Origin of the sequence: Candidatus Arsenophonus triatominarum, assembly GCF_001640365.1 — a bacterium.
Lineage (GTDB): Bacteria > Pseudomonadota > Gammaproteobacteria > Enterobacterales > Enterobacteriaceae > Arsenophonus > Arsenophonus triatominarum.
In genome coordinates this window covers 230,687-346,029 of record NZ_LWMI01000007.1, presented here as the reverse complement: position 1 = coordinate 346,029, position 115,343 = coordinate 230,687, and the positions used below count along the sequence as shown (strand labels likewise).

Below are 115,343 nucleotides of genomic sequence, written 5' to 3'. Positions count from 1 at the left end.
CTGACAGTTACCGGTTATTTATACAGTACCTGTCAGGTTAAATTTGATTTAAATCTTTCTCTCTCCAAAGTTGTTTTCCATCGTGTAAAGTTGCCATAGGAGTTCGACCGCAACACATTTTTCCTTGATGAGTGCGTTGGTTATTATATTCCGCTAACCATTTATCTAAATCAGCTTGTAATTCATTTAAAGCCCTATAGATTTTCTTACGAAAAGCCACCTGATAGAACTCTTGTAATACAGTTTTATGAAAGCGTTCACAAATCCCATTAGTTTGAGGTGAACGAGCTTTAGTTTTTGTATGATCAATATCATTGATAGCGAGATAAAGTTGATAATCGTGATGTTCAACTTTACCACAATACTCACTGCCTCTGTCCGTCAGTATACGTAACACCGGTAACCCATGCTGGGAATAAAAAGGGAGAACCTTGTCATTTAATAAATCTGCCGCCGTTATCGCGCTTTTTGTTGTGTAAAGCTTACAATGAACGACTTTACTGTAAGTATCAATGTAAGTTTGTTGATAAACACGACCAACGCCTTTTAAATGACCAACATAAAAAGTATCTTGTGAACCCAGATAACCTGGATGCGCTGTTTCAATCTCACCACAGGCTTCATCATCTTGCGCTTTCTTTTCTAGAGCACTGATTTGTGATTCTGACAGGATAATTCCTTCTGTTGCGATTTTATCTTCAAGCGCTTTTAGGCGTTTTGTAAAATTTTCGAGATTATGGCGCAGCCAAATAGAGCGAACGCCACTCCCCGAAACAAAAATGCCTTTTTTTCTTAGTTCATTACTACTGCGGTGTTGACCGTGTGCAGGGTATTCAATCGCATACTCGACTACAGCGCTTTCAATCTGTTCATCTACTCTATTTTTTACGTTAGGCACCCGTCGATTTTGATTAATTAAAGCGTCTATCCCACCATCGTTAACAAGTTCCTGGTAGCGATAAAACGTATCTCGGGATACCCCCATAATCTTACAGGCTTTTGAGACGTTATTAAGCTCTTCAGCGAGGTTAAGTAACCCGACTTTATGTTTGATGATAGGATTATTTGTTTGATACATAGAATTACCTTTTATTTAATTATCTAATGATGTTAATTAAAACCGGTAACGCTCTTTTTTAAATCAGAATTGTCGGATTAAGTTAAGACTAATACAAATTAATCTCCACCTACGGGATGTGATCGAAGAATTAAATCAAATTTGTCAACATAACCAAACCAACCATGATTTAAAAAGTAAAATATTAAATGATTTGTGCCATTTAGAATCTGTCGTAATAAGCGAAATTACGGAAATTAAATCAGATTAAAAAAAACTCTCCTGAATAACTCACTGCTGCTTATTTATGCTAATACTAACTGGCCGTTAGGCCAAATTTGTATTTTAAGCAGATAAACTCGCATAACCGTTTAACATTATCACGAGTTTCGCACAGGCATATAAAATTCCAGAAATGGCTTAAAAGCAATGGTTAATTTGCAAGTTACTAAAACGTATAAAATTGTTTAAATTACAATAAGTTGCTTTTAATTTATAAGATTTTGTCTATTTATATATTATGCTGAATTAAACTTAAAAATAGAGCGTTTTTTATTGGTGCGAAACTCGTGTATTTATCTAAAAATGAGGTAACAGGAGGTCTAGGCGAATATTTTGGTGGTTCACTTTTAGCCTTAAGATAACGTTTTACCGTATTTAGAGAAATCCCCAATTTCATTGCAATCTTTCGATTACTCATACCCTGTTTATGTAAAATTTTAATTTCCATAATCGTCTCAAAAATGATCATAGGCTCTCCTAATTTTTAGGAGAGCAGATTAAACCCTGGATCAGATTTCAACCGCTGGGGTGGATCATTTTTGCACCGTTGCTAACACCAGTCGCAGTCGGGAAAAATATGAACCTGCTGTGCTAACCACTGCTCTGTGGCTTTGAAACCGCATGAGCTGCAGGCTTTTGAATTACAGCTCTGGCAGAAAAAACGGCTGTGAGAACAATCAGGCGAAGCGCAACAATAGCGTCGGACACCCATGGAACAAGTGCCGCAGGTAAGCATACGCTCGACAGATAGACGGGTCCATGAACTGACGCCGTCACCGTGTTTTTCGAGGAATTTATTCCAGCCATCATCGATGGTGAAAAGCAGTTTAGCAGGACGTGGGATATACATCTGAGTAAATCACCCTATGGGGATCTTTTCGCAGAGTATAAAACAGTACTCAGCTCATTAACATCCCCGAAGCAGCGTAGCTGCGCCGCTCACGCGGAGCGGGCTACGTTCATGTAATGATAGAACACGAGGAAGCACTATTCGTTGGACAGCGAAATTACGGTGATAAAATTGAATCGCTGCAATATTTGTCACTGAAGCTTGAACGGAGACATGACGTTCAATATGGGGATATTTATTGGTCGCATATTCTAAGATAGCCAGCGATTAAAACCATTAGGGTGAGCAAAGGTATTGATAGCAACATGTAATTTGCAATCATGAACATGAGCGTATTTGACGGCTTCAACCAATTTTTTCGCTAAAATTTAAACCAGCAAAATGACGTGCATTAGTGTCATCTTTAAAACCAATATAGACCGCATCGGCGCCATTATCGACAGCTACTTTTAAGGCAGGTAGGTTACCTTGCCGGACATAATAATTCCATTCGATGATCCTAGCGTATACACGAGTTTCGCACAGGCATATAAAATTCCAGAAATGGCTTAAAAGCAATGGTTAATTTGCAAGTTACTAAAACGTATAAATTTGTTTAAATTACAATAAGTTGCTTTTAATTTATAAGATTTTGTCTATTATATATTATGCTGAATTAAACTTAAAAATAGAGCGTTTTTTTATTGGGGCGAAACTTGTGGTATAGTTAGATGTCTATCGATTGTAGTCAAGGTGTAATATAGTTGTTTTGACTTAAACCAGATTACTTTCTTTTGTGAATTGATTTTGCTAGATGGAGCATAAAATTGAACGGAATTAATCGATTGTTGGTTAAATTTTGATGTGGATTCAAGGATATTAATTAATAATTTGGCAGAATGGATGATTATCATTAATGCTTAGAAAATATATCATAAAAGTGCAAGAGGAATTTGGAACGTGTTAAAAAAAATTCGCCAGCAGATTATCCAACAAGGGCCTAAATTGGTGCATTTACCATTAAAAGCTACGCCTTTTATATTAGAGCGTCAAATTCTGGAGCAATTACTAAGTTGGCAATTTCAGCAGGCATTAAACGATGGCGAACTGGATTTTTTTGCAGAATAAATGGCTAAAAGTTGAGGTGCAAGATGTACAACTTGTTTGGTATATTAGCCTGCAGGCAGGTAAAATCATAGTTAGTAAAGATCAACAAGCAGATGTCAGTTTTTGTAGTGAGGCGAATGACTTAATTTTAATTGCCGCGCATAAAGAAGATCCTGATACCTTATTTTTCCAACGTCGATTGCATATCGAAGGTGATACAGAGCTTGGTTTGTATGTAAAAACCTGTTAGATGCATTTGAGTTAGAGACCATGCCTACAATTTTACGTTTTGGTTTATTGCAATTAGCCGATTTGATTAAACTAGTACAAAATGACACGAGTTTCGCACCAATAAAAAAACGCTCTATTTTTAAGTTTAATTCAGCATAATATATAAATAGACAAAATCTTATAAATTAAAAGCAACTTATTGTAATTTAAAAAAATTTATACGTTTTAGTAACTTGCAAATTAACCATTGCTTTTAAGCCATTTCTGGAATTTTATATGCCTGTGCGAAACTCGTGTATACCTTTAAAGCCCAAACTATGTCGTTATATTTTCTATCCAAAACCAGTACTCGTCATGGACAATTGATGCTTAAAAACCCGATTGTAGCTGGAACTATTTGCTGTCAAAGCAAATCAGTGGCCAACATACAAAGAATACAATTAATCGGTAAAGTCGATCTCCTAACCGGCAAGCAAGAAAAGCAAACCAGGCAGACTATAATCGGCGATTTCCAGTCGCTATGGCAGCCAGTGTCCCTATTTGGCAATTATCTTTACAACAGATCAAAATGGTCAATAATAAGTTAGGTTTTGGCACTAAACTGTTCTGGCATCGTGATAGTTAATTCAGTCTATGGATCACTTGATTATGACTACCTCGCCATAATAGATTGGGGTCATAGCGCGCTTGAATGAATTTACCATCAACTAATACATCAAGATAGTTAACGACGGCTCGTTGATTATCAGTTAATTGGTCAAGGGTATAACCGCTCCATAGCCAAATATCTTTATCTGGGCATTCGAGTTTGATGCGTTTAACCAGTTGTAAAATCGTCTCTACATTTTGTGGATGTAATGGATCGCCGCCAGAGAGGGAAAGTCCCTGACGAACTATCCTTTGGTCTTGCAAATCAGTGATGATTTGATTTTCTATTGCTTGGGTAAACGGTTTACCCGAATCAATTTTCCAGGTGCTTTTGTTGTAACAACCTTTACATTGATGGAGACAGCCAGCGACAAATAACGTACAACGTGTTCCTGGGCCATTAACCACATCAACCGGGTAATATCGATGATAATTCATAATTGTTATCCAAGTTGACCATTTTTCAAATGTTTAACGCGTCGTTTGACTTCTTCTTGTTTACCTCTATTGAATGGTCTAGCATCGGGACTGCCAAGATAACCACAAACGCGGCGAATAACCGAAACGCGGGTTGGATCATGATTGTCGCAAGATGGGCAGACGAATCCTTTACTGGTACAGGCAAATTCACCCGCAAAACCACATTCATAACACTCATCAATTGGGGTATTCGTGCCATAATAGGGGATATGGTGGTAACTGTAATCCCAGACATCTTCTAATGCTTTTAAGTTATGCTGTAAGTTTGGATATTCACCGTAGCAGATAAAGCCGCCACTGGCTAAAGCAGGGTAAGGGGCTTCAAAGTCAATTTTATCGTAGGGATTGACCTGTTTTTCGACATCCAGATGAAAACTATTGGTATAATATCCTTTATCAGTAACCCCCTCGATTAAACCGAATTCAGCCACATCTAAGCGACAAAATCGATCACATAAATTCTCACTGGGGGTACTATATAAGCTAAATCCATAGCCGGTTTCAGCTTTCCAGTAATCTGTCGCTGCACGTAGCTGCTTAATGATCTGATAGGATTTTTGTCGCAAAGTTTCATCATCAAAAACATGTTGTTGCGTACCATAAAGAGCATTGATTGTTTCATGCAGGCCGATATAACCTAAAGAGATCGATGCACGACCACGTTTAAATATTTCAGCAATATTGTCTTCTGCTTGTAAACGAACGCCACAAGCACCTTCCATATAAAGAATTGGGGCGACACGCGCTTTGACATTTTCCAGTCTGGCGATACGCGTCATCAGTGCTTTTTTGGTAATTGCCAATCTGTTATCCAATATTTGGTAAAATCGTTGTTCGTCACCTTTGGCCTCAATTGCTATCCGGGGCAAGTTAATACTGATTACACCGAGATTATTACGTCCTTCATGAATAGCTTGACCTTGCTCTTCATAAACGCCCAAGAAACTGCGGCAACCCATCGGTGTTTTGAAAGAGCCGGTGACGTTTACCACCTGCTCGTAGTTAAGAATATCTGGATACATCCGTTTACTGGCACATTCAAGTGCAAGCTGTTTAATGTCGTAGTTGGGATCGCCATATTGGTGATTGATCCCCTTACGGATAGCAAAAACTAATTTTGGAAATACCGCGGTTTTACGATTTTTACCTAATCCAGCTAAACGATTTTGTAAGATAGATTTTTGGATTAATCGTGACTCTTTTGAGGTTCCTAAGCCAAACCCAAAGGTAACAAAAGGTGTTTGGCCATTTGCGGTGTGCAGTGTATTAACTTCATATTCTAGTGATTGAAAAGCGTCATAACACTCTTTTTCTGTCCTGCTCTCAGCGTAGGCAAATTGGTCGGCAATTTGCCATTCTTTGGCAATTTTTAAGTGTTTTTTATAGCTCGCCTGAACAAATGGAGCCAGCACTTCATCGATACGATTAATGGTTGTACCACCATAAATATGGCTGGCCACTTGGGCTATAATTTGTGCTGTGACGGCGGTGGCGGTTGAAATTGATTTTGGTGGCTCAATTTCAGCATTGCCCATTTTAAAACCTTTGGTTAACATGCCTTGCAAATCGATCAGCATACAGTTAAACATCGGAAAAAATGGTGAGTAATCCAGATCATGATAGTGAATTTCACCACGTTCATGTGCCATAACGACATCACGCGGTAAAATATGTTGTTTAGCATAATGTTTAGCAACAATACCTGCTAATAAATCGCGTTGAGTTGGAATAACCTTACTGTCTTTATTCGCATTCTCATTAAGTAACGAAACATTACTTTGCTCAATTAAGCCGCGAATTTCGTGAGTAAGACGGCTACGTTGTTCTCTGGCAATGTCACGTTCATGGCGATATTCAATGTAATTTCTGGCCAGATCTTTATAAAGACCCGCCATCAATTGATTTTCAACTGCATCTTGAATTTCATGAATATCAACGGTTTGGCGGTTGCCTAATTGTTGTTCGACGACTGAGGCGACAACTGCACAATATTGATCATCGCAAATCCCAGTGGCAGCGGCTGCACGCATGACGGCTTCTTTGATCCGATTTTTATCAAAAACGACCTGACAACCATCGCGTTTAATAACTACTGTTTTCACAATAGGCTCCTCCAATTGTTATCCACAACTTAATCACAGTTAATCATGTAGGCATTAATTTGTGGATAACTTGTCTATAAATTCTATATCTAGTGCTTTTATGTATATTAAAGCACAATATATAGTATCTGGTTGTTATTTAGCAGGGCTTTTATTGATCTAAAACAAAGAAGTTTGATGTTGTTTGCTTTTTAGCTAAATGTTAATAACAACAGAGAGGTTTAAGTTGCTAATTATTTAAAAATCTTTACAGAAAAAGTTTCTATAAAGATTTGGTAAATCATAAGCGCTGGCTAAGTTTGATTAGGCATAATATCAAAGTTAGTGGTTTTTATTGACGAATAGCTATCGCTTCAATTTCAATGCCAACATCTTTTGGTAAGCGAGCAACTTCGACGCAAGAACGAGCAGGATAAGGAGCATTATGTTGGTTAAAAAACGCTTCATAAGTGGCATTTACGCTCGCGAAATCATTCATATCTTTAACAAAAACAGTAGTTTTAACAATATTAGCCACACTGAGCCCCGCTTTTTCTACGATAGCCTGAATATTTTTCAGTGACTGTGTTGTTTGGGCAATTATGTCTTCAGCTATTTCACCGGTTTTCGGATCAATCGGAATTTGGCCGGATGTAATAATCATGTTGCCAAGATCAACACCTTGCACATAAGGGCCGATAGCTGCTGGTGCATTTTCAGTTTTAATTTCGTATGACATAAGTTGTTATTTACCTTGTAGTCTAAAAGTTAATTATAAATTTACTACCACCACTATTCTAGTGGTCGACATGAATGAGAGGGTTATATAATACTGCATTACATATTATTAATTACCGCATGTCTATCAAAGGTTTTTTCACAATATTTGCATGTCAGAATGACATCATTATGTCGCTGTTTAATGGTAAAACTGCTACTGACCGGTTCATTATTGCTAATGCAGTTACTGTTAGGACAGATTAAAACTGCATCAATTTGCTCAGGTAAGCTAATTGATAGCTTTTTTTCCACTTTATAGTCTTTAATACAGTTAACGGTGGCATGGGGAGCATACATTGCCAGTTCGTTTGCTTGTTCAGGGGTGAGAAAGGTATTTTCAATTTTAATCAGATCTTTTTTACCTAAGTGATTAGAAGGTAGATTTAAACCTATAGTAATACGCTGATCAGTTAGCGTTAATTTAAACAACGAAAGTAATTTAAAACCCATTTGGGCAGGAATATGGTCGATAACGGTGCCACAGCTAATTGCTTCTACTTGTAATTTGTGGTTATTTGCCATAATTGAATGCCTCAGAAATTAATGGTTTTATTTAAGATCAGTGCTAGAAGTGCTTGTCGTGCATAAATACCATTACCGGCTTGCTGAAAATAGTAAGCATGGGATGTTTTATCAACATCAGTAGTAATTTCGTCCATACGTGGTAGAGGATGTAAAACTTTCATACCAGGTTTAGCGACGGCTAATTCATGGCTGTTTAAAATGAATTGGGCTTTAACATTGGCATATTCAGAAGGATCTAAACGCTCTTTTTGCACTCGAGTTACATAGATAATGTCCAGTTTTGGCACGACCGCCTCTATGTTGTCATGTAAGCTATAAGTTACCCCTTTTTCTTCTAGCAGATGAAGGATATGAGCTGGCATCGATAAAGCTTCAGGTGCAATAAAATAGAGATGATTATTATCAAACTTCGATAATGCTTGGGTTAATGAATGAACGGTTCGGCCATATTTTAGGTCACCAACCATCGCAATATGCAAATTATTTAAGCTGCCTTGGCTCTCTTGAATGGTGAATAGATCGAGTAATGTCTGGGTAGGATGTTGGTTGGCACCATCACCGGCATTTATCACCGGAATTTTTCCTGAAAATTGAGCCGCTAAACGTGATGCGCCCTCTTGTGGATGACGGATAACAATGGCATCAACATATTGGCTAATAACCGATATCGTGTCTGCCAAGGTTTCGCCTTTTTTACCTAACGAAGTATTATTGCTATCGGAAAAACCCACCACCGAAGCACCTAAGCGGTGAATGGCTGTTTCGAAAGAAAGGCGCGTACGGGTGGAAGCTTCAAAGAAACAACTGGCAATCACTTTATGTTTTAGCAGATTAGGTTGGGGATGTTGTTTTAGTGATGTAGCAACTTCAAGTACAATGAGTAGATCTTCACGCTTTAAATCATTAATCGAGATTATGTCTCGAAGATACAACGGATTAACCATCGTGTTGTTCCTCCTTTCTTTGTGCCATATTTAAGTATTGTTATGCCAAAAAAAAGCCCCTCATTGAGGGGCTTGAATAAATAGGGTTAATTGAGGAGGAAATGCAATAACTAAATAGCCCAATGGCAGCAATGCATATATTGATTCTTTTAAGCATTGGTTATGCATTTTTTCCCCCGCAAAAAATTTGGCACATTATACGTCGCTCTGTCAGTATAGCAAGTGATTACAGACACGAGTTTCGCACAGGCATATAAAATTCCAGAAATGGCTTAAAAGCAATGGTTAATTTGCAAGTTACTAAAACGTATAAATTTGTTTAAATTACAATAAATTGCTTTTAATTTATAAGATTTTGTCTATTTATATATTATGCTGAATTAAACTTAAAAATAGAGCGTTTTTTTATTGGTGCGAAACTCGTGTACAGAAAGAAAATTGAAAAAAATGTTTAAAAATATAATGCATTAAATTCAGAAAAATTTTTTGCACGGTAACAAAATAATTGTTGCTGAACCTACTGAGGAATATTTTGGCAACATTAAACCTAAAATTCTTAGTTACCAATAATTAGATGGATGGTCTATTTTTCGTTATCTACCAATCGAAAATCAATTTTTAATTAATTGTTTTTGTTGATATTCACTCAAATAATCATACCCGAGTTGCTTTTTATTAAACAGAACTCGGTAATTTTACTTATTTTTTTATATTGAACTTATATTCAAATCATGATCATAAAAAATCCAAATCAATCTGAATATAAATTTCTTTGTTGTAATAGTAGCTCTCCTTCGTTGGCTATGGGAGAATGCAAAAGTTACTGTCATATTAATACAGAGGGAGCGCGACATGGTTAATAAAAAAGTACTAGGAGAGCAGCACGCAGATACCCGTTTGGATGTTGAAAATGTAGCGACGGATAGCAGTGATCCTAATGTGTTTTATGAAATAGAGCAGTACCTTTCAGCTGAAGAGTTGACGTCGTTTAAAAAAGCATTATCAGAACAGCAAATTTCCACAGAAAATTTGTTACTGGAGCAAAAAGCAGTTGCAGAGCAGCGAGCAGAAACGCATTCAATCATCGAAGAATTATTGGAAGATGGTAGTGATCCGAATGCTTTGTATGAAATAGAACATCACTTTTCGGCCAAAGACTTTAAGTTATTGGAAAAAGCGGCAATAGTGGCATTTAAATTGGGTTATGAAGTGCATGATGCTGAAGAGCTAGAAATTGAAGATGGTACAGTACTGATGTGTTGTGATGTCTATCGAGATAGCGCGCTTGATGCAGAATTAATTGATAAACAAGTCGTACAATTGATGATGTTAACTGAGAAAATTGGCATTAACTACGATGGTTGGGGTACTTTCTTTGAAGATCCTAATTATGATGATGCGGAAGAAAAGGACGTTGAACCGAAGGCATTACACTAGAATCAAATTGTTAGAATAGAAAGTACAGGGATTATAAATTGTAGTAGCTCAGACTTGATCTGACAGTTACCGGTTATTTATACAGTACCTGTCAGGTTAAATTTGATTTAAATCTTTTTCTCTCCAAAATTGTTTTCCCTCGTATAAAGTTGCCATAGGAGTTCGACCGCAACACATTTTTCCTTGATGAGTGCGTTGGTTATTGTATTCGTCTAACCATTTGTCTAAATCAGCTTGTAATTCGGCTAAATTACCGAAGATTTTCTTACGAAAAGCCACCTGATAGAACTCTTGTAATACAGTTTTATAAAAGCGTTCACAAATCCCATTGGTTTGAGGTGAACGAGCTTTAGTTTTTGCATGATCAATATCGTTGATAGTGAGATAAAGTTGATAATCGTGATGCTCAACTTTACCACAATACTCACTGCCTCTGTCCGTCAGTATACGTAAAATCGGTAATCCATGCTGGGTGTAAAAAGGCAGAACCTTGTCATTTAATAAATCTGCCGCCGTTACCCCGCTTTTCGTTGTGTAAAGCTTACAATGAACGACTTTACTGTAAGTATCAATGTAAGTTTGTTGATAAACACGACCAACGCCTTTTAAATGACCGACATAAAAAGTGTCCTGTGACCCCAAATAACCCGGATGTGCTTTCAATTTCACCATTGGCCTCATCATCCTGTGCTTTTTTTTTCGAGTGCGCTGATTTGTGATTCTGACAGGATAATCCCTTCTGTCGCTATTTCATCTTCTAGCGCCTTTAGACGTTTTTTTAAATTTTCAAGATGATGACGTAGCCAAATAGAACGAACACCACTGCGCTTTCAATCTGTTCATCTACTCTAACCTGAGTTCGGGATAAGAAATAAAGTGAAAGTCTTGCTATTCAAATAGTTGAATGCGCATATTTCGTTAAAATACTCTAACAATCTGGTTAAAGAGTAGAGCATTGTTAAACAATGATGGAAAATCTTACTGAACTTTATTGCCTGATGGATGATTTTTGTAAAGACTTCGAACCAAAAATGCATGAAATTTTGCTGAATAACGGTAGTAAGCTTCGTAGACGGTCTACTCAGCTTTCATTGGCTGAAATGATGACACTGGTTGTTTTGTTTCATCAACTCCGATTCAGCCAATTCAAGGTATTTTATCTTCTATAGCTAGGCGACTTAATTTTGATTACAGCATATGTATTAAAAACAGGTCATCGATAGTGCATCCTGTTTCCATCTTTTTACGTTTAGCTTGAGACCATTTATGTTCTATAGGATTTAAATCTGGTGAATACACAGGCAAATATTCTATCTGGTGTCCTGCGTTTATAATTGCCTGTTCAATATTCTTACCTTTGTGAAAGCTAGCGTTGTCCATAAAAATAACAGAATTTTCAGGAAGTTCTGGGAGCAATATTTTTGTGATCCAAACATAAAAAACATCACGGTTAATATTGCAATCAAATAATCCGATAGCAAAAAGGGTTGTTCCCAATAAAGCGCCAATAACATTTGTTCTTCCCTTAGCACCCCAGTTTTTCAGGCCAAAACAACGGTGACCTTTTGGGGAATAGCCGTGAGTTCGTGGAGTGTCATGTGAAAAACCACTTTCATCAATAAAAACAACAGATTTATCTTTTTTTTCATACTGTTGTCTTTTTTGCTGATGTGCCAGCCTGTCGCTTTCGTTGGTTTTTGGATGGAATAGAGTTTTTTTTATAGGTTAATCCCAGCTTTTTAAGGGATTGCCAAATAGTCTTTTTACAAACACCGAATCGCTCTGCCCGTTCCTTTTGGTAAGCATCTGGATACTGTTCCACATCTTTTGCTAAAGCATTTTTATCGAGCTTCCTCTTACGTGGCGTTGAATTTTTTGGCTCTGGTCGTTTAAGCCAACGTACTAAAGACGCTTTTCCAATACGGAATTGTTTCGCAGTTTCTCGAATTGTTAAACCTTCGGCTTTCCTTACAGATATTACTTTACGTCGAAAATCAATTGTATAACTCATAACACACCTTGTAATCAAAATTAAGTCGCCTAGCTATATCATGTCCGTTTATATCTCAGGAAGGAATTTCCTAACTTGCCATCATATTCACGCTGCGTAGAGTTACTTCTGCGCAGTACCTTAGCTTTAACGGCACTGTTTGAGTCAATTAAGGGAAAGTGCACGGGTCTGTCGGTTGCCTATTCTACTCCGATAGCTGTGTGTGATAACTTACGGATCCGCCGGCATAAAGTCTTCGATGGGATAGCTGAACGAGGAAAAACCTCAACAGGTTGGTTCTTTGGTTTCAAACTTCATGTAATTATCAATCATTTAGGGGAAATACTCAGTTTTCGACTTACACCAGGAAACACAGATGATCGGAAACCATTACCTGAGCTGATAAAAGATCTTTCTGGTTGTTTGTATGCGGATAAAGGGTATTTATCGGCTTCATTGAAACAGCAACTGAAAACAATGGGAATTAACTTTATAACGAATATCAAGAAGAAAATGAAGCCTGTTGAACAGACTTGTTTCGACAAAGCCATCTTGCGTCATCGTTCTGTCATTGAAACGGTATTTGATGAGTTAAAAATCTTTGTCAGATAGCGCATACGTGGCACTGCTCTCCTGCTAACTTTGTAGTGAATTTATTAGCAGGGCTGGTTGCATATTGTTTAATTCCATCTAAACAAAGATACCTGTGGCAGGAACATATCTTCAAGCATAATTGATATAGCTAGGCGACTTAATTTTGATTACAGCATATGTATTAAAAACAGGTCATCGATAGTGCATCCTGTTTCCATCTTTTTACGTTTAGCTTGAGACCATTTATGTTCTATAGGATTTAAATCTGGTGAATACACAGGCAAATATTCTATCTGGTGTCCTGCGTTTATAATTGCCTGTTCAATATTCTTACCTTTGTGAAAGCTAGCGTTGTCCATAAAAATAACAGAATTTTCAGGAAGTTCTGGGAGCAATATTTTTGTGATCCAAACATAAAAAACATCACGATTAATATTGCAATCAAATAATCCGATAGCAAAAAGGGTTGTTCCCAATAAAGCGCCAATAACATTTGTTCTTCCCTTAGCACCCCAGTTTTTCAGGCCAAAACAACGGTGACCTTTTGGGGAATAGCCGTGAGTTCGTGGAGTGTCATGTGAAAAACCACTTTCATCAATAAAAACAACAGATTTATCTTTTTTTTCATACTGTTGTCTTTTTTGCTGATGTGCCAGCCTGTCGCTTTCGTTGGTTTTTGGATGGAATAGAGTTTTTTTTATAGGTTAATCCCAGCTTTTTAAGGGATTGCCAAATAGTCTTTTTACAAACACCGAATCGCTCTGCCCGTTCCTTTTGGTAAGCATCTGGATACTGTTCCACATCTTTTGCTAAAGCATTTTTATCGAGCTTCCTCTTACGTGGCGTTGAATTTTTTGGCTCTGGTCGTTTAAGCCAACGTACTAAAGACGCTTTTCCAATACGGAATTGTTTCGCAGTTTCTCGAATTGTTAAACCTTCGGCTTTCCTTACAGATATTACTTTACGTCGAAAATCAATTGTATAACTCATAACACACCTTGTAATCAAAATTAAGTCGCCTAGCTATAATGCTTATCCCGAACTCAGGTTAATCTACAGGCTTTTGATACGTTATGAAGCTCTTCAGCAAGGTTAAGTAACCCGACTTTAAGTTTATGATAGGATTATTTGTTTGATACATAAAATTACCTTTTATTTTATTATCTAATGATTTTAATTAAAACCGGTAACTCTCTTTTTTAAATCAGAATTGTCAGATTAAGTTAAGACTAATATATATAAATCAGCTGATGATGCATATTGAGTTGAGTAAGTAGGGTGGTTAGAGTAAGTTTGTCAGTTAACAACACTGCTACAGTAAGGTAGCAGTGTTGTTTCTTATTTAAAGTGAGCTAATAGTTACTTTTTGATTAGTCAGTTTTTGTTTTGCTGCTAAATGTCCCGCCAGGCGCTCACGCTCTTTTTCAACAACGGCAGCAGGCGCTCGGCCGACAAAACTATCGTTAGCTAATTTGTTTTCAATCGCCGCTATCTCTTTGGTTAATTTATCCAGCTCTTTATCTAGCCGCGCTAGTTCGATATCTTTATCGACTAAATCTGCCATTGGGATCAACACTTCTGCACCATCTATCAGTTTAGTTACAGCAAGTGGTCTTGGTTGCTGTTCATCCAAAATAGTAATAGAACTAAGGCGGGCCATTGCTTGAATAAAATTCAAATTTTCTGTAATACGCCGTTTGGTTGCATGATTAGCACCACGTAGTAGCAGATCTAATGGTTTACCGGGTGAGATATTCATTTCTGCCCGAATGTTACGTATGGCAATAATCAGTTCTTTGATCCATTCCAGATCATAACGCGCCTCTTCATCAACTTTGGCTGGTTCAAAGATTGGGAAAGGCTGTAACATGATAGTGTCTTGTTGGATGCCTTTAATCACTTTCACCCGTTGCCAAATCGTCTCGGTAATAAATGGAATAATAGGATGTGCCAGCCGTAATAAGCTTTCCAGTATTTCAATCAAGGTATAACGTGTGGCACGAATTTCTGCCTCATTTCCTTTATGGATAGCCGGCTTAGACAGTTCTAAGTACCAATCGCAGAACTGGTTCCAGGTAAATTCATACAAAATATTGGCAGCGATATCAAAGCGATAAGTATCCAGTGCTTCACGATACAATTTTACCGTTTGGTTAAATTCTGCCATGATCCAGCGATCAGCCAGCGAAAAAGTCATTTCCCCACCATGCTGACCACAATCTTGACCTTCTGTATTCATCAGGACATAACGACTGGCATTCCAAAGTTTATTACAAAAATTGCGATAACCAGTAAGACGTTTCATATCCCAATTGATGTCTCGTCCGGTCGATGCTAATGCTGCAAGCGTAAAGCGTAAAGCGTCAGTACCATGCGCTTCGATGCCATGCGGATATTCTTTACGGGTACGTTTAGCAATTTTTTCGGCTAATTGGGGTTGCATCATATTGCCAGTACGTTTTGTCAGTAAATCTTCCAGCGAGATACCATCGATCATATCCAATGGATCGATGACATTGCCTTTGGATTTTGACATTTTTTGCCCTTCTTCATCGCGGATTAGGCCTGTCATATAGACGGTTTTAAAAGGAATTTGCCCTTTGCCATTTTCATCTTTGATGAAATACATCGTCAGCATGATCATGCGGGCTATCCAGAAAAAGATAATATCAAAGCCACTTACCAACACATCCGTTGGATGGAAAGTTTTTAACGCCTCGCTATTTTCTGGCCAGCCTAATGTTGAAAAGGTCCACAGACCAGAAGAGAACCAGGTATCTAATACATCTTCATCTTGATGTAGGCTAATATCAGCGCTGAGATTGTTCTCTCGACGAACTTCCTCTTCGTCATGTCCGACATAGACGTTACCACCTTCATCATACCAGGCGGGTATTCTATGTCCCCACCATAATTGGCGTGAAATACACCAATCTTGAATATCCTGCATCCAGGAAAAATACATATTCTCATACTGTTTAGGAACAAACTGAATACGACCATCTTTTACCACCGCAATGGCTTGTTCTGCTAGTGGTAGGGTACGAACATACCATTGATCTGTCAGCATGGGTTCAATAACAACACCGCCACGATCGCCATAAGGGATGGTAAGTTGATGTGGTTTTACGGCGACTAATAATCCTAGTTTTTCTAATTCGCTGACCATCGCTTTACGGGCAGCAAAACGTTCTATTCCCTGATAGTTTGCAGGGATTGTTGTGGTATAAATAGTGCTAGGGTTGCCTGCGTTGTCGAATACTTCAGCTTGTTGGCGGATATGGCCATTGAAATCGAAAATATTGATCATCGGCAACTGGTGACGTTTTCCCACTTCATAGTCGTTAAAATCGTGCGCTGGTGTGATCTTCACACAGCCGGTGCCTTTTTCCATATCGGCGTGTTCATCACCGACGATAGGAATACAACGATTAACCAATGGCAGTAAAATTTGTTTGCCGATTAAATCCTTATAGCGCGGATCAGCGGGATTAACTGCAACACCCGTATCACCAAGCATGGTTTCTGGTCGAGTCGTGGCAACAACCAGATAATCTTGGCCTTCGGCAGTTTTTACCCCATCAGCAAGGGGATAACGTAAATACCACATAAAACCGTTAACTTCTCGATTTTCAACTTCTAAATCGGAAATAGCGGTATGTAGCTTAGGATCCCAGTTAACTAATCGTTTACTTCGATAAATAAGATCATCTTGATAGAGCCGAATAAATGCTTCTTTTACTGCTTTCGTGAGGCCTTCATCCATGGTAAAGCGTTCACGTTGCCAATCAACAGAGTCACCCAGTCGTCGCATTTGCTGAGAAATATTACCGCCAGACTCGGCTTTCCATTGCCAAATTTTTTCAATAAACGCTTCTCTGCCATAGTCATGACGAGTTTTATTCTCTTCTGCAGCAATTTTGCGCTCAACAACCATTTGAGTGGCGATCCCCGCGTGATCTGTACCACTTTGCCATAGGGTATTTTTCCCTTGCATGCGCTGGTAGCGAATTAAGGTATCCATGATCGTTTGCTGAAAAGCATGTCCCATATGCAGGTTACCCGTGACATTAGGCGGCGGGATCACGATACAAAAACTCTCTTTGCTGTTATCACCGTATGGTGCAAAATAGCCGTTTTTTTCCCAGTGTGCATATAAAGGTTGTTCAATTGCAGCGGGCTGATAAGTTTTGTCGAGTGATGGCTCAGACTGAGTTTGATTTGCGGGTTTCTTTTCCATCTTGCTTCGTTATTTATTAAGTGGTTGGAGGTGGTGCCATGATCAAATTAAAACCCATTCTGCGATAAGTTTTGTATCTTTCACGTGCCAACTGTTTCAAATTTTCATCAATGGGTACAAAGTCTATCACTTCATGGAAGGCTGTGGCAAAGTTTGCAAATGTTGATTGTAGATTTATCAATATATCTCTTGCTGAGCTACCACGTTTTGTTGGCCAACAAAGCTCAACCGGCGCGCCATAGCGAGGGCCTTCACCGGCTAAATTGTGTGGGACAAATTGATAAGGTTCTCTTTGCCAAAGTATTTCATCCAATTTTTCGGCTTGTATTTGATCCTCGCAAGCAATTAAAACACGTTTACCCATCCGCCAGTTTTCTGCTGCTAGCTGACAGGCTAACCATTCATGACTTTCAAGTTCTGCTTGTGAAGATAGCTGCGCTATTAAATAGAAAGTTGCTTTTTTCATCGCATTACTATTATAGAAAAAGGGCATTGCTTACAACACCATATTATAAATTCACTGGTGCGATTATTCGTCACAGTTTATATAAGCACGATTTAACAGAAATTGAGCAAGCAAAGCCACAGGGCGGCCTGTTGCTCCTTTTGCTTTTCCTGATTGCCAAGCTGTTCCTGCAATATCTAAATGTGCCCAGTGATATTTAGTAGCAAAATGTTCCAGGAAACAGCCAGCAGTAATTGCACCACCAGAACGGCCTCCTATATTGGCAAGATCTGCAAAATTTGATTCTAACTGCTCAGAAAACTCTTCAGCCAGAGGCAGTCGCCATGCTTTATCGCCTGCTTGCTTAGCGGCTTTTAGTAATTCATATGCTAAGGGATTATGGTTTGACATTAATCCACTATAGTGATTACCAAGTGCAATAATACAGGCTCCGGTTAAAGTTGCAACATCAATTACCACATCAGGATCAAAACGTTCTACATAAGTTAGTGTGTCACAAAGAACCAATCTTCCTTCCGCATCAGTATTAAGGACTTCTACTGTCTGCCCTGACATAGTAGTTAAAATATCACCAGGGCGATAAGCTTTACCGCTCGGCATGTTTTCACAGCCCGCCAACACTGCAGTGACATCAATCGGCAGTTTTAGTTCAGCAACAAAGCGCATAACGCCATAAACAGTTGCGGCTCCACACATATCATATTTCATTTCATCCATGCCATCGGATGGTTTAATAGAAATCCCACCAGAGTCAAAAGTTAATCCTTTACCAACCAACACAATCGGTTTAGCCGTTGGATCGTCACTTCCTTTATATTGCATAATCGACATTAGCGATTCGTTTTGTGAGCCTTGGCCTACGGCTAAATAGGCATTCATCGCCAGTTCTTTCATCTGTTCTTCGCCGATCACTTTGGTGGTAAGATTTTCATAATCATCGGCTAATTGACGTGCTTGTGAGGCTAAATAGGCTGCATTGCAAATATTGGGCGGCATATTAGCCAGATCTTTGGTTGACTTTATACCCAGCACGACAGCAAGGCCGTGCTGAATAGCACGCTCGCCATTAGGTAAATCACGACGTGTTGGGACATTAAAGACAATTTTACGTAATGGCCGTCGTGGCTCACTCTTATTGCTTTTCAGTTGGTTAAATACATATAATGTTTCTTTTGCGGTTTCTACTGCCTGGCGAACTTTCCAATAATTATTGCGGCTTTTTACATGCAATTCAGTTAGAAAGCAGACGGCTTCCATTGAGCCGGTTTCATTCAAGGTATTAATTGTTTTTTGGATAATCTGTTTATATTGACGCTCATCGAGTTCACGTTCTTTACCGCATCCAACTAACAGAATGCGTTCAGATAATATATTAGGAACATGGTGAAGTAATAGCATTTGGCCAACTTTACCTTCCAGTTCTCCGCGGCGTAGTAAGGCACTGATATAGCCGTCACTGATCGTATCCAGTTGTTCGGCTATAGGGGATAAGCGGCGAGGTTCAAATACCCCAACAATAATACAGGCGCTACGCTGTTTCTCTGGGCTACCGCTTTTTACACTAAACTCCATGCATTCTCCTGAATTTTAAAGACAAAGATTAATACTATCGCTAAAATTAACGAACAGTATAAATTTACCTTATGAAATAGCTGCTTTATGTTAAACTAACCGAATGGTTTACGGATAGTAATAGGTAACGATTAAACATATTCTGTTTGGTGATCGAATAGTTAATGCTGCATTTATCATCATGATACATTGTAACCATTAAGAAAACCAAAATATTGTACGTAACTGTAACTATACGACGAAGTTAGCTATTTTGCTGCAAAAAACAAATTTTCACAGGTGTAATTAGTGTGATTATAATTCGATACTTAGTTAAGGAAACGCTGAAAAGTCAAGTTGCAATACTTTTTATCCTGATTTTAATTTTTTTTAGTCAAAAAACAATCAATATATTAAGTTCAGCGGTTCAGGGAAATATTCCTTCCGATTTAGTCTTTCCTCTTCTGGGGCTTGGAATTCCTGAAATGGCACAATTGATTTTGCCGTTAAGTCTGTTTCTCGGGCTGTTAATGACCTACAGCAAATTCTATATCGATAGTGAAATTACTGTCATGCATGCCTGTGGCTTAGGTAAACGGGTATTAGTGACAGCGGCTTTAATTTTGGCATTATTTACCGCTCTGATTGCGGCAATAAATGTAGCCTGGATGTTACCCTGGTCGGCAAAATATCAAGAGCAAGCATTAGCCGATGCGAAAGCCAATCCTGGTTTGGCCAGTATGGTTGAGGGACAATTTAAAACCACTAAAGATCAAAATATTGTTCTTTATATTAGTGATGTAAAAGGCAAAAATTTTACTGGTGTTTTTATGGCGCAATTACGCCCGGTTAATAACCAACGTCCTTCCGTAGTGATTGCAGAAAGTGGACGTATCCGAGAGGATCAAAATGGTAATCAAATTGTGGTATTAGATAAGGGAACCCGCTATGAAGGTACAGCACTATTACGTGATTTTCGCATAACGGATTTTAAAGATTATCAGGCGGTGATCGATCATAAAGAAATGGCAGTTACAGGCGATAAAATCGAGCAAAAGGATATGTTGCAATTGTGGCGTGCTACAGATGCTGAATCAAAATCAGAATTTCACTGGCGCTTAACATTAGTCGTTTCGGTACTTATTATGGCCTTGATGGTTGTGCCACTAAGTGAAGTTAATCCCAGACAGGGACGAGTCTTAAGTATGTTACCTGCGATGTTGCTTTATTTAATTTTCTTTTTATTACAAAGTACGCTGCACTCCAATGCGGAGAAAGGTGAAATTGATCCCAGAATAACAATGTGGCTAGTTAATGGGGCTTTTTTGCTATTAGCTATCATATTGAATATTTGGGATACCGTTTCGATGCGTCGACTACGTGCTAAGCTCTATAAAGGAGTCGCCTGATGTTTGGTGTATTAGATAAATATATTGGGCGTACTATTCTCTCCTCGATCCTAATGACCCTTTTTATGTTGGTTTCATTATCGGGCATTATTAAATTTGTTGAGCAATTAAGAAAAGTCGGTGATGGTGACTATACCACTTGGAGTGCAGGAATTTTTACTTTATTAACCGTTCCCAGAGATATTGAAGTATTTTTTCCGATGGCAGCACTGTTAGGCGCATTACTTGGATTGGGAACCCTGGCAACCCGTAGTGAATTGGTGGTGATGCAGGTGGTTGGTTTTTCTCGCTTACAGGTTGCGATGTCAGTGATGAAGACCGCTATCCCTTTAGTGATTTTGACGATGGTTATTGGTGAATGGGTTGCACCTGCAACAGAACAGTGGGCACGTAACTATCGGGCTGAAAAAATTGTCGGTCGATCGTTAATGGTGACAGATCGTGGTTTATGGGCTAAAGATGGTAATAATTTTATTCATATTCAGCGCGTTATCGATCAAAATGACATAAAAGAAATTTCCATCTACCAATTTGATGCGCAGAAAAAACTGCAAGCGGTCATTTTTGCTGCTTCAGGTCGCTATAATTCTGATACTCACCAGTGGCAATTATCACAAGTAGATAAATCATTGATTAACAATGAAAAGGAAATTACGGGCTCTCAGAGTTTATTGATGGATTGGAAAACCAATCTAAGTCCAGAAAAATTAGGGGTAGTTTCTCTGGAACCTGATTCGTTAGCAATAAGGGGCCTGTATAAATATGTTAAATATCTTAAGGAGAGTGGGCAAGAAGCATCAATCTATCAACTAAGTATGTGGAAGAAAATCCTGTCACCGCTTTCTGTCGCTGTTATGATGTTAATGGCACTGTCATTTATTTTTGGCCCGCTGCGAAGTGTCGCAATGGGGGTAAGGGTATTGATCGGTATTTCAGGGGGATTTATTTTCTATCTGCTCAATGAAGGCTTTGGTAACCTAAGTTTAGTCTATGGTGTTCCTCCTCTGATAGCAGCAATGTTACCTAGTGTATTATTTCTGGGATTTAGCATTTTATTATTAATGCGACGCCAATAATTAGTTTTGACAGCATGGATAGGTATATTATCAATGTGCTACCATGCTGATAAAAAATTTATTTCTTATTGTTTGGCTTAACCATGATCAGGGCTTTCTAGCAGTTTTTTGACCAGATTTGCCGCAAAATCTTGTTTGGTTGGCTGGAAAGGATTGCTATTGTAATTTATGGTTAACGCTGCAGTTAAATCATTAACTCCTTCGGTTAACCGACTAAATTTACTGCCTTTTTTGCGTGAAATCACGGCAAATATACCAATACGTTGTTGTGGGATCATGGTCATATAGGTATTAAAACCACCACCACCACCCGTTTTTTGATAGATACCGGGAATGCCATCGCGGGGATTCATATAAACCCATCCAAGGCCAATACCATCGGCATGTCCTGCAACATCCATACCTTTAATGTCGGTAAGCATATCGCGAGCAAAATAGATCGCTTGTTGACGTTGAGCGGTTTGTTTACTTACTTGCGTATGGGTTGACAGAAATTGTTGCATCCATCTTTGTATATCAGCTGGGGTCGAATAAACTCCGCCACTACCGGCGGCAGCTAACGTACTAATACATGGACTGGATTTATAACCGACCATTAGGCGAGAACATTGATTGGTAGTTGGTGTAAAGGTGGTATCATACATTTTGGCTGGTAAGGTAATTTTTTCGGCAAATAGTTGCTTATAAGATTTTCCTGCCGCTTTTGCCAAGGCATCGGCTAATAGATCATAAGCCAGATTAGAATAAGCAGCTTTGATTCCTGGTAAGCATTTAATTTTTGCCTTTTTGAGCCATGTCCAACGGTTTGATTGGGTTGGCCAAACAAATACCGGCCGGCCGATTTTACCGCCAGGTTGCTCTCTTGGTAAACCACTGGTATGACTCGCTAGGTGATATAATCGAATAGGCTGTTTGCCATTATAGATAGGAATATGAGTACCGAAATAGCTGTAATTTTGTAGGGGATCAGTAATACGTAATTTTTTATCCGCTTCTAATTTGATCATGACTTCACTGGTCATTAGTTTGGTTAATGAAGCAATACGGATCAGTGAATTAGGGCCCGGTTTTTGTCGCGCTCCGGGCGCAGTTTCACCGTAATAGCGGGTCACTATCTGATCATTATCGATGACAACGATTGCCATCCCTTGTGGATTTGTTTCAGCAAAAATTTGGCTAGCAAAACGATCAACCAAATCAGTGGTTTTTTCTGTAGCGGGTTGATGACGATTAAGAATTTCTAGTGCTGTTGGTGAAATTGATGAAGTTTTGGCTGAAGGAAGCTTTGTTTCTGTTGTCGATGACGAGCAACCAGTGAGTGATAAAAATAGTGTCAAGGCTGAAAAGAATTTTAGGCAAAATAGTTGCATTCTTAATAAACCAGTATCAATAAATTTTTATAAACAATCGCCTGATAAATATTTAATTTTTCATTAACGCCTTCATCAGGCAGCAGGAAAAAATAGATTATGTTATCGATGCTAAACGTATTATATAATATAACTCTCTAATTATACACAAGTTTCGCAAGCTCCGAAAAAGAAGTATAAAGTTCAAAACAAGAAAAAATTAGGATGTTTATATTTTGTCAGTTTATCCATGCATTAAAGATATCTACAAAACATTCTTACAGGTGAGCAGTGTGAGATACTCTGGTTTGGCGTTATCAGAAGTAAGTCCATCACCTTTGTCTCATGACACTATTAGTCGATGGCTAAAGCAGGTGTTTTTGACCTAAAGACCTGTGGAGATTAGTTGAAACATCTATAGACAAAAAAAGCCCTGGTGTACTAATAACTGACGATACACTAATTGCCAAAACACGTAGTAAAAAAATAGAGATGGTTCATTATCAGTATTCAGGTAACGAACATGATGTTATTGCTGGCATAGGTTTAGTTAATTTACTTTGGCATAATCTAACAAAACTGTTGAATCAATTCCTATTGATTATCGTATTTATGATAAAGATTCCGATGAAAAAACAAAAAATACGCATTTTTCCGAAATACTTGCACTTGCTAAAAAAAGAGGGATCAAGCCTGAAGCGGTAGCGATGGATGCTTGGTATTCTAGCCTGGATAATCTGAAATCAATTCGATCTCATGGTTGGGTTTGGCTAATAACTACGCTGAGGAAAAACAGGATTGTTAGCCATAACAAACAACTGAACAAGTTAGACATCTCAGAAGAAGGAACTCCAATACACTTACGAGGTTATGGTTGGGTGACTGTTTTCAAATTTATAGCCAAAAACGGCCGTATTGATTACATAGTAACAAACAAAGACAATCCCACCCGTCAATACGTCAAATCTATCATGGATGCCCGTTGGTCTGTTGAAGTTTATCATCGAGAAGTTAAACAAAATTGTGGTATTGAACGCTGTCAGGCTCGCACGAGCCGAGCGCAAAGAAATCATATTTTTCTCGCTATTTCTGCGTGGTTTGAACAACATAAATGTCGTATATCTGAAAAAATGACCCTTTATCAACAAAATTGGGACGTAATCAAAAATGCTATTACTGAGCACATCCGTGTTTTATTAGCGTACCCAAATTAGTTTTGTGTGAAACTCGTGTCTATAACTCGAAGTAACTTATTCACTATTTTTCAACCATTGGCTTATGAAGGTCATGATCATCAATAAATATTAGCCCTAATGAACTAATAAATAAGCCACGAGTTTCGCACAGGCATATAAAATTCCAGAAATGGCTTAAAAGCAATGGTTAATTTGCAAGTTACTAAAACGTATAAATTTGTTTAAATTACAAGTAAGTTGCTTTTAATTTATAAGATTTTGTCTATTTATATATTATGCTGAATTAAACTTAAAAATAGAGCGTTTTTTTATTGGTGCGAAACTCGTGTAAGAGGTAAAGTGAAGCTGACAAACAATGTGGTTAAAAGCTATCAATTGTAGTGGCATACTAAATTTGGCCACCTAAGTTGAGGTGATATAGCTAGGCGACTTAATTTTGATTACAAGGTGTGTTATGAGTTATACAATTGATTTTCGACGTAAAGTAATATCTGTAAGGAAAGCCGAAGGTTTAACAATTCGAGAAACTGCGAAACAATTCCGTATTGGAAAAGCGTCTTTAGTACGTTGGCTTAAACGACCAGAGCCAAAAAATTCAACGCCACGTAAGAGGAAGCTCGATAAAAATGCTTTAGCAAAAGATGTGGAACAGTATCCAGATGCTTACCAAAAGGAACGGGCAGAGCGATTCGGTGTTTGTAAAAAGACTATTTGGCAATCCCTTAAAAAGCTGGGATTAACCTATAAAAAAAACTCTATTCCATCCAAAAACCAACGAAAGCGACAGGCTGGCACATCAGCAAAAAAGGCAACAGTATGAAAAAAAAGATAAATCTGTTGTTTTTATTGATGAAAGTGGTTTTTCACATGACACTCCACGAACTCACGGCTATTCCCCAAAAGGTCACCGTTGTTTTGGCCTGAAAAACTGGGGTGCTAAGGGAAGAACAAATGTTATTGGCGCTTTATTGGGAACAACCCTTTTTGCTATCGGATTATTTGATTGCAATATTAATCGTGATGTTTTTTATGTTTGGATCACAAAAATATTGCTCCCAGAACTTCCTGAAAATTCTGTTATTTTTATGGACAACGCTAGCTTTCACAAAGGTAAGAATATTGAACAGGCAATTATAAACGCAGGACACCAGATAGAATATTTGCCTGTGTATTCACCAGATTTAAATCCTATAGAACATAAATGGTCTCAAGCTAAACGTAAGAAAGATGGAAACAGGATGCACTATCGATGACCTGTTTTTAATACATATGCTGTAATCAAAATTAAGTCGCCTAGCTATATGCTTACCTCATAATTTTTATAGGTGCCGAAATGAGTAAAATAATTACTGCTGAATTTAAATGTGAAACCGCCAAATTAGTCCTTGACCAAAATTACACCTACCAGGAAGCCGCGAAAGGCATGAACGTCAGTCTTTCAGCGATTAGCCGGTGGGTAAGAGCCCTTCGTTTAGAACGTCAAGAGAAAACACCGCCTGGTCTGCCATTAACACCTGAACAAATTGAGTTCAGAGAAATGAAGAAAAAAATCCACCGGCTGGAAATGGAGAATGACATCTTAAAAAAGGCTACTGCGCTCTTAATGTCCGACTCACTGAAAAATTTTCGGTAGTTGAAAAGCTAAGAGTGCTTTATCCGGTGAAAACTTTGTGTCGTATTTTTAATGTTCACCGAAGCAGTTATCGCTATTGGTGTCGGCCTAAGGAGCCAGATATTGAGCGGACGATAAAACGTAGCCTAGTCAGCGAAGCGTGGAACGTTAGTGGCGGCTCTGCTGGTGCAAGGACTATCGCCACGATGGTTACCAATACACACAACGTGAAACTTGGGCGGTGGTTAGCGGGTAAGTTGATGAAAGAATTAATCATCGTCAGTTGCCAAGAGCGAAAACATAAATACAACCGCGGTGGAAATGAACGTATTAATATTCCAAATCTGCTCAATAGGCAGTTCGCTGTTACAAAGCCTGACCAGGTCGGCGATGTAACCTATATTTGGACAGGCTCACGATGGGCCTATCTGGCTGTGGTATTGGATTTGTTTGCCCGAAAACCGGTGGGCTGGGCAATGTCATTTGCACCAGACTCAGAATTAACCGCCAAAGCACTACAAATGGCTTGGGAACTACGTGGGCATCCCAAACAGGTGATGTTCCATAGTGATCAGGGAAGTCATTATACCAGTCGTCAGTATAGGCAGGCATTGTGGCGTTATCAGATGACCCAAAGTATCAGTCGCAGAGGGAATTGTTGGGATAATAGTCCGATGGAACGATTCTTCCGTAGTCTGAAGACCGAATGGGTGCCAACGACTGGCTACCAAAGCTTTAGTACTGCTCAGTCAGCCATTATTCGCTACATAACCCACTACTATAGCGATATAAGACCTCACTGGTATAACGGTGGATTAACGCCAAACGAATCAGAGCGACTGTTCCGTGAACAGTCAGGTAGGGTGGCCAATTTTAGTTGACCACTACAAATTCGCTATAAAAATTCAGCTAAGCGTTTAAGTTCTTAGTGCTGCTTCTATCTCTTTGTTTAGCTGTTGAGATAATATTGGCCATAATTTGGGGGGTTATAATCGATTGAATGTCTGGTAAAACTGGCATTTCAGATACAAAAAAAGACATCATCTGATGTCTATAAATGTTTTATGGTGCCGAAGGCCGGACTCGAACCGGCACACCCGAAGGCGGTTGATTTTGAATCAACTGCGTCTACCGATTTCGCCACTTCGGCATTGAGGGAGAATCGCGGAAAACGGCGCTATTATACTTGTCATCCCGTCAGGCGCAACTGTTATTGTTCACCAATGACGTTAAGTGCTTAAAAAGCAATCATCTATCTACTTCAGGCAAGCTTTGGTCGCTGGCTGTCAGATACACGAGTTTCGCACAAAACTAATTTGGGTACGCTAATAAAACACGGATGTGCTCAGTAATAGCATTTTTGATTACGTCCCAATTTTGTTGATAAAGGGTCATTTTTTCAGATATACGACATTTATGTTGTTCAAACCACGCAGAAATAGCGAGAAAAATATGATCACGAGTTTCGCACCAATAAAAAAACGCTCTATTTTTAAGTTTAATTCAGCATAATATATAAATAGACAAAATCTTATAAATTAAAAGCAACTTACTTATAATTTAAACAAATTTATACGTTTTAGTAACTTGCAAATTAACCATTGCTTTTAAGCCATTTCTGGAATTTTATATGCCTGTGCGAAACTCGTGATGATTTCTTTGCGCTCGGCTCGTGCGAGCCTGACAGCGTTCAATACCACAATTTTGTTTAACTTCTCGATGATAAACTTCAACAGACCAACGAGCATCCATGATAGATTTGACGTATTGACGGGTGGGGTTGTCTTTGTTTGTTACTATGTAATCAATACGGCCGTTTTTGGCTATAAATTTGAAAACAGTCACCCAACCATAACCTCGTAAGTGTATTGGAGTTCCTTCTTCTGAGATGTCTAACTTGTTCAGTTGTTTGTTATGGTTAACAATCCTGTTTTTCCTCAGCGTGGTTACCCAGACCCAACCATGAGAGCGAATTGATTTCAGATTATCCAGGCTAGAATACCAGGCATCCATCGCTACCGCTTCAGGCTTGATCCCTCTTTTTTTAGCAAGAGCGAGCATTTCGGAAAAGTGCGTGTTTTTTGTTTTTTCATCGGAATCTTTATCATAAATACGATAATCAATAGGAATTGATTCAACAGTTGTTAGATTATGCCAAAGTAAATTAACTAAACCTATGCCAGCAATAACATCATGTTCATTACCTGAATATTGATAATGGACCATCTCTATTTTTTTACTACGTGTTTTGGCAATCAATGTATCATCGGCAATTAGTACGCAAGGGCTTTTTTTGTCTATAGAAGGTTGAACTAATCGCCATAAGTCTTTAGCACGAGTTTCGCACAGGCATATAAAATTCTAGAAATGGCTTAAAAGCAATGGTTAATTTGCAAGTTACTAAAACGTATAAATTTGTTTAAATTATAAGTAAGTTGCTTTTAATTTATAAGATTTTGTCTATTTATATATTATGCTGAATTAAACTTAAAAATAACCTGAGTTCGGGATAAGAAATAAAGTAGAAAGTCTTGCTATTCAAATAGTTGAATGCGCATATTTCGTTAAAATACTCTAACAATCTGGTTAAAGAGTAGAGCATTGTTAAACAATGATGGAAAATCTTACTGAACTTTATTGCCTGATGGATGATTTTTGTAAAGACTTCGAGCCAAAAATGCATGAAATTTTGCTGAATAACGGTAGTAAGCGTCGTAGACGGTCTACTCAGTTTTCATTGGCTGAAATGATGACACTGGTTGTTTTGTTTCATCAACTCCGATTCAGACAATTCAAGGTATTTTATCTCTATTATGTCCGTTTATATCTCAGGAAGGAATTTCCTAACTTGCCATCATATTCACGCTGCGTAGAGTTACTTCCGCTCAGTGCCTTAGCTTTAACGGCACTGTGTGAGTCAATTAAGGGAAAGTGCACGGGTCTGTCGGTTGCCGATTCTACTCCGATAGCTGTGTGTGATAACTTACGGATCCGCCGGCATAAAGTCTTCGATGGGATAGCTGAACGAGGAAAAACCTCAACAGGTTGGTTCTTTGGTTTCAAACTTCATGTAATTATCAATCATTTGGGGGAAATACTCAGTTTTCGACTTACACCAGGAAACACAGATGATCGGAAACCATTACTTGAGCTGATAAAAGATCTTTCTGGTTATTTGTATGCGGATAAAAGGTATTTATCGGCTTCACTGAAACAGCAACTGAAAACAATAGGAATTAACCTTATAACGAATATCAAGAAGAAAATGAAGCCTGTTGAACAGACTTGTTTCGACAAAGCCATCTTGCGTCATCGTTCTGTCATTGAAACGGTATTTGATGAGTTAAAAAATCTTTGTCAGATAGAGCATACGCGGCACCGCTCTCCTGCTAACTTTGTAGTGAATTTATTAGCAGGGCGGGTTGCATATTGTTTAATTCCATCTAAACCAAAGATACCGGTGGCAGGAACATATCTTCAAGCATAATTGATAATGCTTATCCCGAACTCAGGTTAAAAATAGAGCGTTTTTTTATTGGTGCGAAACTCGTGTAGGTATTTTTAATGCATGGATAACCGGACAAAATATGAACACCCTAATTTTTTCTTGTTTTGAACTTTATACTTCTTTTTTGGAGATTGCGAAACTCGTGGAGATATCTCATTCTGGGTTGAGTTGGGATATCCGCCAATTTTAAAAATCTTCAATAAATTTTGTATTAACACAGAAAGTTTGTAGCCCTACTTATTTAGATGTTCACTAGCAACAAGCATAATTAAGAGGTAATTCCCCATATTTTCAATTTTTTGCACTACAACCGATGTTCAGGTGAAAGCAATTTTAACGGATCAAATGGATAAGGCTTTGGGGTTGCTTGCAGAAATAGTTGGCGCACCATTGCGTGTAACCAAGCAGCGCCAGCAACATCTTCGAAGCCTTTTATTTTTTGCAGACGTAAAACTAAATTATGCAATTTCCCGATTTTCATTTCATAGCTCAATATCTCTTTTTGCTGCTGCTCATACCACTTGGGAAAAATGAATTTAGTTAATCGAGTAAATATATTTTTAGGTGGGCAACTTGCTTCTATAATAGCATCTTTAATAATGGTAATGTTTTCCCTAATGGGGTCGGTAATAGTTCCAAATTATGAATAATTATTCCTTGTGATTTTCTATTATAACTATGTAGTTTTTGTAAATAATTTTTTAGTTCATTAATATTTTGCTTTTCTATTATTGCTTCTAATTTAATGTCTTCTACTTTTTTTATCTCTCTGGCCTTTTGTAAATATATCTGATGATACATATTAGCCAGCTCTTCTGATAACGAAACTAAGTTGGTCAAACTTTGAAAGTTAGCATACACGAGTTTCGCACCAATAAAAAAAACGCTCTATTTTTAAGTTTAATTCAGCATAATATATAAATAGACAAAATCTTATAAATTAAAAGCAACTTATTGTAATTTAAACAAATTTATACGTTTTAGTAACTTGCAAATTAACCATTGCTTTTGCCATTTCTGGAATTTTATATGCCTGTGCGAAACTCGTGGCATACTGGTATGCGTGATTTCAGCATCCAGTTTTGCTATTTCTTCGATTGGATTGTTGTCTGAAATATTTATTTGATCAGTCAGTATGTTATTGATAATAAATGTTTCAGTTTGTCCAGATAATTTTAATTTATTTTTTTAAAACAGATGGTTCTAATTTTAAAAATCCCTTATAATGCATTATCTGTATCAATCGTGATTAGATTAATATTATTGATAGATTTATTGCTTTTTTTATGAACATTAATTTTCCCTTTGTATTTTAATGACTATTCTTTAGTTTCTTTAACTGTATTAAGTCTGGAGTCATTGATTGCTAAGGGATTATTTGGTGTTGAAAGAATAAATGACATTATAATTTCCCTAGTTATAATTTATTTTTCTTAATAAACAACTTTACTCCATGGTATAGCAAAGTGAAGTTAGCAGCTGAATTTATACAGTTATATCCAGTAAACTACTGAGATTTTATAAAATTTTATTTCAAAGATAAAAACAGAGAAAAATTTTGCTGAAATCGATTAAGTAAGCGTTTGCATCAAATATAAATGTTCTTAATATCATTTTTATAATGATAAAGGCGTTTTCAGTAAAATAATTCTGTTGTTATATAACAAATTAACAATATAAAATAGCGCTCTGATCAAAAAAAATTAAATGGTTGTGTTTAAAAATGCGAAAATAATAAAAATTGACTATAAGTTTATAAGGAACTTTATTTTAAAATAATTTGCAATTTCATTTTGTTACAGAAAATAAAGTTTATATTTATGTTAAAAATAAACTTAAAGTATGTTTTTTTATTATTCAATAAAATATATTTGGACTTTATTGTTCATAACCAGTATGTTATTTAACAAATTAATGAAAAATATATATCATTTTAGATAAATTATGGTAAATAATTATCATTCATTGAGGCAAATAGTCTTCAAAAATTTTATAAAACAGTTATTTTTTCTTTAACTATTCTCTGGTATTTACCGGATATTTTCGCTTCATCGTACCATGGATACTCTATTTCTATAGAGTTAGTGGAGGTATTATGTCGTTATTTAATAATCCGATGCAATTAATTGTAGTGCTTTTTTGTTTATCCATAATGCCTTTGTTTGTGGTAATGGGAACTTCATTTTTAAAAATTTCGATTGTTTTATCAATGTTACGCAATGCGTTAGGCATACAGCAAATTCCGCCTAATATGGCTATTTATGGTTTGGCATTAATATTGACTTTATTTACGATGGCACCAGTTGGTTTTGGAATTCATGATAATATTAAAGCCCAGCCGATTGATTGGAATTCTGTTGATTCTTTGGAACAAATAAATTCATCAGTTATTGCGCCATATAAAGATTTTTTGAAAAAAAATACCAGCGAAGAACAAGTTAAATTTTTTACTCAAATAGGCTATAAAATTTGGCCTAAACAATATCAAACTTCATTATCTCCTGACTCTTTATTAGTCATGGTTCCTGCATTTACCATGAGTCAACTTATTGCAGCCTTTAAAATTGGTTTTTTGATTTATCTCCCGTTTGTTGCGATCGATCTTATTGTTTCTAATGTTTTATTAGCAATGGGAATGATGATGGTTTCGCCAATGACAATAGCGCTTCCCTTTAAATTATTAATTTTTATTTTGATGGGAGGCTGGGACAAACTTATTGGTCAATTGATGGTGTCTTTTTCATGAATGAGTCCACCATAATTCATTTTACTTCGGAGTTGTTATGGATTGTGCTGCTGCTTTCATTACCGATTGTAATAGTAGCATCAGTCACTGGGTTATTAGTGAGTATATTACAAGCGCTCACACAAATCCAAGACCAGACATTGCAATTTCTGATTAAATTAGTGGCTGTATGTATTACCTTGGCGGTAAGTTATCACTGGATGGGGAGTGCGCTACTTAACTACGCTATTTTATCTTTTGATCAAATAGGTAAATAAGAGGATTAGATGAATAGTCTAATGCAAATGGTGCCTTGGTTGGCATTGAGCATGATGCGACCTCTAGGAATGTTACTATTATTGCCACTGTTTAAAGGGGGAGCAATGGGTAGTAGCTTGATTCGTAACAGCCTGGTATTAGTGTTTGCTTTGCCCGTCGCTCCGATAATCAAGACCATGCCGATCGATTTCACCCATCAGACTGTGACAGAGATAGTGTTTCTATACAGTGAAGAATTGCTTATTGGATTAGTGCTTGGTTTTTGTGCAGCTATTCCTTTTTGGGCTATTGATATGGCAGGATTTATTATTGACACGTTGCGCGGCGCCTCGATGTCAACCATCTTAAATCCTTTAATGGGGTTACAATCTTCAATTTTTGGCATGTTATTTACCCAAATATTAAGTGTCTTGTTTTTGGTTTCTGGTGGTTTCAATGCGTTGCTTACCGCGCTTTACCATTCCTATAATGTATTACCGCCAAATGCACCGTTATCATTTAATGCTTCAATGTTGCTATTCATTCAGCAACAGTGGCATATGATGTTAGAACTCTGTATGAGTTTTGCAATGCCAGCCATAGTGGTAATGATTTTAGTTGATGTTGCATTAGGATTGATTAATCGTTCGGTAGAGCAGCTTAATGTGTTTTTTCTATCTATGCCAATTAAAAGTGTATTAGTTGTGTTTCTTCTTTTGGTGAGTATGTTTTTTGCATTTGATCACTATTTTATGAAGATCCAACTATTTGAAAAACAAATTTCAACTTTATTCCAACTTTGGCGAGGATGATATTAATGGCTGAAAAAACGGAAAAGCCCACACAAAAGCGGATGAATGAGGCACGTAAAAAAGGACAAGTCATTAAAAGCAATGAAATAGTGACAGTATTAAAAATGACAGTCATTCTCGGCTATTTAATTGTTGAAGGACATGCTTTATTTAATGCGATTGGTGAATTGGTTATTTTAACTGTACGCTCACTTTCTTTACCGATCGAAGTTGCTGCTAAAACAATTATTGGTTCCTTTATAATGTTGTTGTTGCGTTTTATGGTTGGCCTGGTGGTGGTATTAATTGTCACAATCTGCTTAAGCTGTATAGTTCAAACTGGGCCAATTTGGGCGCATAAAAGTTTGGCATTTAGTTTTAATAAGATGAATATAATCAAAAATGCTAAACAGATTTTTTCGATGAAAAATCTATTTGAGTTTGGAAAGAATATTTTAAAGGTTATTGTGCTCACATTAGTTTTTTATTATTTATTAGATTATTATGTAAACCTATTTCAATACTTGCCAACTTGTGGTATTGACTGTGGTGTAATGGTAACCTTTACGTTAATTCAATGGTTATGGGGAGGATTCTTAGTTTGTTATATTGTATTTGCCATAGCAGATTACGGATTTCAATATTATCATGTTATGAAAGAGTTAAAAATGTCGAAGGAGGATACAAAGCAAGAGTTTAAAGACACAGAAGGTAATCCTCAAATTAAGCAAAAGTGTCGTGAAATACAACGAGAAATAACGAGTAATTCAGTGGTTGCAAATGTAAGAAAATCGACAGTGATTGTTCGTAATCCAACCCATATTGTTGTTTGTCTTTATTACCAACCTGGCATTACTCCATTACCTCAAGTTGTTGAAAAATTTCAAGATAATATGGCTTTGCATATTGTGAAACTCGCTGAAAAAGCAGGTATTCCAATGGTTGAGAATATACCATTGGCTCGTGCGCTATTTCAACAAGTAGAAAGGGGGCAAATAATCCCTGAGAGCTTGTTTGAACCGGTTGCAGAGCTATTGCGTTTAGTAATGGATCTTCGTTACGATAGCGATGATTGATTAATTGTTTATAAAAAATTGAAACTTATCACTCTTTTAGTTGTAGAAATGATAAGCACTATAATGAATAATAAGTTGCATTGTTTTTACTTGTTAAAGTAGTTTCCTCCATCGCTTGAGGTTATGAATTTAGAGTATCAAGTGTGACAAAAACCAAGATGGGGAAGTTAAATGATTACTGGGGATTTGAAACGAATCAAGATCGTTGTGGTGGATGATCATGACTTGATCTTTGATGGCTTAAAAAGCTGTCTTGCCCCCTACTCCGATCTGGAATTAGTTGGATTTGTTACTGATGGTCTTGGTGTGTATGATGCATGTTTAAAATTACAGCCAGACTTAGTGATAATGGATCTTAGTTTACCTGGCATGAGTGGCGTTGAAGCTATTCGCCAATTAAGAAAACGTTGGCCAAAATTAATGGTAATTGTATTGACTGCTTCCGAAGAAGAACGGAAAGCACGTGATGCCCTTGATGCTGGCGCTAATGGTTATGTATTAAAACATGGCTCTAAAAGTACACTGATAGCGGCAATTAAAAGTGTCGGTAGAGGTAAGTTTTTCATCGATCCTAATTTGGATGCAGCAAAAATTGTTGCGTTAAAAGGGGTTGAAAATGGGGATATTCCGGTATTAACCCATAGGGAAAAACAAGTGCTTAAACTTATTTTTGAGGGCAGGCGTAATCGTGATATTGCTGAAGCATTAGTAATCGGCTTGAAAACAGTCGAAACTCATCGAATGAATATTATGAGGAAACTCGATGCGCATAATGTAGCAGATTTAATGAAATGGGCGCACAGAATGGGATTCTAACAGCTTGGCCCTGTTACGGGCCGTGATGAATTAGTGATTGATTATATTCTAGTGCGATTAATAACACCTCAAGTTCATCGCTAGAAAAATGTCCTTGTGATTCGAGACGTTTTTCTAATTCTGCTGCAGTTTTTGATATGTTTTCAAAACCGGTAAGGGCTGCGCTACCTTTTATGTTATGTAAAATGTTTCGTAGATCTTCCCAATTATGCGTTTGTAAGCAATGTTGAGTACGCTTGATCATATCAGAAAAGTGCTGAGCTAGACGTTGATTAAACTCGTCTTCAGAAAATTTCATGATCGGTTCAGCATTATCGCAGTTAACTTCAGGTTGCATATCGCGATCGATCTGAATTTCGGCTGCCATCTCAATGCATTGAGCTAATTGCTCGAGTGACACGGGTTTAGTCAAATAGCCGTTCATTAATGATATGGTTTTTTCATGTTCGCTTGGATTAGCGTTGGCGGTAAGTGCAACAATTGGGCATTCAGTATCCAGAATGACATTACTTTTACGCCATAATCGAGTCGTCTGGTAACCATCAATATCGGGTATCCGTATATCCATTAATACCAAATCAAAAATATGTTTTTTACCTAGATTAAGCGCTGTTCTACCACTGTCCGCAGTATAAACCATTTGGCCAAGTTCAATTAGCATTTGGCTAATAATGTCAAGGTTAGTGGCAACATCATCGACTAAAAGAATTTTCAGCTTCCAGGGTATTATTGTTTTGAATAGCATTGATGAAGAGGGCAGAGAAATACCGTGCTGGATTTCATATAGCTGTTTCCATAATCGCCACGGCAAGTAGGTTAACTCTTCATTTTCAAGTAATGGATTCCTCCCTCCCTTAGCTCTACCACCCCACAAAGTAATTTGTGCATGTAGTTTATGTGGTGCCGCGATAGGTTCTGGTTGTAAACACATGGGTGAACTTGGTTCGAGTAAAGGCATACGAAATATGAATGTAGAGCCATAGCCATAATCACTCTTCAGGGTAATATTACCGCCCATAATAACGGCGATTTTTTCAGAAATGGAAAGACCAAGCCCTGTTCCAACTTTACAGTGTGATGACTGCACAAAAGGTTGGAATATACAAGCCTGATCCTCTTCTTTTATCCCCGGGCCGGTATCTTTTATATAAAAACAGAGCTGATTTTCTTCTACTTTAATCGTCAGTATGATATGCCCTTGTTCAGTAAATTTTGCCGCATTTCCCAGAAGATTAACTAAAATCTGCTGCACTCTTAATGAATCTAAATTCGAAGATTCTGGCACATCATTATTGACTATGCAGTGTAATTTAACCGGTTTATCTATTAAATGGGGCTGAATGGTGACCATCGCATCATCGACAATTTTTAGGATTGGGTAGCGGCGAAGATTTAATTCAACCTGATCGGCTTCAATACGAGAAAAATCTAAGATATTGTTAATAATACTGAGCAACGATTTAGCACAGGTATAGGCGGTATTACGTAAATTAGCTTGTTTTTCGGAAAGCGGCGTAGTTTGCAGTAATTCTAACGATCCTGTGATACCGTTAAGTGGCGTACGTAGTTCATGGCTGATAGTGGTAAGATGCTCACTTTTGCGCGCTGTAGCTCGCTCGGCCAATTGTTTGGCTTCAGTCAGTTCAATGGTTCGAATTGCAACTTTATTTTCTAATTCATCATAACTATGTTTGATAGTATCAAGTAACGTATTATAAGCGCGAGCAATATCACCAAGTTCATCTTTACGTGACTCAGGTAAACGGCGACTAAAGGTCGGCTGAACATCTTGTTTAATAATATTAACAAAATTGCGAATCGGTTTTGCCAAGTACTGCAACAAGATCCATAACATCACAATGGCCATAATAGCAAATGATAACAATGACCATTTCAATTCATGGAGAAAAGGAGTATATGCAATTTGCTTAATACGATCCTTCGGTATTAATGTGATTTGCTGCCAATTTGGGCCATCGATTTGTTCTGATATGGCATAATAATTGCCAATATCGATCCCATAAAGCGATCCTAAGAGATGAGTATAAGTTGGTATTAACATTTTAATATAGGCCATCTCATTTTTAGAAATATTTAACTCATCGTTGAATGATAAAACGCCTTTGGGAGTAAGAAAAAAGTTGATATCACTGGCATGATAAATATTAGAAACATCTAACATATCATTGATATCAATCACAAAGCCGACTTGTTGATGATTAGGTTTTTGCGATGACGGCGTGTAACTCATCAGTACATAAGCTCGTTTGCTAACAGTATCATAAAATGGCTCACTCCAACGAAAACCATCTGTTGTTGGTTGCTTGGCTAATGCGGTAATTTCAGCTATTCGTTTGGTTAAATTATTACGTTCTATAGTGGATAGCGCATAAATAGCGATACTTTTACCGGGTTCAATGATAAATGTATCAATATATCTTTGTCGACCTGACGTGCCAAAAGTTTGTAGCGCCCATAAATTAGTCATATTTGTTTCCATCGGATGACTACCAATATTAATTTGGCGGGCAACTAGTTCATGTTTGTCTGGAAAATGTAGGCATTCAAACTGGGATTCACTAATACGGCGTTCCAATTGCTGAATGTCAGTAATTGACTGTTGAAATAGTTTGCGACTCAAATGAACCCGAATTTCACCCGTTTGGTGATAGGTCATAAGAATATGTTGTATGGCACCACTATAAATATTGTTATAAAAATTTATTTCAATAAGTATCCATAAACTAATGAGTACCGAAACAAAGGCAAAGGTGAGTTTGGTCACTAAGGATGAACACCAATGTGTATTCATAATTACTCTCTTACTCCTAGAACGTATGCACATAGACACACATACAATTTATTAACAATAACGCAAATTGTGGTTAAGAATCTACTCTAATTTCTCTATTTATTTTTAATCTGTTTAGGTAACTATGAGATTAAGGTATTTACCTGATACGCCAAAGATATTGTATTATTCATACTTGTTAACAGATAAAAAAGGTGACAAGACGATGATAAAAAGATTTACAGCAACTGGATTGTTTGAAGTTGTTGAAAAAACAGAAAGCGATTGGAACGCAATTTGTTCGGGCAGAAATGCAAATTGGCTATCATCTTCTTTTGGTGCCACACTTGGTGTTCAGATAATACCGCCCGATAGCAAAATTTGGTATCAACAAGCAAGTTTAGTGCTTGTTTGCTGTCCAGAAGGAAGGAATATGGGGCTAGATTATCGACATTCTTATTGGGTGCTCTGGCAAGCCTACGATAAAGATATTGATGATAATCTACTTATTCAATCTATTTGTAGTCATCTGGCATTAGCTAAATTTTTGGAAGAAGGTTTGTGTCAACCTGTGGCATCACCACCATCGCGCTATCGGAGTATAAAAAGATGAAAAATAAACTCTGTTGCTTATTTTTATTAACCACAACGGTTGAACAGGCGGCATCAATGTCTTCCATCCATTGGAAAGACAGTGACCCCTTCGTTTATGTGAGTCGTGGGACACCGCTTGCATCGGTAATAAGAGATATTGGTAATTCTTATGGTATTCCTATGGATATTAGTGCACAGATACAAGATACCTTCAGTGGCCGAATTGAAAACAAAACACCGCAGGAAATTCTGGCATTTTTAGCGCACCAGTATGGCTTAGTTTGGTATTACGATGGTGATGTATTACATGCTTATAAAGCGCAGGAAATGAACAATCAAATTGTTTCTCTTAGTGCTTTATCAAGTGAACGTGCGCTGAACTATATGGGAAAAGCCGGTTTTTTAGATAAAAATAGTTGTGAAGTTAAATCGATTAATGGATTAAATGCGCTACAAGTTTATGGTGTCCCAGATTGTATTAATAAAGTAACCCGATTTATTAATCAGGTTGATCAAGAAGCAAAACAAAACATTCAAACGCAGCGCTTAATCCGCATTTTTCCGCTTAAATATGCATCAGCAACGGATACCATTTATCAATATCGTAAACAAAATGTGACCGTGCCAGGTATCGTTAGTGTCCTAAAACAGATGAATCAAACTAATGTAAGTGGCGTAAATGCACAACAAGATATAACGTCATTTGCCGCCGATCCAAGGCAGAATGCGGTAGTAGTTAGCAGTAATAAGCACGATATGGGGCTTTATAGCACGTTAATTAAACAACTTGATGTCGCACCAACCATGATTGAAGTCTCTGTATCGATTATTGATGTAGATGCATCAGATTTTAATCAGTTAGGTATTGACTGGTCGGCAAATGCCAAAATTGGTGGTGGATCAATTTCTTTTAACCAAGGTACATCAGGCAGTGATAATTTTTCAACTGTCATTGGCAATACCGGCAATTTTATGGTGCGCCTGAATGCATTAGAGAAAACTTCTAAGGCAAAAATACTTTCTCGCCCATCGGTTGTAACGCTTAATAATATTCAAGCCGTGTTAGATAAAAATATCACTTTTTATACTAAATTACAGGGTGATAAGGTCGCAAAACTGGAATCGGTAACTGCTGGCTCATTACTTCGTGTCACTCCCAGACTGATTGATAGCAATGGTCGCAAAAAAGTGATGTTATCGCTCAATATTGAAGATGGTCAGCAAGCGAAGGCGGTTAATGATAGTGAACCATTACCGCAAGTACAGAATTCAGAGATAGCAACGCAAGCAACACTCAATACCGGTGAAAGTTTATTACTCGGTGGCTTTGTACAAGATAAAGACCAAACGGTGCAAAATAAAATTCCATTATTAGGGGATTTACCATTGATTGGCGGTTTATTCAGGAGTGAAGATCGTAGCAAACAGAGTGTGATACGTCTGTTTTTAATTAAAGCAGAGCCTATCAATCAAGGAGGTTAATCATGGCAAGCAATTATAAATTGCTATGGTTAAATGGTCCGATGCAAGGGCGAGAATTGTTTCTGCCTGAAGGCAATCTGACCATGGGCATCGATGGTGACATTATTGCACCATTAGCAAGTCATACCTCTTTGTCACTGACGATACAGCCACAAGGTATTACGCTGAATCAGCCGATGACGGTATTAGTTGAAGGTGGGATGCATACTGGCCCTATGACATTTCCGCTAAACCAAGCCATTGTGCTAGCAGGTATTGGTTTTATGGTTGGACGGGCGGATGAATCATTACAATGGCGGCCGTTACCTGAAGCCAAACTTGCCGGTAAAACTAAATGGAGTTTATTACTGTGGGCCGGATTTTCACTCTTTATCTTGCTGGCAAGTTTATTTGTACTGTTATTACCACCATCATCAGCCACCCTGTTTGATCCTCATATTTGGTTAAAACAGCAGCTGTTGGCACCTGAATTGGTAGAGATACAGTCACAATGGGATAGTAATGGTGGGTTAACGTTGAGTGGTTATTGTAAAAATTTTATCGCTTTGTCACGACTAGAAAGAGAATTGAAATTTCATGGTATTCGTTTTCGTGACAAAACCGTTTGTATTGATCAACTTGTAGCAAATGTGCAGTCAGTTCTGGTCGCTAATGGTTATTTGCATGCAAAAGTGACAACTGGTAAAGAAGCAGGCGATATTCTTATTTCAGGCGCCATTCAATCGGGCAAGCAATGGGATAATGTTACCCAACAACTGAGACAATTAAATGGCTTACGTCATTGGCAGGTAAACAATGCGATTGGTGGTTTTAGTCAGCAATTAATCGATACATTACGGAGTAAAGGATTATTAAGTGGATTGATGGTTGAATCTCGCCAAGACAGCATCATCATCACTGGTTTGAGCGCCCCAAATAAAGAACAAAAAATATACCAGCTAGCTGCTTCACTTTCCGCTTCAACGGGACAGCATATGGATGTAAGAATTGAAAATATACCTGTTCGCGAAAATTTAAGTGATTATCTACCTGCCCAGGTTGTCAGTTATGGAGGTAATAGCAAAGCACCTTTTGTTGAGTTAAGTAACGGTATACGACTTAAACATAATAGCCAGTTGGATAATGGTTACGTTGTTAGTTACATCGATTTTACTGGATTAGATTTAAATCGTGATGGTAATTCTGTGCATATTCCATTTTCTTTTTAGGGGGTCATATGACATGTATCACAAAATTGGAAGAGAATTTAAAGCAACAATCAGAATATCAGGCAATTTATTTACAGCAATTAAATGACTGCCAAGAAAGTCTAACCCAAAATGATGCGAAATCTTCGTTGTCATTATTGGAGGCGGTAGAAGCAGCAAAACAGGTTATTAATATTTTAGCGCAACGATATAAAAAGCAAAATTAAATAAATATTTATTTTTCTATTTTTTATAAATTTATTTTTATAATAAAAAATTTTTAACCAAAGGAAATAATTATGTTTAATGACATTCAAGCATTAATATCGGATTTAGATTTTCGCCGTTCATTGTTATTTGAGCAAATGAAAGAGTTTGAATCTTTGCAACAAGAAATTAAACAATTAACTGAAGAATCTAGCCATAATACAACCGCACAAAATAAATTAAAGAAATTAGCACAAGCATTTCCAGAGGGTATTGATAAATGCCAAAAGGATATTCTTGCTAAGATTAATTCTCTTGAAAAAAATTTTCAAGTTATAGAGAAAACTTTTAAATCAATTAATAATGAGCCTGATGAAGGAAATAATACATCGTTAGGCTCAAACACCGCAGTAAATACAAAAAAAAAAACTTTTAAATCTTATATTTAGTTATGAGGGCTAAATTATGTCTACTCAAGTCTTAAACACATCAAGTAATTATTCTGTCAATGCTGGAGCTTTAAATGGCATTAAAGATGCCTCTGCAATATATAATGATCCAGTCTTATCCGATGGTATTGCGGTTCTTTATACATTTATGAGTTTGTTATCTGATATTGCCAAACAAAAATATGCGCAAATGCAGCATAAAGCAGATGTATCACGTAGCGCCCAGGATATGGCTAATCAGGTTGATGAAATCATTGCTGGGGTATCTAAAAAAGGTGATAAAGCGACCGATGAGCTTCCTGAAGCTGTTATCGACTATATGCGTAAAAACGGTATTAGCGTTGATGGTATGTCAATCGATGATTATATAAAAAAACATGGTGACAAATTAGATCAAGGTCAACTACAGGCGGTTAAGGCGGCGTTGGAAACGGTATCAAACCGTGCTTCTGATTTTGTTTCTCAATCTCAGCTGCAACTGCAAAAAGTGATGCAAAGTTATAGTGTGACGGTCGGTTTAATTAATAGTATGCAAACGATGTTGGCAGAAATGAATAAATCGATTGCCCAAAACATTCGTTAGGGAGGCAGCAATGGATAATAAAGATTTTGCCACTTTACTTGACTTTGTTCAGCAAGGTGGAGCGTTGAGTTGTTTGGCAAATGTCGATCAAAAGGATCTTGATTTACTTTACCGCTACGCGATGCAACTGATGACTTATGGTGATTATCAGAGTGCCAAGCGAATTTTTTTCTTACTAATGCGACTCAATCAAGGCAATTTTGAATACGTTTATGCTTTAGCAACTTGTTGCCAACAACTGCATGAACATGAAGAGGCTATTTTTTGTTTTGGTCGTGCGGGTATGAATCGTTTGCAAGATCCCCGTAGCCCTTACTTTGCTGGCATCAGTTATCTGGCACTTGGCAATCGCCAATATGCAGAGAAGTCTTTTCGTGCTGCGCTAAGGATATGCCGTTGTTTGCCGGCTGAGCAATGGCCAGAAGTCAGAAAAAATGCCAACCAACAGTTAGCTTATTTAATGGGAGAAATGTACCGTGAATAATATGAGTGTTACTTCATCCATTAATACAGCGGATAAACAAAATCCTCATGTTTACAATAGCTATCCGGCTAAAAAAGCCAGTTTACCCGAATGGTCTATGCCAACCTATGTTTCGTTGAATGTGGATCGTGATGAAAAAAATGGCGTTGTTAGTCATCAACAAGCGCAACAAGCTTTTGCCCGTATATTACATGCCTTACAAGCTGATGATGGTGCCACATTAGATCAAATCGAAAAGGCATCCATTAACGATATGATTTTACTGGCTGCCAACCTGAGTTTGAAGATATTTGGTGATACGGCGAATACGGTAGCGAAAGCTAGCCAATTGATGACAGATACCCAAGCATTTTTACGTGATAAACGGGTAAAAGAGTTTCAAGAACAACTGGCCAAACAAATTGAGAAATCGGAAAAAGCGCAAAGAGGCGGTATTTTTGCTGCTATTTTTGATTGGATTGTTGGTGCGGTAGAGGCTGTTTATGGTGCACTCAAACTGGTTGAAGGTGCGGTGCGGCTCGCGGTTGGTGATGTGGTTGGTGGTTCATTAGAAATTGCCAGTGGCTCATCTTATTTAACTGCTGGCATTGCAGGAATGGTCAAAGCTGCAGCAGAAACGGCAATATTGCTAGGTGCAGATAAAGACAAATGCCAGGAAGTTGCCAATGTAGCCGGTAAAGTTCAGTTGGGTGCTGAAGTTGTTGCGATGGCGTTAGATATTTTCCAGGCTGGGCGTGCGATATCGGCGACCAGAGCGATAGCCAAAACAGCGGGCGAAACCATGAAAGAAGCGGCGCCGAAATTAGCTGAAGCTGTGGTTAAAAATTCATCACAAGAAATATCAACTATTGCTAAGCAAGTTGGTCAGCAGGTCTCTGAACAGATCGCTGAACAAATTGGCAAACAATTAGGTGGAGGTGTAGAGAAAGGCTTAGAAAAAGTGGCTGAATGTGGCGGACAGATTGCTAAATCATTAAATAAGGCTTTCAGTCAAGAAGCAATCCAAACACTGGTAACCCAATCTGTTGAAAAGATAGCTACCCAAGCAGTAGAAAAAGGGGGGCAAATCACAGCAGAAGAACTTATTAAGCAAGTCACTAAGTTAATCCGTAATGAAGTAATCAAACAAGCCATTAAAGCCTGTACTTTTGTTTCTCTCGATTTGGTCTATGTTACGGCCAGTGCCGGTAAAACGGTAACTAGCGGTATTATTGGCCTAGAAAAAGCCAAGCTACAAAAACAGATCGAAGCATTGATCTTGCAACAAAATTTTATGGAATTTTGTTTTGACTGGTACGACAAAGCGAAAGAGCAGCAAGGTAAAACGATCAAAGATCTATTAGATAAACAGAGTGATACCTTATCAGGGGTAAGTAAGACGATTAGTGAAACGGGTATGTTGCAAGCGCGCATTGCTAGTACCACGGTTTAGGCGCAATAAATATTTTTACTGTAGTTGTTTCAATTAGCTATTACTAACCGTAAGTTGGTAATTAAACAGCTGGATTTTGATAATTATAAGGCATTGATAGTGTTACTTTTGTTCAGATTTAGACATTATTAGCCTGAAATTAATGATGAAAAGTAAAATTCAGAGCTAATTAATAGTTGATCATAAAATGATAATTGATATTGATATTGATATTGATATTGCTCTATTATCGCTAATAACGAAATTTAATGATCAACAAAACAACGACATAAAAGCGCCCTAAAACAACACGGTGTAAAACGCGCCAAGAAATGGGTAGTTACTCATTATTCAGATAATTTTAGTAGGAGGCAGTTATGAATGATATTCAATTAATGTCCGCTAATTCAGTTTCAGTCGATAAGTATGATGACGTTGGTAACAGTGGGCTCTATGGTGGTAGTAGTATGGATGCCATTGCTCAAATCAATGAATTGATTATTAAGTTAGCTGAAGTATTAAAAAAACTGCGTAACATTTTGCAGGAGTTTAACCAAAAGCAACAGGAATTAGGCTGGAATATACAAACTTCATCACTCGATAAAAAACGCCAAGGGATAGAAGATGCTTGTGATGCAGCCAAATTAACCGGTGCATTTCAAATTGCCTCTGGTTCGGTTGGCATACTAAGTGGTTTTTTCACCAAACAATTTGGTGAAATCGTCACTCATTTGGGACAAGCTGCCGGTAAAAGTCTGGAAGGAAGTGGCCAGCTGGGTTCTGCTGAAATGACTAAAAAGGCAGAATTGAAAAAAGTTGACGGTGATTTCCAAGCGATGAATGCGCAGAATTACGCAAAAAACATTAAGGACTCATGGGATAAAGCCTGTCAACTATCCGAACAAATGCGCTCTATCGTCAAAGATTTAGTTGACTTATACACGCGTATGAGCTCAGCATTAGTAAATAAATAAATCTAAATAATAAGTAGTATATTAATAGATTAAGGAAAATGCGCCGCTCAAGATAAGCTATTGAGCGGTTTTAATTAAGTGAGGCTTTGACCCAGATGACAATGACAAATATTAATCAGGAGGTTACGTTAGAGCAATTAATAGCCATTATTCAACAGGCATTGACACAGCCGCAAACACAACAAAACTTCTCCAGTGAGATATTAAATGCGACTTACCAACAAGCTGTAGATGCATATCAACAGCTGTTATTATATAGTAGCTCAGACTTAATCTGACAGTTACCGGTTATTTATACAGTACCTGTCAGGTTAAATTTGATTTAAATCTTTCTCTATCCAAAGTTGTTTTCCCTCGTGTAAAGTTGCCATAGGAGTTCGACCGCAACACATTTTTCCTTGATGATGAGTGCGTTGGTTATTATATTCCTGCTAACCATTTATCTAAATCAGCTTGTAATTCATCTAAAGCCCTATAGATTTTCTTACGAAAAGCCACCTGATAGAACTCTTGTAATACAGTTTTATGAAAACGTTCACAAATCCCATTAGTTTGAGGTGAACGAGCTTTAGTTTTTGTATGATCAATATCATTGATAGCGAGATAAAGTTGATAATCGTGATGTTCAACTTTACCACAATACTCACTGCCTCTGTCCGTCAGTATAGCTAGGCGACTTAATTTTGATTACAGCATATGTATTAAAAACAGGTCATCGATAGTGCATCCTGTTTCCATCTTTTTACGTTTAGCTTGAGACCATTTATGTTCTATAGGATTTAAATCTGGTGAATACACAGGCAAATATTCTATCTGGTGTCCTGCGTTTATAATTGCCTGTTCAATATTCTTACCTTTGTGAAAGCTAGCGTTGTCCATAAAAATAACAGAATTTTCAGGAAGTTCTGGGAGCAATATTTTTGTGATCCAAACATAAAAAACATCACGATTAATATTGCAATCAAATAATCCGATAGCAAAAAGGGTTGTTCCCAATAAAGCGCCAATAACATTTGTTCTTCCCTTAGCACCCCAGTTTTTCAGGCCAAAACAACGGTGACCTTTTGGGGAATAGCCGTGAGTTCGTGGAGTGTCATGTGAAAAACCACTTTCATCAATAAAAACAACAGATTTATCTTTTTTTTCATACTGTTGTCTTTTTTGCTGATGTGCCAGCCTGTCGCTTTCGTTGGTTTTTGGATGGAATAGAGTTTTTTTTATAGGTTAATCCCAGCTTTTTAAGGGATTGCCAAATAGTCTTTTTACAAACACCGAATCGCTCTGCCCGTTCCTTTTGGTAAGCATCTGGATACTGTTCCACATCTTTTGCTAAAGCATTTTTATCGAGCTTCCTCTTACGTGGCGTTGAATTTTTTGGCTCTGGTCGTTTAAGCCAACGTACTAAAGACGCTTTTCCAATACGGAATTGTTTCGCAGTTTCTCGAATTGTTAAACCTTCGGCTTTCCTTACAGATATTACTTTACGTCGAAAATCAATTGTATAACTCATAACACACCTTGTAATCAAAATTAAGTCGCCTAGCTATATCTCGTAACAACCGCTCTTTGTTGATCATTTCAAACCGTTATTTTCTAAGTTAAACCTCTTTTTATTGTCTATAGCGTGACAAAAAATGCAAGTCTCTATTCAGCAACTATTTTAATGAACGACTTTACTGTAAGTATCAATGTAAGTTTGTTGATAAACACGACCAACGCCTTTTAAATGACCGACATAAAAAGTTCTTGTGAACCCAGATAACCTGGATGCGCTGTTTCAATCTCACCACAGGCTTCATCATCTTGCGCTTTCTTTTCTAGATGCACTGATTTGTGATTCTGACAGGATAATTCCTTCTGTTGCGATTTTATCTTCAAGCACTTTTAGGCGTTTTGTAAAATTTTCGAGATTATGGCGCAGCCAAATAGAGCGAACGCCACTCCCCGAAACAAAAATGCCTTTATTACTACTGCGGTGTTGTCCGTGTGCAGGGTATTCAATCGCATACTCAACTACAGCGCTTTCAATCTGTTCATCTACTCTATTTTTTACGTTAGGCACCCGTCGATTTTGATTAATTAAAGCGTCTATCCCACCATCGTTAACAAGTTCCTGGTAGCGATAAAACGTATCTCGGGATACCCCCATAATCTTACAGGCTTTTGAGACGTTATTAAGCTCTTCAGCGAGGTTAAGTAACCCGACTTTATGTTTGATGATAGGATTATTTGTTTGATACATAGAATTACCTTTTATTTGATTATCTAATGATGTTAATTAAAACCGATAACGCTCTTTTTTAAATCAGAATTGTCAGATTAAGTTAAGACTAATATAGTTAAGTATCTTCTTCCCTTACCAGCAAGGGTTTGCCAATCTATCTCGCAGACTAATACGCTTAATATCCGTATCGTACCGCCCCTTGAATCTGTAAATTTGCAACACTCAATCAGCGTATATGAAGCATTGCTGGGAGGTGAACATGTTATTGCATGAACAAATTGAACACCTGTGTGAGTCATTGAAATTAAATTCTGTTCCGACTCATTAGTCATCACTTGCCGAACAGTGCATCGCCCAAGACAAAAGCTACGGAGAATTTTTACTGTCCCTATAAAAATGTGAGCAACAACAACGAGATGAACGAACTCGCAATCTCTTTAGTCGGATGGCGGGATTCCCAACGCACAAAGAACTCAGTACGTTCGATTTTAAGTTTGCAACGGGCGTTCCTAAGCAACAAATACAGGAATTAAGCGCATTAACGTTTATTGAGCGTAATGAAAATGTAGTGTTGCCTGGCCCAAGCGGTGTAGGCAAAACGCATTTAGCTATTGGATTAAGATTAAAAGCAGTACAGGCCAAGAGGAAAACCCGCTTTACGACAGCGGCTGAACTGATGCTGCAACTCTCAACGGCTAAACGACAAAATAAGCTCAAACAATATCTATCACGTTCGGTGATGGCACCGAAGTTGTTGATCATAGATGAGATTGGATACCTACCGTTTGGGCGAGAGGAAGCAAACCTATTTTTCAATAAGCCTGTTGCTCAATAGCAAAATTAATTATGACTTACAAAAAAACCAGCCGCTGATGATAAAATAATCAATTTTTGCATTAAAAATAACCCATGTAAGATTAAAAAATAAACTATTTTTGTATTTTTTAGATGTATCTAACTTGTTTTTATTTTAAGCAACTTTATTTCACTATTGAGCAACATGCTTAATGTGATTGCCAAGCGTTATGAACATGGCAGTGTTATATTGACGAGTAACTTATCATTTGGGCAATGGCCCAGTGCCTTTGCTGATGACGTAACATTAACCACCGCTATGCTTGATCGTTTACTTCATCATTCGCATGTACTGCAATTGAGCGGTGAAAGCTATCGATTGAAAGATAAGCGGCGCTCAGGAGCAATAACCGAGTAAAATAGTGGATCAATTTTGATTGATCGTATTTAGCTAAAAAGTGGATCAGTTTTCGGTGATCGTTGACACTAGCGCCTTTAGACGTTTTTTAAAATTTTCAAGATGATGACGTAGCCAAATAGAACGAACACCACTTCCCGAAACAAAAATTCCTTTTTTTCTTAGTTCATTACTACTGCGGTGTTGTCCGTGTGCAGGGTATTCAATCGCATACTCAACTACAGCGCTTTCAATCTGTTCATCTACTCTATTTTTTACGTTAGGTACCCGTCGATTTTGATTAATTAAGGTATCGATCCCACCATCGTTAACAAGCTCTTGATAGCGATAGAAAGTATCTTGGGATACACCCATAATCTTACAAGCTTTTGATACGTTATGAAGCTCTTCAGCAAGGTTAAGTAACCCGACTTTATGTTTGATGATAGGATTATTTGTTTGATACATAGAATTACCTTTTATTTAATTATCTCATGATTTTAATTAAAACCGGTAACTCCCTTTTTTAAATCAGAATTGTCAGATTAAGTTAAGATTAATACAGTTTTTATACGATTGACTAATACACGATATTTTTTCCAGGTTATCAATCGCTTTCTTTCCTCTTCGGTTGCTATATCTAAATCTACAGCATCTTGAAGAGGAGCAATTTCACGAGTCGCATCATATAATTTTTGTTGTTTTATTCCTTCTAATTTCTGTCTTTCTGCTAATTTTCCAGCTTCGGTATCCTTGATCCATTTTTCACCGTCCCAGACATCAAATTGGCTTGTTGGGGCTAATGATGTTAAATATTCCGGCACTTTTCCTAATTTTTCAAGGGTAACAGATTGTCGACTTTTCGTATCAAACAAGACCAAGCCTCGATGATCTTCCTGATATTCCCATTCCTGATTTTGTTCGTTAAAAACAACAGCGAAACCGTCTTTTTTATCAAGCGGTTTTTTCTCAGTATGAAAAGGCAGTATATAGCTAGGCGACTTAATTTTGATTACAAGGTGTGTTATGAGTTATACAATTGATTTTCGACGTAAAGTAATATCTGTAAGGAAAGCCGAAGGTTTAACAATTCGAGAAACTGCGAAACAATTCCGTATTGGAAAAGCGTCTTTAGTACGTTGGCTTAAACGACCAGAGCCAAAAAATTCAACGCCACGTAAGAGGAAGCTCGATAAAAATGCTTTAGCAAAAGATGTGGAACAGTATCCAGATGCTTACCAAAAGGAACGGGCAGAGCGATTCGGTGTTTGTAAAAAGACTATTTGGCAATCCCTTAAAAAGCTGGGATTAACCTATAAAAAAAACTCTATTCCATCCAAAAACCAACGAAAGCGACAGGCTGGCACATCAGCAAAAAAGACAACAGTATGAAAAAAAAGATAAATCTGTTGTTTTTATTGATGAAAGTGGTTTTTCACATGACACTCCACGAACTCACGGCTATTCCCCAAAAGGTCACCGTTGTTTTGGCCTGAAAAACTGGGGTGCTAAGGGAAGAACAAATGTTATTGGCGCTTTATTGGGAACAACCCTTTTTGCTATCGGATTATTTGATTGCAATATTAATCGTGATGTTTTTTATGTTTGGATCACAAAAATATTGCTCCCAGAACTTCCTGAAAATTCTGTTATTTTTATGGACAACGCTAGCTTTCACAAAGGTAAGAATATTGAACAGGCAATTATAAACGCAGGACACCAGATAGAATATTTGCCTGTGTATTCACCAGATTTAAATCCTATATAGCTAGGCGACTTAATTTTGATTACAAGGTGTGTTATGAGTTATACAATTGATTTTCGACGTAAAGTAATATCTGTAAGGAAAGCCGAAGGTTTAACAATTCGAGAAACTGCGAAACAATTCCGTATTGGAAAAGCGTCTTTAGTACGTTGGCTTAAACGACCAGAGCCAAAAAATTCAACGCCACGTAAGAGGAAGCTCGATAAAAATGCTTTAGCAAAAGATGTGGAACAGTATCCAGATGCTTACCAAAAGGAACGGGCAGAGCGATTCGGTGTTTGTAAAAAGACTATTTGGCAATCCCTTAAAAAGCTGGGATTAACCTATAAAAAAAAACTCTATTCCATCCAAAAACCAACGAAAGCGACAGGCTGGCACATCAGCAAAAAAGACAACAGTATGAAAAAAAAGATAAATCTGTTGTTTTTATTGATGAAAGTGGTTTTTCACATGACACTCCACGAACTCACGGCTATTCCCCAAAAGGTCACCGTTGTTTTGGCCTGAAAAACTGGGGTGCTAAGGGAAGAACAAATGTTATTGGCGCTTTATTGGGAACAACCCTTTTTGCTATCGGATTATTTGATTGCAATATTAATCGTGATGTTTTTTATGTTTGGATCACAAAAATATTGCTCCCAGAACTTCCTGAAAATTCTGTTATTTTTATGGACAACGCTAGCTTTCACAAAGGTAAGAATATTGAACAGGCAATTATAAACGCAGGACACCAGATAGAATATTTGCCTGTGTATTCACCAGATTTAAATCCTATAGAACATAAATGGTCTCAAGCTAAACGTAAAAAGATGGAAACAGGATGCACTATCGATGACCTGTTTTTAATACATATGCTGTAATCAAAATTAAGTCGCCTAGCTATATCATGAGTTTCATCCGTGTAAGCATCACAAGGACCAAGCAACTCACAGGTATCACTCGTGTAGGTATAAGGCTTTAAAAATTCTGAACATTTTGATTCCTTCACGAGTTTCGCACAAAACTAATTTGGGTACGCTAATAAAACACAGATGTGCTCAGTAATAGCATTTTTGATTACATGCCAATTTTGTTGATAAAGGGTTATTTTTTCAGATATACGACGTTTATGTTGTTCAAACCACGCAGAAATAGCGAGAAAAATATGATTTTTCTTTGCGCTCGGCTCGTGCGAGCCTGACAGCGTTCAATACCACAATTTTGTTTAACTTCTCGATGATAAACTTCAACAGACCAACGGGCATCCATGATAGATTTGACCTATTCACGAGTTTCGCACAGGCATATAAAATTCCAGAAATGGCTTAAAAGCAATGGTTAATTTGCAAGTTACTAAAACGTATAAATTTGCTTAAATTACAATAAGTTGCTTTTAATTTATAAGATTTTGTCTATTTATATATTATGCTGAATTAAACTTAAAAATAGAGCGTTTTTTATTGGTGCGAAACTCGTGGGATTGACGGGTGGGATTGTCTTTGTTTGTTACTATGTAATCAATACGGCCGTTTTTGGCTGTAAATTTGAAAACAGTCACCCAACCGTAGCCTCGTAAGTGTATTGGAATTCCTTCTTCTGAGATGTCTAACTTGTTCAGCTGTTTGTTATGGTTAACAATCCTGTTTTTCCTCAGCGTGGTTACCCAGACCCAACCATGAGAGCGAATTGATTTCAGATTATCCAGGCTAGAATACCAGGCATCCATCACTACCGCTTCTGGTATGATCCCTCTTTTTTTAGCAAGAGCGAGCATTTCGGAAAAGTGCGTGTTTTTTGTTTTTCCATCAGAATCTTTATCATAAATACGATAATCAATAGGAATTGATTCAACAGTTGTTAGATTATGCCAAAGTAAATTAACTAAACCTATGCCAGCAATAACATCATGTTCATTACCTGAATATTGATAATGGACCATCTCTATTTTTTTACTACGTGTTTTGGCAATCAATGTATCATCGACAATTAGTACGCAAGGGCTTTTTTTTGTCTATAGAAGGAGAAGGTTGAACTAATCGCCATAGGTCTTTAGGTCGAAAACATCTACTTTTAGCCATCGACTAATAGTGTCATGAGATAAAGGCGATGGGCTTACTTCTGATAACGCCAAACCAGAGTATCTTACACTGCTTACTTGTAAGAATGTTTATAGATATTTTTAATGAATGGATAACCGGACAAAATATGAACACCCTAATTTTTTCTTGTTTTTAAATTTATACTTCTTTTTTGGAGATTGCGAAACTCGTGGCAATGAATAAAAATTTTATCTGATAAAAACCAGCATCACTACTCATTAGACCACTTTTTTGCTGTTTTTTTCAGCACTTTTCTTTATATCGTAATTTATTTGCTTATTAAACAATAAAAAAGCAGCCATTATTACAATAAATAAATATTATATTAACTGCGGTTTACTTATTGTAACAAAAAATAGCGATAACAGTAATAACAGACAAACTATTATATTGGTATTTTTATACTATTTTTACACTATGTGTAGACTTTTTATCAGATTCTTTGCATTGAAAGACTTAAGCTCAGTACATTAAAATCATGAGGAGACAAACTGTGTCCATCTTTTCTATCACAGGGATCATTCTAATTGGAATATTATTTCTCTATTTGATTTATGCGCTTATTCATGCGGAGGATTTTTAAATGGTAAGTAGTGCTTTATTAATTGCCAGTTTTTTAATTCTCCTACTTGTTCTCGCTAAATTTGTAGGAAATTATATCGCTTTATTGATTGAAAGTGATTTACCGATCTGGGTTTTCAAAATAGAATCCGGCTTATGGAGTTGCTGTCGGTTGCGCAAACCCTGCGGTGAAATACATGAAATGAATTGGCGACAATACGTTACTGCGCTGCTGCTGTTTAACGTTATTGGTGGCGTATTTCTCTTTCTGCTATTAATCAATCAATACAATCTACCGCTCAATCCACAAAAATTTATCAATCTAAATTGGGATCTTGCACTTAATACCACAATTAGTTTTATCACCAATACTAATTGGCAAGCCTACAGTGGAGAACACACCTTAAGTTATTTTAGCCAAATGACGGGGCTAACGGTACAGAATTTCTTATCTGCTGCTACCGGTATTGCAGTAGCTTTCGCGCTGATCCGCGCTTTTGCACGCCAAGGGGTAAAAACGCTAGGCAATGCCTGGATAGATATTGCTCGTATTACACTCTATCTTTTACTACCACTGGCGATTATTTTTGCCTTATTTTTTGTCAGCCAAGGTGTGTTACAAAATTTTTCGCCGTATCTAGTGGTAGAAACATTACAAAATCAAAACCAAATTATCCCAATGGGACCCGTCGCTTCACAGGAAGCAATCAAATTATTAGGTACTAATGGCGGCGGATTTTTTGCCACCAATTCAGCACACCCTTTCGAAAATCCTACCGCGTTAACCAATTTTAGCCAAATGATTGCCATTCTTTTAATTCCCACTGCACTCTGTTTTGCATTTGGCCGCGTGGTCGGTGATAGTCGGCAAAGTACAACATTAATTTGGACAATGGGGATCATTTTCACTCTTGCTATCGCTATCGTTGTTTACGCAGAAATGCAAGGTAACCCACAATTGATGCTTTCAGGTGCTAACAGTAATATTAATCTGGAAGGTAAAGAAAGTCGCTTTGGGATTTTAATTTCGGCACTCTATGCTGTCATTACAACAGCAACCTCCTGCGGTGCAGTAAACGCCATGCATGATTCTTTTACTGCATTGGGAGGGATGATACCAATGTGGCTTATGCAACTTGGTGAGGTGGTATTTGGTGGCGTAGGTTCAGGGTTATATGGCATGCTACTATTTGTTATGCTGGCCGTTTTCCTGGCGGGTTTAATGATAGGTCGAGCGCCTGAATATCTGGGGAAAAAAATCGAAATTCAGGAAATGAAATTAACCGCTATCGCTATTTTAATCACCCCCGCTTTAACATTGCTAGGAACAACACTGGCACTTTTTACCGAAGCAGGACGCAGTGCTATTTTAAATCCTGGCGCTCACGGCTTTAGTGAAGTTCTTTATGCGTTTTCCTCAGCTGCGAATAATAATGGTAGCGCTTTTGCAGGATTAAATAGCAATAACCTATTTTATAATATTACGCTGAGTATTGTTATGTTTGTTGGTCGTTTTGGCTTAATCACTGCAGTAATAGCTATTGCGGGTATTATGGTAAGGAAAAAGCGCCAGGCTGAGAGCTTTGCCACATTACCAACTCATGGCTCACTCTTTATTGGCTTGTTAATACTAACTGTTTTCGTTATTGGTGCACTCACTTTTGTGCCTGCCCTGGCACTTGGGCCAATTGCTGAACATTTACAACTTTGGCATTCCGTCCAATAAGGGAATATAAATGAACAAAAATATCAGCCTATTGTTTGATAGTAAATTGATCCACCAAGCATTATTTGACGCTATAAAAAAATGTGCTCCACAAATTCAGTGGCGCAATCCAGTTATGTTTATCGTTTATATCGGTAGTATATTAACGGCATTAATTTGGTTTTATCAATTATTCACGCCATCAGTTGACAACAGTACGCTATTTACCGGCATAATTGCGGTTTGGTTATGGTTTACCGTTCTATTTGCTAATTTTGCCGAAGCATTGGCTGAAGGGCGCAGTAAAGCGCAAGCAGCTAGCCTTAAAGGTGTTAAAAAACAAAGCATTACTACTCGTTTAGCCAGTGCCGATTATCAGGCAGCAAAAGAGAAAATTAACTCTGATCAAATAAGAAAAGGGGATATCGTACTGGTTAAAGCGGGCGGAATTATTCCTTGCGATGGTGAAGTACTTGAAGGCGGCGCTTCCGTTGATGAGAGTGCCATTACCGGTGAATCAGCTCCTGTTATTAGGGAGTCTGGGGGTGATTTTTCTTCAGTAACGGGAGGAACGCGTGTACTATCTGATTGGTTAATTATCCAATGTACGGTCAATCCTGGTGAAACTTTTCTTGATCGCATGATCTCGATGGTTGAAGGTGCTCAACGACGCAAAACACCTAATGAAATCGCCTTAATCATACTATTAACTGCATTAACGATTATTTTTCTATTAATCTGTTCAACACTCTATCCTTTCAGTTTATTTAGCGCTGAAATCAATGGTAGCGGTAGTCCAATTTCTATTGTGGTACTGATTGCGTTATTAGTTTGTTTGATCCCGACTACGATCGGCGGATTACTCTCTTCAATTGGCGTTGCCGGTATGAGCCGAATGTTAGCCGCAAATGTGATCGCAACCAGTGGACGCGCTGTAGAAGCTGCCGGTGATGTCGATGTCTTATTGCTCGATAAAACAGGTACTATTACCTTAGGTAATCGCCAAGCGTCTAAATTCTTACCCATTAAAGGTGTTTCAGAGCAACAACTGGCTGATGCTGCCCAACTATCATCACTGGCTGATGAGACACCAGAAGGACGTAGCATTGTTATCTTAGCTAAGCAATTGTTTAATTTACGTGAACGTGATCTACAGGCATTAAATGCCACTTTTGTTCCTTTTTCTGCCATGACACGTATGAGTGGCGTTAATGTGGGTGATCGTGTGATCAGAAAAGGCTCGGCCGATTCTATTCGTCGTTATTTGGAAACCAGTCATGCCAGAATCCCAGCTGAAACAGAAAAATTAGTCGAAGAAGTTGCCCGTAAAGGAGAAACACCATTAGTTGTTGTTGAGAATCAAAAAATTCTTGGTGTTGTCGCCTTAAAAGATATTATAAAAGGAGGCATCAAAGGACGTTTTGCTGAAATGCGCCGGATGGGAATTAAAACCGTGATGATCACCGGTGATAACCATTTGACGGCTGCAGCCATTGCCGCTGAGGCCGGCGTTGATGATTTTCTGGCCGAGGCAACCCCTCAAGCTAAACTGGCATTGATCCGCCAATATCAGGCAGATGGGAGCCTGGTTGCTATGACAGGTGATGGCACTAATGATGCGCCAGCACTGGCACAAGCCGACGTTGCTGTTGCCATGAATTCTGGCACTCAAGCAGCAAAAGAAGCCGGTAATATGGTCGATCTTGACTCAAATCCGACTAAGCTTATCGAAGTCGTTCACGTTGGTAAGCAGATGTTGATGACCAGAGGCTCTCTTTCAACCTTTAGTATTGCTAATGATATTGCCAAATATTTTGCCATTATTCCTACTGCTTTTTCAGTGACCTATCCTCAGCTTAATATATTAAATATCATGCAATTACACTCTCCCTCTTCAGCGATCCTATCAGCAGTTATTTTTAATGCATTAATTATTGTTGCCCTGATCCCATTAGCGCTAAAAGGCGTTAGTTACCATCCAATGAGTGCAATAGCATTACTACGCCGTAATTTATGGATTTATGGATTAAGTGGTTTAGTTATACCATTTATTGGTATCAAGCTGATTGATCTACTGCTTAGCCTGTTTATGTCCTCCTAATAAGGTATTGAATATGAATGTGTTACGTTCTTCATTTGTGTTATTTATTTTTCTAACTATCACAACCGGAATTGTTTATCCATTATTTATTACTGGTTTATCAAATGCTTTCTTTAATTATCAAGCTAAAGGCTCATTGATCGAAAAGAATAACCGTACTATCGGTTCGGCACTGATTGGCCAATCGATTACTGATGTTAAATATTTTCATGGGCGGCCGTCAGCAACGCCTGATAGCCCTTATAATGGATTAGCTTCGAGTGGCAGTAACTTGGCGGTCAATAATCCCGAATTACAAAAACAGTTTGCTGTTCGTGCTCAACAAATTAAAATTTTCAATAATCAAAATAACGTGGCCGTTCCTGTCGATCTGATAACGGCTTCAGCCAGTGGATTAGATCCTCATATTTCACCAAGTGCAGCATATTATCAAGCAGCTAGAGTTGCTAAAGTGCGCCGACTCGCTTTACATAAAATTAGACACTTAATTACCGATAACACCGAACAACCTTTCTTTAGTTTCTTAGGTGAACCTGTCATTAATGTGCTTAAACTTAATATAGCTCTTGATGTGCTTGAACAATCTGAGAATGCAAAAATACAATAAGGTTGATAGATGGAGAGCCAGGAACCGAAACGCCCTACCCCTGAAGATTTATTGTGTATTGCCAATGAAAAAATTCGCGGCAATTTAAAGATCTTCTTCGGCGCCTACGCTGGAGTAGGAAAAACCTATGCAATGCTACAAGAAGCCCAACGGCTTCGCTCTCAAGGGCTTGATGTTGTCATTGGTGTGGTAGAAACGCACAATCGATCAGAAACTGCTGCGTTATTGGAAGGGTTGCCACAACTGCCAGCAAAACGGATCCGCTACCACAGACGTAAAATTAATACCTTTGATATTGACGGTGCTTTAGCGCGTCACCCTGCCATTATTTTAATGGATGAATTAGCTTTTAGTAACCCGCATGGCAGTCGTCATCCTAAACGCTGGCAAGACGTTGAAGAGTTATTAGATGCCGGTATTGATGTTTTAACCACGATTAACGTACAACACTTAGAGAGTTTAAACGATATTGTCGGCAGTATTACCGGTATTCGCGTGCGTGAAACGGTACCTGATCATATTTTTGACCAAGCCAGTGAAATTGTTTTAGTCGATTTACCACCTGACGACCTGCGCCAACGGCTCAATGAAGGAAAAGTCTATATTGACGGACAAGCCGAACGAGCAATTGAACATTTCTTTCGCAAAGGCAACTTAATTGCCCTGAGAGAGTTATCACTAAGATGTACCGTCGATCGTGTCGATAATCAAATGCGTGAGTATCGCGATACCCAAGGTTACTCTCAAGTTTGGCATACTCACGATAATTTATTAGTTTGCATTGGTCACAACATAGGAAATGAAAAATTGGTTAGATCGGCAGCTAGACTAGCCGCTAAGCTGGGTTGTAGTTGGCATGCCGTGTATGTAGAAACCCCTAAATTACATGCAATAGCAGAGGAGAAACGACGCGCCATTCTCAAAGCACTAAAATTGGCCCAAGATTTAGGCGCAGAAACCTCAACCCTGGCTGATGCAAATGAAGAAAAAGCTATTTTAGATTATGCTCGTGAGCATAACTTAGGAAAAATTATTATTGGTCGTAAGCAAAATAAATCGTGGAGACTGCTAAACTGTAAAATTCGCCCTGATTTTGCTGAACGCTTAGGCAAGTTAGGGCCTGATTTAGATCTGATTATCATTGCACTGGATGAAAGTACCTCATGGGAAAAAGAGACTGAACGCCGGCCGCTAAGTGACAAATGGCGAGGAAATATCCAGGGGTATCTGTTCGCCGCTCTGTTATGTATTACCATCACCCTATTTTCTAATCGCTTTTTACTTAATTTCGAACAGGCTAATGTTGTCACTGTTTATGTATTAGCGGTTGTTATTATCGCTCTGCTGTATGGCCGAAATCCTTCTATCTTTGCTGCATTTATTAATATTATCGGTTTCGATCTGTTTATTGTCCAGCCCCATTTTTCCTTTGTTGTTTTTGATATGCAATATTTGATAACCTTCATTGTCATGCTGGTTGTTGGTCTTTTAGTAGGAAATCTCGCTGCTGGTATGCGCTATCAAGCTAAAGTTGCTCGTTATCGTGAACAACGGACTCGCCATCTTTACGAAATGACCAAAGAGCTAAGCCGAGCTCTGAATGAAATTGATATTGCAAAAACAGGTTATCACTTCCTTTCCAATGCCTTTAAAGCAAAAGTCAGTCTGTTGCTACCCAATGATCATCAACAACTGGTTCCGCTTAAACTGGCTGACTATGGTCAAATACAAATTGATCAGGCAATTGCATTATGGAGCTTTGATAAAAATCAACCAGCGGGTGCCGGAACAGATACATTACCTAGCGTGCCTTATCAATTACAACCGATTGCGACTTCAAAAGAAACTTTAGCCATATTAGCTATCGAACCACAAAATTTGCGTCAATTACTGATCCCTGAACAGCAACGACTGCTACAAACTTTTACTGGCTTGATTGCCAATGCATTTGAACGATTACAACTTGCTAGACAAGCAGAATCTGCCAAACTGGATACTGAACGCGAACAACTGAGAAACTCTCTATTGGCAGCACTTTCTCATGATATGCGGACCCCACTCACGGTAATATTTGGCCAAACAGAAATATTGATGTTGGAATTAAGTGCTGAACATTCACCTCATACCGAAAAAGCTAACCAAATACGTCAGCAAATCCTAAGCACCTCAAGATTAGTCAATAATCTGCTAGATATGGCGCGGATCCAGTCCGGTGGCATTATACCAACTCTTGCCTGGGAATCATTACAAGAAATTATCGGTAGCGCATTACGTTCTCTCGAATATGCATTAAAAAGCCACCCAACTAAAATTAATGTTCCTGCTGAGCTATTACTTTATTGCGATGCCAATTTACTCGAACGTGTGATCATTAATTTACTGGAAAACGCAATTAAATACTCAGCTGAAAACTCTTCTATTGGCATTGATGCCTATCCTCAAGGTAAATATGTCCATATTGAAATTTGGGATAAAGGTATCGGCATACCGGAAGGACAGGAAGAATTTATTTTTGATAAATTTTCTCGGGCTAAAAAAGAATCTTCCATTCCTGGTGTGGGTTTAGGCCTGGCCATTTGCCAAGCGATTATTAAGCTTCATAATGGCGAAATTTGGGCGGAGAATAACAAAAAAAGTGGAGCAACTTTCCACTTTGTTTTACCTTTAAAAGAAGTTCCTACTATAGAAGAGGGAATTGAAACGGAGTGATCCAGCACAATATTTTAATCATTGAAGACGAAAAAGAGATACGACGATTTGTCAAACTGGCATTAGAAGGTGAAAATTTTCGTGTATATGAAGCAGAAACTTATCAGCGAGGACTTATCGAGTCAGCAACCCGCAAGCCGGATTTGTTGATCCTCGATCTTGGCTTACCTGATGGTGACGGTATTGATTTGATCCGTGACTTACGCCAATGGAGCCATATTCCGGTATTAGTATTGTCGGCACGGGCAGATGAAACAGATAAAGTCATGGCGCTGGATGCCGGTGCAGATGATTATTTAACCAAGCCATTTGGCATCAGTGAACTACTGGCCAGAGTGAGAGTTGCCCTACGCCGCTATGCACGTAAAAATCAGCTAGACCCAATATTTCGATTTGGTGATATTAGTGTTGATTTAATCAATCGACGAGTAACGAAAAATCAGCAAAAACTCCACCTTACTCCAATTGAGTTTCGTTTGCTCAGTGAATTTATCGCTAATAGCGGCAAAGTGTTAACTCAACGTCATCTGCTACGACAAATTTGGGGTCCTAACTATGTTGAACATAATCATTACTTACGTATTTATATGGGACATTTAAGGCAAAAATTGGAAAACGATCCAACTCAACCAGTACACCTACTGACTGAAACTGGAATTGGCTACCGTTTTATGCCTTAATAAAAATCAACTTTATCTTTATTATGATAATGCACTTAATTTTGCATTATCACTGTTTTTATCAATATCTAACCTAACAAATCTATTATGTGACCTTTATAGATTAACATCCTTCCTGCCCTAAAGGGCAAGGAGGGTGTTAAAGGGATATTAATATAGAACCTAACCGATCTACTCTTATTTCGGATAATTAATTTAAGTTAGACACGAGTTTCGCACAAAACTAATTTGGGTACGCTAATAAAACACGGATGTGCTCAGTAATAGCATTTTTGATTACGTCCCAATTTTGTTGATAAAGGGTTATTTTTTCAGATATACGACGTTTATGTTGTTCAAACCACGCAAAAATAGCAAGAAAAATATGATTTCTTTGCGCTCGGCTAGTGCGAGCCTGACAGCGTTCAATACCACAATTTTGTTTAACTTCTCGATGATAAACGTCAACAGACCAACGGGCATCCATGATAGATTTGACGTATTCACGGGTGGGATTGTCTTTGTTTGTTACTAAGTAATTAATACGGCCGTTTTTGGCTATAAATTTGAAAACTGTCATCCAACCATAACCTCGTAAGTGTATTGGTGTTCCTTCTTCTGAGATGTCTAACTTGTTCAGTTGTTTATTATGGTTAACAATCCTGTTTTTCCTCAGCGTGGTTACCCAGCCCCAACCATGAGAGCGAATTGATTTGAGATTATCCAGGCTAGAATACCAGGCATCCATCACTACCGCTTCTGGTATGATCCCTCTTTTTTTAGCAAGAACGAGCATTTCGGAAAAGTGCGTGTTTTTTGTTTTTCCATCAGAATCTTTATCATAAATACGATAATCAATAGGAATTGATTCAACAGTTGTTAGATTATGCCAACGTAAATTAACTAAACCTACGCCAGCAATAACATCATGTTCATTACCTGAATATTGATAATGGACCATCTCTATTTTTTTACTACGTGTTTTGGCAATCAATGTATCATCGGCAATTAGTACGCAAGGGCTTTTTTTGTCTATAGAAGGTTGAACTAATCGCCATAGGTCTTTAGGTCGAAAACATCTACTTTTTAGCCATCGACTGATAGTGTCATGAGATAAAGGCGATGGGCTTACTTCTGATAACGCCAAACCAGAGTATCTTACACTGCTTACTTGTAAGAATGTTTTATAGATATTTTTAATGCATGGATAACCGGACAAAATATGAACACCCTAATTTTTTCTTGTTTTGAACTTTATACTTCTTTTTTGGAGATTGCGAAACTCGTGATTGATTGAAATCCTCCTCGCCCTGAAGGGCGAGGATCCCTACTAGGTTCAGACCGAAGTCTGGATCATTTAGGTGGGTTCCTGCTTCAACGGGCGGTCTAATTGCACCGTCCCTCTACAGGTAAGCACGGCTTGTCCTGTCGCTAAAATATTACGAGCACTGTTGATATCTGTGTTCGCATTATATCCACATACCTGACACTTATGTGCCGGTGCTCTAATATCGATCATTCGGCAATACATTGAACAGCAGCAAACACCTGGCTAATCTGAAGACCACGCTTTACATACCCATCTGAAGGACGAAGTTTTACAGCGCAACGGATAATAAACTGCTCAATCTGCAATAACTTGATTAACAATCAGGATAGCTTCCTGTTCAATCAAATTAAGATGCTCCTTACCACGGAAACTTTCACAGTAAATTTTATAAGCTTCTTCAGTACCTGATGGTCGTGCTGTGAACCAACCATAATCTGTTATTACTTTTAAACCACCAATCGCTGCGCCATTGCCTGGCGCTTTGGTTAAACGGGCAATAATCGGATCACCGGCCAGCATATCTGCGGATACCATTTCAGCGGACAATTTAGCTAAACGTTGTTTTTGTTTATGGCTAGCTTTAGCCTGGATACGACTATAGCAAGGTTCACCAAAACGGTGAGCAAGTTCTTGATAGCGCTGCTGCGGGTTTTCCCCTGTCACCGCCGTCATTTCAGCGGCTAACAAACAGAGAATGATACCATCTTTGTCGGTCGTCCATGGCGTTCCATCAAATCGTAAGAAAGCAGCACCAGCGCTCTCTTCACCAGCAAAACCATACTTACCCTGATATAAACCATCAACAAACCATTTGAAACCAACCGGTACTTCAACTAATTCACGTCCTAAATCGGCAACCACACGATCGATCATGGCACTAGAGACTAATGTTTTGCCCACTGCAACCTCTTTTTTCCATTGAGGCCGATGGCGAAAGAGATAATCGATAGCAACAGCGAGATAATGATTTGGATCCATCAATCCCGCTGGCGTTATAATTCCATGACGATCATAATCCGGATCATTAGCAAAAGCTAAATCAAATTTATTACGCAAATCCAATAAGCCTTTCATCGCCCAGCGCGAAGAACAATCCATCCGAATCACACCATCATGATCTAAAGGCATAAAACTAAATGTTGGATCTATTTGTTCATTAACTAACTCTAAATCGAGTTGATAATATTCAGCAATGCGTTTCCAATAATTTATTCCGGCGCCCCCTAACGGATCAACACCTATTTTTAATCCTGCTTTTTTGATCGCAGCCATATCAATAACATCACTCAAAGCAACCACATAAGGCTCAACAAGATATTGTTGTTGATAGTGAGGATCTTTAATAGCGACCTGATAATTGATACGTTGGATAGCTGATAATTGATCAGCAATAAATTGATTTGCCCTGCGTTCAATTTCAGCCGTCAGTACTTCATCAGCAGGGCCGCCATGGGGTGGATTATATTTGATGCCACCATCTTCTGGAGGATTATGTGAAGGCGTGATCACAATACCATCGGCTTTTGCTTCATGCTGACGATTATAATCCAATATAGCGTGAGAAACAGCCGGTGTTGGTGTAAAACCATCGTCTTGTTGCGCGATGACTTCAACCCCATTCGCGATCAACACTTCAACAACCGTCATAAAAGCAGGCGCGGATAAAGCATGAGTATCTTTTCCCACTAAACACGGGCCAATAATTCCATTTAATCGACGGACTTCGATGATAGCTTGTGTAATCGCTAAAATATGTTGCTCATTAAAACTATGACGACAAGCACTACCACGATGACCTGATGTACCAAATTTAACGCTATGAGCAGGATTTTTTACTTGCGGTTGTAGTGAATAATATTGTGCGACCAACTGTTCAACATTTATTAAATCACTTTGTTGGGCAGATTGCCCAGCACGTTTATGTAATGCCACTTATTTCTCTCCGCAGGAACAGCTGTACACATAGCAATAATAACTAAGTGACCAATAATATTAGTTTAAATCGTACCGCATACCTTCTCAACCAATTCAACGGGAAACTTCATATCTTGCATAATTTGTTCAATCATATTGCGTTTACGATTGGTATTGGTATTGGTAATTACCCAATAAGACGTATCGGGTATCAGGCGAGGTTTTGTCTGCTTACCGCTGGCCAATAAGGTCTGTTTATCGTTAGCAAAATAAATACGCGTCCTTCCATGGGTTGATTCGGTTGCTGCCACAAAAGCTTGTTTATTTAAATTGTATAGAGTGGATAAAATAAGCATAAAGCGATCAATCGCTTTGCTTTTAGTTGCATAACTGTTGGAAAGCAATAAATCATGCATCACACTTGCTGCATCATGGGGGAAAACTGCTTTATCTTTTTTCACTCCTGCCGTTATATTACTTACGGTGACCGAGAGTGGAATATGCGACTGACTAATGCCAAACCCTAATAGACGTCGTAATATAACCGATGCATTTTCACCTATATGCTGGGTATGACTAGCGATATAGCGGTAAAGTTCTTCGTCAACTTCAATCGTTTTCATGTTATTTCAATCTGTTTTAATTAAAATTACCTGCCAATTATAAAATATAAATTTAAAAAACAAAACAATGAATATTTCAATTACTTAAGCTTAGTCTTTTAATAAAAAAGTTTTCGTCTTGATTCTCAATGAGTATAGAAACTGCTTAATAACTTTACCTTACGATGAATAAAAATATCTTTATTGAGATCGGACATTAGTCACATTATTCATATAAATAATAAAATATTATCGTGGTACTTACCCTTTCACTCACCAACATTAACTTAAATTTTGATACCCATCGAGTTGATAATTGTTGGTTTCTCACTATATCCATGTCATTATAATAATTATTAATTAATAAAAGCTAATATGACTATGTTGCTAAATAACTGTCTAAATTATCGTATCCATCAACCGGAAAATCCTATCTCTTCTGCTGCGATTGTACTCATCCATGGCCTGTTTGGTGATCGACAAAATTTAGGCGTATTGGCACGCAATTTACAAGATTATTTCACCGTTATTCAACTCGATATTCGTAATCATGGCAACTCGCCATGGGCGGAAACGATGCTGTATTCTGAAATAGCAACAGACGTTTTAGAGCTACTAACGCATTTAAAGCAAACAAGTGTTATCGCTATCGGACACTCAATGGGTGGAAAAATAGCAATGGCGATGACCGCAATAGCGCTACAATTAATAGAAAAAATTGTGGTTATTGATATTGCGCCAGTCACTTATCAAATTAATCGGCATGAAAATATATTTTCTGCTTTAGAAGCAGTAATACAAGCAGACGTAACTTCACGGCAAGATGCGGCTATTATTATGCGTAATATGATCAGTGAAGAAAGTGAAATTCAATTTTTATTAAAATCATTTGATAAAGGTAAATGGAAATTTAATTTACCTGTCTTAAAAAAAGAATATCGCCAATTGATGAGTTGGAAAACAATTCCGGCCTGGCCGCATCCTGCCCTTTTTATTCGTGGTAGCCTTTCCGATTATATTAGCGAAGCTTATCGCAAAGATATTATTGCTCAATTTCCACAAGCTCATGGACAGATTATTATGGGATGTGGTCACTGGGTGCATGCTGAAAATCCAGTAGCTGTCATCCGAGCTATTCATCGTTTTCTCGCTATTCCAGCTGATAAACAATAAATCATCTACAATATATTATTCCTTTGATCCTTTTCATATTCATAAACTAATTTGCAACAAATAATAATTTTAATTCAGCCTAAAAATATAACTAGTCTTAAAAATAATAAAACTCTGTTTTTATTCTTTTTATAAAAAAATAAGCCGATAGAATAAACTTTCCAACTAATAATAATAAAGCCTTTTATTAATATTAAATATATTTAAATTGCTTTATATTTTAATTTGTGATTATTTAATATGGATGAAAATGACCAAAAAACCTTTGAATTAATTTCTATTATCATAAGATTGAATAATAAAATAAATTTAAATGAATACAATAAAGAAATAACTCAGCATGACAATTATGTTGATTGTATAAAAAAATCCAACAAAAATATCAAATTACCGTAAAGAAAAAACGCTGCCAAAAAAAAGAGCTATCGCGTCTGATTCTACTCGCTATTATTTATGATAACGCTAATATCCCATATATATCAACGAGCTATAATGATGAGCAAGTTTTAATACAACCTGCTGGTTAAACCACCAGAAATTTGGCAGAAACAAGCTTTTCTTCAACATTGGAATGGAAATTGGCTCAAAATAAATCAAAAACAATCCCTCTTTGATATTCGTTGGTTTATACCTGAATCCTTAAAGCATAAACAGGCATTCATTGAAATCTTGTTTTTCTCATTTTTGAAAATAATATATTAATTTAATTATACTTTATTAATAAATAATTTAATTAACATTAAATCATTTAAAATTATTTTTATACACACAGATATGTACAAATTATTTTTTCACCCCCCCCCCCCCCCCCCCCCCGTGTGCTATCTTTGGCAAAATACCAAGAACAAAACCGCAATCTCACACAAAGCCACTTACACTAACACCCAACCAACAACTAATAGTTAACAACTCCATCCAACGCTGCTAATATGATGCCCCTTGGGTGCTGAGGAATCCTCAGAAAACGAGACAGGCATAGCGTTATGTGATCTACTGATTTGTGCCAACAATTCCATGAGATCACCGCTATGCCTGTTCGTAAAGTATGTCAGAATTTCTTCAGGGATGCCTCAGCACCTTTTCATCAATACCGACAAAATGCCCTGCTGGATGCCACTGTGGCGTTAATCAATGGAGCATCACTGACGCTGACCAGCCTCGGTCGTTTTTTGCAGGGGAGAGCACTGTAGTGGTCAACTAAAATTGACCACCCTACCTGACTGTTCACGGAACAGTCGCTCTGATTCGTTTGGCGTTAATCCACCGTTATACCAGTGAGGTCTTATATCGCTATAGTAGTGGGTTATGTAGCGAATAATGGCTGACTGAGCAGTACTAAAGCTTTGGTAGCCAGTCGTTGGCACCCATTCGGTCTTCAGACTACGGAAGAATCGTTCCATCGGACTATTATCCCAACAATTCCCTCTGCGACTGATACTTTGGGTCATACAACCGAGGCGCTTGATACCCGCGATGGCGTGTTCAACCGTAATACGGATGCCCGAGATTATTTTATTTTCTTGTTTTTGTTCAGGCGATAAAGGTCTTTTTCGAGTTCTTTTTTTGGGATTTGTGTATTAGGATGCTGTTTATCTATACCTTGAAAACCGGTATCGGCCCAGATGGTTACCTCAGGGGGAATATGGCGAATTATATCGACTTTATCGAGTAAGCGTTTATCGTGACGGCGCCCATTTTTGATCATGGGGATAAATCCAATTTTCCTCGTTTCGTCAGTCATAATAAGCCCTTTTCGAGTGGTCTGTCTTTTCTTTCCCGAATACATTTTTTTTCGCCGACGCAGATTCTTAGGCTTTTGGACAGGTCGCTCTGTCCCATCAATAAAGACGTCTTTAACTCCAGGAAAGGCGCGAAAAAATTCCTCAGCAGAGCGAATTTGACGAGCGGGCAAAACACATTCTCGCCCCAAGGTCATCTCTAAAACCGGCAATAATATTTTTACCCAGCGACATACCCGTGTTCTATCTAAACCAAAAAGAAGTCCTTGCAAATCATAGGTCGGATAACATTTTAAATACAATAAAATAAAAAGCAGTTTATCTAATGGGGTTGGGATAAATCCTTTCTGCCCTGCACCCATCTACCGCTCGTGATCTTTTCGATTCTTTTTCCGATAAATCAAATAACAAGCTGAAAATTCAGCGGCTAAATTTTTCAATTCTTCGACTGATAATCCAATGATTGCTTTACATAAACGATTATCTCGTAACAACCGCTCTTTGTTGATCATTTCAAACCGTTATTTTCTAAGTTAAACCTCTTTTTATTCTCTATAGCGTGACAAAAAATGCAAGTCTCTATTCAGCAACTATTTTAATGACTTCCCTGATCACTATGGAACATCACCTGTTTGGGATGCCCACGTAGTTCCCAAGCCATTTGTAGTGCTTTGGCGGTTAATTCTGAGTCTGGTGCAAATGACATTGCCCAGCCCACCGGTTTTCGGGCAAACAAATCCAATACCACAGCCAGATAGGCCCATCGTGAGCCTGTCCAAATATAGGTTACATCGCCGCACCAAACCTGGTCAGGCTTTGTAACAGCGAACTGCCTATTGAGCAGATTTGGAATATCAATACGTTCATTTCCACCGCGGTTGTATTTATGTTTTCGCTCTTGGCAACTGACGATGATTAATTCTTTCATCAACTTACCCGCTAACCACCGCCCAAGTTTCACGTTGTGTGTATTGGTAACCATCGTGGCGATAGTCCTTGCGCCAGCAGAGCCGCCACTAACGTTCCACGCTTCGCTGACTAGGCTACGTTTTATCGTCCGCTCAATATCTGGCTCCTTAGGCCGACACCAATAGCGATAACTGCTTCGGTGAACATTAAAAATACGACACAAAGTTTTCACCGGATAAAGCACTCTTAGCTTTTCAACTACCGAAAATTTTTCAGTGAGTCGGACATTAAGAGCGCAGTAGCCTTTTTTAAGATGTCATTCTCCATTTCCAGCCGGTGGATTTTTTTCTTCATTTCTCTGAACTCAATTTGTTCAGGTGTTAATGGCAGACCAGGCGATGTTTTCCCTTGACGTTCTAAACGAAGGGCTCTTACCCACCGGCTAATCGCTGAAAGACTGACGTTCATGCCTTTCGCGGCTTCCTGGTAGGTGTAATTTTGGTCAAGGACTAATTTGGCGGTTTCACATTTAAATTCAGCAGTAATTATTTTACTCATTTCGGCACCTATAAAAATTATGAGGTAAGCATATCACCTCAACTTAAGTGGCCAAATTTAGTATGCCACTACAGTGTGATAACTTACGGATCCGCCGGCATAAAGTCTTTGATGGGATAGCTGAACGAGGAAAAACCTCAACAGGTTGGTTCTTTGGTTTCAAACTTCATGTAATTATCAATCATTTGGGGGAAATACTCAGTTTTCGACTTACACCAAGAAACACAGATGATCGGAAACCGTTACCTGAGCTGATAAAAGATCTTTCTGGTTGTTTGTATGCGGATAAAGGGTATTTATCGGCTTCACTGAAACAGTAACTGAAAACAATGGGAATTAACCTTATAACGAATATCAAGAAGAAAATGAAGCTATTGAACAGACTTGTTTCGACAAAGTCATCTTGCGTCATCGTTCTGTCATTGAAACAGTATTTGATGAGTTAAAAAATCTTTGTCAGATAGCGCATACGTGGCACCGCTCTCCTGCTAACTTTGTAGTGAATTTATTAGCAGGGGGCGGGTTGCATATTGTTTAATTCCATCTAAACCAAAGATACCTGTGGCAGGAACATCTCTTCAAGCATAATTGATAATGCTTATCCCGAACTCAGGTTAGACTTAGCATCTTAATCTAAGCCTGAAGCTTTAACATGAACAATTACGATATTTATATAAAAGTGAGATAAAATTTTTTAGCCCAAATACTTATGCTACTATTATCAATGTTTATAAATACAAAACAGATAGAGCTAAAATAAAAACTTTTAAACAAATCAAATCTCAAAATAGAGACAGATCAATGCCGTTATATAAAAAAGCTCAGCAAGCAAAACACCAATTTATTAAAAATTTACTGCACGATGTTCCATTTAAGACTTATCAAACAATAAAAATTTTATCAGTACTAAAGAAAAAGAAATCTTAAATATGTTGCAAACTCAAAATTCCTCCACAAAGAAAATATGTTATTTATGTGGAGCTCACCTCTACTTTTGTTGCTAAAAAATCGCTACCCTAACCAATCTTAACTTACTGACCTTAACGTAATAAAACAGTTTCCTACTCTTTTAAAAACAAATATATGTTCAAAATCAATCATATGGAACTTGCTTTTCATAAAAAACATAACTTTTAGTTGTTAAGCATATCAATATAATTCTAAGTAGTTATAAAGCCAATATCGTTGAAAACATCAATTAATGCGATGACAAAACTTTTTACTTAAAGCAATTAACGTCCATGAAGCGGGTAACCATAATTGCAATCTTAGTCCGCCTAATGGGCTATCAGAAGCTTTTACCCACCCTTTATGGTGAAAAACCGCTGTTTCGACAATAGCTAGCCCTAAACCTGTGCCGCCTGATTGCCTATCTCGCGCTTCATCAGTTCGATAGAAGGGACGAAAGATTTTTTCCCGATCTTCCTTTGATACTCCTGGGCCATCATCATCTACCGTGATTAAAATACCTTGATTTTCTTCTTTAAATGCAACTTCAATACGATTATGGGAATAACGTAAGGCATTACGAACAATATTTTCTAACGCGCTACCCAATGCAGGAGGGTTACAATAAATTGTCCAAGTACCAGGAGAAGCCGTTACATTAAGTGTTTTATTCATCTGTTCAGCTTCAAACGTGGCATTGTCCAAAATATCATTCCAAAGATCGGTAACTTTAATATTTTGTCTCAATATTTCATTCTTATGTTGGCTATGAGACAGTACCAACAAATCATTAATCATACCATCAAGGCGCAATGTTTCAGTTTCAATCCGTTCTAATTCTTTGCTCTCCCCATGTCCATGTCGGCGGCGTAATAATGCTGTCGCTAATTGAAGACGTGTTAACGGAGTGCGTAACTCATGGGAAATATCAGAAATCATCCGTTGTTGCGCACTAACCATTCCTTCTAGCGCACTAATCATCTGATTAAAGCTGTTTCCTACCGCCAAAAACTCCTGCGGGCCAGATTCCAATTCAGGGTGTTGACGTAAATTACCATTAGCAACATCATCTGCTGCCATTTTCAATTTTCTGGCAGGTTTTGCTAAACTCCATGCTAACCATAATAACAAGGGGGCACTAATTAGCATTGTTGCAACTAACAACAAAAAAGGCCTATCAAAAAGCAAGCTAATAAAATCAGATTGTGGACTACTGGCTGGACGAACTAAATAAAGTTGATAATGATCTTCCCCATCACGAATAGAAAATGGCCCTAACATTTCGACCTGACCATATTTTTTCTTTTTCGGCTGATCTGCATTATCTGATTGCCCAATAAAATTACGAATTACCTGCATTTCATTGGGCATAGCGCCAATAACCCGTCCTTCACTGGTTACCATGATAAGATGCTGATCTGGCGGAGCCCACTTTTGAATGGCGTTAGAAAGCCGGCGCCACCACATAAGATCATTAATTGGGTCGCCAGCTAATTCAGCTTCTATGTGCTGTTCTAACATAAGACCTTGACGATACTCGCTTTCCAACAGCGGCGTAATTTGCCTTGAATCAAGCTTAGGAACCATCAATACCAACATCAATACTAAAGCCAGCGTAAACCAAAAAATGGCAAATATCCTGGCTGTCAAACTATTTATCATGTTGCTGAAACCATCAAATACCCTCGTCCACGTAAGGTTTTAAACCAAGGCAATCCATCTGTCCGCTCAGGTAATTTACGCCGCAAATTTGAGATATGCATGTCAATAGCACGATCGAACGGGGTTAAACGTTTCCCTAAAACCTCTTGGCTAAGATGTTCACGAGAAACAACCTGACCAAGATGTTTTGCTAATAAATAAAGTAAAGTGAATTCTGTTCCAGTAAGATCGAGAATCTTGCCATTAAAACTCGCTTCTTGTCGTCCTGGGTTTAACTGTAAACCATCTACCTGACAAATTGACGAATTAAGATTATCCTGACTTTGCTCACTCCAATTTGAACGTCTCAGTAAGGCTCGTATACGTGCAACTAATTCACGATCATTAAATGGTTTAGGTAAATAATCATCTGCACCTAATTCCAAACCAAGAACACGATCTAAATCACTGCCACGAGCGGTTAACATAATCACCGGAATTTGATATTTTCTACGTATCTCTTTTAATGTATCAATACCATTTTTCTTGGGCATCATGATATCAAGTAACAATAGATCAATTGTTGAATCGAGAAGCGTTAATGCTTGCTCGCCATCATAGGCAATGAGCACATTAAAGCCCTCCATTTCAAGTAATTCTTTTAACAGCGAAGTCAGTTCGCGGTCATCATCAACAAGTAAGATTTTATGCATTAGTCATATCCTCCAAGAGCAAAATACGACAAGAATCGCCGCGATGCCATGATTTTACGTTCTTTTACACGCTCTGACGCTAGTTTTCAACCACACAGATATAGTTAGTATAATATTAACACTTTTATTCAAAGAGGGCGGGAGTAAATTATTAATGCGTCACTGGGCAATGATAACTTTTACATCATCGCTATTTGTTGTTGGCTCAACAGCGGCTTTAGCCGAAGCAGCAGATGTTAGTATAGCAACATCACAATCTGCCGAAAAAATACAGGCTATAAAATATGATAGCCATATTTCTAAGCGTAACATAACAAGAGATAGACTATGCAATCCCTATGATATATTTATCCCCTTAATGAAAGGTATTACATTAAGCGAAAGACAACGCCAGCAAATGCGTGACTTGATGGCTTCACAACGACAACAAAGCTTTAAAAATAGAATTTCGCGACAAGAACGTGAAATTTTACATAATTTGATGACAGCAGATATTTTTGATGATGTTGCTTTTCGCGTAACAGCAGAAAAACTGGCACGAGACATTGTTGAACAACAAGTTGAAATAGCTCGCATATATAACCAATTTTACAAATTATTAACGCACGAGCAAAAAATGATACTGGAGAAACAACATCAAAAACAGCTATCGCGAGCAAGATATTAAATATTTCGTAACAAGCCTAGTAATAAGTAGCAAGTAATCATTGAAGTTTTTCCTTGCCATAGACACCATCCCTGTCTTTGTTGCCCTATTTCATAGAGGGCTTTTTATTTGGTTTTAATAAAAAATCATTATAAATCATACATATAATACATAGCGTTAAGGGACTATAAGCACCATAAAATGTCTCAAGTGAGGACATTCTGTGGACATTTTTAGTCGCTTATAAATTGTAGTAGCTCAAACTTGATCTGACAGTTATCGGTTATTTATACAGTACCTGTCAGGTTAAATTTGATTTAAATCTTTCTCTCTCCAAAGTTGTTTTCCATCGTGTAAAGTTGCCATAGGAGTTCGACCGCAACACATTTTTCCTTGATGAGTGCGTTGGTTATTATATTCCGCTAACCATTTATCTAAATCAGCTTGTAATTCATCTAAAGCCCTATAGATTTTCTTACGAAAAGCCACCTGATAGAACTCTTGTAATACAGTTTTATGAAAGCGTTCACAAATCCCATTGGTTTGAGGTGAACGAGCTTTAGTTTTTGTATGATCAATATCATTGATAGCAAGATAAAGTTGATAATCGTGATGTTCAACTTTACCACAATACTCACTGCCTCTGTTCGTCAGTATACGTAACACCGGTAACCCATGCTGGGAATAAAAAGGGAGAACCTTGTCATTTAATAAATCTGCCGCCGTTATCGCGCTTTTTGTTGTGTAAAGCTTACAATGAACGACTTTACTGTAAGTATCAATGTAAGTTTGTTGATAAACACGACCAACGCCTTTTAAATGACCGACATAAAAAGTATCTTGTGAACCCAGATAACCTGGATGCGCTGTTTCAATCTCACCACAGGCTTCATCATCTTGCGCTTTCTTTTCTAGAGCACTGATTTGTGATTCTGACAGGATCATTCCTTCTGTTGCGATTTTATCTTCAAGCGCTTTTAGGCGTTTTGTAAAATTTTCGAGATTATGGCGCAGCCAAATAGAGCGAACGCCACTCCCAGAAACAAAAATGCTTTTTTTTCTTAGTTCATTACTACTGCGGTGTTGACCGTGTGCAGGGTATTCAATCGCATACTCAACTACAGCGCTTTCAATCTGTTCATCTACTCTATTTTTTACGTTAGGCACCCGTCGATTTTGATTAATTAAAGCGTCTATCCCACCATCGTTAACAAGTTCCTGGTAGCGATAAAACGTATCTCGGGATACCCCCATAATCTTACAGGCTTTTGAGACGTTATTAAGCTCTTCAGCGAGGTTAAGTAACCCGACTTTATGTTTGATGATAGGATTATTTGTTTGATACATAGAATTACCTTTTATTTGATTATCTAATGATGTTAATTAAAACCGGTAACGCTCTTTTTTAAATCAGAATTCTCAGATTAAGTTAAGACTAATATAATTTAGGTTTAGCTTCGTATTCAGCGCGTTTTCTATCCCAGAATGCCATTTGCTTTGCCAGGCGACGAGATTTAGCATTGTCTTTATTTAGGTTTAAAGATAATGGTTGCCATTTTGTTCCTCCTAAATAAGTTTTAGTGGTGTGTGATATATATCTACGGATTATTTACAGTCATGTTTTCCCTGGTGTTTCTATCGATAATTTGACTGTGTTATGCATATTTCACACACCCAAACTCACTTGGTGGGGTTGCCCTAACGCTTATTCAGAGCCGTGATTCCAATATGTTAAAGAGCGACTTAGGTACTGATGACTACACTTGCCGTCATGTTCATACGCCTCAGGCTGGCTACTTAGCAACGTTTGGCAAAGTTTCAGATAACTCGCAGTATTGTCTAGTGTTTGCCTTTGATGAATGAAATAATACGGCCGGTATTTATTTAAGTCAATACCGTATGTAATGTTATTTTCGGTATTTTTATGATTCAGTTAAATGAAGAATTTTAGATATGGAATTTGTAATTTATTTACAAAAGATTAGAGGCGTTACCTTATTGCAATCGAGGTGACATTTTTCTCTTTTTTTGTTTTTCATTTATTTCTTTAACTAGCTGATATATTTCATTTGTTCTATTTCTGATTTCTTGCAAGAATCTATTCTGTTCTTTTTCAGGCAAGCTTTCGAACATATCTATAAGTTCCTGTTGACGTTTAGTTAATTGATTATTTGAATTATCTTTTTTTACAGCAACAGAAAGCTGATTATCATTTTCAATTAACAATTTTGCAATTTCTTCTATTTCAAATGATATTGAAGGACTTATCTCACTTGGTTTCACTTTTAATATTTTTGCAAACGCTACTACTGTTTTTGTGTTTAAGGGATTTATTCCATTCAAATAATGGCTAACAGCAGCCTGACCAATTCCTAATTGATCCGCAATATCATCTTGAGTGATGCGTAACTCATTTTTTTTGAGCACATAAAGAGATTTCAATCTTTCAGCATCATCTAATTGTTCTTTTGTTAGTGGTTTCTTTTTATTCATAGTTATTATTTTATTACTGATCGTCATATAGTAAAAATACAATCGGTATTGACTCAGATAAATACCGGATGTAATAATATAAAATCTTCCTCATACAAGGAGAATGAGAAAAATGAATCAAGTTTCGCTAAGAGAGTATGTACGCCTATACGGTCAAGAAGTGACTGCCAGACTGTAGTGGTCAACTAAAATTGGCCACCCTACCTGACTGTTCACGGAACAGTCGCTCTGATTCGTTTGGCGTTAATCCACCGTTATACCAGTGAGGTCTTATATCGCTATAGTAGTGGGTTATGTAGCGAATAATGGCTGACTGAGCAGTACTAAAGCTTTGGTAGCCAGTCGTTGGCACCCATTCGGTCTTCAGACTACGGAAGAATCGTTCCATCGGACTATTATCCCAACAATTCCCTCTGCGACTGATACTTTGGGTCATCTGATAACGCCACAATGCCTGCCTATACTGACGACTGGTATAATGACTTCCCTGATCACTATGGAACATCACCTGTTTGGGATGCCCACGTAGTTCCCAAGCTATTTGTAGTGCTTTAAAATAGTTGCTGAATAGAGACTTGCATTTTTTGTCACGCTATAGACAATAAAAAGAGGTTTAACTTAGAAAATAACGGTTTGAAATGATCAACAAAGAGCGGTTGTTACGAGATAATCGTTTATGTAAAGCAATCATTGGATTATCAGTCGAAGAATTGAAAAATTTAGCCGCTGAATTTTCAGCTTGTTATTTGATTTATCGGAAAAAGAATCGAAAAGATCACGAGCGGCAGATGGGTGCAGGGCAGAAAGGATTTATCCCAACCCCATTAGATAAACTGCTTTTTATTTTATTGTATTTAAAATGTTATCCGACCTATGATTTGCAAGGACTTCTTTTTGGTTTAGATAGAACACGGGTATGTCGCTGGGTAAAAATATTATTGCCGGTTTTAGAGATGACCTTGGGGCGAGAATGTGTTTTGCCCGCTCGTCAAATTCGCTCTGCTGAGGAATTTTTTCGCGCCTTTCCTGGAGTTAAAGACGTCTTTATTGATGGGACAGAGCGACCTGTCCAAAAGCCTAAGAATCTGCGTCGGCGAAAAAAAATGTATTCGGGAAAGAAAAGACAGACCACTCGAAAAGGGCTTATTATGACTGACGAAACGAGGAAAATTGGATTTATCCCCATGATCAAAAATGGGCGCCGTCACGATAAACGCTTACTCGATAAAGTCGATATAATTCGCCATATTCCCCCTGAGGTAACCATCTGGGCCGATACCGGTTTTCAAGGTATAGATAAACAGCATCCTAATACACAAATCCCAAAAAAAGGAACTCGAAAAAGACCTTTATCGCCTGAACAAAAACAAGAAAATAAAATAATCTCGGGCATCCGTATTACGGTTGAACACGCCATCGCGGGTATCAAGCGCCTCGGTTGTATGACCCAAATTTTACGGAATCGTAGACCCTTTATTGATGATACCTTTTTACTCCTTAGTGCCGGTCTTTGGAATTTCCATCTCAGAACAGCCTAAAATTTACTTCAATCACCGAAATACCCTTATTTCACTATTAAGCAACACGCTTTTTGGCGGTTAATTCTGAGTCTGGTGCAAATGACATTGCCCAGCCCACCGGTTTTCGGGCAAACAAATCCAATACCACAGCCAGATAGGCCCATCGTGAGCCTGTCCAAATATAGGTTATAGCTAGGCGACTTAATTTTGATTACAGCATATGTATTAAAAACAGGTCATCGATAGTGCATCCTGTTTCCATCTTTTTACGTTTAGCTTGAGACCATTTATGTTCTATAGGATTTAAATCTGGTGAATACACAGGCAAATATTCTATCTGGTGTCCTGCGTTTATAATTGCCTGTTCAATATTCTTACCTTTGTGAAAGCTAGCGTTGTCCATAAAAATAACAGAATTTTCAGGAAGTTCTGGGAGCAATATTTTTGTGATCCAAACATAAAAAACATCACGGTTAATATTGCAATCAAATAATCCGATAGCAAAAAGGGTTGTTCCCAATAAAGCGCCAATAACATTTGTTCTTCCCTTAGCACCCCAGTTTTTCAGGCCAAAACAACGGTGACCTTTTGGGGAATAGCCGTGAGTTCGTGGAGTGTCATGTGAAAAACCACTTTCATCAATAAAAACAACAGATTTATCTTTTTTTTTCATACTGTTGTCTTTTTTGCTGATGTGCCAGCCTGTCGCTTTCGTTGGTTTTTGGATGGAATAGAGTTTTTTTTATAGGTTAATCCCAGCTTTTTAAGGGATTGCCAAATAGTCTTTTTACAAACACCGAATCGCTCTGCCCGTTCCTTTTGGTAAGCATCTGGATACTGTTCCACATCTTTTGCTAAAGCATTTTTATCGAGCTTCCTCTTACGTGGCGTTGAATTTTTTGGCTCTGGTCGTTTAAGCCAACGTACTAAAGACGCTTTTCCAATACGGAATTGTTTCGCAGTTTCTCGAATTGTTAAACCTTCGGCTTTCCTTACAGATATTACTTTACGTCGAAAATCAATTGTATAACTCATAACACACCTTGTAATCAAAATTAAGTCGCCTAGCTATACATCGCCGCACCAAACCTGGTCAGGCTTTGTAACAGCGAACTGCCTATTGAGCAGATTTGGAATATCAATACGTTCATTTCCACCGCGGTTGTATTTATGTTTTCGCTCTTGGCAACTGACGATGATTAATTCTTTCATCAACTTACCCGCTAACCACCGCCCAAGTTTCACGTTGTGTGTATTGGTAACCATCGTGGCGATAGTCCTTGCGCCAGCAGAGCCGCCACTAACGTTCCACGCTTCGCTGACTAGGCTACGTTTTATCGTCCGCTCAATATCTGGCTCCTTAGGCCGACACCAATAGCGATAACTGCTTCGGTGAACATTAAAAATACGACACAAAGTTTTCACCGGATAAAGCACTCTTAGCTTTTCAACTACCGAAAATTTTTCAGTGAGTCGGACATTAAGAGCGCAGTAGCCTTTTTTAAGATGTCATTCTCCATTTCCAGCCGGTGGATTTTTTTCTTCATTTCTCTGAACTCAATTTGTTCAGGTGTTAATGGCAGACCAGGCGATGTTTTCCCTTGACGTTCTAAACGAAGGGCTCTTACCCACCGGCTAATCGCTGAAAGACTGACTTTCATGCCTTTCGCGGCTTCCTGGTAGGTGTAATTTTGGTCAAGGACTAATTTGGCGGTTTCACATTTAAATTCAGCAGTAATTATTTTACTCATTTTGGCACCTATAAAAATTATGAGGTAAGCATATCACCTCAACTTAGGTGGCCAAATTTAGTATGCCACTACATATCCTGTCAGAATCACAAATCAGTGCTCTAGAAAAGAAAGCGCAAGATGATGAAGCCTGTGGTGAGATTGAAACAGCGCATCCAGGTTATCTGGGTTCACAAGATACTTTTTATGTCGGTCATTTAAAAGGCGTTGGTCGTGTTTATCAACAAACTTACATTGATACTTACAGTAAAGTCGTTCATTGTAAGCTTTACACAACAAAAAGCGCGATAACGGCGGCAGATTTATTAAATAACAAGGTTCTCCCTTTTTATTCCCAGCATGGGTTACCGGTGTTACGTATACTGACGGACAGAGGCAGTGAGTATTGTGGTAAAGTTGAACATCACGATTATCAACTTTATCTCGCTATCAATGATATTGATCATACAAAAACTAAAGCTCGTTCACCTCAAACTAATGGGATTTGTGAACGCTTTCATAAAACTGTATTACAAGAGTTCTATCAGGTGGCTTTTCGTAAGAAAATCTATAGGGCTTTAAATGAATTACAAGCTGATTTAGATAAATGGTTAGCGGAATATAATAACCAACGCACTCATCAAGGAAAAATGTGTTGCGGTCGAACTCCTATGGCAACTTTACACGATGGAAAACAACTTTGGAGAGAGAAAGATTTAAATCAAATTTAACCTGACAGTTACTGTATAAATAACCGGCAGCTGTCAGATCAAGTCTGAACTACCATATATAAGCTTCTTTAAATTGCGCTGCTTTCTTTCCGGTGAATCCCATGACTAAAAATACGAAGCCGTCTTTGGTCATTTCGTAAGCTTTGGAATCACGCTTATTGAAACCAGCTTGAATCTTTACAACGACGGCCGAAAAGTTGGCCGTCATAAATTCTCTAGAACAATCAAGGGATTCTATTTTTGCCAGAACATGTTTATGCAGTTTGCCAAAGTAATCAGCAACGTCTTGAGACGTGGTAATAGCTTTACCGTTATGAACAGTAACTTTAGGGGTGATAGTAGAAAGTTGAAGTGTCATGATGACCTCCGATGGTTGCTTAATTTACTCACCACCAAAGAGGTGCAAAACTCATCTTGGCGGTGAACTGAACAGGGTTTGCACTACCGAAGCAACCGTCGGCCAGCTTTTCAGCTGCCCCATCCAGCTCACCATTGAATTGTGGCTAGATTACGACATTAAAAAACACGCCCGCAGCGTGCATATGTCGCGGTTGCTAACACGGGGTGCAAATTCCGACATCTGATTTTGCAGATGCAAATAAACTATAGCGCATGATTTCTTTTTTCGTCAATGGGTATTTTGTGGGTGATTTTTTAGTCATTGTGAGTAAAAATATTCTTACTGGATATTCTTTTTGTGAATGGCTAGTTTTGTAACTCATTGAATTATATGGCTGGGGTACCAGGATTCGAACCTAGGAATGCCGGAATCAGAATCCGGTGCCTTACCGCTTGGCGATACCCCAATCGGGGATAATTGATATAATAATTAAAATCTATAATATGGCTGGGGTACCAGGATTCGAACCTGGGAATGCCAGGATCAAAACCTGGTGCCTTACCGCTTGGCGATACCCCAACGAGAACATAAATAATTTTTATAAGAAATGGTGCGGGAGGCGAGACTTGAACTCGCACACCTTGCGGCGCCAGAACCTAAATCTGGTGCGTCTACCAATTTCGCCACTCCCGCAAATTATGGTGGCTACGACGGGAATCGAACCTGTGACCCCAGCATTATGAGTGCTGTGCTCTAACCAGCTGAGCTACGTAGCCATCTTTTTGCATAACCTTTATCGGCGTTGCGGGGCGCAATTATGCGTATATCGACCCGAGTCGTCAACTGATTTTTTTACGATTTCTGCAGAAAAGTATCTGTTTGTTTGGGTTGTAATCATTTTGACGATAAAATCGACAAAAAATAACGATGTTGTCGCCAAATAATAATAGCTTGATATGTTAAATATAAAAACTAATTAAGTTAAGATATTTTTGCTCATGGAAGTGAAGCGATGCTTTTTATTTCAATGGTGGTGATAATTTCCATTAACAACCAAAAGCATCTTAATTGGTATATTGCGGTAAAATGTTGATGGCCATTGAGCAACTTGTCAGTGAGCAAAAGTAAACAAATCAGCACGTAATATTGTATATCTATGCAGCTACTTTGCAGCGATTAATAATTGCTGTTGTCTATTAAAATAAAAGATAAATGTGAGTGGCACCATAAATTCTTTATATTCGCGCTAGTAAAAGCATAGATAAATGTATTACAACACTATTGCTATTCAAGCAAATGTTGTAAAAGTTCGCCATTTAACATAGCACGTTTAGTTTTAGTTAAGGCGAAAGCGCCAATAGCTGAATTATGTATCAGTTGTGAAGTAACAATCGGTAAATCACTGCGGAAATCTTTTAGCGCTTGGGTTTTGATACAGTTTTGCACGGTGGATAGGAGAACTTTTTCGGCTGCTGTAATTTCCCCTGCAATGACGACTTTTTGCGGATTAAATAGGTTAATAATGGCAATTGCTTTACCAAGATGATGGCCTACGTGTTTAATCACTTCAATTGCTAACGGATCGTTTTTATTTGCCGCCTGGCAAATTGCTTTAATAGAGCGGTTATTTGATTTTAATTGGCTCGGATAATTTTGGTCAAGTTGTTGCCTAATTCTAACCTGAGTTCGGGATAAGAAATAAAGTGAAAGTCTTGCTATTCAAATAGTTGAATGCGCATATTTCGTTAAAATACTCTAACAATCTGGTTAAAGAGTAGAGCATTGTTAAACAATGATGGAAAATCTTACTGAACTTTATTGCCTGATGGATGATTTTTGTAAAGACTTCGAGCCAAAAGGGAAAGTGCACGGGTCTGTCGGTTGCCGATTCTACTCCGATGGCTATGTGTGATAACTTACGGATCCGCCGGCATAAAGTTTTCGATGGGATAGCTGAACGAGGAAAAACCTCAAAAGGATGGTTCTTTGGTTTCAAACTTCATATAATTATCAATCATTTGGGGGAAATACTCAGTTTTCGACTTACACAGGGAAACACAGATGATCGGAAACCATTACCTGAGCTGATAAAAGATCTTTTTGGTTGTTTGTATGCGGCGGATAAAGGGTATTTATCGGCTTCACTGAAACAGCAACTGAAAACAATGGGAATTAACCTTATAACAAATATCAAGCACGAGTTTCGCAAGCTCCGAAAAAGAAGTATAAAGTTCAAAACAAGAAAAAATTAGGATGTTTATATTTTGTCAGTTTATCTGTATTAGTCTTAACTTAATCTGACGATTCTGATTTAAAAAAGAGCGTTACCGGTTTTAATTAACATCATTAGATAATTAAATAAAAGGTAATTCTATGTATCAAACAAATAATCCTATCATCAAACATAAAGTCGGGTTACTTAACCTCGCTGAAGAGCTTAATAACGTCTCAAAAGCCTGTAAGATTATGGGGGTATCCCGAGATACGTTTTATCGCTACCAGGAACTTGTTAACGATGGTGGGATAGACGCTTTAATTAATCAAAATCGACGGGTGCCTAACGTAAAAAATAGAATAGATGAACAGATTGAAAGCGCTGTAGTTGAGTATGCCATTGAATACCCTGCACACGGTCAACACCGCAGTAGTAATGGACTAAGAAAAAAAGGTATTTTTGTTTCGGGGAGTGGCGTTCGCTCTATTTGGCTGCGCCATAATCTCGAAAATTTTACAAAACGCCTAAAAGCGCTTGAAGATAAAATCGCAACAGAAGGAATTATCCTGTCAGAATCACAAATCAGTGCTCTAGAAAAGAAAGCGCAAGATGATGAAGCCTGTGGTGAGATTGAAACAGCGCATCCAGGTTATCTGGGTTCACAAGATACTTTTTATGTCTGTAGTGGTCAACTAAAATTGGCCACCCTACCTGACTATTCACGGAACAGTCGCTCTGATTCGTTTGGCGTTAATCCACCGTTATACCAGTGAGGTCTTATATCGCTATAGTAGTGGGTTATGTAGCGAATAATGGCTGACTGAGCAGTACTAAAGCTTTGGTAGCCAGTCGTTGGCACCCATTCGGTCTTCAGACTACGGAAGAATCGTTCCATCGGACTATTATCCCAACAATTCCCTCTGCGACTGATACTTTGGGTCATCTGATAACGCCACAATGCCTGCCTATACTGACGACTGGTATAATGACTTCCCTGATCACTATGGAACATCACCTGTTTGGGATGCCCACGTAGTTCCCAAGCCATTTGTAGTGCTTTGGCGGTTAATTCTGAGTCTGGTTGCAAATGACATTGCCCAGCCCACCGGTTTTCGGGCAAACAAATCCAATATCACAGCCAGATAGGCCCATCGTGAGCCTGTCCAAATATAGGTTACATCGCCGCACCAAACCTGGTCAGGCTTTGTAACAGCGAACTGCCTATTGAGCAGATTTGGAATATCAATACGTTCATTTCCACCGCGGTTGTATTTATGTTTTCGCTCTTGGCAACTGACGATGATTAATTCTTTCATCAACTTACCCGCTAACCACCGCCCAAGTTTCACGTTGTGTGTATTGGTAACCATCGTGGCGATAGTCCTTGCGCCAGCAGAGCCGCCACTAACGTTCCACGCTTCGCTAACTAGGCTACGTTTTATCGTCCGCTCAATATCTGGCTCCTTAGGCCGACACCAATAGCGATAACTGCTTCGGTGAACATTAAAAATACGACACAAAGTTTTCACCGGATAAAGCACTCTTAGCTTTTCAACTACCGAAAATTTTTCAGTGAGTCGGACATTAAGAGCGCAGTAGCCTTTTTTAAGATGTCATTCTCCATTTCCAGCCGGTGGATTTTTTTCTTCATTTCTCTGAACTCAATTTGTTCAGGTGTTAATGGCAGACCAGGCGATGTTTTCCCCTTGACGTTCTAAACGAAGGGCTCTTACCCACCGGCTAATCGCTGAAAGACTGACGTTCATGCCTTTCGCGGCTTCCTGGTAGGTGTAATTTTGGTCAAGGACTAATTTGGCGGTTTCACATTTAAATTCAGCAGTAATTATTTTACTCATTTCGGCACCTATAAAAATTATGAGGTAAGCATATCACCTCAACTTAGGTGGCCAAATTTAGTATGCCACTACAGTCGGTCATTTAAAAGGCGTTGGTCGTGTTTATCAACAAACTTACATTGATACTTACAGTAAAGTCGTTCATTGTAAGCTTTACACAACAAAAAGCGCGATAACGGCGGCAGATTTATTAAATGACAAGGTTCTCCCTTTTTATTCCCAGCATGGGTTACCGGTGTTACGTATAGCTAGGCGACTTAATTTTGATTACGGCATATGTATTAAAAACAGGTCATCGATAGTGCATCCTGTTTCCATCTTTTTACGTTTAGCTTGAGACCATTTATGTTCTATAGGATTTAAATCTGGTGAATACACAGGCAAATATTCTATCTGGTGTCCTGCGTTTATAATTGCCTGTTCAATATTCTTACCTTTGTGAAAGCTAGCGTTGTCCATAAAAATAACAGAATTTTCAGGAAGTTCTGGGAGCAATATTTTTGTGATCCAAACATAAAAAACATCACGATTAATATTGCAATCAAATAATCCGATAGCAAAAAGGGTTGTTCCCAATAAAGCGCCAATAACATTTGTTCTTCCCTTAGCACCCCAGTTTTTCAGGCCAAAACAACGGTGACCTTTTGGGGAATAGCCGTGAGTTCGTGGAGTGTCATGTGAAAAACCACTTTCATCAATAAAAACAACAGATTTATCTTTTTTTTCATACTGTTGTCTTTTTTGCTGATGTGCCAGCCTGTCGCTTTCGTTGGTTTTTGGATGGAATAGAGTTTTTTTTATAGGTTAATCCCAGCTTTTTAAGGGATTGCCAAATAGTCTTTTTACAAACACCGAATCGCTCTGCCCGTTCCTTTTGGTAAGCATCTGGATACTGTTCCACATCTTTTGCTAAAGCATTTTTATCGAGCTTCCTCTTACGTGGCGTTGAATTTTTTGGCTCTGGTCGTTTAAGCCAACGTACTAAAGACGCTTTTCCAATACGGAATTGTTTCGCAGTTTCTCGAATTGTTAAACCTTCGGCTTTCCTTACAGATATTACTTTACGTCGAAAATCAATTGTATAACTCATAACACACCTTGTGATCAAAATTAAGTCGCCTAGCTATATACTGACGAACAGAGGCAGTGAGTATTGTGGTAAAGTTGAACATCACGATTATCAACTTTATCTTGCTATCAATGATATTGATCATACAAAAACTAAAGCTCGTTCACCTCAAACCAATGGGATTTGTGAACGCTTTCATAAAACTGTATTACAAGAGTTCTATCAGGTGGCTTTTCGTAAGAAAATCTATAGGGCTTTAGATGAATTACAAGCTGATTTAGATAAATGGTTAGCGGAATATAATAACCAACGCACTCATCAAGGAAAAATGTGTTGCGGTCGAACTCCTATGGCAACTTTACACGATGGAAAACAACTTTGGAGAGAGAAAGATTTAAATCAAATTTAACCTGACAGGTACTGTATAAATAACCGGTAACTGTCAGATCAAGTCTGAGCTACTACACATTATTTGTCTGCCGGTCTAACTGTTATTAGTATTGCCCATCGCCTTAATACCATACGTCATGCTGATAAAATTTGTGTGATTAGTGAAGGTCAAATGACTGAATTCGATAGCCATGATAATCTACTCAAGTTAAATGGGTTTTATGCTCAACTCTGGCATCAACAAATAGGAACAATGACAAAAATTAACGCTTAAAAATAACGCCAGTCGCCAGTAAGATCACTTTTTATACGTTTTACTGGCTATTTCTAACTTCAGTTACTCACTAATAGGTTGCTTTATCAATTGAGTATATTTTATCTGCTAGTAGCGATAGTTATCATGCTAAGGTATGATTGTTTTAAGTAACTAGCAAATTTCCATCAACATTTAAATTTATGGCAAAAGAGCAGACTGATCGCACAACCCTGGATTTATTCGCCGATGAACCTAGACCAGGGCGTCCAAAAACCAATCCTTTATCTCGACATGAACAATTAAAAATTAATAAACGTAATCAATTAAAACGTGATAAAAGCAAAGGTTTACGCCGTGTCGAATTAAAAATCAATGAGCGTGCTGTTGCGGCATTAAATATGCTAGCTCAAGAACAAAAAATAAGCCGTAGTGAATTAATAGAACAAATATTACTGACACAATTAGCAAAGAAAAACTGATGAATTGCAATTTTACTGGTTTATTTTGCCTAAAACACACAAAATTGACAGAATTATGCAGTTATTTTCGTCAAAATAACGGTTATTTAATTATTTATTAATCAATCGTTATTATCTTTGCTATTACTACTGTTAATAACGATAACAAAATAACTCAAATTAAGAGGTTTATTTACTTTATGGCAATCATAGGTATCTTCTTCGGCAGTGATACTGGCAATACAGAAAATATTGCCAAAATGATCCAAGAAACCCTTGGCGGCACTGATATTGCTGAAATTCATGATATTGCTAAAAGCAGTAAAGAGGATATTGAAGCATTTGATATTTTACTATTCGGTATTCCTACCTGGTATTATGGTGAAGCACAGTGTGATTGGGATGACTTTTTTCCGACATTAGAAAAAATTGATTTTACCAATAAGCTAGTAGCTATTTTTGGTTGTGGCGATCAAGAAGATTATGCGGAATATTTCTGTGATGCCATGGGTACTGTGAAAGAGATTATTGAACCTAACGGTGCTATCATTGTTGGCCATTGGCCAACAGAAGGTTACCGCTTCGAAGCATCAAAAGGGCTCGCTGATGACTCTAACTTTATTGGCCTTGCCATTGATGAAGACAGGCAACCGGAACTAACCGCTGAGCGAGTGGAAAGCTGGGTAAAACAAATATCCGAAGAGCTAAATTTAAAAGCTATCATCGATTGATAGATGTCAATATTTTTTGTATATGATAATTCCTGCAAATTGTGTAATGATATTATGACATATATGATTGTAAAATTAGTTTGAAATAAACAGTATACTACTGTTAACGATTTTTTGATATTATTGAATTCACTGCTAATGCAACAAGGTAGGATCCGCATGACCGATAACAATAAAGCATTGAAGAATGCAGGGCTTAAAGTAACACTTTCACGTTTAAAAATTTTAGAGGTATTACAAGAGCTTGAATGCCATCATGTCAGTGCGGAAGATCTCTATAAAAAACTCATTGATATGGGGGAAGAGATTGGCCTCGCAACGGTTTATCGTGTTCTAAATCAATTTGATGAAGCGGGTATTGTTACTCGCCATAATTTTGAAGGCGGTAAATCGGTTTTTGAGTTGACACAACAACATCACCATGATCATTTAATTTGCTTAGATTGTGGTAAAGTCATTGAATTTAGCGATGAATCCATTGAGACACGACAAAAAAATATTGCGGAACGTCATGGCATAAAACTCTCTAATCACAGTCTCTATCTATATGGACATTGCTCCAAAAAAGATCATTGTGATGAAAACGATTTGGGCCACCCTGCCCGCAATAGTAAAGGAGAAAAATAACCCAGCCTATTACTATTTTTGTTATTAAGTCAGTTAAAAATAAAAGGAGAATTGCAATCCAATTTCTCCTTTTATTTTCAAGTTTGTAGCGCATAAATAAGACTATGCTTGACATAATTTGAATGTGCCGCTAAAAAGTTGTCTTTTTTGCTAGCTGCTTGGGGAATAATATTAATTTTACCGATATGATCAACCACAAAAAACTTATCCATCTTCGGAATAACATCACCTTCGACATAATGATGATTGATATTATACATAGCCTTCTCTAAATCTAAACTACCATGTTGCTTTAACAAATCGCGCTGTAAAGCTCGGCTCAAATTGAGCACTGCTAAAACATTCCGACAAAATAACATTTTCTTGCTAGATAACCTGAGTTCGGGATAAGCATTATCAATTATGCTTGAAGATATGTTCCTGCCACAGGTATCTTTGGTTTAGATGGAATTAAACAATATGCAACCCGCCCGGCTAATAAATTCACTACAAAGTTAGCAGGAGAGCGGTGCCGCGTATGCTCTATCTGAAAAAGATTTTTAACTCATCAAATACCGTTTCAATGACAGAACGATGACGCAAGATGGCTTTGTCGAAACAAGTCTGTTCAACAGGCTTCATTTTCTTCTTGATATTCGTTATAAGATTAATTCCCATTGTTTTCAGTTGCTGTTTCAGTGAAGCCGATAAATACCCTTTATCCGCATACAAACAACCAGAAAGATCTTTTATCAGCTCAGGTAATGGTTTCCGATCATCTGTGTTTCCTGGTGTAAGTCGAAAACTGAGTATTTCCCCCAAGTGATTGATAATTACATGAAGTTTGAAACCAAAGAACCAACCTGTTGAGGTTTTTCCTCGTTCAGCTATCCCATCGAAGACTTTATGCCGGCGGATCCGTAAGTTATCACACACAGCTATCGGAGTAGAATCGGCAACCGACAGACCCGTTCACTTTCTCTTAATTGACTCAAACAGTGCCGTTAAAGCTAAGGCACTGCGCGGAAGTAACTCTACGCAGCGTGAATATGATGGCAAGTTAGGAAATTCCTTCCTGAGAAATAAACGGACATAATAGAAATAAAATACCTCGAATTGTCTGAATCGGAGTTGATGAAACAAAACAACCAGTGTCATCATTTCAGCCAATGAAAGCTGAGTAGACCGTCTACGACGCTTACTACCGTTATTCAGCAAAATTTCATGCATTTTTGGCTCGAAGTCTTTACAAAAATCATCCATCAGGCAATAAAGTTCAGTAAGATTTTCCATCATTGTTTAACAATGCTCTACGCTTTAACCAGATTGTTAGAGTATTTTAACGAAATATGCGCATTCAACTATTTGAATAGCAAGACTTTCACTTTATTTCTTATCCCGAACTCAGGTTAGATACTTTCAGTGCTGCATAAGCAGCTAAACCACCACCTAATGAATGACCACTGGTTGTACCACTAAGTGCCAATCGAATTTCCCGCTCAACCTTATTGCGAAAAATATAAGCCACCAATCCAGTATAACTATCTTCTAATAGACCATCTTGTGGATAAAGTTTTATATTAGTCATTTTGGACATAAACCTTGCCAATTCACGATCAATTCCCCACTGGGTTGCTTCTAAAATTGTGAAGTCACGATTGTAAACAAAATCAGCCAATAGAGCATTATGATAACGTTGCTCACTGCTTGATCTATTGGAAAACTTAATTTTTGATAAGTATGCAAATCCTTTAATGGTCTTTTTTGTACCGATATAACGGCATCACTGTTATAAATACTTTTTAATGGACAGGTGAAATTGACCTTAGGTGATATCGTTTGCAGTTCTGCTTGTAAAACCGCTTTTTCTATTGGGAGAGATGAATTAATAAACTTAAGCATGATATAACATCCTTGTTAGTAACCAATCGATTTTTTTGATAAGGATATTGACTACATATTTTTTTGACTTGCTCTAAACGAATAAAAATTTATAACAGAAAGCCATTTTTCCGTTAATAAAAATATCTCGTGAACAATAATGACGATATTTTTTAATAAAAAGTGTGGCTATAAACCACGCTTTTTACCATAACTCTCAACAGGTAATTTTCTTAGCTTGCTATTTTTGCCCAACTATCTCTTAAGCCTACAGTGCGATTAAATACCAGCTGCTTAGCAGTATGATCATGGCTATCAGCACAAAAATAACCCTCGCGTTCAAACTGATAAGCTTTTCCTTGTTGCGCGGTAATTAAACTTGGTTCAACAAACCCATACCGAATCACTAAAGAATCAGTATTAATGGTAGCTAAAAAGTCCTCTTCTGCGGTAGGATTAGGCACAGTAAATAAGCGATCATACAATCGGATCTCTGCTGGCAGAGCATGTAATGCACTTACCCAATGGATAACCCCTTTGACTTTACGTCCATCAGCAGGATCTTTATTTAATGTATCAGCATCATAAGTACAATAAATCGTGGTAATGTTACCTTCTGCATCTTTATCAACCCGATTAGCTTGTACAATATAAGCATTACGTAAACGCACTTCTTTACCTAAAACTAAGCGCTTATATTGCCGATTAGCTTCTTCACGAAAATCAGCCCGATCGATATAAAGCTCTTGACTAAATGGCACTTGTCGAGTGCCCATCTCAGGTTTATTGGGGTGATTATACATCGTCAGCATTTGCTCATCAGCAGACATATTTTCAATCACTAACTTTATGGGATCTAATACCGCCATTGCCCGTGGTGCATTTTCATTTAGATCATCACGAATACAAGATTCCAATGCTGCCATTTCAACAGTATTATCTTGCTTAGTCACCCCAATACGCCGACAAAATTCACGAATCGACGCTGCCGTATAACCGCGACGACGTAAACCTGAAATGGTTGGCATTCTGGGATCATCCCAGTTTTCAACCCTATTTTCCGCCACTAACTGATTTAGTTTACGTTTTGACATCACCGTATAGGCAAGATTTAGACGCGAAAACTCATACTGTCTTGGATGACAATCAATGGTAATATTATCTAATACCCAATCATATAACCGGCGATTATCTTGAAATTCTAGGGTACAAAGTGAGTGGGTAATCCCCTCCAATGCGTCCGAAATACAATGAGTAAAATCATACATTGGATAAATACACCATTTATTACCCGATTGGTGGTGTTCAGCATATTTTATCCGATATAACACCGGATCGCGCATGACAATAAAAGAGGATGACATATCGATTTTAGCACGTAGACAAGCCTTACCTTCTTCAAATCCACCCGCTCGCATCTTGTTAAATAGCTGCAAATTCTGCTCAATAGTGCGATCACGATATGGACTATTTTTACCTGGCTGCTTTAAAGTTCCGCGATATTCACGAATAGCATCAGGACTTAATTCATCAACATAAGCTAAGCCTTTTTTAATCAGCTCAATAGCATATTGATATAGGTCATCAAAATAATCTGACGAATATTTTACGTTACCACTCCAATTAAACCCTAACCACTTTACATCTTCTTGAATAGAATTAACATATTCAACATCTTCTTTAACTGGATTAGTATCATCAAAACGCAAATTGCATTGACCCTGATAATCCTTTGCAATACCAAAATTCAGACAGATTGATTTGGCATGACCAATATGTAAATAACCATTAGGTTCAGGTGGAAAACGGGTATATACATGAGTATGCTTACCTGTAGCCAAATCTTCTTCGATAATCTGGCGAATGAAATTTGTTGGGCAAGTATATGCCTCATTCATTGTCATAGTTCCTCAATGCAAAAGCATGTTAATAACGCTTTTATCATCTACGATATCCGAATTAGAAACAACCATTTATTAACATATATTATTGGGCTTTATTTAATCAATAAAAAGCTCATAAAGGAAAAACGGGAGGTTCATAACCCTTCCCGTTTTTATTCATTATTAATTATATGGTTATCAAATCATAATGATAAAACACATTACTTCAATACATCATAAATTGGTGTTACTCCAGCGAGTACTTCACCAGTTGCTACTATTGTCAATCCCTGATAATCATCAATATTACTGATAACGACTGGACTTATCATTGACTTAGCATGCTGTTCCAAATAATCGAGATCTAATTTCAGGATAGGCTGACCTACCTTTACATCACTATTTTCTTCAACTAAACGCTCACAACCCTGCCCCTTTAACGTTACAGTATCAATACCCACGTGAACGATCACTTCAACACCTTCATTCGTCTCGATGCAGAAAGCATGATTGGTAGCAAAAATTTTCACAATCTTGCCCGATACAGGCGCTAATACCTCACCACTCGTTGGCTTAATCGCTAAACCATCACCGACAATACGGCTAGCAAAAGCTTCATCCGGAACTTCATCAAGGGAATAAATTTCACCACTAACCGGCGCCACCAGCGTTAAAATTGTTTGCCCCACCACATGCTTATTTTTTACTTTTACTGCTGACTGTCGATTATCTTTCTCAACAAAATTTAACGGTGTAACAACTTCTCGTGCGGCAATCTTTTTCATTGCTTCCGCAATCATTTCTGCTCGGGTTCCAACAATAATTTGCACATTATGTTTATTTAAACGAATGATGCCTGATGCACCCAATTTTTTTACCAAGTTATCATTAACAATATCAACGGCTTTTACACCTAGACGTAAACGAGTAATACAAGCATCGATTACTGTTAAATTATCGGTTCCCCCCACTGCCGCAAGATATTGGTATGCTTCATGGGTAATATCTTTAGCACTGGTGGTGATATCTTTGTCATAATCATCAACGGCTTGATAGTCGTTTATTATTTCACGACCTGGGGTCATTAAATTGAACTTATTAATCACAAAACGAAATATGACATAGTATAAACAAAAGAAAATTACCCCGAGGAGAATCAACATATACCAATGCACTGCTAATGGGTTATGACTCTGCAGTAACATATCGACTAAACCAGCACTAAAACCAAAACCCGATATCCAATGCATTGCAGCTGCAATATAAACAGAAAATCCAGTTAATAGAGCATGAATGACATAAAGAACCGGCGCTACAAACATGAATGAGAATTCGAGCGGCTCTGTGATCCCAGTAAAAAAGGAGGCGAAAGCACCTGCCATCATGATACCAGCGACTTTTGCTTTATTTTCAGGACGAGCACAGTGATAAATGGCCAATGCGGCACCAGGCAAACCGAACATCATGATAGGGAAAAATCCAGCTTGATAACGCCCAGTAATACCTTTTTCGGCTAGACCTGCAGCTAACGATTTAGCGCCAGCCAAAAAGTTAGGAATATCATTAATACCCGCCACATCAAACCAAAATACTGAATTTAATGCATGATGTAATCCAACCGAGATTAATAGACGATTAAAAAAAGCATAAATACCAGCGCCTAATGAACCCAAATCTTTAATATTTTCACCAAACAGCACTAATGCATTATAGATAAATGGCCAAACATACATTAGAACGAAAGATAACAAAATCATCAAAAATGAAGTCAATATAGGTACTAAACGGCGGCCACTAAAGAACGACAATGCTTTCGGTAACTCGACACCGCTATAGCGATTATAAAGTTCCGCCGCCAATACACCAACCAATATCCCAACAAACTGATTATTAATTTTACTAAATGCTGCAGGAACTTGCTCGATAGAAATACCCATGATCATCGAATAAGCAGCTGGTGAACATAGGGTTGTTACCACTAAAAAACCGACAAAACCAGTTAATGCCGCCGAACCATCTTTATCTTTTGATAAACCATACGCAACGCCAATTGCAAATAATGTTGACATATTATCTATAATTGCTGAACCTGATTTAATCAGTAAAACAGCAATAGTACTATTAGCTCCCCAGCCATTAGGATCGATCCAATAACCGATCCCCATTAAAATCGCAGCGGCAGGCAGCACAGCAACAGGCACCATCAAAGCACGGCCTATTCGCTGTAAATAACTTAACACATTCACTATGTTTTCCCCTTGAATAACCTTACTTACTGAGATCTTATTGTTAAATATTATAAATATTCAATTTTTTGCATATATTATCATTAAGTCACTCAGACACAATCATTTTGCATCACAAATTATATCAGCTAAAGTTATGATAAAAGTCTAAATATCACCCTGTTATTTGATTAAAATAGTGGTTAAACAAAAAACTTTTTTTTTCATGAAAAATATCTTATTTTACTAGAATTCGGGCGTTAAATGTTAAATAAAATAGACAATCTTTGAGTTATAAAAACTCAATTAATAGCAAAGAATAATACAAAATCATTAAAATATAGTTGATATGAAACAAAATTAAGTGAGGTAAAAAATAATGAGGCTTATTCCTCTAACAACAGCAAAAGATGTCGGTCTTTTTTCCGCCAATTACATTGCAAACAAAATTAATCAATTTAATCCAACGGCTACACATCCATTTGTATTAGGACTGCCCACAGGCGGAACACCACTAGCTACCTACCATGAGCTGATTAATCTTTATAAAACAGGTAAAATTAGTTTTAAACATATAGTTACTTTTAATATGGATGAATATGTCGGCATCCCAAAAAATCATCCACAAAGCTATCATACTTTCATGTATGAAAATCTGTTTAACCATATTGATATTACAAAAAATAATATTAATTTACTCGACGGTAATGCAAAAGATATCGACGCTGAATGCAAACGTTACGAAGATAAAATTAAGTCTTATGGTAAAATACATCTATTTATGGGAGGCGTTGGTAGTGATGGCCATATTGCCTTCAACGAACCTGCTTCATCTCTTTCTTCTCGCACCCGGATCAAAACGCTAACACCAGAAACCCGACAGGCAAATTCTCGTTTTTTTGATAACAATATTGATAGGGTGCCTAAATATGCTGTCACTGTTGGTGTAGGAACCCTACTTGATGCGGAAGAAATTTTAATCCTAGCAACCGGTGCAAATAAAGCATTAGCCGTTGAGGCTGCGGTAGAAGGTTCGATTAACCATATGTGGACGATTAGCTGCCTACAAATGCATGCAAAATCAGCTTTAGTTTGTGATGAACCAGCAACCCTTGAGCTAAAAGTAAAAACTTTAAAATATTTTCGTCAATTAGAATCTGACATCATTAATCAATTTGCTAGTTAAATTAAAATAATAAAATGCAATATTATAATAAACCAGAGAAAGACCAACAATTCGATAAATCATCCTATTTTTAACCACTATAGAAGAGTAAAACATTATGTATGCATTAATCAACTGCATTATTTACACAGGTTATGAACGACTGGACAATCATGCAGTTATTATTGAAAAAGAACAGGTAAAACAAGTTTGTCCAATTGCAGAATTACCTCAGGATATTGAAATTCATGATTTACAAAATGCGATCCTAGCGCCGGGATTTATTGATCTACAAGTTAATGGCTGCGGTGGTGTACAGTTCAATGATAATCCAGCAAATATCTCAATTCAGACGCTGGAAATTATGCAAAAAGCAAATGAACGAAATGGCTGTACCAGCTTCCTGCCTACATTGATCACCAGCCCTGATCCGCTGATTAAAACAGCAATAGAGACGATGCGTGACTACCTAGCCAAATATAAAAACCAGGCATTAGGGCTACATATTGAAGGGCCTTACATTAACCCAGTCAAAAAAGGTACCCACAATGTTGAATATATTCGTCAGCCTTCTGCCGAAATGATCAACTATCTATGTCAAAATGCCGATGTGATCACTAAAATTACCTTAGCACCAGAAATAGTTGCAGAAAAATATATTCACCAATTAGTTGAAGCCGGTATTGTTGTTTCAGCAGGCCATTCCAATGCCACTTATGAAGAGGCACAAAATGGCTTCAAAGCAGGTATTAAATTCTCAACCCATCTTTTCAATGCTATGCCTGCTATTTCAGGTCGAGCCCCGGGATTAGTTGGTGCTATTTACAACACTCCTAATGTATATGCAGGAATTATTGCCGATGGATTACATGTCCACTGGGCTAATATTCGTGACAGTAAACAATTAAAAGGCGATAAATTAGTTCTAGTAACAGATGCCACCGCACCTGCTGGACTGGATTCTAATGGCAGTGAAATGGATTATTTTACTTTTGCTGGTAAAGCCATATATTATCGCGATGGATTATGTGTTGATAAAAATGGTACATTAAGTGGTTCATCTTTAACGATGATAGATGCTGTCAAAAATATCGTTGAACATATAGGTATTGCATTAGATGAAGCATTACGAATGGCCACACTTTATCCAGCTCGTGCTATTGGTGTCGACAAAAAACTTGGGAGCATAGAAAAAGATAAAGTTGCAAACCTTATCGTATTTGATCACAACTTCATCATCCGCAAAACCATTGTTAATGGCCGTGAAATAGAACTGTAACGAGCATATATACTGATGAGTCACAATTACATCTTGAAGCAAATTGGTAATATTGGGTAGTGTTCAAAAATCTGTGTCATATCTTAAACTCAAAAAAAAGAGGTATGACATATGAGAAATCAATTATTTAATTTTGATGAAGCGTTGAAGCAATTACAATCAGGTAAAAATTTACTCGGTACGGATGGAATACTCACACCACTCATAAAACAGCTGACCGAAGCTGCCCTGCAGGCAGAAATAGAACACTACCTATCGACAAGGTCAATCGATACGCGTAAAAATGGCTATACTCGAAAAACGGTTAAATCGACATCAGGTCAATTTGAGCTGAAAACGCCCAGAGACAGGTCAGGTGCTTTTGAGCCTCAGCTCATTAAGAAAAATCAGACAAAATTATCAGAGGATATGTAGTGGCATACTAAATTTGGCCACCTAAGTTGAGGTAATTTTTATAGGTGCCGAAATGAGTAAAATAATTACTGCTGAATTTAAATGTGAAACCGCCAAATTAGTCCTTGACCAAAATTACACCTACCAGGAAGCCGCGAAAGGCATGAACGTCAGTCTTTCAGCGATTAGCCGGTGGGTAAGAGCCCTTCGTTTAGAACGTCAAGGGAAAACATCGCCTGGTCTGCCATTAACACCTGAACAAATTGAGTTCAGAGAAATGAAGAAAAAAATCCACCGGCTGAAAATGGAGAATGACATCTTAAAAAAGGCTACTGCGCTCTTAATGTCCGACTCACTGAAAAATTTTCGGTAGTTGAAAAGCTAAGAGTGCTTTATCCGGTGAAAACTTTGTGTCGTATTTTTAATGTTCACCGAAGCAGTTATCGCTATTGGTGTCGGCCTAAGGAGCCAGATATTGAGCGGACGATAAAACGTAGCCTAGTCAGCGAAGCGTGGAACGTTAGTGGCGGCTCTGCTGGCGCAAGGACTATCGCCACGATGGTTACCAATACACACAACGTGAAACTTGGGCGGTGGTTAGCGGGTAAGTTGATGAAAGAATTAATCATCGTCAGTTGCCAAGAGCGAAAACATAAATACAACCGCGGTGAAAATGAACGTATTGATATTCCAAATCTGCTCAATAGGCAGTTCGCTGTTACAAAGCCTGACCAGGTTTGGTGCGGCGATGTAACCTATATTTGGACAGGCTCACGATGGGCCTATCTGGCTGTGGTATTGGATTTGTTTGCCCGAAAACCGGTGGGCTGGGCAATGTCATTTGCATCAGACTCAAAATTAACCGCCAAAGCACTACAAATGGCTTGGGAACTACGTGGGCATCCCAAACAGGTGATGTTCCATAGTGATCAGGGAAGTCATTATACCAGTCGTCAGTATAGGCAGGCATTGTGGCGTTATCAGATGACCCAAAGTATCAGTCGCAGAGGGAATTGTTGGGATAATAGTCCGATGGAACGATTCTTCCGTAGTCTGAAGACCGAATGGGTGCCAACGACTGGCTACCAAAGCTTTAGTACTGCTCAGTCAGCCATTATTCGCTACATAACCCACTACTATAGCGATATAAGACCTCACTGGTATAACGGTGGATTAACGCCAAACGAATCAGAGCGACTGTTCCGTGAACAGTCAGGTAGGGTGGCCAATTTTAGTTGACCACTACACACACAGCTATCGGAGTAGAATCGGGGCAACCGACAGACCCGTGCACTTTCCCTTAATTGACTCAAACAGTGCCGTTAAAGCTAAGGCACTGCGCGGAAGTAACTCTACGCAGCGTGAATATGATGGCAAGTTAGGAAATTCCTTCCTGAGAGATAAACGGACATGATAGAGATAAAATACCTTGAATTGGCTGAATCGGAGTTGATGAAACAAAACAACCAGTGTCATCATTTCAGCCAATGAAAGCTGAGTAGACCGTCTACGTCTACGATGCTTACTACCGTTATTCAGCAAAATTTCATGCATTTTTCGCTCGAAGTCTTTACAAAAATCATCCATCAGGCAATAAAGTTCAGTAAGATTTTCCATCATTGTTTAACAATGCTCTACGCTTTAACCAGATTGTTAGAGTATTTTAACGAAATATGCGCATTCAACTATTTGAATAGCAAGACTTTCACTTTATTTCTTATCCCGAACTCAGGTTAAGTCTAATTTAATCGAGATTCTAATCCTAATTTCGAAATAAGAGTGTTTATGACTAAAGTGGATACCTAAAAAAATTGGTTCAATATGCTAATATTTTTGTCAAAATAAGAGATAAAAGAATTAGAAAGTGAAATATATAAAAATAGTAATCTAAAAAGATCTCAATAAAAACCATGGTGTTAGAATTTGGTAAGTATTAATTCAATTGTGAGAGAAATTGAAAATGTATTCAAAAAAATAAAATTATGATAACCAAATTAGATTCTAAAAATGGAGCTACTAATAAGTTGAAAATAAACTTTGCTAAATCAGAAAATAATTTCACGAGTTTCGCACAGGCATATAAAATTCCAGAAATGGCTTAAAAGCAATGGTTAATTTGCAAGTTACTAAAACGTATAAATTTTTTTAAATTACAATAAGTTGCTTTTAATTTATAAAATTTTGTCTATTTATATATTATGCTGAATTAAACTTAAAAATAGAGCGTTTTTTTATTGGTGCGAAACTCGTGAATTTATAAAATCACAATTCAATATTTTAGATTATTGTTAGATATTGTAAATTCGTTGAACCTACATGATACAAAATAAGTATAATCAAGTAAAAAATGACTTAAATTGAAATGGTAGAAAATTATACTAAAATATTTAATAGAATTTAAAATATAATTAATTAAAAATTAATAGTATAAGTTAAATATATTATCTTATGTGTCTTTTAGTCTCTTTTCAAACATTTGATATTATTCTTTTACTTTTATTTTTACTCACCTTGTTATTTTAATAAGAAATTATATTAATTTTATGTTATTATTAAGATAAATAAAAAGATATCATTAAACTTTTTTTGGTATTGATAGGTTTTATTTAGTGACTTAAATTGATTATTTATTTGAAAAAAAGCGACATAATGCTATGAAAAAATCCATTAAAAGTAAGAAGAAAATTTATTAAAATAATGTAACCTATATATGGATTTGTAAATGACAATTCTATAAATATTTTAAGAATAGATAAATTCTTTATATATATTGTGAAATAACAAACCATTTTGTAACATAAACATTAATTCTTTTACTGTTACTAAGACTTAAAAATTTTTTGATTGGTAGTGTTTATACAAATTAAAACTCAATAAATTATGATTTAATAAATCAGCGTTATAAAAAATTTTTTGAATTTCATGAATATAGTTTGGGGAGTTTAAATTGTACTAGTGTTTAGTTTTGTGTGAATTAATGTTTTAGAAACTTTTCACAATGATTGTCTTAAAATTAATTTTTATTGAAATTGATATAATAGTTGTGAGTAAAAATTTAGAAGAAGAAAGCTCGTATGCTGAATCAAATATTAGTTTAGTAAATCCTGCAGTTCATTGTCGATATGGATAGAGATTAAATTTGTATTTCTGAGAGAGTTTATTAATCGAAAAATTTTTACTAGAATTTTTTCTTTTTATAACAAAAAGTTATTTCACTGAACTAATTATTCTTAATAAAATAACAATATAATAGTCGCTAAAAGTTTTTTGGATTTAAGAATAAAATAAGTATATAAGTATATAAGTATATAAGTATATAAGTATATAAGTATATAAGTATATAAGTATATAAGTATATAAGTATATAAGTATATAAGTATATAAGTATATAAGTATATAAGTATATAAGTATATAAGTATATAAGTATATAAGTATATAAGTATATAAGTATATAAGTATATAAGTATATAAGTATATAAGTATATAAGTATATAAGTATATAAGTATATAAGTATATAAGTATATAAGTATATAAGTATATAAGTATATAAGTATATAAGTATATAAGTATATAAGTATATAAGTATATAAGTATATAAGTATATAAGTATATAAGTATATAAGTATATAAGTATATAAGTATATAAGTATATAAGTATATAAGTATATAAGTATATAAGTATATAAGTATATAAGTATATAAGTATAATATATTAATATCAAAAATATTTACTAATCAACCACATTAAAAATAAAATGAACATCATTTTTTCTAATTCAGAGAGAGTTATTCTTAATATAACCTGAGTTCGGGATAAGAAATAAAGTGAAAGTCTTGCTATTCAAATAGTTGAATGCGCATATTTCGTTAAAATACTCTAACAATCTGGTTAAAGCGTAGAGCATTGTTAAACAATGATGGAAAATCTTACTGAACTTTATTGCCTGATGGATGATTTTTGTAAAGACTTCGAGCCAAAAATGCATGAAATTTTGCTGAATAACGGTAGTAAGCGTCGTAGACGGTCTACTCAGCTTTCATTGGCTGAAATGATGACACTGGTTGTTTTGTTTCATCAACTCCGATTCAGCCAATTCAAGGTATTTTATCTCTATCATGTCCGTTTATATCTCAGGAAGGAATTTCCTAACTTGCCATCATATTCACGCTGCGTAGAGTTACTTCCGCGCAGTGCCTTAGCTTTAACGGCACTGTTTGAGTCAATTAAGGGAAAGTGCACGGGTCTGTCGGTTGCCGATTCTACTCCGATAGCTGTGTGTGATAACTTACGGATCCGCCGGCATAAAGTCTTCGATGGGATAGCTGAACGAGGAAAAACCTCAACAGGTTGGTTTTTTGGTTTCAAACTTCATGTAATTATCAATCATTTGGGGGAAATACTTAGTTTTCGGCTTACACCAGGAAACACAGATGATCGGAAACCATTACCTAAACTGATAAAAGATCTTTCTGGTTGTTTGTATGCGGATAAAGGGTATTTATCGGCTTCACTGAAACAGCAACTGAAAACAATGGGAATTAACCTTATAACGAATATCAAGAAGAAAATGAAGCCTGTTGAACAGACTTGTTTCGACAAAGCCATCTTGCGTCATCGTTCTGTCATTGAAACGGTATTTGATGAGTTAAAAAATCTTTGTCAGATAGCGCATACGCGGCACCGCTCTCCCGCTAACTTTGTAGTGAATTTATTAGCCGGGCTGGTTGCATATTGTTTAATTCCATCTAAACCAAAGATACCTGTGGCAGGAACATATCTTCAAGCATAATTGATAATGCTTATCCCGAACTCAGGTTAATATAGATAGTGATAAATAATTAAAAATAGACTGATTATTAATTAATTTTAAATTGTGAGTATAGTTATTTATTATCGATCTTTATCGGCATTTCAAGCGAGCAGGATCTTCTTGGGTAGTGTTCAAAAATCTGTGTCATATCTTAAACTCAAAAAAAAGAGGTATGACAATATGAGAAATCAATCATTTAATTTTGATGAAGCGTTGAAGCAATTACAATCAGGTAAAAATTTACTCGGTACGGATGGAATACTCACACCACTCATAAAACAGCTGACCGAAGCTGCCCTGCAGGCAGAAATAGAACACTACCTATCGACAACGTCAATCGATACGCGTAAAAATGGCTATACTCGAAAAACGGTTAAATCGACATCAGGTCAATTTGAACTGAAAACGCCCAGAGACAGATCAGGTGCTTTTGAGCCTCAGCTCATTTAAGAAAAATCAGACAAAATTATCAGAGGATATTGATAACAAAATCCTATCGTTATTTGCATTAGGCGTGAGTTATCGTGATATTCAAAAACATGTTGCAGAATTATATGGACTGGAAATATCAGATGGAGCTATTACGCATATTACTGACAAATTACTCCCTGAATTAAAAGCCTGGCAACAACGTCCTCTGGAGGCGCTCTATCCTTTTGTCTGGCTCGATGCCATTCATTACAAGATAAAACATGATGGTCACTATATCAATAAGGCAATCTACACAGTACTTGGACTAACCACCGATGGGCATAAGGAATGGTTAGGACTCTATATGTCTGAAACAGAAGGAGCACATCATTGGCTGAGCGTTCTGACTGACTTACATAACCGTGGTATACAAGATATTTTAATCGCTTGTATTGACGGATTAAAAGGGTTTCCAGAAGCGATAGCCAGTATTTTCCCGCAGACAGAAGTTCAGCTATGCGTAGTTCATCAAATTCGCAATAGCTTACGTTATATTGCCAGTAAAGACCAAAAAGCCTTTATGGCTGATTTAAAGCCGGTTTATTGTGCAGATACTAAAGCGGCTGCTGAGCTTGCCCTTGATGAACTGGAAACGAAATGGGGTGAAAAATACCCGATAGTGCTAGAATCCTGGCGAAGTAAATGGGAGTTGCTCAGTGCTTATTTTCGATACCCTAAAGCCATTAGAAAACCCATTTATACAACCAATGCAGTAGAGGCGGTTCATCGGCAGTTTAGGACATTAACTAAAACCAAAGGGGCTTTTCCTAATGAAAACAGATTATTAAAATTACTCTATATTGGCATCAATCAGGTATCCAACAAATGGACTATGCCGATTAGTAACTGGGCGTTAACCATTGCTCAATTGTCCATCTATTTTAAAGGGCGCCTAGATGGTATAATTAAAATATAAAATCCCCTGACACAGAATTATGAACACCCTCTCTTCTTGGAGAACTATAAGCTCGCTATATCTTAATTTATATTTATTTCTAGTAAATAGCACTCAAACACTATAATAAGAAACTAATATTTTTTCCAAACGACACGATTAATATAATCAATATAGCTGAGTATTATACGTATAACTTTATCTGAAACGTTAGGCATAGAGTAATCGCTTACTAAGCGTAATAAACGATGTTCACCAGTTGGCTGTTTTTCTAAAATAGATAATGCCTGCATGACCCTCTCGACATTTAAACCAGTCATCATTACCGAAGCTTCTTCCATTCCCTCAGGTCGTTCATGTGTCTCACGAATATTCAATGCAGGGAAATTAAGAATAGAAGATTCTTCTGTAATTGTTCCACTATCGGAAAGTACAGTCTTAGCCTCAATTTGTAATTTAATATAATCAATAAAACCCAGAGGTTTTAGAAGTTGAATATTTGAGTGGAAAGTAAGATTATTTTCTTCTATACGTTTACGAGTACGTGGATGAGTTGAGACGATGATAGGGAGGTTATATTTTTCTGCAATTTTGTTTAAGATGGTCGCTAACTTTCTAATATTACTTGGGCTGTCCACATTTTCTTCACGGTGAGCACTGACAATAAAGAATTTACCAAGTTTAAGTTTAATACGGCTCAGTATATCTGACGCACGGATTTTATCAATATGTTGATTAATAACTTCAAACATTGGGCTGCCAGTTTTTATTACAAGATCCGGATTTAAACCTTCAGAAAGGAGATATTCTCGAGCTATATCCGAATAGGTCAAGTTGATATCGGAAATATGATCAACAATTTTTCTATTAATTTCCTCTGGTACTCTCAAATCAAAACATCTATTACCAGCTTCCATATGAAAAATAGGTATTTTTTTTCTTTTAGCAGGCAATGCAGCTAAACAACTATTTGTATCGCCTAACACTAACATAGCATCGGGATTTATTTTAAAAAGTAGTTCATCCACTTTAATTATAATATTACCAATTGTGATTGCTGCATTTTCACCTGCCGCATTAAGAAAATAGTCTGGTTTTCTAACACCCAGATCTTTAAAGAAAATTTCATTTAATTCATAGTCGTAATTTTGACCAGTATGAACAATAATATGTTCGCAATATACATCAAGCCTCTTAAATACTTCTGAAAGCCTAATAATTTCAGGCCGTGTTCCAACAATACTAAGTACGCATAGTTTATTTTTCATATAATATATCCCAAGCTATTGTATCAGGTTTATTACGATCAAAAACTTCATTTGCCCACAACATTACAATTAATTCATTAGAGCCTATATTTTTGATGTTATGTGCCCAACCTGGTATAGTTTCGACAATCTCAATATTGGATGAGTTTTTTTCAAATTCGATAACTTCATGAGTGATAATATGTTCAAATCTAAAGAGTGCCCTACCAGATACAACAATGAATTTTTCATTTTTAGTGTGATGGTAATGTCCCCCACGAATGATGCCTGGTTTAGCGGTAAAAAACGAAAATTGACCATAAGCCGATGTTTTTAGCAACTCAGCAAAACTTCCTCGCAGATCTTCATATATAGGAACCGTATATGAAAATTTCTCGGGAGGTAAATAACTAAGATAAGTAGCATACAGGGCTCGGGTAATACCTTTACCTACTGAATCTATAGTTAGATTATTGCGAGAAGATTTAAATCCTATTATTTTATCTGCTAATTTTTGGATTGAAATTTTATACTTAATTGGAATATCATAAAAAATATCATTACTTTTTTTATTATGTAGATGCCCAACAAATGCATCAATCACATCATCAATATAAATAATCTCAAGGTTAAACAAAGGATCGTCGATAATTAAGGGTATATCATTAATTACATTATAACAGAATGTCGCAACTACTGAATTATAATTTGGTCGGCACCATTTGCCAAAAACCCCATTTAAGCGGTAGATAGATGCATTAATATTTGATTTTTCAACGGCATTCTGGATAATTTTTTCGGCATTTAATTTACTTTTGCCATAGGCGTTATCTTTTTCGGCTTGTTTTGATGAGGCATAAATCAGCGGGACATTAGGGTTCCGCTCAACAATAATTTTGACTAAAGTTTCTGTAAGGTTAGTATTCCCACAAACAAACTCATCATCAGTTAATGGCCGATTAATGCCTGCTAAATGATATATTATATCTGCAGCTATAACTTTTTCTGTAAGTACATTTATATCATCTTCACGAGTAAAAGTTAGAACGGAGAAATTACGCTCTTTAAGCGCCATATTCAGGTTTTTACCTATAAAACCATTAGAGCCAGTGATTAGTACATTTTGCATAATTAATACTCCGATTGTACAATATTACCACTAACAATTTCTCGCATAAATTTCAGTTTTAATAGTAATTTTTTTGTATCATCAATAGATAGCCGTGTTGTGTTATGAGAGTTATAATCTGCTATCTCAGTTATTTGTTTTTCGCCATTTTCAAAGAATTTGTCATAATTTAAATCCCGATTATCTGCAGGAATACGGTAATAGTTACCTTGATCCTCCGCGTGAAGCATCTCTTCTCGGGTTAACAATGTTTCGAAAAGTTTTTCGCCATGACGCGTACCTATGATATTTATCTGATGTTTGGGTTTATTCATCAATTCAGCGATAGCTTCTACTAAAACAGCAATTGTTGCTGCAGGTGCTTTTTGAACAAAAATATCGCCATTTGAGCCCTGAGAAAAAGCATGAATAACCAGATCTACTGCATCTTCAAGAGTCATCATAAAGCGTGTCATTTCAAGATCAGTTACATTAATAGGTTCATTTTGTAAAATTTGATTAACAAATAATGGGATCACAGATCCACGTGATGCCATAACATTTCCGTATCGAGTTCCACAAACAACGGTACCAGAAGATGATATATTACGGGATTTAGCTACCATAATCTTTTCCATCATGGCTTTAGAAATACCCATTGAATTGATAGGGTAAACTGCTTTATCTGTACTTAAGCAGATAATACGTTTAACGTTATGATTTATTGCTGATTCAATAACATTTTCAGTACCTAAGATGTTTGTCTTAACCGCTTCAAGAGGGTAGAACTCGCAAGAAGGAACTTGCTTTAAAGCCGCTGCATGGAAAATATAATCTACATCACGCATGGCATTAGAAATACTTTGGTAATCTCTAACATCACCAATATAAAACTTCAACTTATCATTTTTGTATTTCTTACGCATGTCATCTTGTTTTTTCTCATCACGACTAAAAATACGAATTTCTGCGATATCTGTTTCCAGAAAACGATTGAGGACAGCATTGCCAAATGAACCTGTTCCTCCGGTAATAAGTAATTTTTTTGAATTGAACATTTTTAACCTTGATTATTTAGAATTTCATCAATAGCTGAGGATACTGTGAATTTTGCATATAAAAGACGATTTGAATTAATTCCTAACTGTTTTCTTAATAAATGATTTTCAAGAAGAATTAGTGCATTATGATAAAGAATATCGTCTTCACCATTAATAGAAACAAAACCTGCATTATATTCTTCTATTATTTTTTTCAGGTCATTCTTTTTATTTACGCTTCCTAAAATGGGAATACTATTTGCCATATAACCTAATATTTTTCCAGGAAAATTATGGCTTTTATGATTACGACAAAGAGAAAAAAGACCGATATCAACTTCGCTTAAAATCGCTTTGAATTTTTGTTGTGATACTGGTGGTAATATAGTGACGTTGTTAATTTTATCGCGCATTACAATCTTATTAATGAGAGCAAATTCATCACCTTGTCCCAGAAAAACAAAATGTGCTTCAGGTTTATGTTGAAGTCTCTGGGCAAGTCTTACCAAGTTTTTCATATCTTGTGCTTTACCAATATTTCCGCCATAAAAGAATAAAATTTTACCTTCTAAGCCTAAGCTTTTCTTAAAATCTATATTATTTTTTTCTATTTTAGGATTTACCCAATTGAATAATAAGCTAGTATTGTAAAGATTCCCAAAGCATTGTTTAAAGTAATCAATATTAGCAGAAGATTGGATTCCAATAACATCTGCAGAGCTATAATTTAATTTTTCTATAAATCTAAAGTATTTAGCAATAGGACTTTTTTCTTTTATTATTCCACTATCAATAACCCACTGAGGAAAGAAATCACGCAAAATTAGATACAAAGGGCATTGAAATATTTTTTTAAGTTTTATAGCGAACCACCCCCAGAAAATGGATGGGGAATAACTGATTATTAGATCAAATTTTTTGTTTTTTAAATATCTATTTGTTTGAAACCATGCTTTAAATGGAAGAAGTGATTCATTTATAGCACGTTTGATAAGCGAACAGTTTTTTATTGAGCCAAGTTTGAATCTTATGACTTCAACATTATCTATATAGTCACTGCTATAACGCTTTTTTAAAGTGCTAGATGGTGTTATAACTGTTACTTTATATCCACGTTGAACTAATTCATAAGCAAGCTCATGCATCATTTTTGCTGCGACTTTAGTGCTATAAGGAATATAGTCATCAACAAGTAAAATAATACTTTTTTCTTTAATATCAGTTAACATATAAAATACTCAAATATTTTTTAGCTCGTTCTCTTGCTAAAGGAAACTTAGCTACAAGTTCTTTCCCACGCAAGCATCTTTCATTGATTAATATGGGATTTTCGTAGGCTCTAATAATAGTGTTAGCTATATCATCGGCATTTAGTGGATCGAAGTAATAAGCAGCGTCTCCACATATCGTTTTTGCAAATGCTCTATTTGAAGTAAAGACAGGTTTACCCATGTACATAGCTTCTACATAGGAGACACTAAAACATTCTAGTAGGGTAGGCAAAAACAATGCATCACAAACTTCGTATATAGGGGGGCATTGTGCGCTACTTATTTTACCTAAAGTTATAACCCGATCTTGATATTTTAGAGGGATTTTTATCTTAAATTCATTAGTGACTGTTAAAATAAATTTAAATTGAGAAGGCAGTCTTTCTACAAGTTTAGTTATAATTCCTAAATTTTTATGCGGATAATCGTGTGCGATTGTGAGTAACCATATATCATCATTTTTAGTAGGAAGTTTATTTAGAATTTTACGATCATAAAATTTCGGTTCATAAAATATAGATGAAATCGTATTTGAAACTGTAAAAACTTTTTTTGGACAAATTTTAAAGAGTTTTTCGATTTGCAGTCTGACGTCATCTGTTTCAGTCACAAGTTTTGTAGAATTATGTTTAAAATATAGGGGTTGAATAAAACTAAGAACAATTATTTTCATTTTTTCTTTTAATGAAAGCATGTCAATAATAATCGATGTATCATAAATTAGCCAAGCTTGAGCAAAACCAACCAAATGATTTTTAACTTTAGGTTTCCAGTAACTTGGGCCAAATACAGTAAATACATCTGTTATTTGATACTCTTTTACTAAGTCATTTAATTTTTTTCGTGCAAAGAAATTGAATATACCTGATGGTGTTGATTCAATTACTTTGCATGATTTTTGCGCTTCACTGGATAATTGTTCAAAAACAGGGGGTGATACTGCAGCTATATAATTAACTTTTAATGCTGTAAATTCCTCAATGACTGAAATACCAACTTGGAGTCCTCCCCCTATATATAAGTTACTAGCATTGACTAATAGCATTACTTTTTCCTTTCAATCCAATGTAATTTTACAGCTTGTTCTCGTTCTCGAGTCAAGGACTTATTTTCATCTGCTATCATAAAATAGAGATAATTCCTATAGGGTAAATATTGTTTTTGAAAATATTCATTCGATGTGAACCTAATAAAAGAAATTAGTATGCAGCATGAAAATATAAATGAGAAAATAATCTTATTGACTATACGTTTACTTATCATTATTAAATAACTAACTAATATTATAAATATTGGAGAAAAATATTCATTTATTCTGGATGTGATGGTTCCATACTTACAAAGATAAACATTGACAATTAGCATTATTAATATGAGAGACTCTAAACTAGATAGTATACTTAACGATATTTTTTTATTGATAAACGCAGAGTAAATGTATTTTTTCTTAAAGAAATAATAAAAAATAATCAAAATTTTAAAGAATAAATTAAATGAAAATGCATTACTGGTATTTACAGGTAAAGAATATAATAGGACCTTTTTAAGGTATGAATTATCAGGGAGTAAAGTTAATGTCGCTAAAATCGTTTCTATAGGATATAATCCTATAACAGACATTATAAAACCAATCAGAACACTAATTTTCATCAGTCGCTTAAAAAATGGGCCATCTATAAATGGCAATATTAATAATAACATCGCGGACATATGAAAAGATGAAGCGAGTAAACATAAAATTATATAATGTTTCTTCTTATTATTTAAGTAGTAATTCAATGCAATATAAAAAATCGCCACAGCGATGATTTGCCTTAATGCCTCAATGTTAAAACCAAAGGATGAAATAAAATAAATACTCAAACAAAAAAGAGGGAAAGGTGAGTACTTTTTAAAAAAATGATAAAGAATTAATAATATAAATATGCTTATCATGCATACAAAAAGCCAAAAATCAAAACCTAGAAAACTTATAAATGAAGACAGTAGTTTGTATCCAGGCTCTATTGATAATGTGTTATTATTATTGCCGTTAAAAAGATTACGATAAAAAAGCCAATCTACCCCGAGTTCATAACGTAATCCAATTACTAAAATAATAAATAAGAATAAAATATATTTAGTTATTAATTTATTTTTAGAAAAAGCAACATCAATATTAGCAATAAATAATATTAATGTGGAAAATAAAATATAAATTATCATATTAATTACTCAATAATTTCAAGATTTTAAATTTGACTATAAACATCATTATAATCAATAAAATCATAAATTTAATTAGCAAACTTACAATTGTATTTAATTCATTTAAATATAAAACTACGCGATATATAAATAGCAATCCAATAGTATAAAAGATAAGATATTTAAATGAAATAATATTGTTTTTAGTAATATAAGTTCCTGTCGCATAATGAAGTGCAGCTAAGAAAAAGTAAGCGATAACTGTCGCCCAAGCAGAGCCTGCAATCCCAAACTTGGGAATTAAGTAATAATTTAAGATGACATTAATTACCAAGGCTCCCAATGTAGCACAAGAAATAATAATTGTTTTCTTTTTGTAAAAGACAAAATTAACATAAATCAAATAGACGTGAATTAATGAATTCCCAATAATTATTAATGGTAATATAGAGATACTGTCATAATATTTATCACTAGCTAGAAAAATAACCATTTCTTTTGAAAACAACATGCTGAGGACGCAAATTAAAAAAATTAATATCGTACCTGTGTATGTCGTTATTTTTATTGAACAATAATTTCTATTGTTTATTAATTCATAAAGCTTGGGTTGCCAAGAGGAGTTCCATGCCATAATAACGACAATAACACACATACCAACGTTGTATGCAAAGGAGTAAATTCCTGCTGAATAGGTACCCATCATTTTATTGATAATAAGTTTATCAGCTTGCGACAAAAGTGAATTTGATAGAACATGTACAATTAGTGGTAGCGAAAACATTAATGCTTCTTTTAAATAAATAAAATCAAATTTTCCACGATTTAGCTTCGATGATATCATTAAAATGTATACAATGAGTATTATATTGACAATCATTTGAGCATAAATTTTTGACATATATTGATTTGATGTTAAAAAGTATGCAAAGGAAAAAATTAATATTATTTCACTAACTTTAGCAATTATATTAAAAATGACATAGCGTTTACTTTGACTTGATGCTTGAAGATAAGAGGTATATATATATATGTATGTAAGCATAACGCATATTGATAATACATATATGAAATCTTTTTCATTTATACCAAGAAAAGAGCTTACGGATACTCTATATAAAGGTTCTAGTATTATCAATATAATCTGAAATGGGATAATAAAATAAAGTATACTTGATAAGTAGCTATTAAAATTTTCACTTGTTATCATGAATCTATTAGTTATTGCATTTTGTAAATTTAAACTAATAAATACATATAAAATCATTATTGCGGTATTAATGAGTGAGAGATATCCATATTGTATCGGATCAAGTAAATTAGAAAGTAAAGGTAGTGAGATAAATAAAAATCCTTTGACGAATATATCCCCAAGAGCATAATTAAAAAAATTTGTTAATGTTTTAGATTTCATTTTTATTCCAGTGAAATTAAATAAGATTCAACTTGTTTTTCGTATATTAATTTCATATCTAAAGTATTTACATGCTCAAAGTATTTTTTGTAATTTTTACTCATATCATCTAAACAAATTCTAAATGAATCATTATTATTGATATCAAAAATCAGCCCATTTTTTTTAAAAACCAAATCATCTTTGCACCCAACTTTGTTACTTACTATGACAGGTAAACCAAAAGTAAGAGCTTCTTCAATTACTAACCCCCATGGTTCTGACTTAGATGGAAGAATAAATACATCAACGGACTTATAAATTTGTTTTAGATCTTTGTTATTGATATAACCTAGAAAACTAATATTGCTCTTAGCTTTTCTTTTTAGATTATAAGCTTCAGGACCATCACCTACAATAATCAACTTTTCCTGTCTTTCATTAAATATTTCTACTAGAAATGACAAATTTTTCTCTTCAGATAATCGTCCAACATATAAATAGGTTAATGTTAAATTTTCTTTTTTTTCATAAGAATATTTAAAAGGCCGCCTTATATAATTAGGAATACCTACACCATGGGTTAATGTGATTTCTCCTTTAAATTTTATTTTTTCAAGTATTTTCTTTTGTAGAATCCCCGATGGGTATGCTGAGCTCATTCTTTTTACAAATAATTTTTTTAATAGCCATGCATAACCATTTGTTTTTGTTTCATTTATGCTACTTTCGATAACGATTGAATTATTTTTTTTTTTATTAGAAGAGATAAAAATAATAATTCTTTTATTTCCCAGCCAGGATAAATAAGTTTAGTAAACCTATTATTTTTTATGCTTTTATATACATTGATAAGTGTTTTTAGTTTGTCACGATCTTCAAAATTTCCAGTATTGATATACTCACGAGCAAATTCATGATGATAATTATAAAAATCATTATTCCGCATTTTTGATTTTTTTGCGATAAAAATTACCTTTATACGACAATGTTTAGCAAGTCTATTAAAAAGATTTACTTTATAAAATGCAGGTATATTGGTAATAAAAATAAAATCATAAATATTCATTTACTTATTTGCTCAATAGTTTCAATCCAAAGTTTTAATACTTGCTCTTTAGTATATTCTTTTATGCTAAATAAGGCTTTGGATGAATATAGTTTTCTTAAATTTTCATCATTCATAAGTTTTTTTATTGCTATTGATAACTCTTCACAGTTTTCAGCTTTAACTAAAATTCCGTTATCTTTGCTAAGAATAGTTTTAGGTCCTGCAGGACAATTAAAGCTTATACAAGGGAGACTGTATGCAAGGGCTTCAATAAGAACCATACCCAAACCTTCATATCGTGAAGATAAGACAAATATCTCGGCTTGTTCATAATACTCCCCGATGTTTTCTGTGAAAGGAGCTAGTACTACGTTATTTAACTCATTATCGTTAATAAATTTTTCAAGTAGGGGTTTATCTGGTCCATCTCCTACTATTATCAACGACCATCCTTTAGTTGAAATTTTAGACCAAGCAGAGAGTAAAAGATCAAACCCTTTTTGTTCAACAAAACGCCCTATAGCTAGTACATTTTTACCTGTTTTTAATGTTTTTTTTTCTTTGGGTATGGGTATTTCAACAATGTTTGGAATTATTTTATGTTTATGCTTGGGAAGCCAAGAATATTTATCTACATCTTCATTAGTTAGGGTAATAACTGCTGAAATTTTTTTATAAATAATTTTTCGAACATACCTTAAAACTGGATTTATAATATCATATTCAAAATGCTCAATAGCAATAATATATTTACTACCTGATAACATTGCTAATAATGACATTTTTGTATCGCATGATATGATAATATCATTGTAGGCAATAAATTTTCTTAGTGACTTATTTTTTCTGTTTATATATTTCAAATCAAATATAATGCCTTGAATAAATTTTTTCCTCCTATTGTACATGCTTTCTTCATACCCATCGTTCAGAATATGAATGTTTATTTTTTTCGATAGCTTAAAATATGGTTCCTGGTTGGTTTTATATAAACTTATTATTTCAACATCATAATTATCTGAAAGTGCATTCGCTAAAGAAACAGATACTCTCTCTATTCCACCTCTGGATGAGATATCTCCTAATAAAAATTTGATAGCTATTTTTTTATTGCTTTGAGATAAAGAATTTTTGGAAGACTCTCTCACTGCTGTTCTCATCTTTATAAAAATTAATTAAATTGTTAATCGTATTACGCTGTTTCTGATAATCATCTTGCCCATTTAGCAATTTTTTTAACTCATTCTGTAAGGAATTCTGATTGAATATGTGAGCCCCTGGCATCCAAAAAGTCACTGGTTCAAGTATAAAGCCACCTTTTAAATTTTCATATTCATCAATGTCAGGTATAAGAAAACAAATAGGTCTATCGAGCAACATATAATCAAAATAGATGGATGAGTAGTCAGTAATTAGTATATCCATCTTATTAAGCAAATGATTTATATCTAAGTTTATTTCTTGTAGTGTTTCTGTTTTTATTATTGTTATATTTTTAGTTAATTCAGTTGAAATGAATGTTTTTTCTTCAAAAGGATGAAGTTTGATAAAAAGCTCTGCATTATTTTCATCAAGGAAAATATCAAGAGCCTCGATGTTGAAGTCAGTTACTCGAAAAAAATTATTTTCTTTAATTGCATCACCATCCGAATATTTTAATGACGTTTGATTCTCTCTAAAAGTCGGAGCAAATATTATTTTTTTTCTATTAGTTTTTGAAATCTTATCTGTGAAATCTATCGCTCGATTTTCAAATAGAAAATCATTTCTGGGTTGTCCTGTTATATATACATTATTTGCTTTTTCTCTAAAGCAGGCAGAAATAACAGAACGCATAATCTCGGATGTAGCTATTCTATTTGCAGAATAATCTTCCATTCCTACGCTATCAAAACCTAGATAGCCTATTTTTTTCAACGGCATTCCATGCCATAAACTGACATATATCTGTGAATTTGATGTAGTTCCAATCATTTCATTATGAGTTGTAACAATGTATTTACTTGTAAAGTAGTGATAGAAAGACTTAAGTGTTCCTGACTTTATTATAGTGCAGTTTTTAGCTTCACAGTTACTTTCTACGAGCCAAATGATTTCATAATCATAGTGCTTCTTGCTTATGAATTCGCTTAATGCTTTAGCATTTCCTGATATATCAGGTCGACTTTTAAATATTATTTTTTTTTATTTTTAGGTATGAGGATACTTATAATACTAACTATTTTTTTTAGAATCCTAGTAACTTTTTTCTTACTCATCACTTTGGCATTGACCTTACAACTTCGATAATTTCAGTAGTTGATATTGATGGAGTTCTTGGTAAATAAAGGACATCACAGGCTTTTTTCACCCAGTCAAAATGTCCCAACCAATCATCTCCCATTACTAATACTGTCGCATTATATTGTTTAATATAATCTAATTTTAACTCTAGTGATTCTTCAACAAAAACCTCATCGACGAATCGTAATGAATTAATGATCTTCAAGCGATCATTCTGACAATAAATAGGATATCTTTTCTTTTTATTAAAACTTAATTCATCTGATGAAACACCAACAATAAGCTTATTGCCATAAGATGCTGCACGTTCCAATATGTTGATATGGCCAACATGGAAAGCATCGAATGTCCCAAAAGTAATAATATTCTTCATGATAAACCCATTATTATGATAATAACGCTATGAAACTAAAAAGACGTTATTGTAAAATCTATAATATCTAAATTTAGTATATTAGGTAAATAATTATTAACGATAAGTCATATGATCATTAGAAATGTAATTTTCACAAAAAATTCCACTTAGTCCTGAAAGAAAATTTAATAGTTATATTATACTGCGTCTTTTTTCTGCTATCTTACTTAAAAATACCATTGATTAAGCTTATCTTTGATAACAACCATCTAATGATACCATTTGTTGGTAAAAGTTAGATCGTCTATAAATTAATCTTTAAATAGTTTTTTATTTCTGTATTCGATAGAAACGTTAACGTTTTGATAATATTTTTATTATTAAAAAGCTAGCGAGCTTCATTACAGTTTGTTCTTTGGCTTCTTTAATTCCTTTTTGCCGTTTTTCCGACGTCGTTGTTTTGCAGTAGTTGTCATCACAATATTCCAAAAATTAACCACTTCCTTCGTAATCTGCGACAAAATTTGCTTTAAATCAGGAACATTGTCCTTACTCTTACCAGTAACAAGATAACATCATCACTTTGTCCAAGATGGTAGCGGTAGCAGCTAAACTATATACTTAACGGCCTATAAGCAATCAGCTTTTATGGCCAGCATTGACGTTTTAATGAGTTATAGATATAATTTTTTCCTGAAACATTTTGTAATGTCGACTCCATCGCTAATATATTCTACCATAAATATACAGTCAAAAAAAGCTACTTGCTACCATGAAGAAACTTTTTAAATAAACTCTTTGGGTATGAAAGTGCCTTTCTCGTCGGCGTATAACCTTAAGTGATGATCTCAAAAATCCTTTTATATCACAAATATGATTTTTCTGTTTTGATCGCTTTCTTAATCTTTTTTTTGTGATTTAAGTATTGTAAATAGGGATTGATTGTTAGGTTTGTTTTCGTAAGTCTTAATGTAAATAATGTATTGAGCCAAATAGATCGCCTACAGAGATAAT

At 36.7% G+C, this 115,343-nt stretch carries 95 protein-coding genes, 5 tRNA genes and 36 pseudogenes; 62 read left to right on the top strand and 74 right to left on the bottom strand.

Going from position 1 to position 115,343, the window contains the following annotated elements; all coding sequences use genetic code 11:
* Positions 1–37: 37 nt before the first annotated feature.
* Positions 38–1,078, bottom strand: a complete 1,041-nt coding sequence (locus tag AYJ55_RS06965; RefSeq protein WP_063654070.1) for an IS481 family transposase — start codon at positions 1,076–1,078, stop codon at positions 38–40.
* Between the two features lie 94 nt (positions 1,079–1,172).
* On the opposite strand from AYJ55_RS06965, the pseudogene AYJ55_RS25275 reads away from it, so the two are divergent.
* A pseudogene (locus AYJ55_RS25275) lies at positions 1,173–1,328 on the top strand (DUF3461 family protein); the annotation flags it as partial.
* A 291-nt stretch (positions 1,329–1,619) separates the two neighbouring features.
* Here AYJ55_RS25275 and AYJ55_RS06960 read toward each other — a convergent pair.
* The 3 pseudogenes from AYJ55_RS06960 to AYJ55_RS28285 all read right to left on the bottom strand — a co-directional run.
* A pseudogene (locus tag AYJ55_RS06960) lies at positions 1,620–1,808 on the bottom strand (helix-turn-helix domain-containing protein); the annotation flags it as partial.
* A gap of 87 nt (positions 1,809–1,895) precedes the next feature.
* A pseudogene (locus AYJ55_RS06955) lies at positions 1,896–2,189 on the bottom strand (transposase zinc-binding domain-containing protein); the annotation flags it as partial.
* A 108-nt stretch (positions 2,190–2,297) separates the two neighbouring features.
* Positions 2,298–2,679: pseudogene (locus tag AYJ55_RS28285) on the bottom strand (peptidase U32 family protein); the annotation flags it as partial.
* Between the two features lie 449 nt (positions 2,680–3,128).
* Between AYJ55_RS28285 and ubiT the strand changes: the two are divergent.
* Positions 3,129–3,665: pseudogene (gene ubiT, locus AYJ55_RS06945) on the top strand (ubiquinone anaerobic biosynthesis accessory factor UbiT).
* 462 nt (positions 3,666–4,127) lie between these two features.
* On the opposite strand, the gene nrdG reads toward ubiT, so the two are convergent.
* The 5 genes from nrdG to pyrB all read right to left on the bottom strand — a co-directional run bounded on the left by nrdG (position 4,128) and on the right by pyrB (position 8,964).
* A complete protein-coding gene (nrdG, locus tag AYJ55_RS06935) occupies positions 4,128–4,592 on the bottom strand; it encodes an anaerobic ribonucleoside-triphosphate reductase-activating protein (protein ID WP_063655063.1) in 465 nt (154 codons plus the stop codon).
* 5 nt (positions 4,593–4,597) lie between these two features.
* Positions 4,598–6,736: an anaerobic ribonucleoside-triphosphate reductase gene (nrdD, locus tag AYJ55_RS06930; RefSeq protein WP_063655060.1), complete on the bottom strand. Its 2,139-nt coding sequence runs from the start codon at positions 6,734–6,736 to the stop codon at positions 4,598–4,600.
* Between the two features lie 331 nt (positions 6,737–7,067).
* Positions 7,068–7,454, bottom strand: coding sequence for a RidA family protein (locus AYJ55_RS06925; RefSeq protein WP_063655059.1), 387 nt, complete (start codon positions 7,452–7,454; stop codon positions 7,068–7,070).
* 98 nt (positions 7,455–7,552) lie between these two features.
* Positions 7,553–8,017 carry an aspartate carbamoyltransferase regulatory subunit gene (pyrI, locus tag AYJ55_RS06920; RefSeq protein ID WP_063655057.1) on the bottom strand — a complete coding sequence of 155 codons (465 nt, stop codon included), beginning with the start codon at positions 8,015–8,017 and terminating at the stop codon, positions 7,553–7,555.
* 11 nt (positions 8,018–8,028) lie between these two features.
* Complete coding sequence (gene pyrB, locus AYJ55_RS06915; RefSeq protein WP_063655055.1) at positions 8,029–8,964, bottom strand: aspartate carbamoyltransferase; 936 nt, start codon at positions 8,962–8,964, stop codon at positions 8,029–8,031.
* Positions 8,965–9,993: 1,029 nt separating this feature from the next.
* On the opposite strand from pyrB, the gene rraB reads away from it, so the two are divergent.
* Positions 9,994–10,401, top strand: a complete 408-nt coding sequence (rraB, locus tag AYJ55_RS06910; protein WP_032114577.1) for a ribonuclease E inhibitor RraB — start codon at positions 9,994–9,996, stop codon at positions 10,399–10,401.
* Positions 10,402–10,497: 96 nt separating this feature from the next.
* Here the strand turns inward: rraB and AYJ55_RS06905 are convergent.
* Positions 10,498–11,225 (bottom strand): annotated as a pseudogene (locus AYJ55_RS06905) (integrase core domain-containing protein); the annotation flags it as partial.
* 144 nt (positions 11,226–11,369) lie between these two features.
* On the opposite strand from AYJ55_RS06905, the pseudogene AYJ55_RS06900 reads away from it, so the two are divergent.
* Positions 11,370–11,567: pseudogene (locus AYJ55_RS06900) on the top strand (IS982 family transposase); the annotation flags it as partial.
* Between the two features lie 22 nt (positions 11,568–11,589).
* Here the strand turns inward: AYJ55_RS06900 and AYJ55_RS06895 are convergent.
* On the bottom strand, positions 11,590–12,078 hold the full coding sequence (locus tag AYJ55_RS06895) for an IS630 family transposase (protein ID WP_063653499.1): 489 nt from the start codon (positions 12,076–12,078) through the stop codon (positions 11,590–11,592).
* Positions 12,047–12,412, bottom strand: a complete 366-nt coding sequence (locus AYJ55_RS06890) for an IS630 transposase-related protein (RefSeq protein ID WP_063653415.1) — start codon at positions 12,410–12,412, stop codon at positions 12,047–12,049. Before AYJ55_RS06890 ends, AYJ55_RS06895 begins: the two co-directional genes overlap by 32 nt.
* Before the next feature lie 33 nt (positions 12,413–12,445).
* Between AYJ55_RS06890 and AYJ55_RS06885 the strand changes: the two are divergent.
* Positions 12,446–13,124: pseudogene (locus AYJ55_RS06885) on the top strand (IS982 family transposase); the annotation flags it as partial.
* A 28-nt stretch (positions 13,125–13,152) separates the two neighbouring features.
* Here the strand turns inward: AYJ55_RS06885 and AYJ55_RS06880 are convergent.
* The 5 genes from AYJ55_RS06880 to pepA form a co-directional block, all read right to left on the bottom strand.
* Positions 13,153–13,641 carry an IS630 family transposase gene (locus AYJ55_RS06880; RefSeq protein ID WP_063653499.1) on the bottom strand — a complete coding sequence of 163 codons (489 nt, stop codon included), beginning with the start codon at positions 13,639–13,641 and terminating at the stop codon, positions 13,153–13,155.
* A complete protein-coding gene (locus AYJ55_RS06875) occupies positions 13,610–13,975 on the bottom strand; it encodes an IS630 transposase-related protein (protein WP_063653415.1) in 366 nt (121 codons plus the stop codon). The genes AYJ55_RS06880 and AYJ55_RS06875 overlap by 32 nt, the downstream gene beginning before the upstream one ends.
* Before the next feature lie 352 nt (positions 13,976–14,327).
* Positions 14,328–17,225, bottom strand: a complete 2,898-nt coding sequence (locus tag AYJ55_RS06870; protein ID WP_063655047.1) for a valine--tRNA ligase — start codon at positions 17,223–17,225, stop codon at positions 14,328–14,330.
* Positions 17,226–17,241: 16 nt separating this feature from the next.
* Entirely contained in the window at positions 17,242–17,691 is a 450-nt protein-coding gene (locus AYJ55_RS06865; protein WP_063655156.1) for a DNA polymerase III subunit chi, read from the bottom strand.
* A gap of 63 nt (positions 17,692–17,754) precedes the next feature.
* A complete protein-coding gene (gene pepA, locus AYJ55_RS06860) occupies positions 17,755–19,263 on the bottom strand; it encodes a leucyl aminopeptidase (RefSeq protein ID WP_063655045.1) in 1,509 nt (502 codons plus the stop codon).
* A 290-nt stretch (positions 19,264–19,553) separates the two neighbouring features.
* On the opposite strand from pepA, the gene lptF reads away from it, so the two are divergent.
* A complete protein-coding gene (gene lptF / locus AYJ55_RS06855; protein ID WP_063655043.1) occupies positions 19,554–20,651 on the top strand; it encodes an LPS export ABC transporter permease LptF in 1,098 nt (365 codons plus the stop codon).
* Positions 20,651–21,727 (top strand): LPS export ABC transporter permease LptG, encoded by a 1,077-nt coding sequence (gene lptG, locus AYJ55_RS06850; RefSeq protein WP_063655041.1) that lies wholly within the window; start codon positions 20,651–20,653, stop codon positions 21,725–21,727. The genes lptF and lptG overlap by 1 nt, the downstream gene beginning before the upstream one ends.
* A gap of 77 nt (positions 21,728–21,804) precedes the next feature.
* Here lptG and ampH read toward each other — a convergent pair whose 3' ends face one another.
* Positions 21,805–23,097: a D-alanyl-D-alanine-carboxypeptidase/endopeptidase AmpH gene (ampH, locus tag AYJ55_RS06845; RefSeq protein WP_162505372.1), complete on the bottom strand. Its 1,293-nt coding sequence runs from the start codon at positions 23,095–23,097 to the stop codon at positions 21,805–21,807.
* A 215-nt stretch (positions 23,098–23,312) separates the two neighbouring features.
* On the opposite strand from ampH, the pseudogene AYJ55_RS35680 reads away from it, so the two are divergent.
* From AYJ55_RS35680 to AYJ55_RS06820, 4 genes and pseudogenes are all read left to right on the top strand, one after another.
* Positions 23,313–24,290, top strand: a pseudogene (locus tag AYJ55_RS35680) (IS701 family transposase).
* Between the two features lie 436 nt (positions 24,291–24,726).
* Positions 24,727–25,092 carry an IS630 transposase-related protein gene (locus AYJ55_RS06835; RefSeq protein ID WP_063654740.1) on the top strand — a complete coding sequence of 122 codons (366 nt, stop codon included), beginning with the start codon at positions 24,727–24,729 and terminating at the stop codon, positions 25,090–25,092.
* Complete coding sequence (locus AYJ55_RS06830; RefSeq protein ID WP_342668149.1) at positions 25,016–25,525, top strand: IS630 family transposase; 510 nt, start codon at positions 25,016–25,018, stop codon at positions 25,523–25,525. Before AYJ55_RS06835 ends, AYJ55_RS06830 begins: the two co-directional genes overlap by 77 nt.
* A gap of 80 nt (positions 25,526–25,605) precedes the next feature.
* Positions 25,606–26,765 (top strand): IS3 family transposase gene (locus AYJ55_RS06820; protein ID WP_162505371.1). Its coding sequence is split into 2 segments (ribosomal slippage): positions 25,606–25,861 and positions 25,861–26,765, totalling 1,161 coding nucleotides; the frame shifts between segments, so codons are not numbered across the junction.
* A gap of 184 nt (positions 26,766–26,949) precedes the next feature.
* Here the strand turns inward: AYJ55_RS06820 and AYJ55_RS06815 are convergent.
* Both AYJ55_RS06815 and AYJ55_RS06810 read right to left on the bottom strand, forming a co-directional pair.
* Positions 26,950–27,034, bottom strand: a tRNA-Leu gene (locus AYJ55_RS06815).
* Between the two features lie 500 nt (positions 27,035–27,534).
* Positions 27,535–28,221, bottom strand: a pseudogene (locus tag AYJ55_RS06810) (IS701 family transposase); the annotation flags it as partial.
* A 277-nt stretch (positions 28,222–28,498) separates the two neighbouring features.
* Between AYJ55_RS06810 and AYJ55_RS06805 the strand changes: the two are divergent.
* Entirely contained in the window at positions 28,499–29,371 is an 873-nt protein-coding gene (locus tag AYJ55_RS06805) for an IS982 family transposase (RefSeq protein ID WP_063655154.1), read from the top strand.
* Between the two features lie 325 nt (positions 29,372–29,696).
* Here the strand turns inward: AYJ55_RS06805 and AYJ55_RS30565 are convergent, their stop codons facing one another.
* Both AYJ55_RS30565 and AYJ55_RS06800 read right to left on the bottom strand, forming a co-directional pair.
* Positions 29,697–29,873, bottom strand: a complete 177-nt coding sequence (locus tag AYJ55_RS30565) for a hypothetical protein (protein ID WP_187153191.1) — start codon at positions 29,871–29,873, stop codon at positions 29,697–29,699.
* Positions 29,874–29,971: 98 nt separating this feature from the next.
* Positions 29,972–30,193, bottom strand: coding sequence for a hypothetical protein (locus AYJ55_RS06800; RefSeq protein ID WP_063655036.1), 222 nt, complete (start codon positions 30,191–30,193; stop codon positions 29,972–29,974).
* Positions 30,194–31,487: 1,294 nt separating this feature from the next.
* Between AYJ55_RS06800 and sctR the strand changes: the two genes are divergently transcribed.
* The 5 genes from sctR to AYJ55_RS06775 all read left to right on the top strand — a co-directional run bounded on the left by sctR (position 31,488) and on the right by AYJ55_RS06775 (position 35,058).
* Positions 31,488–32,138: a type III secretion system export apparatus subunit SctR gene (sctR, locus tag AYJ55_RS06795; protein WP_063655035.1), complete on the top strand. Its 651-nt coding sequence runs from the start codon at positions 31,488–31,490 to the stop codon at positions 32,136–32,138.
* On the top strand, positions 32,135–32,395 hold the full coding sequence (locus AYJ55_RS06790; protein WP_032114476.1) for an EscS/YscS/HrcS family type III secretion system export apparatus protein: 261 nt from the start codon (positions 32,135–32,137) through the stop codon (positions 32,393–32,395). The genes sctR and AYJ55_RS06790 overlap by 4 nt, the downstream gene beginning before the upstream one ends.
* 9 nt (positions 32,396–32,404) lie before the next feature.
* Complete coding sequence (gene sctT / locus AYJ55_RS06785) at positions 32,405–33,187, top strand: type III secretion system export apparatus subunit SctT (RefSeq protein WP_063655034.1); 783 nt, start codon at positions 32,405–32,407, stop codon at positions 33,185–33,187.
* A gap of 5 nt (positions 33,188–33,192) precedes the next feature.
* Positions 33,193–34,242 carry an EscU/YscU/HrcU family type III secretion system export apparatus switch protein gene (locus AYJ55_RS06780; RefSeq protein ID WP_063655033.1) on the top strand — a complete coding sequence of 350 codons (1,050 nt, stop codon included), beginning with the start codon at positions 33,193–33,195 and terminating at the stop codon, positions 34,240–34,242.
* Between the two features lie 171 nt (positions 34,243–34,413).
* Positions 34,414–35,058 carry a two component system response regulator gene (locus tag AYJ55_RS06775; protein ID WP_032114479.1) on the top strand — a complete coding sequence of 215 codons (645 nt, stop codon included), beginning with the start codon at positions 34,414–34,416 and terminating at the stop codon, positions 35,056–35,058.
* Positions 35,059–35,071: 13 nt separating this feature from the next.
* Here AYJ55_RS06775 and AYJ55_RS06770 read toward each other — a convergent pair whose 3' ends face one another.
* Positions 35,072–37,870, bottom strand: a complete 2,799-nt coding sequence (locus AYJ55_RS06770; RefSeq protein WP_063655032.1) for a two component system sensor kinase — start codon at positions 37,868–37,870, stop codon at positions 35,072–35,074.
* 175 nt (positions 37,871–38,045) lie between these two features.
* Here AYJ55_RS06770 and AYJ55_RS06765 point away from each other — a divergent pair, with 175 nt between their 5' ends.
* From AYJ55_RS06765 to AYJ55_RS28280, 10 genes are all read left to right on the top strand, one after another.
* Positions 38,046–38,462: a hypothetical protein gene (locus AYJ55_RS06765; RefSeq protein WP_187153190.1), complete on the top strand. Its 417-nt coding sequence runs from the start codon at positions 38,046–38,048 to the stop codon at positions 38,460–38,462.
* Positions 38,459–39,925 (top strand): EscC/YscC/HrcC family type III secretion system outer membrane ring protein, encoded by a 1,467-nt coding sequence (locus AYJ55_RS06760; RefSeq protein WP_063655028.1) that lies wholly within the window; start codon positions 38,459–38,461, stop codon positions 39,923–39,925. Before AYJ55_RS06765 ends, AYJ55_RS06760 begins: the two co-directional genes overlap by 4 nt.
* Before the next feature lie 2 nt (positions 39,926–39,927).
* Positions 39,928–41,133 (top strand): type III secretion system inner membrane ring subunit SctD, encoded by a 1,206-nt coding sequence (sctD, locus tag AYJ55_RS06755; RefSeq protein WP_063655026.1) that lies wholly within the window; start codon positions 39,928–39,930, stop codon positions 41,131–41,133.
* A gap of 8 nt (positions 41,134–41,141) precedes the next feature.
* Entirely contained in the window at positions 41,142–41,339 is a 198-nt protein-coding gene (locus AYJ55_RS06750; RefSeq protein WP_063655024.1) for a hypothetical protein, read from the top strand.
* 72 nt (positions 41,340–41,411) lie between these two features.
* Entirely contained in the window at positions 41,412–41,768 is a 357-nt protein-coding gene (locus AYJ55_RS06745; RefSeq protein ID WP_063655022.1) for a hypothetical protein, read from the top strand.
* 16 nt (positions 41,769–41,784) lie between these two features.
* Positions 41,785–42,351 carry a type III secretion system translocon protein SseB gene (sseB, locus tag AYJ55_RS06740; RefSeq protein ID WP_063655020.1) on the top strand — a complete coding sequence of 189 codons (567 nt, stop codon included), beginning with the start codon at positions 41,785–41,787 and terminating at the stop codon, positions 42,349–42,351.
* Between the two features lie 10 nt (positions 42,352–42,361).
* Positions 42,362–42,835 carry a SycD/LcrH family type III secretion system chaperone gene (locus tag AYJ55_RS06735; protein ID WP_063655018.1) on the top strand — a complete coding sequence of 158 codons (474 nt, stop codon included), beginning with the start codon at positions 42,362–42,364 and terminating at the stop codon, positions 42,833–42,835.
* 1 nt (position 42,836) lies between these two features.
* A complete protein-coding gene (gene sctE / locus AYJ55_RS06730; protein WP_063655152.1) occupies positions 42,837–44,267 on the top strand; it encodes a type III secretion system translocon subunit SseC family protein in 1,431 nt (476 codons plus the stop codon).
* A 356-nt stretch (positions 44,268–44,623) separates the two neighbouring features.
* Positions 44,624–45,220, top strand: a complete 597-nt coding sequence (gene sseD, locus AYJ55_RS06725; protein ID WP_063655016.1) for a type III secretion system translocon protein SseD — start codon at positions 44,624–44,626, stop codon at positions 45,218–45,220.
* A gap of 95 nt (positions 45,221–45,315) precedes the next feature.
* Entirely contained in the window at positions 45,316–45,498 is a 183-nt protein-coding gene (locus tag AYJ55_RS28280) for a hypothetical protein (RefSeq protein ID WP_187153189.1), read from the top strand.
* Between the two features lie 33 nt (positions 45,499–45,531).
* On the opposite strand, the pseudogene AYJ55_RS25245 reads toward AYJ55_RS28280, so the two are convergent.
* From AYJ55_RS25245 to AYJ55_RS06710, 4 genes and pseudogenes are all read right to left on the bottom strand, one after another.
* A pseudogene (locus AYJ55_RS25245) lies at positions 45,532–45,901 on the bottom strand (integrase core domain-containing protein); the annotation flags it as partial.
* A 6-nt stretch (positions 45,902–45,907) separates the two neighbouring features.
* Complete coding sequence (locus AYJ55_RS06720) at positions 45,908–46,396, bottom strand: IS630 family transposase (protein WP_063653499.1); 489 nt, start codon at positions 46,394–46,396, stop codon at positions 45,908–45,910.
* Entirely contained in the window at positions 46,365–46,730 is a 366-nt protein-coding gene (locus AYJ55_RS06715) for an IS630 transposase-related protein (RefSeq protein WP_063653415.1), read from the bottom strand. The genes AYJ55_RS06720 and AYJ55_RS06715 overlap by 32 nt, the downstream gene beginning before the upstream one ends.
* Positions 46,731–46,889: 159 nt before the next feature.
* Positions 46,890–47,462, bottom strand: a pseudogene (locus AYJ55_RS06710) (helix-turn-helix domain-containing protein); the annotation flags it as partial.
* Between the two features lie 427 nt (positions 47,463–47,889).
* Between AYJ55_RS06710 and AYJ55_RS06705 the strand changes: the two are divergent.
* Together AYJ55_RS06705 and AYJ55_RS06700 are read left to right on the top strand one after the other, a co-directional pair.
* On the top strand, positions 47,890–48,279 hold the full coding sequence (locus AYJ55_RS06705) for an ATP-binding protein (protein ID WP_245677288.1): 390 nt from the start codon (positions 47,890–47,892) through the stop codon (positions 48,277–48,279).
* Positions 48,280–48,453: 174 nt separating this feature from the next.
* On the top strand, positions 48,454–48,657 hold the full coding sequence (locus tag AYJ55_RS06700) for an ATP-binding protein (RefSeq protein ID WP_425393778.1): 204 nt from the start codon (positions 48,454–48,456) through the stop codon (positions 48,655–48,657).
* A 48-nt stretch (positions 48,658–48,705) separates the two neighbouring features.
* On the opposite strand, the pseudogene AYJ55_RS06695 reads toward AYJ55_RS06700, so the two are convergent.
* Positions 48,706–49,104 (bottom strand): annotated as a pseudogene (locus tag AYJ55_RS06695) (helix-turn-helix domain-containing protein); the annotation flags it as partial.
* A gap of 77 nt (positions 49,105–49,181) precedes the next feature.
* Positions 49,182–49,511 (bottom strand): tail fiber assembly protein, encoded by a 330-nt coding sequence (locus tag AYJ55_RS06690; protein ID WP_063655007.1) that lies wholly within the window; start codon positions 49,509–49,511, stop codon positions 49,182–49,184.
* 151 nt (positions 49,512–49,662) lie between these two features.
* On the opposite strand from AYJ55_RS06690, the gene AYJ55_RS06685 reads away from it, so the two are divergent.
* The 4 genes and pseudogenes from AYJ55_RS06685 to AYJ55_RS25235 all read left to right on the top strand — a co-directional run bounded on the left by AYJ55_RS06685 (position 49,663) and on the right by AYJ55_RS25235 (position 51,261).
* Positions 49,663–50,028, top strand: a complete 366-nt coding sequence (locus AYJ55_RS06685; RefSeq protein ID WP_063653415.1) for an IS630 transposase-related protein — start codon at positions 49,663–49,665, stop codon at positions 50,026–50,028.
* The gene (locus AYJ55_RS28275) at positions 49,952–50,404 is read left to right on the top strand and encodes a transposase (protein WP_162505368.1); all 453 of its coding nucleotides are present in this window, start codon (positions 49,952–49,954) and stop codon (positions 50,402–50,404) included. The genes AYJ55_RS06685 and AYJ55_RS28275 overlap by 77 nt, the downstream gene beginning before the upstream one ends.
* A 33-nt stretch (positions 50,405–50,437) precedes the next feature.
* Positions 50,438–50,755 (top strand): annotated as a pseudogene (locus tag AYJ55_RS32760) (IS630 transposase-related protein); the annotation flags it as partial.
* Between the two features lie 17 nt (positions 50,756–50,772).
* A complete protein-coding gene (locus tag AYJ55_RS25235) occupies positions 50,773–51,261 on the top strand; it encodes an IS630 family transposase (RefSeq protein WP_063653499.1) in 489 nt (162 codons plus the stop codon).
* A 143-nt stretch (positions 51,262–51,404) separates the two neighbouring features.
* Here the strand turns inward: AYJ55_RS25235 and AYJ55_RS35675 are convergent.
* A pseudogene (locus AYJ55_RS35675) lies at positions 51,405–51,661 on the bottom strand (transposase); the annotation flags it as partial.
* A 199-nt stretch (positions 51,662–51,860) separates the two neighbouring features.
* A pseudogene (locus tag AYJ55_RS06670) lies at positions 51,861–52,582 on the bottom strand (IS701 family transposase); the annotation flags it as partial.
* Between the two features lie 375 nt (positions 52,583–52,957).
* Between AYJ55_RS06670 and kdpF the strand changes: the two are divergent.
* From kdpF to kdpE, 6 genes are read left to right on the top strand one after another with little or no spacing between them, the layout of a single operon-like run.
* Complete coding sequence (kdpF, locus tag AYJ55_RS35670; RefSeq protein ID WP_409013939.1) at positions 52,958–53,062, top strand: K(+)-transporting ATPase subunit F; 105 nt, start codon at positions 52,958–52,960, stop codon at positions 53,060–53,062.
* A complete protein-coding gene (gene kdpA, locus AYJ55_RS06665) occupies positions 53,063–54,766 on the top strand; it encodes a potassium-transporting ATPase subunit KdpA (RefSeq protein WP_063654997.1) in 1,704 nt (567 codons plus the stop codon).
* Between the two features lie 10 nt (positions 54,767–54,776).
* A complete protein-coding gene (gene kdpB / locus AYJ55_RS06660; protein WP_063654995.1) occupies positions 54,777–56,846 on the top strand; it encodes a potassium-transporting ATPase subunit KdpB in 2,070 nt (689 codons plus the stop codon).
* A 13-nt stretch (positions 56,847–56,859) separates the two neighbouring features.
* Complete coding sequence (gene kdpC / locus AYJ55_RS06655; RefSeq protein ID WP_063654992.1) at positions 56,860–57,453, top strand: potassium-transporting ATPase subunit KdpC; 594 nt, start codon at positions 56,860–56,862, stop codon at positions 57,451–57,453.
* A gap of 9 nt (positions 57,454–57,462) precedes the next feature.
* The gene (kdpD, locus tag AYJ55_RS06650) at positions 57,463–60,162 is read left to right on the top strand and encodes a two-component system sensor histidine kinase KdpD (RefSeq protein ID WP_063654990.1); all 2,700 of its coding nucleotides are present in this window, start codon (positions 57,463–57,465) and stop codon (positions 60,160–60,162) included.
* Positions 60,159–60,842: a two-component system response regulator KdpE gene (kdpE, locus tag AYJ55_RS06645; RefSeq protein ID WP_063654988.1), complete on the top strand. Its 684-nt coding sequence runs from the start codon at positions 60,159–60,161 to the stop codon at positions 60,840–60,842. The genes kdpD and kdpE overlap by 4 nt, the downstream gene beginning before the upstream one ends.
* Positions 60,843–61,065: 223 nt before the next feature.
* On the opposite strand, the gene AYJ55_RS06640 is transcribed toward kdpE, so the two are convergent.
* Entirely contained in the window at positions 61,066–62,040 is a 975-nt protein-coding gene (locus AYJ55_RS06640) for an IS701 family transposase (RefSeq protein ID WP_063654986.1), read from the bottom strand.
* A 274-nt stretch (positions 62,041–62,314) separates the two neighbouring features.
* Between AYJ55_RS06640 and AYJ55_RS32755 the strand changes: the two are divergent.
* Positions 62,315–62,559: pseudogene (locus tag AYJ55_RS32755) on the top strand (hypothetical protein); the annotation flags it as partial.
* Here AYJ55_RS32755 and pgm read toward each other — a convergent pair.
* Together pgm and seqA are read right to left on the bottom strand one after the other, a co-directional pair.
* Entirely contained in the window at positions 62,446–64,083 is a 1,638-nt protein-coding gene (gene pgm / locus AYJ55_RS06635; protein WP_063654984.1) for a phosphoglucomutase (alpha-D-glucose-1,6-bisphosphate-dependent), read from the bottom strand. The pseudogene AYJ55_RS32755 and the gene pgm sit on opposite strands and share 114 nt — an antisense overlap.
* Positions 64,084–64,148: 65 nt before the next feature.
* Entirely contained in the window at positions 64,149–64,688 is a 540-nt protein-coding gene (gene seqA / locus AYJ55_RS06630) for a replication initiation negative regulator SeqA (RefSeq protein ID WP_063654982.1), read from the bottom strand.
* A gap of 360 nt (positions 64,689–65,048) precedes the next feature.
* Here seqA and AYJ55_RS06625 point away from each other — a divergent pair, with 360 nt between their 5' ends.
* The 3 genes and pseudogenes from AYJ55_RS06625 to AYJ55_RS25215 all read left to right on the top strand — a co-directional run.
* On the top strand, positions 65,049–65,840 hold the full coding sequence (locus tag AYJ55_RS06625; protein WP_063654980.1) for an alpha/beta fold hydrolase: 792 nt from the start codon (positions 65,049–65,051) through the stop codon (positions 65,838–65,840).
* Between the two features lie 356 nt (positions 65,841–66,196).
* Positions 66,197–66,367, top strand: coding sequence for a hypothetical protein (locus AYJ55_RS30560; protein ID WP_187153188.1), 171 nt, complete (start codon positions 66,197–66,199; stop codon positions 66,365–66,367).
* Between the two features lie 501 nt (positions 66,368–66,868).
* Positions 66,869–67,024: pseudogene (locus AYJ55_RS25215) on the top strand (IS4 family transposase); the annotation flags it as partial.
* A 9-nt stretch (positions 67,025–67,033) separates the two neighbouring features.
* Here AYJ55_RS25215 and AYJ55_RS25210 read toward each other — a convergent pair.
* From AYJ55_RS25210 to AYJ55_RS32750, 4 genes and pseudogenes are all read right to left on the bottom strand, one after another.
* Positions 67,034–67,282, bottom strand: a pseudogene (locus AYJ55_RS25210) (integrase core domain-containing protein); the annotation flags it as partial.
* Between the two features lie 65 nt (positions 67,283–67,347).
* The gene (locus AYJ55_RS06620) at positions 67,348–67,941 is read right to left on the bottom strand and encodes a transposase family protein (RefSeq protein WP_063654978.1); all 594 of its coding nucleotides are present in this window, start codon (positions 67,939–67,941) and stop codon (positions 67,348–67,350) included.
* Entirely contained in the window at positions 67,942–68,091 is a 150-nt protein-coding gene (locus AYJ55_RS30550) for a hypothetical protein (RefSeq protein ID WP_187153187.1), read from the bottom strand.
* Positions 68,092–68,177: 86 nt separating this feature from the next.
* Positions 68,178–69,046 (bottom strand): annotated as a pseudogene (locus AYJ55_RS32750) (IS3 family transposase); the annotation flags it as partial.
* Between the two features lie 74 nt (positions 69,047–69,120).
* Here AYJ55_RS32750 and AYJ55_RS32745 point away from each other — a divergent pair.
* Positions 69,121–69,634, top strand: a pseudogene (locus tag AYJ55_RS32745) (IS982 family transposase); the annotation flags it as partial.
* 213 nt (positions 69,635–69,847) lie between these two features.
* A complete protein-coding gene (locus tag AYJ55_RS34450) occupies positions 69,848–69,973 on the top strand; it encodes a hypothetical protein (RefSeq protein ID WP_281181095.1) in 126 nt (41 codons plus the stop codon).
* A gap of 267 nt (positions 69,974–70,240) precedes the next feature.
* Here AYJ55_RS34450 and cpxA read toward each other — a convergent pair whose 3' ends face one another.
* Both cpxA and cpxR read right to left on the bottom strand, forming a co-directional pair.
* Positions 70,241–71,656 (bottom strand): envelope stress sensor histidine kinase CpxA, encoded by a 1,416-nt coding sequence (gene cpxA, locus AYJ55_RS06600; protein ID WP_063654972.1) that lies wholly within the window; start codon positions 71,654–71,656, stop codon positions 70,241–70,243.
* Positions 71,653–72,348: an envelope stress response regulator transcription factor CpxR gene (gene cpxR / locus AYJ55_RS06595; protein ID WP_063654970.1), complete on the bottom strand. Its 696-nt coding sequence runs from the start codon at positions 72,346–72,348 to the stop codon at positions 71,653–71,655. The genes cpxA and cpxR overlap by 4 nt, the downstream gene beginning before the upstream one ends.
* Before the next feature lie 154 nt (positions 72,349–72,502).
* Here cpxR and AYJ55_RS06590 point away from each other — a divergent pair, with 154 nt between their 5' ends.
* Positions 72,503–73,015 carry a Spy/CpxP family protein refolding chaperone gene (locus AYJ55_RS06590; RefSeq protein ID WP_063654968.1) on the top strand — a complete coding sequence of 171 codons (513 nt, stop codon included), beginning with the start codon at positions 72,503–72,505 and terminating at the stop codon, positions 73,013–73,015.
* A gap of 285 nt (positions 73,016–73,300) precedes the next feature.
* Here AYJ55_RS06590 and AYJ55_RS06585 read toward each other — a convergent pair whose 3' ends face one another.
* The 3 genes and pseudogenes from AYJ55_RS06585 to AYJ55_RS06575 form a co-directional block, all read right to left on the bottom strand.
* Positions 73,301–74,341 (bottom strand): IS481 family transposase, encoded by a 1,041-nt coding sequence (locus AYJ55_RS06585; protein WP_063654966.1) that lies wholly within the window; start codon positions 74,339–74,341, stop codon positions 73,301–73,303.
* A gap of 648 nt (positions 74,342–74,989) precedes the next feature.
* A complete protein-coding gene (locus AYJ55_RS06580) occupies positions 74,990–75,487 on the bottom strand; it encodes a helix-turn-helix domain-containing protein (RefSeq protein ID WP_063654964.1) in 498 nt (165 codons plus the stop codon).
* Positions 75,488–75,668: 181 nt separating this feature from the next.
* Positions 75,669–76,040: pseudogene (locus AYJ55_RS06575) on the bottom strand (integrase core domain-containing protein); the annotation flags it as partial.
* A gap of 85 nt (positions 76,041–76,125) precedes the next feature.
* Between AYJ55_RS06575 and AYJ55_RS06570 the strand changes: the two are divergent.
* The gene (locus AYJ55_RS06570) at positions 76,126–77,025 is read left to right on the top strand and encodes a transposase family protein (protein WP_063653812.1); all 900 of its coding nucleotides are present in this window, start codon (positions 76,126–76,128) and stop codon (positions 77,023–77,025) included.
* 52 nt (positions 77,026–77,077) lie between these two features.
* Here the strand turns inward: AYJ55_RS06570 and AYJ55_RS28260 are convergent.
* From AYJ55_RS28260 to AYJ55_RS32740, 4 genes and pseudogenes are all read right to left on the bottom strand, one after another.
* Positions 77,078–77,197 (bottom strand): annotated as a pseudogene (locus AYJ55_RS28260) (IS3 family transposase); the annotation flags it as partial.
* Positions 77,198–77,218: 21 nt separating this feature from the next.
* Complete coding sequence (locus AYJ55_RS06565) at positions 77,219–77,680, bottom strand: IS630 family transposase (RefSeq protein WP_063654041.1); 462 nt, start codon at positions 77,678–77,680, stop codon at positions 77,219–77,221.
* Positions 77,677–78,042, bottom strand: a complete 366-nt coding sequence (locus tag AYJ55_RS06560) for an IS630 transposase-related protein (RefSeq protein ID WP_063653415.1) — start codon at positions 78,040–78,042, stop codon at positions 77,677–77,679. The genes AYJ55_RS06565 and AYJ55_RS06560 overlap by 4 nt, the downstream gene beginning before the upstream one ends.
* A gap of 36 nt (positions 78,043–78,078) precedes the next feature.
* Positions 78,079–78,758, bottom strand: a pseudogene (locus tag AYJ55_RS32740) (transposase); the annotation flags it as partial.
* Positions 78,759–78,835: 77 nt separating this feature from the next.
* On the opposite strand from AYJ55_RS32740, the pseudogene AYJ55_RS06545 reads away from it, so the two are divergent.
* Positions 78,836–79,468 (top strand): annotated as a pseudogene (locus tag AYJ55_RS06545) (integrase core domain-containing protein); the annotation flags it as partial.
* Positions 79,469–79,517: 49 nt separating this feature from the next.
* Here AYJ55_RS06545 and AYJ55_RS06540 read toward each other — a convergent pair.
* The 6 genes and pseudogenes from AYJ55_RS06540 to AYJ55_RS06510 all read right to left on the bottom strand — a co-directional run.
* Positions 79,518–79,826, bottom strand: a complete 309-nt coding sequence (locus AYJ55_RS06540; protein ID WP_162505363.1) for a Rha family transcriptional regulator — start codon at positions 79,824–79,826, stop codon at positions 79,518–79,520.
* 373 nt (positions 79,827–80,199) lie between these two features.
* Positions 80,200–80,274 (bottom strand) — tRNA-Gln (locus AYJ55_RS06530).
* A gap of 38 nt (positions 80,275–80,312) precedes the next feature.
* Positions 80,313–80,387: transfer RNA gene (locus AYJ55_RS06525), tRNA-Gln, on the bottom strand.
* Between the two features lie 29 nt (positions 80,388–80,416).
* Positions 80,417–80,501 (bottom strand) — tRNA-Leu (locus tag AYJ55_RS06520).
* A 6-nt stretch (positions 80,502–80,507) separates the two neighbouring features.
* Positions 80,508–80,584: transfer RNA gene (locus AYJ55_RS06515), tRNA-Met, on the bottom strand.
* Between the two features lie 508 nt (positions 80,585–81,092).
* Positions 81,093–81,485, bottom strand: a pseudogene (locus AYJ55_RS06510) (ROK family protein); the annotation flags it as partial.
* A 173-nt stretch (positions 81,486–81,658) separates the two neighbouring features.
* Between AYJ55_RS06510 and AYJ55_RS06505 the strand changes: the two are divergent.
* Positions 81,659–82,027, top strand: a pseudogene (locus AYJ55_RS06505) (IS982 family transposase); the annotation flags it as partial.
* Positions 82,028–82,181: 154 nt separating this feature from the next.
* A pseudogene (locus AYJ55_RS06500) lies at positions 82,182–82,721 on the top strand (helix-turn-helix domain-containing protein); the annotation flags it as partial.
* 17 nt (positions 82,722–82,738) lie between these two features.
* Here AYJ55_RS06500 and AYJ55_RS06495 read toward each other — a convergent pair.
* A pseudogene (locus AYJ55_RS06495) lies at positions 82,739–83,879 on the bottom strand (IS3 family transposase).
* Between the two features lie 73 nt (positions 83,880–83,952).
* Here AYJ55_RS06495 and AYJ55_RS25200 point away from each other — a divergent pair.
* Positions 83,953–84,150: pseudogene (locus tag AYJ55_RS25200) on the top strand (IS481 family transposase); the annotation flags it as partial.
* On the opposite strand, the gene AYJ55_RS06485 reads toward AYJ55_RS25200, so the two are convergent.
* Positions 84,147–84,635 carry an IS630 family transposase gene (locus AYJ55_RS06485; protein WP_222703444.1) on the bottom strand — a complete coding sequence of 163 codons (489 nt, stop codon included), beginning with the start codon at positions 84,633–84,635 and terminating at the stop codon, positions 84,147–84,149. The pseudogene AYJ55_RS25200 and the gene AYJ55_RS06485 sit on opposite strands and share 4 nt — an antisense overlap.
* Positions 84,604–84,969 (bottom strand): IS630 transposase-related protein, encoded by a 366-nt coding sequence (locus tag AYJ55_RS06480; RefSeq protein WP_063653415.1) that lies wholly within the window; start codon positions 84,967–84,969, stop codon positions 84,604–84,606. Before AYJ55_RS06480 ends, AYJ55_RS06485 begins: the two co-directional genes overlap by 32 nt.
* 37 nt (positions 84,970–85,006) lie before the next feature.
* Here AYJ55_RS06480 and AYJ55_RS06475 point away from each other — a divergent pair.
* The 5 genes and pseudogenes from AYJ55_RS06475 to fur form a co-directional block, all read left to right on the top strand.
* Positions 85,007–85,357: pseudogene (locus tag AYJ55_RS06475) on the top strand (integrase core domain-containing protein); the annotation flags it as partial.
* Between the two features lie 69 nt (positions 85,358–85,426).
* Positions 85,427–85,612: pseudogene (locus AYJ55_RS06470) on the top strand (hypothetical protein); the annotation flags it as partial.
* A 182-nt stretch (positions 85,613–85,794) separates the two neighbouring features.
* Positions 85,795–86,073, top strand: coding sequence for a LexA regulated protein (gene ybfE, locus AYJ55_RS06465; protein ID WP_063654948.1), 279 nt, complete (start codon positions 85,795–85,797; stop codon positions 86,071–86,073).
* Positions 86,074–86,252: 179 nt separating this feature from the next.
* Positions 86,253–86,783, top strand: a complete 531-nt coding sequence (gene fldA, locus AYJ55_RS06460) for a flavodoxin FldA (protein WP_063654947.1) — start codon at positions 86,253–86,255, stop codon at positions 86,781–86,783.
* Between the two features lie 159 nt (positions 86,784–86,942).
* Entirely contained in the window at positions 86,943–87,410 is a 468-nt protein-coding gene (gene fur, locus AYJ55_RS06455; RefSeq protein WP_063654946.1) for a ferric iron uptake transcriptional regulator, read from the top strand.
* Between the two features lie 77 nt (positions 87,411–87,487).
* Here the strand turns inward: fur and AYJ55_RS06450 are convergent, their stop codons facing one another.
* The 5 genes and pseudogenes from AYJ55_RS06450 to nagE form a co-directional block, all read right to left on the bottom strand.
* Positions 87,488–87,733 (bottom strand): hypothetical protein, encoded by a 246-nt coding sequence (locus tag AYJ55_RS06450; protein ID WP_162505361.1) that lies wholly within the window; start codon positions 87,731–87,733, stop codon positions 87,488–87,490.
* A gap of 77 nt (positions 87,734–87,810) precedes the next feature.
* Positions 87,811–88,682: pseudogene (locus AYJ55_RS06445) on the bottom strand (IS982 family transposase).
* Positions 88,683–88,782: 100 nt separating this feature from the next.
* On the bottom strand, positions 88,783–89,067 hold the full coding sequence (locus AYJ55_RS06440; RefSeq protein ID WP_162505360.1) for a hypothetical protein: 285 nt from the start codon (positions 89,065–89,067) through the stop codon (positions 88,783–88,785).
* A 436-nt stretch (positions 89,068–89,503) separates the two neighbouring features.
* Positions 89,504–91,168, bottom strand: coding sequence for a glutamine--tRNA ligase (glnS, locus tag AYJ55_RS06430; RefSeq protein WP_063654942.1), 1,665 nt, complete (start codon positions 91,166–91,168; stop codon positions 89,504–89,506).
* 206 nt (positions 91,169–91,374) lie between these two features.
* Positions 91,375–93,399 carry an N-acetylglucosamine-specific PTS transporter subunit IIBC gene (gene nagE / locus AYJ55_RS06420; protein WP_063654940.1) on the bottom strand — a complete coding sequence of 675 codons (2,025 nt, stop codon included), beginning with the start codon at positions 93,397–93,399 and terminating at the stop codon, positions 91,375–91,377.
* A gap of 358 nt (positions 93,400–93,757) precedes the next feature.
* On the opposite strand from nagE, the gene nagB reads away from it, so the two are divergent.
* The 4 genes and pseudogenes from nagB to AYJ55_RS06395 all read left to right on the top strand — a co-directional run bounded on the left by nagB (position 93,758) and on the right by AYJ55_RS06395 (position 97,454).
* Positions 93,758–94,564 carry a glucosamine-6-phosphate deaminase gene (gene nagB / locus AYJ55_RS06415; protein ID WP_063654939.1) on the top strand — a complete coding sequence of 269 codons (807 nt, stop codon included), beginning with the start codon at positions 93,758–93,760 and terminating at the stop codon, positions 94,562–94,564.
* A 97-nt stretch (positions 94,565–94,661) separates the two neighbouring features.
* Complete coding sequence (nagA, locus tag AYJ55_RS06410) at positions 94,662–95,822, top strand: N-acetylglucosamine-6-phosphate deacetylase (RefSeq protein WP_063654938.1); 1,161 nt, start codon at positions 94,662–94,664, stop codon at positions 95,820–95,822.
* A gap of 111 nt (positions 95,823–95,933) precedes the next feature.
* Positions 95,934–96,233 (top strand): annotated as a pseudogene (locus AYJ55_RS06405) (transposase); the annotation flags it as partial.
* A gap of 55 nt (positions 96,234–96,288) precedes the next feature.
* Positions 96,289–97,454 (top strand): IS3 family transposase gene (locus tag AYJ55_RS06395; protein ID WP_162505359.1). Its coding sequence is split into 2 segments (ribosomal slippage): positions 96,289–96,544 and positions 96,544–97,454, totalling 1,167 coding nucleotides; the frame shifts between segments, so codons are not numbered across the junction.
* A gap of 7 nt (positions 97,455–97,461) precedes the next feature.
* Here the strand turns inward: AYJ55_RS06395 and AYJ55_RS28255 are convergent.
* Positions 97,462–97,832, bottom strand: a pseudogene (locus AYJ55_RS28255) (IS982 family transposase); the annotation flags it as partial.
* 2,302 nt (positions 97,833–100,134) lie between these two features.
* Here AYJ55_RS28255 and AYJ55_RS06390 point away from each other — a divergent pair.
* Together AYJ55_RS06390 and AYJ55_RS06385 are read left to right on the top strand one after the other, a co-directional pair.
* On the top strand, positions 100,135–101,007 hold the full coding sequence (locus AYJ55_RS06390) for an IS982 family transposase (protein ID WP_063655148.1): 873 nt from the start codon (positions 100,135–100,137) through the stop codon (positions 101,005–101,007).
* 201 nt (positions 101,008–101,208) lie between these two features.
* A pseudogene (locus AYJ55_RS06385) lies at positions 101,209–102,415 on the top strand (IS256 family transposase).
* Positions 102,416–102,528: 113 nt separating this feature from the next.
* Here AYJ55_RS06385 and wecB read toward each other — a convergent pair.
* The 12 genes from wecB to AYJ55_RS06330 all read right to left on the bottom strand — a co-directional run bounded on the left by wecB (position 102,529) and on the right by AYJ55_RS06330 (position 114,347).
* The gene (gene wecB, locus AYJ55_RS06380) at positions 102,529–103,662 is read right to left on the bottom strand and encodes a non-hydrolyzing UDP-N-acetylglucosamine 2-epimerase (RefSeq protein ID WP_063654935.1); all 1,134 of its coding nucleotides are present in this window, start codon (positions 103,660–103,662) and stop codon (positions 102,529–102,531) included.
* Complete coding sequence (locus tag AYJ55_RS06375) at positions 103,652–104,770, bottom strand: polysaccharide biosynthesis C-terminal domain-containing protein (RefSeq protein WP_063654934.1); 1,119 nt, start codon at positions 104,768–104,770, stop codon at positions 103,652–103,654. The genes wecB and AYJ55_RS06375 overlap by 11 nt, the downstream gene beginning before the upstream one ends.
* Before the next feature lie 2 nt (positions 104,771–104,772).
* Positions 104,773–105,807, bottom strand: coding sequence for a polysaccharide biosynthesis protein (locus AYJ55_RS06370; RefSeq protein WP_063654933.1), 1,035 nt, complete (start codon positions 105,805–105,807; stop codon positions 104,773–104,775).
* 2 nt (positions 105,808–105,809) lie between these two features.
* Positions 105,810–107,018: a glycosyltransferase family 4 protein gene (locus tag AYJ55_RS06365; RefSeq protein ID WP_063654932.1), complete on the bottom strand. Its 1,209-nt coding sequence runs from the start codon at positions 107,016–107,018 to the stop codon at positions 105,810–105,812.
* Positions 107,008–108,105, bottom strand: a complete 1,098-nt coding sequence (locus tag AYJ55_RS06360; RefSeq protein WP_063654931.1) for a glycosyltransferase — start codon at positions 108,103–108,105, stop codon at positions 107,008–107,010. The genes AYJ55_RS06365 and AYJ55_RS06360 overlap by 11 nt, the downstream gene beginning before the upstream one ends.
* Entirely contained in the window at positions 108,105–109,265 is a 1,161-nt protein-coding gene (locus tag AYJ55_RS35665) for an EpsG family protein (RefSeq protein ID WP_063654930.1), read from the bottom strand. Before AYJ55_RS35665 ends, AYJ55_RS06360 begins: the two co-directional genes overlap by 1 nt.
* Before the next feature lies 1 nt (position 109,266).
* Positions 109,267–110,661, bottom strand: coding sequence for an oligosaccharide flippase family protein (locus AYJ55_RS06350; protein ID WP_063654929.1), 1,395 nt, complete (start codon positions 110,659–110,661; stop codon positions 109,267–109,269).
* Positions 110,662–110,663: 2 nt separating this feature from the next.
* Positions 110,664–111,302 (bottom strand): glycosyltransferase, encoded by a 639-nt coding sequence (locus AYJ55_RS28250; RefSeq protein ID WP_162505357.1) that lies wholly within the window; start codon positions 111,300–111,302, stop codon positions 110,664–110,666.
* Positions 111,303–111,358: 56 nt separating this feature from the next.
* A complete protein-coding gene (locus AYJ55_RS28245; RefSeq protein WP_162505356.1) occupies positions 111,359–111,709 on the bottom strand; it encodes a hypothetical protein in 351 nt (116 codons plus the stop codon).
* Positions 111,706–112,851, bottom strand: a complete 1,146-nt coding sequence (locus tag AYJ55_RS06340; RefSeq protein WP_162505355.1) for a glycosyltransferase family 4 protein — start codon at positions 112,849–112,851, stop codon at positions 111,706–111,708. The genes AYJ55_RS28245 and AYJ55_RS06340 overlap by 4 nt, the downstream gene beginning before the upstream one ends.
* Complete coding sequence (locus tag AYJ55_RS06335) at positions 112,799–113,845, bottom strand: CDP-glycerol glycerophosphotransferase family protein (RefSeq protein WP_342668148.1); 1,047 nt, start codon at positions 113,843–113,845, stop codon at positions 112,799–112,801. Before AYJ55_RS06335 ends, AYJ55_RS06340 begins: the two co-directional genes overlap by 53 nt.
* 103 nt (positions 113,846–113,948) lie before the next feature.
* Entirely contained in the window at positions 113,949–114,347 is a 399-nt protein-coding gene (locus AYJ55_RS06330; protein WP_063654928.1) for an FAD synthase family protein, read from the bottom strand.
* Positions 114,348–115,343: the final 996 nt, after the last annotated feature.

Coding starts and splice junctions, on each gene's coding strand:
- AYJ55_RS06965 (WP_063654070.1), bottom strand. CDS start 1,078: ATGTATCAAACAAATAATCCTATCATCAAACATAAAGTCGGGTTACTT.
- nrdG (WP_063655063.1), bottom strand. CDS start 4,592: ATGAATTATCATCGATATTACCCGGTTGATGTGGTTAATGGCCCAGGA.
- AYJ55_RS06925 (WP_063655059.1), bottom strand. CDS start 7,454: ATGTCATACGAAATTAAAACTGAAAATGCACCAGCAGCTATCGGCCCT.
- pyrI (WP_063655057.1), bottom strand. CDS start 8,017: ATGGCAAATAACCACAAATTACAAGTAGAAGCAATTAGCTGTGGCACC.
- pyrB (WP_063655055.1), bottom strand. CDS start 8,964: ATGGTTAATCCGTTGTATCTTCGAGACATAATCTCGATTAATGATTTA.
- AYJ55_RS06890 (WP_063653415.1), bottom strand. CDS start 12,412: ATGAGTTATACAATTGATTTTCGACGTAAAGTAATATCTGTAAGGAAA.
- AYJ55_RS06875 (WP_063653415.1), bottom strand. CDS start 13,975: ATGAGTTATACAATTGATTTTCGACGTAAAGTAATATCTGTAAGGAAA.
- AYJ55_RS06870 (WP_063655047.1), bottom strand. CDS start 17,225: ATGGAAAAGAAACCCGCAAATCAAACTCAGTCTGAGCCATCACTCGAC.
- AYJ55_RS06865 (WP_063655156.1), bottom strand. CDS start 17,691: ATGAAAAAAGCAACTTTCTATTTAATAGCGCAGCTATCTTCACAAGCA.
- pepA (WP_063655045.1), bottom strand. CDS start 19,263: ATGGAGTTTAGTGTAAAAAGCGGTAGCCCAGAGAAACAGCGTAGCGCC.
- lptG (WP_063655041.1), top strand. CDS start 20,651: ATGTTTGGTGTATTAGATAAATATATTGGGCGTACTATTCTCTCCTCG.
- ampH (WP_162505372.1), bottom strand. CDS start 23,097: ATGCAACTATTTTGCCTAAAATTCTTTTCAGCCTTGACACTATTTTTA.
- AYJ55_RS06835 (WP_063654740.1), top strand. CDS start 24,727: ATGAGTTATACAATTGATTTTCGACGTAAAGTAATATCTGTAAGGAAA.
- AYJ55_RS06805 (WP_063655154.1), top strand. CDS start 28,499: ATGGAAAATCTTACTGAACTTTATTGCCTGATGGATGATTTTTGTAAA.
- AYJ55_RS30565 (WP_187153191.1), bottom strand. CDS start 29,873: ATGAAAATCGGGAAATTGCATAATTTAGTTTTACGTCTGCAAAAAATA.
- AYJ55_RS06800 (WP_063655036.1), bottom strand. CDS start 30,193: ATGTATCATCAGATATATTTACAAAAGGCCAGAGAGATAAAAAAAGTA.
- sctR (WP_063655035.1), top strand. CDS start 31,488: ATGTCGTTATTTAATAATCCGATGCAATTAATTGTAGTGCTTTTTTGT.
- AYJ55_RS06790 (WP_032114476.1), top strand. CDS start 32,135: ATGAATGAGTCCACCATAATTCATTTTACTTCGGAGTTGTTATGGATT.
- sctT (WP_063655034.1), top strand. CDS start 32,405: ATGAATAGTCTAATGCAAATGGTGCCTTGGTTGGCATTGAGCATGATG.
- AYJ55_RS06780 (WP_063655033.1), top strand. CDS start 33,193: ATGGCTGAAAAAACGGAAAAGCCCACACAAAAGCGGATGAATGAGGCA.
- AYJ55_RS06775 (WP_032114479.1), top strand. CDS start 34,414: ATGATTACTGGGGATTTGAAACGAATCAAGATCGTTGTGGTGGATGAT.
- AYJ55_RS06770 (WP_063655032.1), bottom strand. CDS start 37,870: ATGAATACACATTGGTGTTCATCCTTAGTGACCAAACTCACCTTTGCC.
- AYJ55_RS06760 (WP_063655028.1), top strand. CDS start 38,459: ATGAAAAATAAACTCTGTTGCTTATTTTTATTAACCACAACGGTTGAA.
- sctD (WP_063655026.1), top strand. CDS start 39,928: ATGGCAAGCAATTATAAATTGCTATGGTTAAATGGTCCGATGCAAGGG.
- AYJ55_RS06750 (WP_063655024.1), top strand. CDS start 41,142: ATGACATGTATCACAAAATTGGAAGAGAATTTAAAGCAACAATCAGAA.
- AYJ55_RS06745 (WP_063655022.1), top strand. CDS start 41,412: ATGTTTAATGACATTCAAGCATTAATATCGGATTTAGATTTTCGCCGT.
- sseB (WP_063655020.1), top strand. CDS start 41,785: ATGTCTACTCAAGTCTTAAACACATCAAGTAATTATTCTGTCAATGCT.
- AYJ55_RS06735 (WP_063655018.1), top strand. CDS start 42,362: ATGGATAATAAAGATTTTGCCACTTTACTTGACTTTGTTCAGCAAGGT.
- sctE (WP_063655152.1), top strand. CDS start 42,837: ATGAGTGTTACTTCATCCATTAATACAGCGGATAAACAAAATCCTCAT.
- sseD (WP_063655016.1), top strand. CDS start 44,624: ATGAATGATATTCAATTAATGTCCGCTAATTCAGTTTCAGTCGATAAG.
- AYJ55_RS28280 (WP_187153189.1), top strand. CDS start 45,316: ATGACAATGACAAATATTAATCAGGAGGTTACGTTAGAGCAATTAATA.
- AYJ55_RS06715 (WP_063653415.1), bottom strand. CDS start 46,730: ATGAGTTATACAATTGATTTTCGACGTAAAGTAATATCTGTAAGGAAA.
- AYJ55_RS06705 (WP_245677288.1), top strand. CDS start 47,890: ATGGCGGGATTCCCAACGCACAAAGAACTCAGTACGTTCGATTTTAAG.
- AYJ55_RS06685 (WP_063653415.1), top strand. CDS start 49,663: ATGAGTTATACAATTGATTTTCGACGTAAAGTAATATCTGTAAGGAAA.
- kdpF (WP_409013939.1), top strand. CDS start 52,958: ATGAGGAGACAAACTGTGTCCATCTTTTCTATCACAGGGATCATTCTA.
- kdpA (WP_063654997.1), top strand. CDS start 53,063: ATGGTAAGTAGTGCTTTATTAATTGCCAGTTTTTTAATTCTCCTACTT.
- kdpB (WP_063654995.1), top strand. CDS start 54,777: ATGAACAAAAATATCAGCCTATTGTTTGATAGTAAATTGATCCACCAA.
- kdpC (WP_063654992.1), top strand. CDS start 56,860: ATGAATGTGTTACGTTCTTCATTTGTGTTATTTATTTTTCTAACTATC.
- kdpD (WP_063654990.1), top strand. CDS start 57,463: ATGGAGAGCCAGGAACCGAAACGCCCTACCCCTGAAGATTTATTGTGT.
- seqA (WP_063654982.1), bottom strand. CDS start 64,688: ATGAAAACGATTGAAGTTGACGAAGAACTTTACCGCTATATCGCTAGT.
- AYJ55_RS06625 (WP_063654980.1), top strand. CDS start 65,049: ATGTTGCTAAATAACTGTCTAAATTATCGTATCCATCAACCGGAAAAT.
- AYJ55_RS06620 (WP_063654978.1), bottom strand. CDS start 67,941: ATGGGTGCAGGGCAGAAAGGATTTATCCCAACCCCATTAGATAAACTG.
- AYJ55_RS30550 (WP_187153187.1), bottom strand. CDS start 68,091: ATGATCAACAAAGAGCGGTTGTTACGAGATAATCGTTTATGTAAAGCA.
- AYJ55_RS34450 (WP_281181095.1), top strand. CDS start 69,848: ATGCCGTTATATAAAAAAGCTCAGCAAGCAAAACACCAATTTATTAAA.
- cpxA (WP_063654972.1), bottom strand. CDS start 71,656: ATGATAAATAGTTTGACAGCCAGGATATTTGCCATTTTTTGGTTTACG.
- cpxR (WP_063654970.1), bottom strand. CDS start 72,348: ATGCATAAAATCTTACTTGTTGATGATGACCGCGAACTGACTTCGCTG.
- AYJ55_RS06590 (WP_063654968.1), top strand. CDS start 72,503: ATGCGTCACTGGGCAATGATAACTTTTACATCATCGCTATTTGTTGTT.
- AYJ55_RS06585 (WP_063654966.1), bottom strand. CDS start 74,341: ATGTATCAAACAAATAATCCTATCATCAAACATAAAGTCGGGTTACTT.
- AYJ55_RS06580 (WP_063654964.1), bottom strand. CDS start 75,487: ATGAATAAAAAGAAACCACTAACAAAAGAACAATTAGATGATGCTGAA.
- AYJ55_RS06570 (WP_063653812.1), top strand. CDS start 76,126: ATGATCAACAAAGAGCGGTTGTTACGAGATAATCGTTTATGTAAAGCA.
- AYJ55_RS06565 (WP_063654041.1), bottom strand. CDS start 77,680: ATGAAAAAAAAAGATAAATCTGTTGTTTTTATTGATGAAAGTGGTTTT.
- AYJ55_RS06560 (WP_063653415.1), bottom strand. CDS start 78,042: ATGAGTTATACAATTGATTTTCGACGTAAAGTAATATCTGTAAGGAAA.
- AYJ55_RS06540 (WP_162505363.1), bottom strand. CDS start 79,826: ATGACACTTCAACTTTCTACTATCACCCCTAAAGTTACTGTTCATAAC.
- AYJ55_RS06480 (WP_063653415.1), bottom strand. CDS start 84,969: ATGAGTTATACAATTGATTTTCGACGTAAAGTAATATCTGTAAGGAAA.
- ybfE (WP_063654948.1), top strand. CDS start 85,795: ATGGCAAAAGAGCAGACTGATCGCACAACCCTGGATTTATTCGCCGAT.
- fldA (WP_063654947.1), top strand. CDS start 86,253: ATGGCAATCATAGGTATCTTCTTCGGCAGTGATACTGGCAATACAGAA.
- fur (WP_063654946.1), top strand. CDS start 86,943: ATGACCGATAACAATAAAGCATTGAAGAATGCAGGGCTTAAAGTAACA.
- glnS (WP_063654942.1), bottom strand. CDS start 91,168: ATGAATGAGGCATATACTTGCCCAACAAATTTCATTCGCCAGATTATC.
- nagB (WP_063654939.1), top strand. CDS start 93,758: ATGAGGCTTATTCCTCTAACAACAGCAAAAGATGTCGGTCTTTTTTCC.
- nagA (WP_063654938.1), top strand. CDS start 94,662: ATGTATGCATTAATCAACTGCATTATTTACACAGGTTATGAACGACTG.
- AYJ55_RS06390 (WP_063655148.1), top strand. CDS start 100,135: ATGGAAAATCTTACTGAACTTTATTGCCTGATGGATGATTTTTGTAAA.
- wecB (WP_063654935.1), bottom strand. CDS start 103,662: ATGAAAAATAAACTATGCGTACTTAGTATTGTTGGAACACGGCCTGAA.
- AYJ55_RS06375 (WP_063654934.1), bottom strand. CDS start 104,770: ATGCAAAATGTACTAATCACTGGCTCTAATGGTTTTATAGGTAAAAAC.
- AYJ55_RS06370 (WP_063654933.1), bottom strand. CDS start 105,807: ATGTTCAATTCAAAAAAATTACTTATTACCGGAGGAACAGGTTCATTT.
- AYJ55_RS06365 (WP_063654932.1), bottom strand. CDS start 107,018: ATGTTAACTGATATTAAAGAAAAAAGTATTATTTTACTTGTTGATGAC.
- AYJ55_RS06360 (WP_063654931.1), bottom strand. CDS start 108,105: ATGCTATTAGTCAATGCTAGTAACTTATATATAGGGGGAGGACTCCAA.
- AYJ55_RS35665 (WP_063654930.1), bottom strand. CDS start 109,265: ATGATAATTTATATTTTATTTTCCACATTAATATTATTTATTGCTAAT.
- AYJ55_RS06350 (WP_063654929.1), bottom strand. CDS start 110,661: ATGAAATCTAAAACATTAACAAATTTTTTTAATTATGCTCTTGGGGAT.
- AYJ55_RS28250 (WP_162505357.1), bottom strand. CDS start 111,302: ATGAGCTCAGCATACCCATCGGGGATTCTACAAAAGAAAATACTTGAA.
- AYJ55_RS28245 (WP_162505356.1), bottom strand. CDS start 111,709: ATGAATATTTATGATTTTATTTTTATTACCAATATACCTGCATTTTAT.
- AYJ55_RS06340 (WP_162505355.1), bottom strand. CDS start 112,851: ATGAGAACAGCAGTGAGAGAGTCTTCCAAAAATTCTTTATCTCAAAGC.
- AYJ55_RS06330 (WP_063654928.1), bottom strand. CDS start 114,347: ATGAAGAATATTATTACTTTTGGGACATTCGATGCTTTCCATGTTGGC.